Raw genomic sequence first — 115,343 nt, forward strand, 5'->3', positions numbered from 1 at the left:
GTAAAGTAGCCAATAACTAATAAACCAAGGACGTACCACGATAAACGAAAGACTTTAAAGTCCTTAATTGCTTCTTTTGGTTCTCTTAATTTGGATAAATCATAATTCTTAGGAATACTTTTTCTAAAATAAATCAATAAAACAACAATAGTTGCAGTTAATGAAAAAAGGTTTGGAATAACCATTCGAGAAGCATATTCGACAAACCCAATTCCAAAGAAATCTGCCGATACAATATTAACTAAATTACTAACAATAAATGGAAGAGATGTCGTATCGGCAATAAAACCACTTGCCATAATAAAAGGAAAAATCATTTTTTCTTTAAAATGCAAATTTCTTACCATTGCCAAAACAATCGGTGTAAGGATTAATGCAGCTCCATCATTTGCAAATAGAGCTGCCACCACAGCGCCTAGTATGCTAATATAAACAAACATCTTTATGCCATGCCCTTTAGCTATTCGAGCCATATGTAACGCAGCCCATTCAAATAAGCCAATCTCATCTAAAATTAGGGAGATAAGAATGATTGCAACAAAAGATAAGGTAGCATTCCAAGTGATGCCTATTACTTCAAGAACATCCGAAAACCCAACTACTCCAACGAGCAAAGCAATCACAGCTCCACCTATTGCAGACCAGCCAATATCCAGCCCTTTGGGTTGCCATATGACAAAAATAAGAGTTATTAAAAAAATGGTAATCGCAAGTATAAGCGTTGATGTCACAATATTCCTCCTGTAATTAACAACAAATAATCCGAGTTCCTTTTTCTTCAAGTTCCTTTAGTTTATGATCTTGACTCGGAAGTTGTTCAATAATTTGTTGAACAAACGGATAAAATTCATTTGTTTTATTAACAGAGTAAAATATCCATTGCCCTTTTCGTTCTTCTCTAATTAATCCAATATCTCTCAATTTCCGCAGATGTTGACTAATAGCTGGCTGACTAGCATTAAAAATTTCGACTAATTCACAAACACAACAATCATGTTTATCAAGAATTTTTATTGTGGTTAACCGAGTTTTATCTCCCAATAACTTTAATATACTTGCCGCTTTTTCTATTTCAACTGTAGTTTTAAGCAAATAATTCACCTCCTTTTATAAACATATAATTAAATACTTATATAATGCAAATAATATGTTTATAAAATAAAATTGTGATTCTGCATGTTGTATTCTTACAGTATAGCCGTACTTAAAAATAATAATATTCTAGGAAGTTGTTTACAAATATAAGTTAATCCATTTTTAATTCACTTAAAGCCTTCATAAAATTCTTGTATGTGCTTTCTCCAAAACGATCTTTATTCATACCAAAAAACTGTCTAGTAGTTATTTCTCCTGCGTCAGCAAGTGAACACCTTTTAGCATTCATCATTAGCTGAATGTACGATTTAAAATATTCTTTACTCAATGTACCTCCATGATTAACAACCATAAAATATCCCTCTTTACTAAAGATTTATTCATACAACAAAACATATCAACTTATTTTGATGTATTGACAGTATATTATTATTAGATTAACTTGTAAACTGTTTTAACCAACAGTATTCTTTTATAGTTAATAAATTTATTGAATACAGATGTTTTATACAATGATTGTGAACTTTACAGGAATAGGCGAGTGTTTATCATCCAGACTAACTGAATTAGGATTGAAGCAAATTGATGTTTTTTAAGTAGATTACGCAATCTAACAGATAGTGATTTATCAAAAGTTATCGTATATCTAGACGCTCTATTATCTAATGAAAGGGAATGAAGCATTTCATTTAAAGTAATAAAATACTACTTTCTTATAGGTGAAAATTAGCATAAGTAATATGCTGTTTAACTTTCTTTTACAGTAAAATTATTGTAATGCACTTGATATTAAAAATATGAAATAAATTGCTTCATATCGAAGAAGGTAATAGCTTTTTGATTTCCATAAAACCATCACCAATTGTTCAATATTAATCGATAAATGGTGATGGCTTTACTATGAGGTTAAATAGTGCTGTTTATTCCACAATCAACCAGTTGGTATCTTTTTCTAAGGTCAATTCATATTGAGAAAGTTGCATTGCTTTTGTTCCCTGGTCTAAATATTTCACCGTAACCCATGCTTTAACCTGATTATCTTGTGCTTGATAAACCGGATTAATCAGCTCAGAAAATACATACTCTTTTTCGATGGGCGGTAATACGTTACCTTTTACATAATAAGCAAGCTCTTGTTCCGTAGCAGTTGGATATGAAGAGAAAAAGGTCTCTAAAAACTCATTGATTTCTTCTTCGGTAGCTGGTTCCACTGTTCCATCATTTTCTACTTGCTCTGGTGAATAATTAGACTTTTCTGGCTGGGTCCACATTGTTGGATTTTGGGTAATAACTAGATTCCCTTGTTCATCTTGATGAAGCAAGATACGATAGGTCGAGTTTGTGAATGTGGTTTCTTTTTCTTCTGTTATTTTTTGCCGCACAGAATATACAACCGAAAAAGTATTATCTTCTTCTTCAGAAACGGACCATATATTGATATTCTCAACAGTGGAATTGGTTGGAATATCATCTCGAATCGTATCCTCATTTAAAACATGCAATTCCTCTGTCAAATACCCATGAAGCTTGTCTTTTCGTTCTTCTAATTTCTCTGATTCATTTTCCCAAGTATAGTAATCTCGCACAAATTGTTTGGTGAAGTTTTCTATTGCATTCGTATCTATGATGCTTGTTTCTATCTTTTCCACTTCATGAATGGTGTGCTGATCGATGGCAGTAAAATTTTTATAGATTCCAAAAGTCAAGCTACTAACAAGTAGTACCCATAAAAAAATGACTGATTTTTTTCGTTTCCCTATGGTTTTTATCTTTCTCTCTGATTCTTTTTTTGGTTTTACCTCTTTATCTTTTTTATAAAAAGGAAGTTTCATGCTATCCTGTCCTTTCGTTAATTATTAATACGTCCAGCGCCAATTAGATGTTCTTGCCAATAATCTGTCGTTAAATCTGCATAACCAATTGGATCACCAGCTTGATACATCTGGTTATCGCCAACGTAGATTCCAACATGCGTCACATAATTTGCAGTAGAGTAAGTGGAATGGAAGAAAACTAAATCACCCGGCTCTGCTTCCGATAAAGAAATAGATTCTGTTACGTCATATTGTTCTTGTGCAGTCCGAGGAAGGTTAATTCCTGCTTTTTTATATACCCAACCCATCAAACCACTACAATCAAAAGAAGTATCTGGATTGTCTCCGCCAAAAACATATGGAAAACCTTCATATTTTAAGGCTTCCTCCATTACTACCTGAAAAGTTTCATCTCCAAAAGACGGCGTTTCATTTGATTCTTGAAGATATGGTTCTAATAAATCGACATAAAACATATTGCCAAATTGATAACGCCATCCTCCGTTTTTTTCCTCTGCAATTGGATTAGAATAGCTAACTTTCGTTCCTCCCGATTGCTCCTTAGCAAAACTTTCCGCTAATTCAAAACTATACGTATTACCATTATCTGCAACATAATCAATAAAACCGCCCCCATAGTTATATGCTTGGAGAACGGTTGAATCATCGACATCTTTTTCTTCTGCTGATTGCAATAGCTCCGCAAGGTATTTTGTTCCCTGTTCAATAGATGCTTCTGTATCTATCGAATTGGGAGATAATCCGAGTGATTCGCTACTCTGCATGACATCTTCGGCAGTACCACCACTCTCTACCGCAATAATAGCGAGCAAGACAGGAACATAATCACTGATATCATATTCCTCAGCGTATTTTTCTACCGTTTCTTGATGAGCCAATACGTCCTCTGTTAATTCGGTATTACTTAATTCCCCAGATGAACCAATCTCCGTAGAAGTATCAAAGTCTTCGTCTTCATCGGAAATAAATATAGCCACAAAAGCTAGTAAACCAAGGAAAGCCAATAAGCCTATTCCACCAACAATCAACATGATTTTCATTCGTAAAAAAATCATAAACGTTTCTTCCTAACCGTTTGTCTCTGACGTGGCGGTCTATGCTGCATTTTGGTTCGTTTTCTAGGGAGAACAGGGCGTTTTGTCACCTGTGGTTTTTCTTTTGATTTTTGTGGTTGCTTTGAAATTCGATTCGATCTTATATTTTTACTTTGATTTTCTTTGGTAGATGTTTTGTAAGGCTGATTCGCTTTTCTCTTTGGATTTCGTAACGTTTGAAGCGTTTCTTTTGGTATGGCTGTTTGTTTTCTCTTATGGATTTCAGGAATTTTTCCTTCATTTTCTTTCGTCCGTTGTTTCACTGTGTTTAAAGGAGAAGTAGGTTGCTTCGGTGTTGGATTCGTTGTATTAGAAGCTGTTCTTTTTTGCCTTTTATCCAAGGCTTGTCGTTTTTCAGCAATGGTTTGTCGATGCTTACTGCTACGTTTCGTATTTTCCCGCAGCCGATTTTCTTTAGCTTTGGAAAATCCCTTTTTAAAGTCTTTGCCTGGTCGTTTAAGGTTTTCCTTTCCTTGCGCTACAGCGTACTTCGCTGTTGTAGGTAGGTCCTTGACTTGTTGCTTACGGTGCTGGATATTCGCACGTACACGATTTTTGGTGTCTAATGCTTTACCAGTTGATTGACCGAGTTTTTGACTGATAGATTGAGATTCACTGTTTTTGCGACCATTCTTATTTGGGCGATTTGGAGAAAGCTTTTGAAACGAATTTCTAGGAGAAACAGAATTTTTACCCTTTCCAGCTTTTCCTAAAAGTGTTCCGACAGTCGCTCCGGCTGTTGCGCCTGTTAAAGTACGCCCGATAGAACGTTGTAATCTTCGGCTGCTGCGATGTGCCATTTGTTTTGGACGGCGCATAACATGACGTCCAACTTGTTGACTGTCACTGCTCTGTAATCGAAACATACTCATAATATCGCCAAGTTTCATATAGATTCCTGCGAAAGTCACGATTTGTAGAAAAGCAATCAAGAAAAATGGATAGTTGCTAGTCAAACTGTATAACATGGATGAAATACTAAAAGCAACGGTGATAACAAGCGTTATCCCTGCTCGTAACATAATCACATTAAACAACTTGATAATGGCTTGCTTTCCCATATTTTCAAAGCTAGGAATCATCGAGAGTAAAAAGCTGATGGGAAGAAAAATCGCAAATACAATAAAAAGCACTTGGGAGAAAATCATCATTCCAGATAATAAAAAGACGAAAATGGAAATTCCGATATTGAATAGAAATAAAAAGAAGACCATTCCTAAACGTGTGGTGGTCTTGGTAATTGTTAAATTTTTATTATCTTCATCTTCAATTTCCGCTTTCACTGCATTTTCTCTTGTTTTTCCATTTCTAGCATCTGGATCGATAGAAACTAAAGTATCTACACGTTCTTCACCAATGGCTTCCTTATCCGAATTATCAAATTGCAATAACATCCAAGGCTGCTCTATTTGAATTGAAAATAGGTTATTCCGTATCATATCAACACTATCTTTTCCCTGACTATTAGAGTTAGGCATCAACATTTTAGCTCCTAAATCAAGTGCAGCTTCACTAATATCAGCGGAAAAATCATTAATTTTCGTGATATACGTGGGTGCAAAAGCAATAAATGATGCGGATAAAATAAATACCACTACAAAGTTAATAACAGCTCGTATCGCTTTTGTTGTCTCTTGCTTTATCAACCCAGTATAAGCAACATAAATACCTATGATTAATACAAAGAGAAGCAGAAAGCCGACATAAAAGCCTTCTTCACCAAATCCTTCAGCAGTAATTCCAGCTAGAGTTTGCATGTTTTTACCGATAGCATTTGCTGTATCAGAAATAAAGTCTAAAGAATAAGCCTGCTGCACTAAATAACCGGTGGCATTAGATAAATACAAATTAATAATCCAAATAAAATTTGTAATTGTATATAAGCCATACATCACTTGCTTACCAATACCGTCATCCCAATTCCAAGGCAGCCAGTCCCAAGAGGAATCTACGAAAAAATCTAACTGGTAATGATCAAGTGGATAGAGGGAATAGAGATTGTCTTCTGATACCGTATCATCGACTAAACCTGCTGCATTTGTGACCGTTAAGAAAGATAAAAACAATAAAAAAATGACTGCACTAATCAGTACAGCCATGACCATTATTTTTTTCTTTTTTGATTTGTTCAAGTTTATCACTGCCTTTCTATGACAGGTGGGCGAGTGTCGAACGCTTCAAATAAATCTTCAAAGACAGGGTGAACTTGTATAATCCCAACCCTTCCATATAAATCTTGCATGAGGCATTGTCCATTTTCTAATTCCCGTAAACGTCTTTGATTTGCTTCATCTTCAGCATCTACTCCGAAAAAGTCTAACGTTTTCTTAATTTCATTGATATCCCGGGAACGAAAGGCAAATTTTACACCGATATTATTCTTTAACTTTTCGTCCGTTAAATCTCCTGCGTTCTGCGTTACGAAATAAACGCCAGCATTCATGGCACGACCTGCACGTACTAATTTGTTAGAAAGCGTTTTACCCTGTGCTACTTGTAAAAAGGACCAAGCTTCATCAAGGTCTACAATCTTAAAAATAGTGCGGTCAGAGTGAATAAAATCCAAGGCAAAAGTGGAAATGATAATGAGCATGGCGACACTCAATAGCTCCATTGTCGTATATTCTTCAAAGCTTGTTTCTGCGTCTGGAAGAACTAAATCTGCTACTTGGATAATATTTAATTGTTTTTCCAAGCTGATAGAATTTTGTACCGTTCCATCTGAAAACAGAAGATGGGCAAAATCATAATCGGTAAAGCTTTCAATATGATCTGCAATAGTCGAAGCTAACGGGTTAGGGTCACTTCGTAATTCATGAATAACAAGCATAAGTCCTCGTTCTTCCAGTTGACTAACGGATCGAATTGCTTTTCGTAAAACAGGGAACTTTTCACCATCCCGGCTAGATATACCTGTTAAGAAGGTAAGAATATCAATCGCCAGACTTTCTGAATCCTTTTTGTTTTTCATAATCACATAAGGGTCAAGCAGCCCTTTATTGGCTTCTTCACTTGTTAAATTAACGATATTAATTTCATCGGCGATATCCGGTAAACCTTCTTTCCATCCGCCACGTTCTGCCTTTGGATCAACCACTAATGCCTGGCCGCCAAAAAGGACTGCATAATAAACAAGAAGGTTATTCGAGAAGGACTTACCGCCACCAAGCGAACCTAAGAAGGCAGAAGCTAAAGCGTTGGTGACAGAGCCTTTTACACCTTGACTTGCAAGGCTTGGATTCAAATAAACATTTCTTCCAGTGTCTAAGTTATAACCAAAATAAATGCCTTCAGTTTCACCCAGCATTTGTGTTGCACCAAACCCAAGTCCAGCTAAAAAGTCAGAAGTTACATACTGCACATAATCATTAATATAACGCTTGCTGCCGGGAATAAATTCACCATGTAAACCTAACATATCCCCAAACGGGCGAACGAGTTTTACATTCAAGTCATCGTAAAAGTCTTTGACTTCATTACACCGCTGTTTCAATTCATCCAATGTAGATGCAGAAACCCGAATGGCATAGCTTAATTTATACATAGATTCCTTCGTTTGATCGAGGACATCTTCTAACTCATTCACTTGGTCTAAAGCTTCTACCACATTGTTTCCTGTTTCATTATTAGATTCCGTTGCATGATTATCTAAATCTTTTAATTCCTTTTTCTTATTACGAACGGTTGTAAGTGCTTTTTTATTCGTCATAATTTCGACGTGCATAGAGGTATCAATCGGAAAATCAAATTGTTGTTGCTGATAATAAAAGACTTCATCTGATGGAAACTCTAAATCGCCTACAATCGAATTAATGGTAAAGTAGGCTGCATAAGTTGTTGTTTCTTCATGTTCTAGTTTCAGATAACGTTGTTTTTCTGTAATTAAACAGCGAGTTGGTTTGATTAAATCAAATTGTTTTATCCATGTTTCCGTTTCGCCTTTTTCAATCGTAAGAGGATAGTTGTAATCATCAAAAGCAATTCCTGATTGTCCATGAAGATGTTCAATGATATAGCCCATATCATCTTTTGTTAGCGGTCGGACGTTAAATCGGTTAGAAATTTTATTTTGTAATAACTGTTCCATCTTTAAGAATCGAGCGACTTCACTATTTGGCATGGAAACAAAATCACCCATAAGATGATGATTGACATCACGCATGAAACTAGAAAGAGAATTTTTCATGGATTGTCCCATTGCTTTCATACTGACTTCTTCCTCATTCAACAATAGTTTAAAGCCGATAAAAAAACGATAATCTACCTGATGTTCGCCAATCATGGAGACAAGTGCTTCTGTTTGATCGTCAATTCGTTCATAAGCAACTTCTTTTAATCGTCCAGTGACCAGTTCTTTACTTTTTTCTTGTACAGAGCGAATACTGTTTTCTGTACTAATCTGCAATGCATGAATTTTCCCGTCTTGATTCTGTGCGACTAACTGTCGGAAATGTTCATGCACCTGTATTTTTTCATCTTCAGATAAAAAAGAATAATTATATGGCAGCAACTCAAAGTATGCAAAGCATTCTCCATCATGGTTAAAGACAAGATTGTTTTCAATATATTTAATCGGATAGCCCATACATTTCACCCTTTACCGCAGTTATCGTTTCATTCATGAGTTGCTTTTGAAGTTTGACGGCTTTTCCCCCATAGGTTACTTTGGGGCGGAAAAAGTAGGTAATAACTGATTTAAGAAAGCCATAAGGCTTTTTACCATCAAAACTTTTCTTACTCATGAACCATGTCAGTCCAACGGGAACACCGACATATTTTAACAACGCTCCATCAATCAAAGAGAGTGGTGGAAGATTTCCAAGTAATATGACTACCAATAGGGAAAGCACAAACCACGTCATTTGACTAAACGTGACTGGAAAAGGTAAGCGGAAATCATTAATGGCATATATCACTTTTTCAACTGACCAAATCCGAGTGTAGCTTTTTAATTTTTTCAAGAGAAATCATCCTTTCCTAGAAAGAAAGCAGCTTGTCCTAATAACAAGCTGCTGCACTGTTTATTGTGGATATTCAAATACACCATGTGAAGACACAAGAAAATTACCTTCCATTTCAAGATCACGTCCAAATGCTTGATAATCAATATAATTTTGTAGATTGACAGGAACTTCTCCAAGTGCGCCTGTTTCTTCAATTAAATATCTTGCAACATCTTCCATATCGTCACAGTCAGGATAATAAATAATATCATCCTGATGTTCCAATAATTCTTCTAAGTTACTAAACCAATATCCCTGAATTTCAGAAAGAGCATCATATAAAGGCGTTCCTTCAATTTCTTCCACCATAGCGCATAAACGATTGATTTCCTCGATTGGTGTATATTCTCCAATTTCAAAAGGAAGTTCAAAATCATGAATAGCGTATTCTTCATATTCATCATTTAAGCCAATGCGTTCCTTCACATTTTCCATATCAATAGGAGGGGAGAACCAAGCACCCACCCATTCTCCCTCCGTATATTTTCCAAGGTTCGCTATATAAACTTGCATTTCCATAAACCTTCACATCCTTTTATAAAAATAATTACAAAAAAGAGCACCTGCGTTTGTTTTACTGATACATGAAATAGGCTTGTTAATCCCTTCCGCACTACCGTTTGGATCACCATTTTTTTGCAGAACATAAGAAAAGCACTTATCTTCAACAAAAAAACGGTCCGATTAAGCCCCTATGATTCGGTTGAAGAGGTCTAACAACACATCTTTCACTCCATCAGCGTTAAACACTAATCCTACTGCGACTAAAGCAATAATGAGAAATCCAATTAGTTTGGAAAACTCCCGCTTAAATCCTAAATAAATCCCAATCACTACAATTGCCATTAACACAAGAGATTGTGCGTTATCTAAAAACCAGTTGTACAAATTCTGCCCGAAATTCATAAGCGTTTCTCCTTTCTATATTTCATCTTTTGAGGAGTGAATGACATCATCTGTATTTATTGCCTGCTGCATAAGCAACTTTTGATGACGGTCTGTTAATTTAGCCTGACTTAACATATCTTTAATGATTGTTGTTTGATTGATTTCATCGAGTTTTGTTGCTAATTTCCAAGTGGGGGCAACTTGACGAGCTAACCAACGCAATGTTTTATCGAACGTATACGGTTCAGGTTTTGTAGTTAATGATATTTTGCGATTTTCTCCCAAATCTAAAAAACGCTGCCATGCTGCATTTACTTTCCAACTGCTGCGACGTTTGTTTTCATCCTTATCTACAAAACGAATATAGCGATTGATTATCGAAAAAGCGGTTCGTCCTGCATCCTCATACGTCATTAAATCCACAATCGCATGATACGCACGATCATTTTTCAACCGAATTTCTAAGCGGTTTTTCGCATCCGTATCTTCCAATGATTCACCATATTTAACAAACTGCTCATAATCCTTCTCGTAAATGCAGAAGTAAACGTCACTTTTTAATGAGCCAATATAAAGTGTGTTTCCCATATCTGGTTTATCTTCTCCTTGCACTAAATCGCCAGAGCGATAACTCTTAAAGCTGCGAAATACAGAGATACATTCTTCCTGACGACATTTATCTGTAAGAAAGGGAATATCCAATATACCTGTTTTATCGTTTATCGCTAAGTCAATTCGTTTAAACACACCGCCTGTTTTAAAAACATGCATAAAGAAGTCATACCATGTTCGTTGTTGGGCTAATAGAAAATTTTCAAATTGTCGGCATCCGTTACCTTTCAATTCAAGCAAACAGCCTTTATCTTCATCCGGCGAAACCATGACCACCACATCTCCAAAAACGTATTGTTCGATATAAGAGTAAAAGGCATAGTCTTCATGCAGCATGTAGTCCATTTTTAATTGCATGATATCTTCAATCACATAAACAGGGTCAGTGGTTAAGAAGCGAATTCGCACATAATCAAATAAAATTTCAAGTGGTGCTTCTGGATTAAACTGTTCCAGAATATCAAACAACGTTGCTTTAAGCGTTTCTGTAGGATTCACTTTTCCTGTCTCGATTTCACTTATATATGGTCTTGAAATACCAGCATAAGTTGCGAGTTTATTTTGTGATATGCCGTACTCTAACCGTTTTTCTTTTAAAACCTGATACCAAGACAGTTGATTCATTTGCTTTCCTCCTAACGTAAAAAAGATGTCAACTAATGCTTAAAAGCTGACATCTTTCTAATGTGTTTCAAACCCTTGTACCATCAGGCGTTTATGGGTTGTTGAAACAGTTTCTAATTGTTTTTCTACCCCCCTGTTAGAAATGGGGGTTAATACTGGGCAGGGCAAGCCCTGCCCAGCAGAAACAGCACTTTGCGGTCTTGTCGCTTCGCTGACCGCAAAGCACTGTTTCTGCTGTTTTACTTGTTCATCCCAATATAAAGCATGACAATATCATTATCTGAATCCAGACAATATTTCAATGTTTGTTCTGGTATTTCACTTCCTTGAATATTCTCTTTCAAAAAGTCTTTTTCCATTACCTCAAAAACATAATCAATTCGGCAGTTACAGATGGAATACCTGTTTTCCAACCGAATATAAAATCTATCGGGCAAGGTACGTACACCATGTAATATTTCATGAAGGATTTTATCAACTCTTGAAGCAAATCTTTCCTTAGGATTAATACCAAAACCATCATGTCTAGGATTGGTTAATTTGTTAGAGTCGGAAACAAATTGATCATAATTCAAGCAAATACATTTGATGTGCTTGTTTGTGTCTATATGAACAGCTCCTATTTTTAGATTTTCCATTTATCATACCTTCTTTCTTGTAGATTCTTGTACTAATGAATCAATAGACTGTAAGAAATCATGTTCTTTTGGAACAAGGGGCGTGTAAAATTCAGAGATCACATTGTCACCTTTATCTACATATCCCCGACCTTTGATTTGTTTAAGGAAAAACTGTTTTTGTACGTCACTCCCGAACATCATTCCAAATCCCATTTCTGACATGCGACCTAAAGCAACTCGAAAATTAAATTGATCCCTGATTCCATCTCCAAGATATTTTGCGTCTGGACGTTGACAGGCTAAGACAAGGAAAAAGCCTGCTTGTCTGCCTAACATGACAATCTGTTTGAGCTTGCTTAAAACTGCTGTATTTTCTTTGGAAGTAAGCAGCTCCATAAATGCTACATACTCATCAAATATTAAAAAGTGTGGTGATAAACCTAAATAAGCATAATTTTCCCCGGTTTTATAACCTTCCATTTGTTTCATTTCTTCACTACGAGCCATCATGTCTTCATGAAATTGGTCAATACATGCCATTATATCTTCCTTCTTGTAATACACATCCGGCATGACGGTATTTAAATCGGCTAAATCAGCATTTTTGGGATCTAAAATATATAACTTTGCATTTGTTTTCAACAAAGCTTCAATGATAGTGAGAATAAAGTACGTTTTACCACCACCAGTTCCACCTGCGATTAGCATATGAGGAAGCTTATCATATTCCCAATACATGGATTTCATGAGCTTTAAGCTGCCATCTTGTGCAATGACTTCATCAATGGAAATTCGATTCGCTATCATATCGTAAAATAAAATATATTCTACATAGGAATCATGAAGCTCCTTCGATACCATTTCACAATACAATCCGGTTTCTAATTTTGTTTCCAAGTTTAATAAGGGTTCTTGAAATTTCCCAAGTGTAATTTCTACTTGAATATACAGTAATCCCTTCTCAAAACGATAATAGATTTTTGGAAAATGGCTGATTTTTTCTTTTGTGTTATCAGATGGAATATCCTTAAAGAAGCTTTCTTTGGTGACTTGTTTTGTTTCATACCAGCCATTTTCTAAAACCATTTTAGCGAGTTTTTGACGGTGGACAATTTGTTTAAATTGGTCATAGCGATAGCGGTAATACATAACGATACACCCAGCTGTTAACAAAAGACTGATGATTAAAGTTACCAGTCCATACATACTAATAAAATGCTCTTGAAATAGGTTAAGCTGCCATTCTGCCGAAAGTAAAAAAGACAGGTGAAAAGGTATAAAAAAGATAAGCCAAATTCCAATTATCCGTATAATGATAAATTGAACAACGAGGGATACGTCTTTTTCTTTAATTCGTTTTCCTCGTTTTTTGAAAGAAATCATAAAACCTCCTTTCCAAGATTCTTTTACAATGATGAATCTTTAAATCATTAATCGACATTTTGGACATTGTAAAAAGAAGCATGTTTATCAAAGGAAGGTTGACTTATCCTTTCATATTTCCGGTGTGCAATTCGTTTCTCAAAAACTAAATCTTTGTCTTTTGGATAGTTCCGTCGGTTATAGGGGTAAAATTTTAAAAGACGCTTTGCTTCTTTTGTCAGTGGATAGATATAGCGAAACATTCGTCCATTAATTTTCTCAATTCCTTTATATTCGCAAAAATCCTGTGTGAGCCAATGTTTTTTCGAGACATTTTCAAAAAGTGCATTTTCTTCTAATAAAGCTCTAGCGCTACGTGGATGTATCTTTTCATACGTCCGATTATCACGATAAACGCTGGTCTTGAAATATCCGCAATAAAAGAAGTTGGACGCTTGATAAACATAACCGCACTTGCCTTCAATACCGTCTGCCAAAGTATACAAATAAAGACAGTCGGTTTCTTCCTTTAACCACTTAATAAGTGTAGAAAGCGTTCGACTGCCAAAATAATTATTATGATTCATTTCTGGAAGAAAACACATTTTACCGATTTCCAAATAGTCATTTGTTTTCAAGTTAAAGTCAGGAAACAGTTTGCGGATTGTTTGTAAAGGCTGCGTACCCCAACCTAACTCAACGACACCTAATAATCTTCTTTCTGATTCTGAAAAAATCCCTAAGAAGTATTTACACAACTTAGGGATTATTTTTGAGTAATGATATTTCCGAATAAAATGAATAGCTTTCTCTTTTGGAACTTCTTTGATGATAAGCGGTGTTTTTACCATAAATCATTTCCTATTTTTCATCTTCCGCTGGCTCTTTTTTTGGCTTTTGGGGAGGCTTTTGTTGTCCTTTTAATACTAAATCCTCTGCCTTAATAAACCAATCCACATCCGCACCACGAAAAGTAGCATTTGCTACTGTATCAGCAACGGGATTAATCATTTCCACTTCTGCATTATAATCAAATTCCTTTAACGGAATAGAAGCAGGAATACTTACTTGAATCATCCTACCTTGTTCTCTGGATTTTAAATCATAAGTGCGTTCTTTAACTTCGGAAGATACTGTACCATCTTCATTTTGAAGAAAAACTTCACGTCGTAGTGCAGAAAACTTTAACAATCCAAACGTTTTTTCTTTATCAATAATAATGCCTTGCGCTAATCTCATTTGTAGTTCCTCCTTATGCTTTGACGATATCGTCAGCATGTAATTTATAATTTGTAAAGCCACGATCCCCGATTTTATAGCCCTCTGCGGTAATACGTGCATTGACTAATTTTACTTTTTCCTCATGTTCAAAGAATTTTTCCCCGGCTTCATTAGGAAGAATGACTTCAATGTCATCTGCCCGTTGCACGTCAGAATAGAGATTATAACTGCGAGATAGAGTTGTCATTCGTCCATTAATCCGGCGTTGTTCCACTTTACCTTCTCCGGCGTATTCTAAGTTTCCAAAAGTTTGTTCCATGTTCGGAATCACATATTTTAGTTCCATAATAGTTACCTCTTTTCTTATTTTTAATTTACTTACATTTATATATAGAAGAAACATGTTCAAAAGGGGGAGAACGAGAGTAAAACATTTGCATGATTAATCACTCCTTATGCATTTTGAAATCGGTAATCAACACGTCCATAAATCACACACCAAAAAACAACCATTGTCTCACCTTTTTTATCACGTACTAATTTTCCATGAAGAAAAAAAGGGTAATCTTCAATTTCAACTTCATTCAATACAAAATGGTCGTCAATCCATTCCATCACCTTATCTTTATAGATTTCCTGTTCATCCAAAGACACCATGGCTTTTTCTCCTTTACATCTTTTTTCCAAACAATCACAATTTAAAAACGCCATCTGTCGGTAAAATACCGTTCAAATGACGTTTTAGGTGTAGTTATTTGTTTTATCATAAAGGTTTATAATTCTATAAGGAAATATAGTCTGTTCTAATCATTATTGTTGTTTTTCCAATAATGAATTTCTATAATTAGTTGGCGAGACGCTCTGATATTTTTTAAACTTTACAGAGAATTGAGTACTGTCACTATACCCAATTTCTAAAGCAATATCTGTAATTGATAATTCTTTAAAGAAAAATAATCTTTTAGCTTCTTGTATTCTTAGTTGATGTATATAATTTAAGGGAGTTTTTCCCTTTATTTCTTTAAAACTACGTTGTATATAGTAGGGATTTTTATTCAAAATATTACCTAGCAATTTTAAAGTTATCTTTTCTTTATAGTGTTCTTGTATATATTTCAGTACATCTTTTGTGATTTCCTCTTTATATCCTTGCCAATCCATTTGATTCGTCTTACATCTGGTACAAGGTCTGAATCCTTCATTAATAGCTGAATTTAAATCATGATAGATAATGACATGTTTTGGGTTAGGAGTTCTAGCTGTACAAGAAGGACGACACACTGTTTTGGTTGTCGTTAAAGCATAATAAAACAAACCATCATATTTTTTATCGTTATTTTTGATTGCTTTCCATTGTTCCTTGTTCAATTCAATCTCTCCTTCTAAATTCGAAGTCAATATCTATAATGCTGTATTTTAAAAGTTCATGTACAGTTAAAACTAAAGGTCGGTTGTGCACATCTACCTCTATTATGTGAAGGAGGTTATTATATGAATTTTATTGAAAAATTTCAATCCATTGTGATTTTGATAGCAGTAGGAGTAGGACTATTTTTAGGACAGTTTAGTATTTTTGAAAAGAATGCAGAAACTTTTATTCTTCCATTTTTATTATTGATGCTTTATGGGTTATTTTTAACTATTCCATTACAAAACCTTAAAGCTGCTTTCAAAAACATAAAATTCTTAGGTACAAGTACTGTAATTAATTTTGTATGGACGCCAATCTTAGCATGGGGATTAGGAGCAATCTTTTTGTCCAATCATCCTGCTTTATGGCTCGGTTTTATTTTATTTCTTGTAACTCCATGTACAGATTGGTATTTAATCTTTACATCCATTGCGAAAGGGAATATGTCTCTTTCCACATCGGTATTACCAGTTAACTTAATTTTGCAAGTAATGTTGTTGCCGGTTTATTTGTTCATTTTTGCAGGGACAATGGAAACAGTTGGGTTATCTACTATAATAGAAAGTGTCATCTTTGTCTTATTTGTCCCATTTTTATTAGCCAATATAACACGTTATTTATTTAATAAAAAGAAAGCATTCTTAGAAAAGAAACTGATTCCTTTTTTTGCTTTCTCACAAATCGTATTCTTGTGTTTAGCTATTATAGCAATGTTCGCTTCGCAAGGCTATTATCTAATAAATAATTTAGGAGTGATCTTTTTAATCCTTCTTCCGCTTTTATTATTTTTCATAATAAACTTTATTGCTGCACAGACGGTGGGAAAAGTATTTAAGTTTAGCTATGAAGATACAGTAAGTTTAAACATGACCACCATTGCAAGAAATTCACCTGTTGCCTTAGCCATCGTAGTAACAGCTTTCCCTGACCAACCATTAATTGCTCTTGCTCTTATAATTGGTCCATTAATCGAATTACCTGTATTGGCGATAGTATCTCAAAGTTTATTGAGAATTAGAAAACTAGTAAAGTAAATATCCCTATTTAATTTAAAAATTCATCTTTCGTGGTTCTTTACTTTCTTGTTTTAATATTTCTCATCTTTCTATTTATGAACCAGCATAAAAAGAGAGAGAAACAAAATAGAGAATTCTTATTTAATCAATTCTTTTCTTATAAGATAATCATAAATTTAAAACGTCATTTGTCGGTAAAGCACCGTTCAAATGACGTTTTAAATGTGATTATAGCTATAATTAATTGTCTTTATATTTTTCAAACATATGACTAACAATGACTATAGGGTAATATATATACACAAGTAATTAAAAGCTAATTTAACTATGCTGAAAGCTACCTTATATTTACTAAAACGAACTACGGTTCTTTTACTCTTAATAACCGCAAGTTGTTTAAGAATACCAGTAGTGTTGTACCAATCACTAATATAAACGTATATTACCCTCATAAATCTTATCGTTTTTCCTATTTCATTTCGTGTTGCTGAATTTTCTGAGCTATATATTTAGCATCATCACTCACACCATATATAAGAGCGGAACTTCTTTTCCTCTGCCAACTTAACCCTATAAAATACAAGCCAGCTACGTTCGTAACACCAAAAGAGTGTAACGGTCTCCCTTGATTGCTTAAAACTCCATCGATTTGTATCCATGAATAATCATTGCGATAACCAGTCGCCCATATCACATTTTGGACTTGTTTAGTTATACCATTATTAAAATACGCCTTACCTTCTTTAATTTCGCTTAATCTGCCAACAATCTCCACATTATTTTGTACCGTTTTGTAGTCATTTCCTATTAGAGGCTCTCTTTCCCTTAAAATTTTTCCTATAAAAGAATTTGGCTTTGCCCGACCGATTCGGAATGTTTCTAACCACCAAAAGATACTTCTTCCAGCAATATTCTGCGGAATACTTTTCATTGGTTTGCTTTGGGACAGTGTAACCTGATGTGTTTTACTTAATTCTGCCGCAATCTGAACGCCCGTATTACCTGCTCCTATGATTAAAACATTCCCATTAGGTATTTGAGAAGGATTCCGATATTGAGAAGCATGGATTTCAAAATTTGCAGTTCCATCATGAACGTTTGGAACAAAAGGATTATAAAAAGCTCCAGTAGCAATAACTACTTGTTTAGCTTTATGCGTTTTATTGGGAGTAGCGACTAAGAACTTTTGCTTCTCATTCTGAGTTAGTTTGATGACTTTTTCTTGATGAATGATAGGCAAGTCGTTCTTTATTTTAAAAGCATTCAAATAAGCTGCAATTTCATTTTTTTCTGGAAATCCATTTGGATCTCCCTTCAAATGAAAACCATGCAATTGACTATAACTTCTGGGAGTAAATAAGTGTAATGAATCATAACGTTTTCGCCAAGACATACCGGTTTGTTCATTCTCATCAAGAATAACGAAATGAATATTTTTCTGTTTTAACGAAAAGCCCATAGCCAAACCAGCTTGCCCGCCACCGATTATTATGACGTCATATTCCATAGAATTTCTCATTTCTTTATCCGTAATAATCGTAAACTGTTTAATGTCACAAGTAGTGTTGCCCCCATGTCTGAAAATATCGCTATCCATAAAGTTAACCAACCGGGGACAACTAACAATAATGCAACTGCTTTAATCGCTAAAGAAAAGGTAATATTTTGCTTGATAATTGCCATCGCTTTTTGACTTAATTGAATCGTATATGGCAATTTATTTAAATCATCAGACATAAGAGCAATATCCGCTGTTTCTAACGCTGTATCGGTTCCTGCACCGCCCATAGCTACCCCGACCGTAGAAGCTGCAAGTGCTGGGGCGTCATTGACACCATCACCAACCATGGCTACATGTTGATGTTTTCCTCGAAGTTGTTTAATAAAAGTCAACTTATCTTCTGGTAGTAAATCAGCTTCGACATCCGAAACCCCAACTTGTTGACCAATTGCTTTTGCAGTTCGTTGGTTATCACCTGTCAGCATAACCGTTTCTACTCCAAGATGATTTAATTTGCTAATGACTGCTTTAGATGATTCTCTCAATTCATCTGCAACCGCAATGAATGCAAGAATTTCTGTTTCCGTTCCTAAAACCATGACTGTTTTTCCTGTTGTTTGTAAATGCGTCATTTTTTCTTTTAGGTTAGTTTTTATTTGATTATGCAGTTCTTCAAAAAGACTTGGGCTTCCTACATAGTATAATTCATTATTTATCTTTGCTTTAACACCCTTTCCTGTAATAGACTGAAATTCCTTCATAGATACATCATTGAAATTCAATCCTTTTTCTTCCGCCTTTCTTATAATAGCGGACGCAAGAGGGTGTTGCGATCCTTTTTCAATGGCTGCTGTGATGGTCAATAATTCATTTTCGTTTCCATTAACCGTTACAATATCAGTAACAGCAGGAATCCCTTTTGTTAAAGTTCCTGTTTTATCAAAAGCAATAGCTTTCAGATTTCCAGTCTCTTCTAAATAAATACCACCTTTAATTAACACGCCATTTTTTGCAGCGTTTCCGATGGCAGTCACTACAGCAACTGGAGTGGAAACAACTAGGGCACAAGGACAGCCAACTACGAGTACAGCTAACCCTTGATAAATCCATGTACTCCAATCTCCAACAAACAATGGTGGAATAACCGCTATTAACATAGCTAAAATGACAATAGCTGGAGTATAATATTTGGCAAATTTATCTACGAATGCCTGAGAAGGTGCGCGTTCTGCTTGTGCTTCTTCTACAAGATGAATAATTTTTGAAAGCGTCGTATCTTCCACTCGTTTGGTTACTCTAACTTCAAGCAAGCCTTCTTCATTTAATGTTCCAGAAAAAACTTCGTCATCTACTGTTTTTGTAACAGGAACGCTTTCACCAGTAATAGCGGCTTGATTTAATGTAGATGTACCTTTAACCACTAAGCCATCCATTGCTAATTTTTGACCAGACTTTACAATCATAATATCGCCAACTTGAATATTATCCACGTGGATACTTGTTTCTTTATTCCCTCGACGAATTAGGGCTTCTTTCGGAGCAATATCCATTAACGATTCGATGGATTGGCGGGCTTTATCCATGGAGTAACGTTCTAACGCCTCACTAATGGCAAAAAGGATAACAACAGTCGCACCTTCCATCCACTCGCCGATGATGGCTGCACCGATAACAGCAATGGTCATGAGTGTATTCATATCGAATTGTAATCTACTTAGGTTTCTTAGACCTTTTATAAAGAGTGTATAACCACCTATTAAAATGGACGCTGCATACCCAATAGTTGGAAGGGGGTGTTCTTCACCTAATTGATTTCCTAAAAACCAACTAGCCACAAGTAATATCAGTGCAATATAAACCTTTATATTTTCTTTGTGTTTCCAAAAAGGGATGTGCTCTGCTTTTGGTTCATTTTCATCTCGAACTTTTAAATTTTCAAACGCGCCTGCTTTTTCTAGTTCTTCAATGGTTATATGCCCTTGAACATAAACTTTTGACGCTCCAAAATTTACTTCGGCGTCTTCCACACCTTGTAATTTCTTTACGTTATTTTCAAAAGTTTTTGCACAACCTGCACAACTGAATCCTTGCACACGATAAGCTTTGATTTCTTCTTTTGTTAGTGATTCAGACATTTACTTTCTCTTCTTTCTGGTGAACTAACGTAATCGAAATTAATTGCTTAATATGTTCATCATCCAATGAGTAAAAAGCAAGTTTACCTGCTTTCCTGTACTTCACAATTTTTTGTTTATGAAGCGTTCGTAAATGATGGGAAGCAGTTGCTACGGTTGAGCCAATGATATTCGCAATATCACATACACACAACTCCTCATCTATGCATAGTGCGTAAGAAATTTTTGTTCTATTTCCATCTGCAAGTACTTTGAATAATTGAGAAACATGTGATAAATCTTCATTTTGTAATTCTTCTTGTATACGATTGACTTTTTCCTCGTCATAACAATAAACTTCACACATGTCTTTTTTGACCATTTTCACCACTCCATTTTCATTCAAATATTCATTTGAATATATAATATCTTATTTACGGAATTCATTCAAGTATATATTTGAATAAGGAATGAAATTAGCTACTAAAGGGCTTTTGATTTTAGGACTTGTAATGATATTTTCATTCATTTATCTTATAAAAATGTTACTTCTAATAATCCCACTTAAAAACGTCATCTGTCGGAAAAATACCGTTCAAATGACGTTTTAGGTGTGATTATAGATGTGTTTAATTGTCTTTAGATTTTTGTAATCCCTTGACTGGCAAGGGTTGAATATGGTTGTCTATATTTACATTCCTCCAACGGCGCGGGAAAAACATCGCTTCTGTCGATTTTGGGATCTTTCCGTCAAGCATCCTCCGGGTCTATTACCATCAATGGGGAAACTCCGTTTGAACATGCAGGTATTATGCAGCAAGTTGCGCTAATGTATGACAAAGATTATGGAGATGAATCCGAAAATGTAAAATCCATGTTTCAGCAAATAGAGCGCTATCGTCCCCATTTCGATATGGAATATGCTGAATATCTTATCGAGCAATTCAAACTCGACAAGAAGAAGGCGATCAAGAAATTTTCCAAAGGGATGCAGTCGGCTGTTAATGCCATTATCGGTTTAGCATCAAGAGCGCCGATCACGATATTTGATGAGGTATACCTTGGCATGGATGCACCATCGCGAGATATTTTTTATCAAGCGTTATTGAACGATCAAGAAAAACACCCAAGAATCATCATCCTGTCCACCCACCTCGTATCTGAAATGGATTATTTGTTTGATGAGGTAATGATATTAAATAACGGAGAGATGATGCTCCAAGAGGAATATAATTCGCTTGTTGCTAAAGGTGCATCCATTACCGGAAAAAGCGAACTTGTCGATGACTTTGTCCAATCAAAGACACTACTCCACGAGCAGCAATTGGGGGATACAAAATCTGTCATGGTGTATGGAGAACTGCATGATCAGGAAAGGAAAACAGCGATGGATAAAGGACTGGAAACAGGACCAATTTCGCTTCATGAGTTATTTATCCATTTGACGGAGGAGGATGACCGATGAAACAGAAATCGATATTTCCGAAAGTAATTATGGATATGTTTTCGATTCAATTTGCTTGGGCGTGGGGATTTTTTGGCATCATGCTGGTGATAAATATCATTAAGGTTGGGAGAACACTGCTCGGGAACGACAGTGTAGACGGTTATTATGACGCTGTTTTTATTGGGGCTAATATATTTATGCTTGTTATTGGGATCATATCTACGTCCTTTCTCTCCCATTATGTGGCAAATGGCGTCACAAGAAAAGATTATTTTAAAGGGGCCCTCCTTGCTTCTGTTGGGCTTTCTGTGGTTATTCCGATTATCGCATTCGTTGTTGATGCGATTGAACGTTTTATCGTGACCAATCTGACAAACATAACATTCGGTGATCCTGGTCTAAATGCAGTTACCCAAGAAATAGCGGAAGATATTGGTGATATTGGGGGCATTGGTGACGTTATTAGTACGATTGTGCAGTCTGTTATCTTTACACCTTATATCGACCCGGGGAGTAATTGGATCTTAGCCATGGGGGTATTTAGTTTAAATATCTTTCTGTACTATTTGCTCGGCTGGTTAATCAGTGCAAGTTTTTATCGTTTTGATACGGTCACTGGTTTGGGATTTATTGTTATTGCGCTCGTTCTCTTAATGGCGGGAGATACATTGTTAAGAGTTACGCTCGGTCTGCCGTTACTTGAAGGTTTGGCAGCGTTGAACGCCATCCCGGCTGGTGTTGCGGCCCTCGGCGTGCTGTTTATTGTGGTTGTTTCTATTTGGATGATTCGGCTGTTGACGAAGAACGTTTCTGTTAAGATGTAAGGAACCATTGTATGAAGACGTCCGTGATAAAATGTATAGTGATGAATGTGAAGATGACTCTTATTTGCTGAAGGTACGACCATCTGGAGGCCATCGATTATCTGGAAATAAAATCAGTATTATAATGTGCCTATTGGAAGAGCAAATGGAACCAATGTAGGAAAGTAGAAGATGTAACTTATTCCAAAATAAAAGAAGGACGTGTTACGATTGGAAAAATTGGTGGGGAAAACGGTTGGTTTGATAGCATGTTCGGATGGTCGAGACCACGATAGTAGTGTAGTTTCGGAAGTTATGGAACTATTTTCAGAAATGGGGATTACATCCGTTTTAGCGAGTACCATTTACCATCGTGGCAATACGCCGTTTAGTGGATCATCTGAGGAACGGGCGTGTCAACTCATGAAGTTCTTTAAGGATGAGAAAATCGCCGCTATTTTCGATATATCCGGTGGGAATTCTGCTAATCACATTCTTCCCTACCTTGATTATGCAGTAATCAGAGAGAACCCAAAGCCGTTCTTAGGTATTAGTGATTTGTCTGTGATTCTAAATGCCATTTATGCGCGTTCTACGGTCCCAACGTTTCATTACCAAGTGGCAAACTTAGTCGGTGAACACGCGCTAGAACAACGCCATTTATTTCGCAAATTGTTCTTGCATGACAGTGACTACGCCACATGTATGACCTTTGATTATTCGTGGCTTCGTGGTAAGGAAATGACAGGTGTCTTGGTAGGTGGGAACCTACGATGCTTTCTTAAATTAGCTGGCACGCTGTATATGCCGGACCCCACTAATAAAATCGTATTTTTAGAGAGCCTAGGTGGACGTTCTAGCTTGATAGCTTCATTGTTATCCCAATTAGATCAAATCGGGTACTTTGAGCACTGCAACGGCGTGTTGTTAGGTACGTTCACACAAATGGTGGTTGAGAAACAGGAGCCAAGCATAGAAGAACTCGTTTTCAAAATGACCCAGAAGTATCAATTACCTGTAGCTGTAACGAATCAACTTGGACATGGAGATGATACACACTGCCTGCCAATTGGTACGACTTTATCGTTTTAAGGAGCGAAGGCCGTCTTTCTTTAAAGATATTTTCCTGGGTGAGATTGGTTTGACAGATAAAAATAATTACATTTCTCAAGGAAGAAGGGGCTATATAGAGATGTTAATTACGATTAAACCGAACGTTGACATAGTTGTAGATGGTACTTACCAGTTTAGCTATTGTGAATCTTATTTTGGATAAGCTGGATAATATGAAGGGCATCTAAGCCAATCTTCAGTTCAAGTAGGGTAAAAACAGACACGATTTTTGGCGCTCATTTTCCTATCCATTGTTCCTTATCTATATGATATGCAGGAAAAATGCTGCCATCATTATAAGCGTACTCGATCGATTTGAGCGCGCACTCGATCGGCTTGGGCATGAGCACGATCGATTTGGAACTACACTCGATCGGTTTAAGCGCAAGCACGATCGATTTGAAGATCGTACTATGTTTTTTCAATCCCTTTTTGTGTTAAACCGCAAACGATCTTTTCTTCTAATTGTTCCAAAAAAACAGTCATAATAACAAAAAAACGCTATAATGGATGATCAGATACAAAACGTAAAGGAGACTTATTGTTTTGGATGCAACATGTATTAAATTCTATGAATTCGGCAGCCCTCAAGATGTATTACAAGTTGAATATAAGGGTGTCCAACCACCCAGGGAGAATGAAGTCCTTGTTCGTATGCTAGCTCGTCCTATCAACCCTTCCGATTTAATACCAATCAGAGGATCTTATGCGCATCGAATTTCATTACCTCATATTCCCGGTTATGAAGGTGTTGGGATTGTAGAAGATGTAGGCTCTTTCGTATCACCAAATCTGGTTGGTAAGCGTGTTTTACCGCTAAGGGGAGAGGGCACGTGGCAAGCATTTGTGAGGACGTCAGCACCATTTGCAATTCCTGTTCCTGATTCCATGGATGATTTTACTGCATCGCAAGTTTATATAAATCCAATTACAGCATGGGTTATTTGTACGGAGGTGTTGGGGCTAAAACCAGATGACGTGTTATTGGTAAATGCGTGTGGTTCTTCAATCGGCCATATTTTTGCCCAATTATCGAACGTACTGGGTTTTAAGTTGATTGCGATAACGAGAAATGATACATATACACAAGATTTGCTTAAGCATGGTGCTTCTCATGTCATCAATACATCCGAACATGCCTTACAAGAGGCTGTTAGGGAATTAACAAATGGATGTGGCGCAGATGCTGCTGTTGATTCTATAGGTGGCTCTTCTGGTACGAATTTAGCCTTTTGCGTACAGCCTAAAGGTACGTTTTTAACCATAGGTCTTTTATCCGGAGTCCAAGTAGACTGGGCATCAATTACAAATAAGGCAAACGTGAACGTAACTATATTTCATTTGCGACATTGGAATAAAAGCGTATCAACAAAAACATGGCAAGCAACATTTCATCATGTGATAGGGTTAATCAAGGCTAAAAAATTAAGGTTGAAAGCACCTGATTCTCCATATGATTTGGTAAATGTAAAAGAAGCTGTTCGAGATATGGAATATGCGAAAAGCAAAGGAAAAATTTTTTTAACAAGTGAATGACTTGCTGTTGATTTATTACGTAGCACATTCCTCACTAAAAGGAGATATGTAAGCAAACGCGTTTCGACGTTTGCTACTTAGTAGACAGGGCGATATAAAGATGCGAATATTATTAAACCAAAGGCTGGCGTTATTGTTAATAGCACCCTTTTGATATGGCAAAATCCAGGTTCTTTCTTCGCTTCGATGGGTTAGTGTATGTTACTTGGTTAAACGAAAACTTTGCTCGATTAAGTTATAAATTTCTCCTTCTGGGTCGGTACGTTCTAAAACAAGTGTAATCCAATGTTCCTTATCCATATGATATGCAGGTAAAATGTTACTGCTGTTTCTTAACATACCATTTAATTCAGGAGGAGATTTTAGATTTAGAATATCTATTTCCGCATTCTCATCTAATCCCAATTTTTCCGAGGGGACATTCATTACAAGACCGTACCATTTTCTGTTGGATGCATGGCGCAATACAGCATAGTTTGGAAATTTCTTAAATGGGTAATCAGGCAATGTGCCATAACTTGCTTTGACATGCGTAAAGATATCTTCTCGGGTTATCATAGCCAATAATTCCTCCAACTTCTCTATTTCTCATAGTCGATGCGTTATGTTTTATCAATTCCTTTCTTTAATTTACCCGACATTTATAGTGCTAAACGTTGGTTTTATTTATGTTTAGCCCATATATACATCGGAATTTTGCCCCTTTTTAAATCCGATTTTAGGGAGTTGTTAACGTTTTATCACATGTCAAATGATGAATTGTTAAGAAAATGGTACATTTGCTAATAGCACGTGACAGGTCTCATCCAAACGAGTAAAATAGGATATATACACATGAATTGTGCGCATAAGCTTAATTGGTTTCCATTTTTAAAGGATTGGGAGTTAAGAAGGATGAAGGCAGTAGTTAATCACATATTTACACGTTATTGGAATCCATATGTCGCGCTCATTCTGGCTGGAATCCTTAGTGCGATTTATTTTGGCATTACTGGTACCGTTTGGGCGGTAACTGGCGAATTCACCCGCTTGGGAGGCCATATCTTACAGTTTCTTGGTGTAGATATATCAGATTGGGCTTATTTTGACCTGGTACATATGCAAGGTTCTTCGTTTTCAAGGTCTGATGGCTGGATTGTTTGGGGGATGTTTATCGGTGCTTTCATCATGGTTCTTTTCAGTAATAATTTTAAAATTCGTATCCCCAAACAAAAGCGACGTCTGGTGCAAGGATTAGTTGGTGGAATTATTGCCGGATTTGGTGCACGTCTCGCGTTGGGCTGTAATTTGGCGGCTTTTTTCACAGGTGTTCCGCAATTTTCGTTACACTCGTGGATCTTTATTGTTGCCACAGGGATCGGGACTTATTTAGGAGCAAAGGTTACAAAAACACGATGGTGGAAAGGTAAACCTTCTTTAACGAGGGGAAATAAAAAGCCATCTAAGGAAAAGAACAGAAAAATTCAGCCTTACATAGGTGGGGTTATTGCACTGGTGTATACAGGACTCATTTTATTTTTCTTTACGACTGGCAAACCACTGCTTGGTACGGCTGCTTTGTTTGGGGCGCTTTTTGGTATATTCATAGAAAGAGGACAAATTTGCTTCACCTCTGCATTCCGTGATTTATGGCTAACAGGTAGAGGTGTAATGGCAAAGGCAATCATTATCGCCATGGCAGTGAGCTCCATCATTACATTGTTTGTTATTGGCATCTATGGTATGGAGCCAATTACACAAATTGCAGCTCCAAGTACCTTTATTGGCGGGTTTCTATTTGGCCTTGGTATCGTTTTGGCAAGCAGCTGTGAAACGGGTATGATGTACCGATTAATGGAGGGACAAATCCTCTATCTGACCGTATTCGCTGGAAATATCATTGGTGTAACGGCACTTGCCTATGCGTGGGATCATCTTGGAGTCTATCATGCACTCGTTGCCAGCGGAAAACCAATGAATCTCATTTCTAGCATGGGACCAGTTGGTGCAATCCTAGCAACCCTTGTTATGCTTGGTATTTTATATTTACTTACCGTCTATCGGCAGAAAACACATCGTTTTGTCGGTATGGGATTCAAGAAAGGGGAAAAGAAATATGTCAGTTGATTTTACATTGGATTTACGAGGAGAATCTTGTCCCTATCCTGTCATTTACACGTTAGAAGCGTTGGAAGGGATGACCGCGGGGGAGCTGCTTCAGGTCATCACGGACTGTCCTTCTTCATTTAGAAATGTTCCGGAAGAAGTATCAAAACATGGTTACCAATTCGCTAAGGACCCGGTAAAAAACGGGCCGGAATACTTATTTTACATTGTTGCTTAAACAAGTATGAGGTGGAAGCCAAAAGACAGATATATCCTACCTATATTAGGAAGGTATCTGTTTTTTATTTGCATTCATTTAAAATCTTCTAGAACTCTCAATTTCATAATGATTGAAACACCACAAACCTCACCGATACTTCTCCATTCTGTTTTTTGGTACCATAGATATTCATTTTCCTTTATTATAGGAATAAATAGGGTAGTAGGAGGTTTACACCTTGAACAACATTCAAACATTAACTGAAGCAAATGTAGATGACATTGTTTCTCTATCTCAATTTGCGTTTCAATACCATTTGTCCGAAGAAGAGATACAGAAGAAAAAAGAAGAAATGAGGCGGCATACGGTCTGGGGATGGATGGAAGACGGCCAACTAGCGGCAAAGGTTCATTTGATACCACTGTCCTGTTATATCCATGGCAAGTCCTTTGCGATGGGGGGAATTAGCGGTGTTGCAACATGGCCTGAATTCCGCAGACAAGGGATGGTCAAGCATTTGCTTCATCATGCTTTACAACAGATGAAACAAAATGGACAAACCCTCTCTTTTTTGCATCCATTTGCTTTTGCCTTTTATCGAAAGTATGGATGGGAGCATGTTTTCACAGAACAACAATATTCCATTCCCTTGGAGAAATTAAAGAAGCAATGGGGCGGTGAGGGATATGTGCGGCGAATACAGTCTGATATATCCGTGCTGCATCGTATATATACCGAATATGCGAAAACGTTTAATGGAATGCTTGAGCGTGATGAGAGGTGGTGGAGGCAGCGTGTGTTAAAGGACCAATCACAGCATATCGCCATAGCCTATAGTGGAAACGGGCACCCAGAGGGCTATATCATCTATCATGTGAAGGAGCAGGTATTAACTGTGAAAGAAATGGTTTATACCAATTTGAACGGGCATAAGCTTTTGCTGCAGTTTATCGGTAACCATGATTCGATGGCAGAGAAGGCTAATCTCATTGTTTCGGAAGATAACCATTTGCCTCTTTTGCTCGATGAACCACGGTTTGAGCAAAAACTGCATCCGTATTTTATGGCTCGCATTGTTGATGTCCAATCCTTTTTAGAGGAATACCCTTTTCAAGGTGATAGCAACCTTATCGCAGCAGTTGAGGATGATTTTTTCCCGGAAAATAGCGGGAATTATCAGTTGGGAAAAGGCGATGGAAGAGATGAACAAGTCATCGAATGTTCGATCCAGGTTCTTACAGGAATGCTTTTAGGCTACAAACGGCCAAGCGACTATTATCAAATAGGGTTGTTAAAAGGGGAGGAGCAGGCTATCAAACAGCTTGAAATGCTCATTCCAAGGAAACAAACCTATTTGATGGACTTCTTTTAATGGAGCCGCGTTGGGTATCATAAAATCGAGCAGGCCCGAAACGGGAGAGCCCCGCAGCAAATCGGGAGAGAACACATCCGAAACGGGAGACACAAACACTAATAAAAATGTTCAACTACAAAAGGATGCTCTTCTCCAACCAGAGCATCCTTTCCTTTTGCACAAATAGGATACAATTGACTATTCTACGAAAATTATACAATAACATAGAATTTTATCGGATTTTAGGTTAAAATTAAGAAAAATATGTAAAAAGAATAATAGAAAAGGAATGGAATCCATGACCTATCCTGTTAACTTATTTAAATTTTTTCGTTCGATGGACGATCACTTATTTCGGATTCGAAAGGCAGAAAAGGTACAAAACTTATGGAAAGTAAGTATATTGCTTGTTTTGTTTAGTGTGATTATCTATGCTTGGATGGCTTATCTGGGGATTGGGACAGATCTTATCTCGCAAAATATTGTCACACACTCACCGGCTGCGTATGAACAGAGTAAGTTCTGGTTTATCATTGGCCGTGTCGGATTTGCTATCTTGTTTGCTGTGCTTATTTTATTCGTGCCTGCACTACTATTTTACTTGTTAACGGACATACCCTACCAGAAATTGATTATCATGCAGCAGGTTGTGCTTGTTGTTCTATTAATAGAGCGAATCTTATGGATCCCGTTAATGCTTACGATTGGGCTGGACTGGTATGTATCCCCATTATCTTTTGGAGTAATAGCGTCCTATATCATGGAAACACCGTGGCTTATTTACTTCTTCGGGTCGATCTCCCTTTTCCAATTATGGATTATCGGCTTTCAGGTTAAATATCTTAGCACGATGGCGGTTGTGAAAAAGCATTGGCTATGGGTGAATGTTATCCTGTTACATATTTTATTCTGGTGTATTGCGGCGCTTTTAGCTTACGCTGATGAAATCATTATAAGTGGGTGGTTTGGATGATGCGAAGAAGACTGATTCAAGCAGCTATTATTTTGTTTATCGGCATTAATTTTTTATTGGTCTATATGGATGACGACGGAAAAGTAGAAAGAAAATCCTATCTCAAAAATTGGTCGCAGGTTTTTGAAGCGGATGTGGCTGAACATCTCCATAAACCAGGGGTGCTGGCTTCCGTGAGCGAAGATCATGTCTATTTCGACGAGGATTTAGGTAGTTTTCAGGAGTTTCTTGTCGAAGAAGGAGCAGAGGTGAGTGCAGGAGACCCGCTTTATACGTACCAGGTTCTTGATTATGTTGAAGCAGAGACAGATTTAATGAATGAGGTCGACGTATTAAATGAGGAAATCGCTGCGATCGAGACGGCTATTTCAGAAATGGAACTCTATCAAATTCCGGATGATGAGGGAGACTCGTCTCCACAGGAACCCCCGCTCCCGTTTGACTTTGAAGAAGAGATGCTCGAAGAAGAAATGACGGAATTACCGGAGGAAGAAGAGATTGAAAATCCGGAAGAAGATGAGGCGATGGAAACAGCAGAGGAGCCTGAAAACTCGGTTGAAGCGGAATTGATGAAAGAACAATATATTATCGAAAAGGAAAAAGAGTTAGCTCAGAGGTCTGCGGAGTTATCGAGTGTAGAGAATCAATTAACGGAGCTTCAGTCCGATGGGGACACCATTACGGTAGAAAGTCCTTTCGAAGGGAAAATTAAAACAGTACAAGAAACGCTGGAGGATCCACTGATTGCAATTGAAAGCACAGCGGTACAAGCAGAAGGTGAATTAACGGAAGTGGAGCGCAGCCAAATCGAACCGGGACAAGCAGTGGAAATGACGCTCACGGAAAAGGAAACCTTCATCGAAGGGGAAATTGCTGAGGTGAGCGATTTACCAAAAGCAGTTGAAATAGAAGAAGAAAGTATCTACCCATTCCATGTTTCGTTGCATGAAGATGAGGAAACAGAGCTTGAAGAATTGCTTCCGGGTTATCATGTGAATTTACGTATTACGTTGGATGAATCACTTGGTGCCGCCGTTCTCTTTGAGGATCTTATATTCTCGGATGCAGTATGGAAAATGAACGAAGAAGGCAAACTCATGGAACAAGGAGTTGAAACAGGAATTGCAATGGATGATATGCTGGAAATAACAGATGGCGCGGCAATTGGTGAATTTGTAGCAGAAGAGCCAGCAGGGCAATTCCGCAATGGGGCGGTGTTTATCACACCACTTAAAGTACAAGAGGTTGCTTGGAGAAATGTATTCCATTATGATAATTGGAGCAGACCTCTAGTTTCAGGATTCCTCTCTAGGTAATCCTGAAACAAAGGCACTTGCTCTTAAAGATTAGAAGCGATTTGCTCTTCTGGATCAGCATGACGCATTCTCCGGTGGTAAAGCACATTTATAATAGCACCAGTCATTAAGATTAAGCCCGTTAAAAAGAACCAGATCATTAATATAATAATACCACCGAGACTTCCGTATGTGGCGGAATAGTTTCCGAAATTACTAACGTAAAAAGAGAACCCTAAGGATATCAACTGCCACAAAACACTTGCGGTAACAGCCCCTGGAAATATATGCTTGAATGGTATTTTCTTATTTGGTGCAAACCGGTATAAGAACATTAAAAGCCCTGTAAGAACGAAAATACTGAGTGTCCAACGCAATACTTGAAAAAGCAGGCTCGTTGCCCCCGAGAATCCTAATAAGGACTCTAAAAAATTTAGAATAATGCTACCAAACATCGGTAGAATAAAAGCGACAACTAATGCTATAATCATACCAAGTGTCAATCCCAATGCTATAAGGCGTACAACAACGAAAGAACGTGTCTCTTGGACGTCATAGGCTGTATTTGATGCTTTTATAAATGCGTTAATGCCGTTAGAAGCGGCCCATAAGGCACCTAGGATACCGACGGTGAGCAACCCACCTTTAGGTGTTTCGATCAAACTTATAATATTTTCTTCAAAAACGGAGGCTATTTCACTGGGCAGTAGATTCCCAATGAAATCCACCGCATCATTCGGGTTAATATTAAAGTACGGAATAATGGTAAATCCTACAATAATCAATGGAAATATAGCAAGAAGATAATAATATGCTTGGGCTGCTGCTAATAATGGAACGTTATCTTCTTTAAATTTTGTCATAAACCCTTTTGCGAAATTTTTTGCCTTATCCATTATATTTCCTCCTCATCGGTTTTGCTTTTGTCTATCCTATACCCTAAACATAGGATAGTAAATCTTTTTCATGTCAAAGCCAATTAACGAATAGGAAAAGTATAACATCTTTTATTTGCTCATTGGCTAAAGCAACCACGTCCTCAGACTCACGTAACTATTCGTCCCACCGAAAATAGTTATGCATTGGAAGTGCGGGCGATGGTTTTCGGGGTAAAAGCCAAATGTATATGAGTTTTATTTCAGGCGACAAGTGGTATAATTTAGTAAAGGAGGTCTGGTCAATTATGGGCGTAATTTATTTAGGAATTCTATTTTGTTCAGTTGCATTCGCAGTTGTCGTTGTATACATATGTCTCGTGTTAAAACGCGTATCCACTACGATGGAAGCCCTTGGGACAACCTTAGGTGAGGTAGAAAAAAAGTTTGAATCCATCACACCGGAAATTAAATCAACCGTTGAGAGAACGGAGGAAATGATAGATGATATGGAAGTTAAATTCAACGCAACCGACAGTCTTTTTGATACCATGGAAAATGTCGGCAGTTCCGTTAATGCCATGAACCATGTGTACAAACAGAACAGGGCAAGGCTTACTGACGCTGAGTTCCAGCGCAAACTAGCTCCATTTATTGAAGGAATCAAGTGGAGTGAAGGAGCTTTTCTATTATATTCCAAATGGAAAAATAAACAACCGACGGGCAAAAATGAACTGATGATACAAGATGAAAATAAGGAAATGGTACCATTTAACCAAAGAGGGGGTAGGGATAAACAATGACATTAACGGGAATAGGAGTACTCATTATTGGTGTAGCTTTTCTTATATTAACCATTTTTATTGCCCATACATTGCAAAATCTGGCCGGCATCCTTAGTGGGATTGAAAAAACGGTTGAAAAATTACCAGATCAACTTGATGATGTGTTTAAAGAAACTGGAAATTTGATTAATCACAGCAATGACACGATTGCTGATGTGAATGAGAAATTAGGTCAATTGAGCCCGTTATTTTACATTGTGGGTGATGTTGGAAATGTGACCAGAAGGTTTTCCTCTTCCTTAGTGGATGTAACCGAAACGGTGAAAAATAAAACAGATGATAGTAAGGATATCTCCCAGAAGAATAATTTGGGCGGCTTGTATGGATCATTTGCATTAGGATACTATCTGCTCACGAAACGCAGACAAGCGAAAAATGAAGGAGCAACTTCGGATGAACAGAACAAATAATTGGGTAGTGTCGACAAGTGCTATAAGTGGTGTGCTGCTAGGATGGGGTGTTAAAGCGTTTCTTTCTAAGCGGTCACAACGTCCGGACTATCAGCCTTTCGTGGAAAGTGTAAAGAAGCGGGAAAAGAAGCTTTATGCGGATGGACGCAAGCGAGCGCAGGAACTGGAAAGGATAAAGCAGGAAGTTCATTATAAAATAGAGCAGTAATGAAAACGCCCCTGAACTATTGATAAGGGGCGTTTTCATTATTTGTTACGTTGTTTTTGAAAGATGTAATACCCTAACGTCAATGCGCCGTACAAGCCTTCGAGATTTCTGTCCTGCACCAGTTCGCTTCCTTCTGCCGTGCTTGTTTTCATGTCTTCTGTTGCATCGACCATGGAAGATGACAATTTTCTTGTCGCCTTTCCTGCATCACCTACGATATGAAGGATAGGATTTAATTCTCTGATTTGGGTATTTAATTGATTCAATGTATCATTGCCTGTCGTTAGCACTTCTGTTGCCTGTGAACTTATGTCATCAACGCTTTGAGGTAATTTGTCGGTTGTTTTTTGCAAGCTTCCGAGTAAACCTGACAATTTCATTAATGGTTTTATCAAAACAATAACCAATGCGAGAAATGCAACACCTAAAACGAGTACCCCGATTCCTAACCAATCCATTTAACCATCTCCTCTCTCCGGTGGATCATGATTTCTTTACTATTACACTGAATCCATAAAAATAAACGTTTGTCGCCTTTCCTGAAGCCTTTTTTGTACGTGTTGTTGTTATTTTAAGACCTCGGCGTTGATATAAACTGACGCATAACTTGGTATGTTTGTCTTGATGGTTGATTGGAACTGCGGAAATCAGCAATCTATGACATCGTATTTATATCTTTTCCATCACAAGCAACACGCTTTTAGAAAATAGTATTCCTGGAAAAATAGCGATTATGTATTGTCATAATACCATAACTCGTCCCATAAAATAAAGAAAGCAAATGATAAGGGGCGAATGTAATGAGTCGTGGCAGCAAAATTACACTATGGGCAATAGGACTTTTATTATTGGTTTTTTTTATACAATTTCCGCTTCAGCAAAAGGAAGAGGCGTGGACAGCTTCTTCCCCATGGTCTCTACCATTATCCGGGAAAACAATTGTACTTGATCCTGGCCATGGCGGTGTTGATGGAGGAGCAGGCCAAGAAGGAGCATTGGAGAAAGATATCGCATTGACGATAACGAAAAAGCTGCAACATTATTTGCAGCAAACCGGCGCGATTGTTTATTTAACAAGGGAAGAAGATGTTGATCTGGCCGAGGAAGATACCCAAGGGTACTCGCGAAGGAAAACGGAGGATATTCGCAACCGACTTCAATTTATTCATGATCATGAGGCCGATTTTTTCGTGACATTACATTTAAACGCCTTGCCATCAAGTGAATGGCGTGGTGCGCAAACATTTTACTATCCGGAATTCGATGAAAGCAGACATCTGGCAAAAATGATTCAATCGGAAATCACACGAAACTTGGAAAATACAAATCGTTCCACGTTAGCGAATAATAGCATGTATCTGTTAAAGAATGCGGAAGTACCTGGTGCTTTAGTGGAGGCTGGGTTTCTTTCAAATAGAGAAGAGCGTGAATTACTTACACAAGATAAGTACCAGGATCAAATGGCAGCAAGCATTTATGAGGGTATTTTGCGATATGTCACCGAAGAAATAGAAGACCCGGAGGAGTAATCCCCGAAATCAAATCTGGTGATTTAAATCACTTAGATTTTACATGATTTGTGTTATACTGGGTTTGATGGAATTTTTCTATAATGAATAAGGGGAGCGTGACATAAATGTTAACAAATGAAGAAATTGTACAACTTCTTAACCCGGTTAAGGATCCATTTTTACATACAACGTTTGAACAAACGGACGCCATTAAAAGCGTTAAGATTAAAGAAGAGAAAAAGCATGTTAGTTTAAAAATAGCTATTGCAAAAACAAATACAGCAGAACAGATGCAGTTGCAACAAGAAATTGTAGGTATTTTAAAGCAAAATGGTGCTTCAACGGTTGGATTGCGCTTTGAACAATTGCCTGATGAAATTATTCAAAAATACCAGCCTGCCGTAGAAAAAGAACAAGAAAGTTCGCTGATGGGTGGAGCAAATCCTCCTCACTTTATCGCGGTTGCAAGTGGTAAGGGTGGTGTTGGGAAATCCACGGTTACAGTTAATCTCGCTATGTCATTGATGCGACTTGGTAAAAAAGTGGGTATTATTGATGCAGATATATATGGATTCAGTGTTCCGGATATGATGGGGGTTGAGGAACGTCCGCAAGTTCGCGGGAAAACAATTATTCCGGTTGAGCGTTTTGGTGTGAAAGTTATTTCCATGGGTTTCTTTGTTGAAGATAATTCGCCGATCATTTGGCGTGGACCGATGCTTGGCAAAATGCTGAATAACTTTTTTAAAGAAGTAGAATGGGGTGACTTGGACTACTTGTTGCTTGATCTTCCACCAGGAACAGGCGATATTGCAATGGACGTGCACGAATTATTACCTACCTGTAAAGAGGTGCTTGTAACAACGCCGCATCCAACCGCGGCATTTGTAGCGGCACGTGCCGGGCAAATGGCGTTAAAGACAGAGCATGAAATTCTAGGTGTTGTGGAAAATATGGCCTATTTTCAAAGTAAATCCGGGGATAAAGAGTATATTTTCGGAAAAGGCGGGGGGCCAAAACTGGCAGAAGCATTACAAACCAAGGTGCTTGGTCAATTACCCCTTCAGCAACCATATGAAGAAGAAGAGGTCTTCGCACCATCCATTTATCAGCAAGATCATCCAATTGGACAAGAATATCATAAAATCGCATCGAAAATTGCGGCGAAATTAGACGAATAGAATAAATAGGGCGTCACCGCGTGTGCGCCCTATTGATCATCCGGCTTGATTATTGACCGCTTCCTCCATCGCCACTATCTTCTTCATCACTCCTGTCACTACCACCACTCCCGCCACCTCCACTACTGCTATCTTCCTGCTCATCGCCACTGCTGTCTCCCTGCTGGCCATCACTTTGCTCCTCGGCAGCTTGTAATAGTATCTCCTGGATTTTAGCTTGGAATGTTGGGGTTTCTAATGTTTCTTGGATAGTTTCTTCTAAATGAGAACGGAACTCTTGGCTTTTTAACACACTCATTATTTGTTCTGTCATTTGTGGATCTTGGAGTAGCTTAAGCATTTGCTCTTGATAGTTGGAGTCATTCATTAAACGTTTCATTAGATCCTGTTGGGGTTCTTCCATGGAACTGGTAAAGCTTTTAACAAAAGCGGGATCGGAAAACAAACGTTTCCACATTTCTTTTCCTTTATCAGAAGTTAGTGTTTCATTGATGGATTTATTTACTTCATCGGATTCGATAATCAGTTCTTCTTTCATGGCTTCATCAGACATAATTTCCTGAAGTGCCTTTTTTCCATCCTCCGTCTGTAATATATCAACAACCATTTTCTTTGTTGTATCATATTCTGCTTCATTCCTGGAGGAGTCTTCTCCATTACAGGCACTTAGTAATAGCATGAATACAATAACGAATAGTAAAATGATGCGATTCATGAAGAGATCCTCCTTCCTTACACCTTAATATGGGTGACAAATTTATAAAATATTCACTTCGTTAAGGAAAAAAATATTCCATCGTGATAAAATGGCTATAAATCATATGTGAAATTATATCCTTTACATAGTTAGTAGGAGGAAGATGGCTTGAACACGCGTAAATTAGTGAATTTCTTTTTTAAGACGTTATTTATTGGAGCAATAACAGGGCTTGTTACAAGCTTCTTCGTAAAAGCAGGAGATTACGCTCTTTTTTTCAACCCGTTTAATTTCATGGAAGTTCTTGGGTTATTGGTATTCTTCATCGGCTTAGGACTTGTTTTTGCGGTGGTTAGCCAGACAGGATTCTTTGCCCATTTATTTATTAATCGATTAGGGCTGGGTTTGTTTCGCTCCTATTGGCCGCTGGTACAAGTTGTACTAATCGCCTTTGTTGTCTTTGATTTGGTATATTTCCCCTATCAAGCCACAGAAGGGGAGGTTTCTTTGCTATGGTATTTATTAATGGCTGTTGCGATCCTCGGTTATGGATTGATCATTGCCAGGATTAAAGCAAAGGAAACGAAACAGCGGGCATTTATTCCTGCACTGTTTCTAATGGTTGTGATGACAACGGTCGAATGGATTCCCGGCATGCAAACAGAAGGAACCGATTACGCCTGGTTAATGATTATTCCGTTGCTCGCGTGTAACACCTATCAGCTCCTTATGCTGCACCGTTTGCATGAACCTGATTCTCATCAAACAACGAAAGCTGGAAAAAGTAAACCAGCTACAAAAGCAAATCCGAAAAAGGCATAACCGACACCCTGATAAGACAATATCAGGGTGTCGGTTTAATCTACTATTTCAGCGTTTGCTTCTGCTTGATTGATCAGCTCTGACATGGATACAAACTGAAATTCTTTATTTTGTAATCCGGGTAGAATGATGTCTAATGCATCTGCGGTTTGCTTGGCTGAATCAGACGCATGCATTAGGATTATATCTCCGTTCGTGGTTTCTGTCATCACATTATCAACAATCGCGTCTGTTCCGGGATTTAGCCAGTCATGCGAATTTACATTCCAATGGATCACCTCAAAATCCATTTCTTCCGCCAGTTCTATGATTTCTGTATTAAAATGTCCACTTGGTGTACGAAGTAGGTTGACATCTTCATAATCAAGCTTTTCAAATACCTCCCTTGCTTGGGTTAAGTCATTTCTCACTTCATCGATTTCCTGATCAAGATAGCTTTTATAACGATAGCCCAACATGCCAATTTCATGCTCCCCTTCAGCAATGTCCTCTACAATATCCGGATGACGTTCCACCCATTCCCCGCTCAGGAAAAACGTTGCCTGAACCTGTTCTTGTTCGAGTTGTTCCAAAATATCAAATACTCGTTCTTCTCCCCAGCTGATATTAAATGTTAAGGCGATATTCGGCTCATTGGCATCTCCCTTAGATAAAACAGCAGGATCATCACCAGAAAAAACTGAAAATGTTCCATCTTGCTCAAACCATACAAATGCAGCCGTGAAAAATGCCAACAGTACTACAATACCCCAGCGTTTCCACTTATTAAATTTCATAACATAAAAATGTTCCATCATCGACTCCCCCATAACATGTCCTTCGTTATTTTAGTCTATGAACAAGAGCCTTGATTAAGAACAAGCTGTCTTTATATAATAAAAAGCGGGATGCATGGATAAAAAACACACAAACGTGGAAATAGTAAGTGTAATGATATAGCTGCATGGACGTTGGAAATAGCTAATGGCAACTAAAAAAGCAATTGGTAACCGACGAAATTCGTCAATTTTCACGAATACATATAGTGACAGATTTAGGGTAAAAATAACTGACTAGTTAAGAAGATTTGAGGTGGCGTAATGTTAGGTTTGTTAATTAATGAAATGGAACAAAAAGAAATCGAATATCTCTTGAAAAGGGAATTAGACGAATTGCTTATGGATCTTGAGGATCACAGAATAGATCATATGGTGAAGCAGGCCATGAGAGAAAGATACCAGGCTTTATTTCAATTGTTCCGCCGGGTAGCAAGCGAACAAGAATGTATTAAATACATGCCAAGACGAAGTGAACATCAATAGAATGAATGGGAAAGCCATTAATGGAGTGAACGTTCTATTGGGCTTTCCTTTTTTATCTATCATAATTGATTTTTTAGATAAACGAGTATAAGTTACGGAGTGAACAGAGCTATGCTAATTTGTGGACTGTTCAATGGATGTACAGCAAATTTTTTGTCCTTTCCTATTGATCTTATCTGATAATCATGCTATATTATTGTAGCTGTCACTTACGAAACAGGTTATCATTTCTACGGAAAAAATCTTCTATCAAACCTATTGACTTTTATCCTTGAACATGGTAAATTATATTTCGTCGTAAAAACGACAAACTGTGACATTAATAAAAATCGCCAATTTAAAGACGGATGACATATTCATTTTTTTAAAGAAACTTGAAAAAATCATTGACTTCAGGAAAGTGGATATGATAAACTAAGAAAGTTGCTAACTTAACGCAACATGTGATTTGCTCTTTGAAAACTGAACAAAACAACCAGTATGTCAAACAGATGGTAGAGGAAAGAAATCACGAGGTCCGATGGTTCATCTGGACGGTCGATTTCACCCCTTGAAACCATGTTAAAAGCGAAGATATATCATTGATCGGTGTCAATGATAGACAAACTTCATTATTTTATGGAGAGTTTGATCTTGGCTCAGGACGAACGCTGGCGGCGTGCCTAATACATGCAAGTCGAGCGCGGGAAGCAGGCAATAACCCTTCGGGGTTTGCGCTTGTGGAACGAGCGGCGGACGGGTGAGTAACACGTGGGCAACCTACCTGAGAGACGGGGATAACTCGCGGAAACGCGAGCTAATACCGGATAACACTTTTGATTACCTAATGAGAAGTTGAAAGGCGGCTTTTATGCTGCCACTTTCAGATGGGCCCGCGGCGCATTAGCTAGTTGGTGAGATAAGAGCTCACCAAGGCGACGATGCGTAGCCGACCTGAGAGGGTGATCGGCCACACTGGGACTGAGACACGGCCCAGACTCCTACGGGAGGCAGCAGTAGGGAATCATCCGCAATGGACGAAAGTCTGACGGTGCAACGCCGCGTGAGTGATGAAGGTTTTCGAATCGTAAAACTCTGTTGTTAGGGAAGAACAAGTATCGTTTGAATAAGGCGGTACCTTGACGGTACCTAACCAGAAAGCCCCGGCTAACTACGTGCCAGCAGCCGCGGTAATACGTAGGGGGCAAGCGTTGTCCGGAATTATTGGGCGTAAAGCGCTCGCAGGCGGTCTTTTAAGTCTGATGTGAAATCTTGCGGCTCAACCGTGAGCGGTCATTGGAAACTGGAGGACTTGAGTACAGAAGAGGAGAGTGGAATTCCACGTGTAGCGGTGAAATGCGTAGAGATGTGGAGGAACACCAGTGGCGAAGGCGACTCTCTGGTCTGTAACTGACGCTGAGGAGCGAAAGCGTGGGGAGCGAACAGGATTAGATACCCTGGTAGTCCACGCCGTAAACGATGAGTGCTAGGTGTTAGGGGGCTTCCGCCCCTTCGTGCTGAAGTTAACGCATTAAGCACTCCGCCTGGGGAGTACGGCCGCAAGGCTGAAACTCAAAAGAATTGACGGGGGCCCGCACAAGCGGTGGAGCATGTGGTTTAATTCGAAGCAACGCGAAGAACCTTACCAGGTCTTGACATCCTCTGCGATCGGTAGAGATACCGAGTTCCCTTCGGGGACAGAGTGACAGGTGGTGCATGGTTGTCGTCAGCTCGTGTCGTGAGATGTTGGGTTAAGTCCCGTAACGAGCGCAACCCTTGAGATTAGTTGCCAGCATTGAGTTGGGCACTCTAATTTGACTGCCGGTGACAAACCGGAGGAAGGTGGGGATGACGTCAAATCATCATGCCCCTTATGACCTGGGCTACACACGTGCTACAATGGATGGAACAAAGGGCAGCGAAGCGGCAACGCTAAGCAAATCCCATAAAACCATTCTCAGTTCGGATTGCAGGCTGCAACTCGCCTGCATGAAGCCGGAATCGCTAGTAATCGCGGATCAGCATGCCGCGGTGAATACGTTCCCGGGCCTTGTACACACCGCCCGTCACACCACGAGAGTTAGCAACACCCGAAGTCGGTGAGGTAACACGCTTTGCGTGAGCCAGCCGCCGAAGGTGGGGCCAATGATTGGGGTGAAGTCGTAACAAGGTAGCCGTATCGGAAGGTGCGGCTGGATCACCTCCTTTCTAAGGATAGAAACGGAAACGCCGAGCGATCTATTTCAGATCTTTTGGTGGAGACATACATGGTTGTTTGGTTCAGTTTTGAGAGAGCAAATTCTTCTATTATATTTATAATAGATGGGCCTGTAGCTCAGTTGGTCAGAGCGCACGCCTGATAAGCGTGAGGTCGGTGGTTCGAGTCCACCCAGGCCCACCATCTATTGACGAATACGGGGCCTTAGCTCAGCCGGGAGAGCGCCTGCCTTGCACGCAGGAGGTCAGCGGTTCGATCCCGCTAGGCTCCATTTTTGTACCTTGAAAACTAAATAAGAGTACGAACGACATCAAAACATGAATGTGCTTTTGAAACAAAGCAAGATTTAGTTAAGTGAACAAGAGCGCACGGTGGATGCCTAGGTACGAGGAGCCGAAGAAGGACGGGACTAACGCCGATATGTCCCGGGGAGTTGTAAGTAAACGTTGATCCGGGAATTTCCGAATGGGGAAACCCCCTGTTCGTAATGGAACAGGACGTCTATCTGAATACATAGGATAGATGAGGCACACCCGGGGAACTGAAACATCTCAGTACCCGGAGGAACAGAAAGCAAAAGCGATTTCCCAAGTAGCGGCGAGCGAAACGGAATCAGCCCAAACCGAAAAGCTTGCTTTTCGGGGTTGTAGGACACTCCTACGGAGTTACCAAAAAGTGCTTTAGATGAATCGATCTGGAACGATCAGCCATAGGAGGTAAGAGCCCTGTAATCGAAAGAGCATTTTCTCCGGAGTGTATCCTGAGTACGGCGGAACACGAGAAATTCCGTCGGAATCCGGGAGGACCATCTCCCAAGGCTAAATACTCCCTCGTGACCGATAGTGAACCAGTACCGTGAGGGAAAGGTGAAAAGTACCCCGGAAGGGGAGTGAAAGAGAACCTGAAACCGTGCGCTTACAAGTAGTCGAAGCCCGTTAATGGGTGACGGCGTACCTTTTGTAGAATGGACCGGCGAGTTACGATCCCATGCGAGGTTAAGTGGAAGACACGGAGCCGCAGCGAAAGCGAGTCTGAACAGGGCGTATGCGAGTATGTGGTCGTAGACCCGAAACCGTGTGATCTACCCATGTCCAGGGTGAAGGTCAGGTAACACTGACTGGAGGCCCGAACCCACGTATGTTGAAAAATGCGGGGATGAGGTGTGGGTAGGGGTGAAATGCCAATCGAACACGGAGATAGCTGGTTCTCTCCGAAATAGCTTTAGGGCTAGCCTCAAGGGATGAGTACTGGAGGTAGAGCACTGATTGGACGAGGGGCCCTCACCGGGTTACCGAATTCAGTCAAACTCCGAATGCCAGTTACTTGACCTTGGGAGTCAGACTATGGGTGATAAGGTTCATAGTCGAAAGGGAAACAGCCCAGACCGCCAGCTAAGGTCCCTAAGTATACGTTAAGTGGAAAAGGATGTGGCGTTGCTCAGACAACCAGGATGTTGGCTTAGAAGCAGCCATCATTGAAAGAGTGCGTAATAGCTCACTGGTCGAGTGACGCTGCGCCGAAAATGTACCGGGGCTAAACGTATCACCGAAGCTGCGGATTGTTCTTCGAACAATGGTAGGAGAGCGTTCCAAGTGCTGGGAAGTCAGACCGTGAGGACTGATGGAGCGCTTGGAAGTGAGAATGCCGGTATGAGTAGCGAAAAAAGAGTGAGAATCTCTTTCACCGAAAGCCTAAGGTTTCCTGAGGAAGGCTCGTCCTCTCAGGGTTAGTCGGGACCTAAGCCGAGGCCGAAAGGCGTAGGCGATGGCCAACAGGTAGATATTCCTGTACCACCTCATGACTGTTAGAATGATGGGGGGACGCAGGAGGATAAGGAAAGCGCACCGATGGAATGGTGCGCCCAAGCAGGGAGCGAGTTGGATAGGCAAATCCGTCCAACGCTAACGTGACTTGTGATGGGGAGGGAAATAAAGTACCGAAGTTCCTGATTTCACACTGCCAAGAAAAGCCTCTAGTGAGGTCATAGGTGCCCGTACCGCAAACCGACACAGGTAGGCGAGGAGAGAATCCTAAGGTGAGCGGGAGAACTCTCGTTAAGGAACTCGGCAAAATGACCCCGTAACTTCGGGAGAAGGGGTGCTCACGAGTAGTGAGCCGCAGTGAATAGGCCCAAGCGACTGTTTATCAAAAACACAGGTCTCTGCGAAGCCGCAAGGCGAAGTATAGGGGCTGACACCTGCCCGGTGCTGGAAGGTTAAGGGGAAACGTTAGCTTTTGGGCGAAGCGTAGAACCGAAGCCCCAGTAAACGGCGGCCGTAACTATAACGGTCCTAAGGTAGCGAAATTCCTTGTCGGGTAAGTTCCGACCCGCACGAAAGGTGCAACGACTTGGGCACTGTCTCAACGAGAGACCCGGTGAAATTATACTATGCGTGAAGATGCGCATTACCCGCGACAGGACGGAAAGACCCCGTGGAGCTTTACTGTAGCCTGATATTGAATGTTCGTGCAGCTTGTACAGGATAGGTGGGAGCCTTAGAATCGTGAGCGCTAGCTTACGAGGAGGCACCCGTGGGATACCACCCTGGCTGCACGCACCTTCTAACCCAGAACCGTGATCCGGTTCGGAGACAGTGTCAGGTAGGCAGTTTGACTGGGGCGGTCGCCTCCTAAAGTGTAACGGAGGCGCCCAAAGGTTCCCTCAGAATGGTTGGAAATCATTCGTAGCGTGTAAAGGCAGAAGGGAGCTTGACTGCGAGACCTACAAGTCGAGCAGGGACGAAAGTCGGGCTTAGTGATCCGGTGGTTCCGTATGGAAGGGCCATCGCTCAACGGATAAAAGCTACCCCGGGGATAACAGGCTTATCTCCCCCAAGAGTTCACATCGACGGGGAGGTTTGGCACCTCGATGTCGGCTCATCGCATCCTGGGGCTGTAGTCGGTCCCAAGGGTTGGGCTGTTCGCCCATTAAAGCGGTACGCGAGCTGGGTTCAGAACGTCGTGAGACAGTTCGGTCCCTATCCGTCGTGGGCGCCCGGAAGTTTGAGAGGAGCTGTCCTTAGTACGAGAGGACCGGGATGGACACACCGCTGGTGTACCAGTTGTTCCGCCAGGAGCATGGCTGGGTAGCTACGTGTGGCACGGATAAGTGCTGAAAGCATCTAAGCATGAAGCCACCCTCTAGATGAGACTTCCCATCACATCAAGTGAGTAAGATCCCTCAGAGACGATGAGGTAGATAGGTTCGAGGTGGAAGCGTGGTGACACGTGCAGCTGACGAATACTAATCGATCGAGGACTTAACTAAATGGCTTTTAGATGTACGTTACGAACACTCTTATTTAGTTTTTAGGGTATAAATGCATAAAACCCTTGCATTTTCGTTTGGAAATGCCTATAATATATCTTGTCTTTCCTTTTCCATAAGGAAGTGCTGATAAGAAAGAGACAGAACCACGTAAGCCGTTAGGTCTGGTAGTCATAGCGGAGAGGTCACACCTGTTCCCATGCCGAACACAGAAGTTAAGCTCTCCAGCGCCGATGGTAGTTGGGGCTTTGCCCCTGCAAGAGTAGGACGCCGCCAGGCTGATTTCTTATATACTTTTTTATTGTATAAAAGGTAAAATGAAATAAATAATTATGTATGTTCTATAAAATTTATGATATTATTCCACAGTAGCTCAGTGGTAGAGCTATCGGCTGTTAACCGATCGGTCGTAGGTTCGAATCCTACCTGTGGAGCCATTTTTATGCTTCCATAGCTCAGTAGGTAGAGCACATCCATGGTAAGGATGGGGTCAGCAGTTCGAGTCTGCTTGGAAGCTTAGTAAAAAACGTTGGTATAGAAGGGTTTCTCCTATAATGGGGAAACTTATTTTTTTGGTTAAAAAGGGGAGTTTGCAAACAAATTGCAAACTTTTACTAGGGTAAAGCGTTGAAAGACTGACTTTATCACGAAATTTGTGGCTTTGAAATAAAATTTGATATAATAACGCTGATAATCGGTATTGTGACAATTCAACAAACGGGCCATGTTGTTGAACTAAAGAGGCTGGGACAAAACAAACGTGTTTAATAAAAAAGACGAACATTATCAAACTTAGCGTAGGAAATATGCGGAGACTCCAGCGGGAGGGAAGGCATAGGTGGGACACCGAAGTGCAATAGCAATCTTTTTTGCGAGGAGTGCTGCCCCTCGAAGTCACTTGCAACACGACGAGCACAAGGGGGCTCACCAGCCGCCCGCGGAAAGTATATTTCCGAAGCGATGTATGTTCGGAATTTATTTGTTAAAAATACTTTTGTCCCAGCCTCTTTTTTTATCTAAATTTTATAAATCGGATCTTTAGTGATTTTCAATCCTTTTGTCCCCTTCCTTATAAATTCCTTATAATTGAGTGCTAGACTTAAGTTATCAACGGAAAGGAGCTTGATATCTTATGTCTGAATATATGTTAAAGACAAGAAAATTGGAAAAAGTTTTCAAGTCAGAGAAAGTAGTAACAAATATAAATGTGCATGTAAAACATGGTGAAATCTATGGGCTGCTTGGTCTGAACGGTGCTGGTAAATCAACCTTGATGAAAATAATATGTGGCATATTTAGACCATCGTCAGGCGAAATAATGTTCGCAGGTCATAAATGGAATAGAAAGGATTTACATGAAATTGGTTCTTTAATTGAGGGACCAGCTATTTATGGGAATTTAACCGCCTATGACAATTTAAAAATATTTTGTTTACAAGAAGGTATTCCATTAACTGAAATTAGTCCTGTTTTGGTGAGAATTCATTTAGCGAACACTGGTAAGAAGAAAGTTAAAAACTTTTCTTTGGGCATGAAACAAAGGTTAGGCATTGCAATGGCTTTAATTAAAAAACCCAAATTATTAGTACTTGATGAGCCAAGTAACGGTCTTGATCCGATGGGAATTCAAGAGTTACGTCAATTATTTAATGAATTAAAAAAAGATGGTATTACAATAATGATATCGAGCCATATTTTATCTGAAATTCAGCTGATGTCAGATACAATTGGGATTATTCATAATGGTACTTTAGAATATGAAAAGGCGAATAATCATGAAGAGGATTTAGAAAAGTTATTCTTTGATATTACTGTTAGTCAAAGGGGAGGTATGCTGTCATGACTGGGTATTTAAAAGCTGAACGCTTGAAAATGAAGGGATCTATATCTATACGATTGTTATTATTTATTCCGTTATGTTTCTGGCTATTCGCCATTTATACCTCGCTTTTTGTTACGAAGTCAGGAAATTTTAATGCTTATTTAGGCCTGATATTTAATCTATGGCCATTAGTGTTCTTGCCAATTGGTCAGGCGATTACATGTAGTTTAAATATTAGTTTGGAAAAAAAGGGTGGTAATTATAAATCGATAACCTCCAATAATTTATCGTTGTCTAAGACATGGTATTCTAAAATCATAAATATGCTGGGTTACCAACTGTTATCCTCCATCATTATTATCGTCATTGCTGTGGGAGGATCCCTATTTACTTTTAATGAGATGCCAAATGTTTTGTCTATTATCTATACAACTTTTTTAATTACGCTAGCCTTCTTGCCACTGATACCATTCAATTTAGTTATTTCGCAGTATTTCGGTACAATTATTACTGTAATAACTAACTTATTGGGAGCCTTAATTAGTGTAACTTTATTAGCACCTTACTCGACGTTTTGGTTGGCGCCTTGGGGAAATATGCTTCGAATCCCTGCCGCAACCATGGGAATTCATCCGAATGGTACCCAAATTGAACCTGGAAGCCCGTTATTAGATTCTTCTATATTAGGAATCAGTATTGCTAGCAGCATTCTCTACTTTATATTACTATCCATTGTATTCGCTGTTGTTTTTAAGAAAAAGGTGATGAAATGAATTTAATAAAAGCAACCACATTAAAATTAATTCATACAAATTGGATAATAGTAATGGCAGCTCTGCCAATTTTATATGGGCTGCTATTATATTGGTATTTAGGCAGGTTTAATGACCCTGAGCAAGTATTTTTTGCGTACGCATTATATTATAATTGCTTGTTGCCTTGTGGGATTGCATTAATGATTAGTTTGTATACACAATATGAAGAACAAATTGGACACTTTAATCATTTATTACAGTTACCTCGTCGTGCTAAATGGTTGATGAATATGGTATTTTTATCATGGCTTTCTGTAGGCATCAGTACATTCATTAGTTGTTTGCCATTGTGGTTATTAGTAGGTAGTACGTATAATCAATATATGATGTATTACCTTCTATTATCAACATTGTTTTCCCTGCCGTTCATCATTATTTTGTGGTTTGTTGCACTTAAAATGAACATGAGTTTATGTTTAGGTATGGGTATATTTTCAACTTTATTCTTAGTCTTATTTGGAGCAAATAGTTTGGGTGATACAATATGGACGTATATTCCTTTACTCTACGGAACGAGATATTTATATGTGATAGACCAGTCATATGAATTTTCACTTTTTATTTTAAGTATGTTCCTGTTAGTTAGCGGTTCACTGTTAGCCGCTGTTATTTATTGGTTCAATCGTTGGGAGGGCAGAACGATTAATGAGTAAGAATATTTTAATTGCAGAAGATGAAGAAGATATGCGGCATTTAATTAACTTACATTTAAAAAAGCAGGGTTATCAAATCATTCAAGCAACAGATGGGCAAGAGGCAATTAACAAAATAAATACCTCCGTTGATCTTGTCCTTTTGGACATCATGATGCCAAAACGGAGCGGACTTGAAGTTTGCGAGAGTATTCGTCAGGAAGTGGATTGTCCAATCGTATTTATAAGTGCAGCGTCAGATGAAATGAATCGCATTAAAGCTTTGTCACTAGGTGGGGATGATTTTATTTCTAAGCCGTTCTCCTTAGAGGAATTAACCCTAAAAATAGAAGCTATTTTTAAGATGAAAGAACGTTTTCTGGATTCCTATGAAAAAGAAAAGAGAAAACGCATATTTATCGATGATTTAGAGGTTGATTTGTTATCGAGGAAAATTTCTTACAAGATGAATCCTATCCCATTCACAAAAAAAGAATATGACTTACTTGTTATGTTATTATCCTCTCCTAGACAAGTATTTACAAAGGAACAAATATATAATCATATCAGTGGAATCGAAGGTATTGGGGATGTACAATCTGTTGTGGAACATGTAAAAAATGTTCGACATAAATTAGCTGACTTCGGTTATAAATATGACTATTTACAAACTGTATGGGGGATTGGCTATCAGTGGAAAAATCATTAAGCAAAGATATAAGAAAACTTTACACGAAAAGTATTATGTGGACGGTTATGATGACCTTCTTAACAATTATAGCCTTTAGTACTCTAATTGCGTACATGATGCGTGAAATTACTCCAGCCAACCATGCAGAAAATACTGCAATTGAAGCAAGTTTAGAGATGAGAGAAAATACTCCTAGATATATGGATGAGAACGAATTCTTAGAAAAACAAAATACGCTACAAAATAATGGTGTATATTTAAGTGAATATTCTATGGATGGAACAATGATTTCTGGTCCTGAAAGATTGAGCTCCCTTTTTCAAGGTAAGTCAATTCCGGAGCTTATTAATACAACTATTTCCAGCAATGGATATTATCATAAAATTTTTCCCATTAGTACGGATGAAGAAATAGAGGGAATATGGGTATATTCATATCAATTGAAAGCAATGTTTTCAAGTGAATACTATCGTTACATTATATTGGGATTAGTTTTCTTAATGCTTCTGTCTCCAATTATATATTTTATTATCTTTTCAAGGTACTATATCAACAAGCTATATCAAACAATTAAGACCCCGCTGGAAGAGTTGATGACAGCATCCCATAAAATTAGTGAAAAAGACCTTGATTTTTATTTAAACTACGACTCTAATAATGAAATTGGGCAGTTAACAAGATCCTTTAGACAAATGCAAGGAGAATTAAAAAAATCACTATATGAAAATTGGAAAAAGGATTCCGATTGGGCAGTAATGATGTCAAGTTTATCACATGATTTAAAAACACCTATTACACTTATTGGATTGAGTTCGGAAACACTGGCAAATGATAAATCAATGAGTGAAGAACAAAAAATGAACGTAGAAATAATTACCCGAAACATCGCTAAAGCAAATAGCTTATTAGAAAATATGAATGTTGCAGGAAGTATTAAAAATCCAACCGCTGTAAAGGAAGAAACAACGTTATTCAATTTAATCAATGAAATAGAAGCCGATTTTAAACCATTAATGGAGGACAAATCAGTTAATTATTCGTACCAATCAACAGTGGATATGAACATCACTGTCCCCCATTTAAAAATGAACAGGATACTGCACAATATTTTTTCTAATGCTGTCCAGTATACCCCTAATGGAGGGGAAATCATTTTTACAATAAATCAATCAGATAATCATCTTCTATTAGCATTAGAGAATTCAGGGGAAGGCATTAAAAAGGAAAACTGGGAAAAGGTGTTTAAAAAACATTACAGGGAGGATCAATCCAGACCAAACTTGCATGGGAATTCAGGTCTGGGTTTATATATCACAAAACAATTAATAGAGTCCATAAATGGAACAATAGTTATAACACACCCTAAAACATTAGGTGGCATTAGATTTGAAATCATGTTGCCTTTTAAAGGATAGATGTTTGTTACATATCACCTGAAAGTACAAAGGTATTAAGAGATGTCTTGGATAATCAATAAATGTGTACCGCAATCGGGCGCCTTTTCTAGAATAGAAAGTGCGCCTCATCTTTACGAAGAACCATTTTAGTGAAACAGCATAATCTGTTTCAAGCTTTTTTTAAAAAGTGGGTAGTGATATAGTATGATTATGTAAAGATAGCATTATTTTTAATTAGATTAGAAGGGACATGTTTTCATGACCAATACTGATACAGCATTAAGGGATAATATTAAATTTCAATTTAGCATTTCAAGACAACTTCTCGAATACCATCTTTCATCATTAAGTCAGGATGAATATATGTGGCGTTCCCCTAATAGTGGACTATATATTCAAGAAGCAGATGGAAATTGGTATGCTGACTTACCTGAATCCGAAGCTTATGAGATTGGTACACCAAGTATTGCTTGGACATTGTGGCATATAACATTTTGGTGGGAAATGGTTTTTAATCATTCTTTTGGTGATGGTACGCTAACCAAAGAGGATATCAATGTTAATGAAAATGTAGAAACCGTCAAGTCAACGATCAACTCTCTGATAGAAAGATGGGAACAGATATTATCAAACGTAACAGAAGAAGATTTAAACAGTAAACATTACAGTAAGTTCCCCTTTAATAACGAGGTGGAATTTCATAAACTAGCCTCCTGGCTAAATCTCGAATTAATGAAAAATGCTTCTGAAATTGGTTATGTTAGATTTGAATATGCATCATCTCATAGATAGAAAAGTGCGATGAATATCATAATATGCACTTAAAAATTTTTGGGTAAATAATATTGGAACACTTAAACAATCGGGGGCGATTGTTTAATAAAATTAAAGAACTTTTATCACGAATTTTATATGTAATGATTGATACTAAAAGTAAAGAATTCCATTTTCACTCAACAAATATTCTTTAACCTGCTGTGACTTTTAAAAAGTCACAAAAAGGTAACTAAAAAGATGTTCATCAATAAAAAATATGAATGTTGGTTTTTGTTATCTTTCTCAGTACATGTAGTAAAAAAGCAATAGCTAACATAGAAACTGGAGATATGGGTCGCATGATATGAGTTTCTAATACACTTCAAACGTAATGGTTACAAAAGCTGGCCTGTTTGGGTGAAAGTTTTTTTATTTAAATGACAACTTTTCTTATTTGCCGGTATAGTTTAATGGTAAAAGAGGCATTTGTTTTAATCGGCCTATTTCCTTTTCATGTTCGAGATATCCCTGTTCAATATGCAAGCTTTTATGCTTGAAATCAATGCTTTTTTATTGTAAATCAAGCACTTCGGAGAAACGCAAACCGAACTATAATTTTCTAGGGAAGGAAGGGATCACTACTGGAAATGTAGGAAGTCCGCCCATCGTCGCAATCGGTATCATTGCGATGTTTTCAAAAAGGGGAATCGCTGCCGGAACGAAAATATCATACATGTCCAGAGTAATTTACTGTTTTCCCCTTAAAACCTAAACCCAGCGTTATCTTTTCGAAAGATTTCCATAGCCTCTTTTAAAAACTCTTGTTCCTTTTCTGTAAAAGGATTAGGGAATGAAAAGGACTCTGTGGATGGTAGTTTTTCTGTAATTAAATCCAAATTTCCTTTCGTAGTTTCATTCATAAGTTCCATTAATGATTCGATTATTTGTTGTGATTCCTTGGAAGACGGTATAGCTCCGGTAAACGTTACATGTTTGATACTAGATAAAATTTTTGTCCATTTTTTACCTAAATCAATTTCTTCGGAATTATTTATACTAAATAATTCATCCGTTATATCTTTAGAATAATGATCTTCAAACCATTTTTTTGTATCTTCTTCAAAAATTAATTTTTGTATCATCGCACAAAATATGTTGATATTGATGGTTTTCTCATTGTCTATTGTTTCAATAAGATGATCTAAATCAGTTAAAATATTAATGATTTCAAGTTTTTTCGCTTCAAATAGCTGTTTTTGATTGTTTAATGATTTCAATATTTCCGCTCCCTCAGCAACGTTATTTTGAAGCATGGTTTTAATATCTTTTAGGGAAAAACCGAGAAACTGCAAGGATTTAATTTTTTGAAGGGTAGATAAATTCTCTTTTGAATATAGTCTATGCCCGCCCGCTGTATAATCACTTGGTTTAAGTAAGTCTATACTGTCATAATATCGAAGCGTTCTAATGCTGACGCCGGACTTTTGCATTAATTCTCCGATAGTAAATATATCTTGATTCGACATTTTTCCTCACCTCTTGTTTTATTTACTTATTGCCCCTACCCTTTAGACTTTAAAATAACGTATAACAGGGTAAGAAAACTTTTTTCCCCTTAGGGCATACATTGCTGCAATTAATATCAATATTGTTTCAAGGGTTAGAAGACTATACGTAAAAGCAGGTCTCATATGCAGTAAATTTAAGATCAAAAGAATTGGGAAAAAAGTAAAGTGAAGATTCATCCCTTCTTTTGCGTGATCTGCAAAATATGTATTTCTATTCTTAGTCCCCAAGTATACCAATATAGGTAAGATAAAAGTAAGCAATAACGAGAATAGGTGTATTAAGCTTGCCAATCCCCTATTTAACATACTCTCTCTTTTCATTGCGCACGACCTCCCGTATCATAATTTATTTTGTTGTTGCTTTTATTGGGTAACTAAATTGATTGTAAAAGGTGACGCAACTGGAGATTCAAGTACAAATTTTAATTTAATTATATAATCAATTTGATTAAATAGTGTCGAACAACTATATTTGCCAACAGTAAAAAATCCATTTTGAATTGTCGGTTTATTCGGTTGATGGATGCCAGCTTTTACATATGGGTTCCAATCAGGTGGATAATAAATCTGTTTAGTAAAACAGGGAAATTACAAATAAAAATAGATGGTAAAGTTCAAAGATCCATTATGAAAGAACATGAAGAAGATTTCCTCTTGTATTGACGTCAACTAGATTATTAAGCAAAGACAATAAATGTTGTCCTCATTTTTAGGGTTATCGGGCCATATTGCTGCATAACGACGCAGGAAAAATGTTAAAGTATTAGGTAACGTTTATGAAAACAGAACGAGGAGTGAACTACGATTCAAGCGTGACGCCGACAAGACAGTTTATTGTGGGAGATTTCGTAAAAGTAGAAGTGGAACATGATCATGATTCTGATGAACACGAGTGGGCAGTCATCATTAGCTGCCCCCTCCTTGGGAATGAATGGAACCACACAGTCAATCGGCAACGAATGAAGATATAAATGTAGATTTTTATCCCTAGAACGAAAACGTCATGGTATACTAAAAACAAATAGAATACGAAACATAAAATACGTTAAAAGGTGAGGAATACAGTGATTGCTAAGACCGAAGAGGATTTTAATGGCTTAAAAGAAATTGGTGAAATTTGCGGAACGATTCGAGATGAATTAGTCCGTTGTACGAAACCAGGAATTACTACAAAAGAGCTTGATGAAATGGCGAGAGAAATGTTTGAAAAAACAGGGGCACAATCTGCTCCAAAGGGAGAGTACGATTTTCCTGGGTATACATGCATTAGCATAAATAAAGAAGTAGCGCACGGAATTCCGAGAAAACGGACCATTCAAGAAGGGGATCTTGTTAATATTGATGTTTCAGGTTCGAAAAATGGCTATTTCGCAGATACGGGAGTTTCGATTGTAGCCGGGAAAGGGGAAGAAGTTTTACAGAAAATATGTGATGTTGTTAAAGAAGCATTCGATGCTGGGCTGAAGAGGGCAAAGCCGGGCTCGAAAAAAAGTGGACTCGGAAAGGCCGTACACAATGTAGCAAAACAGCATGGTTTAACAGTTATAAAAAATCTTACTGGCCATGGTGTTGGTCGCTCCATTCATGAAGCACCAGACCATATTTTCAATTATTATTCTCGTTGGGATGACGAAATGTTAAAAGATGGAATGGTAGTTGCTTTTGAACCTTTTATCTCTACATTTGAAGAGGAAGTTTTCCAATCCGAAGATGGCTGGACCTTCCTAACCGACGAAAGCTTTGTCGCCCAATACGAACATACGATTATCCTTACCAAGGAAGGTCCAATTATTACTACATTGTAAGAGCACTAATACTATCAAAAAATGTGATTTGTCACAGGTCTCCTATTATTCCATAGGAAATCTGTTAAACGTAAAAAGGTAGGAAGTTACGTATGTCTAAAAACGAAATTACACAAAAGGATCGTAAGTTTGTAGATTGTCCCGTTAGTATGCATGCAGACCATAAAGCTCAAGGAAACACCAGTCTATACCTTTGCAGTTAAAAGTGAAGATCTTATAGATATTGTTCATAAAGCAACAAATATTGAGAAACTTATAGGCTATGATGTTGTTTACATCCCGATCAATAGGACCTTACCAAGAAATATAAAAAAGTATCTTGTTGAACAAACAAATTGTAAAGATAAATTTTCCAAGACTACTCAAACCACCTATTTTGTAAATGCTTGTATACATTGTGATGCACTGCAGGGAGCTAATTTCGTACATCAAGAAGTAAGCTCCCCTTTCACTGGTATGAATGCTACAGAATCAAACACTATGAAATATATAGAATTTAAATTAAAAACGACATTGCTATTGATTATGAAGTGGGGGGGAGAAATGCGTTTCATAGGATTATCTTTTAATTAATTAGCTAAATACACACTTCCACCCCCAGTAACAATTTAACATGTCTACTAATAAAATTAATGTATGGGCATATTCACTATCCAAACACGAGGGGATATTAACCTACCTGAAGGGGGAGGTGTGTATGGACAACAACAAGTTGCTCGGAACGATTATCGCTGTTTTGCTTTTGCTTGGGATCGGTTTGCTAATCGGGTCTTTGACATCATTGATGCATACAATGCCAACACAGGTGGATGTGATTGGATCTATAATGCAGGAAAGCGGCTATCATGCCTGGCAAATGCCATATTCGTGATATGTTTCGAAAGTGCTAAGCAAGCACACTTGAATCCGATAACAATACGATACATCCCGTATAAAGAAAAGGCGCCTGCTGCTTAATACCAAGCAGTTGAGCGCCTTAATTAATATTTATCCGCCAATAATGTGGTATCCGGAGTCAACGTGCATGACTTCGCCGGTTACACCTCTGGAAAGTTCGCTCATGAAGAATAACGTTGCATCGCCAACCTGATCTTGGTCCACATTTTGGCGTAGTGGAGCTTTTTCTTCAATAATTCCTGCCTTCTCATTGAATCCTGATACACCCTTGGCGGATAAAGTGCGTATAGGACCGGCAGATACGGCATTTACGCGTATGCCGTACTTTCCAACATCTTCTGCTAAATATCTTACACTAGCTTCCAATGATGCTTTTGCAACTCCCATGACATTGTAGTTTTTGATAACGCGTTCTGCTCCAAGATAGGTTTGGGTAACGATGCTGCCGCCTTCTGTCATTAACGATTTGGCAGCTCTTGTTACTGCTACGAGTGAATATGCGCTGATTTCCTGTGCTAATAAGAACCCTTCACGTGATGTGTCTGCATATTCGCCATTGAGCTCATCGCGGTTTGCAAAGGCAACAGCATGTACAATTCCATGAACAACGCCGACTTTTTCTTTAATTTCAGCAAAAGCATGATGAATACTTTCATCACTTGCAACATCACAAGAAACGATTAATGTTGCTTCGATCGCTTTTTTTTCAAGAAGCTTGGTCAGTTTTTGATAGGATCTTTCCTGTCTATTGGTGAAAATTAAATTTGCTCCTGCGTTATGTAATGATTTCGTTATCCCCCAGGCAATGCTTCGCTCGTTCGCGACTCCCATTACAACGATATTTTTTCCTTCTAATAAACTAGACATACGTAAACCTCCAACTATTTTTCTTTCATCCATTATAACCTAATTGGTATCGTTAGAGAAATCTAATTTTAGCATTTTATATAGGCAAACCTTCTCCCTATGAAAAAAATATGAAAAAAATTAATTTCGCCCTTTACAAAGTTTGTAGGACTCGTTATAATAAAATTCGTCGGTTTACGACAAGCGCATATTGGAGTGTGAATACACTACTTCATGGCCCGTTGGTCAAGTGGTTAAGACACCGCCCTTTCACGGCGGTAACACGGGTTCGAATCCCGTACGGGTCATCCATAATAAGCCGGCCTAGCTCAATTGGTAGAGCAACTGACTTGTAATCAGTAGGTTGGGGGTTCAAGTCCTCTGGCCGGCACCATTACTTGATATAAAAAATTTAATGTATAAATCATTTATATCCGTCAAGACTATCGGAGGGGTAGCGAAGTGGCTAAACGCGGCGGACTGTAAATCCGCTCCCTCAGGGTTCGGGAGTTCGAATCTCTCCCCCTCCACCATTTCTATTTTTGGGCCATAGCCAAGCGGTAAGGCATCGGGTTTTGATCCCGTGTACCCCAGGTTCGAATCCTGGTGGCCCAGCCATTTTTAATTGCCTAGGAAATTATAAAATGATTTGCTTGGGCATAATGTATTATTGATTAATGGCTACGTCCAGCTACAAGCGCCAAATACGAGGAGATAACACGAGAGCTCCCTACGATAAAGAAGACTTGGCGACTGACAAGCCGACAGGCGCAGGCAGAGCCATAGTCGCACTTATGCCTGTGGCGAAAGTCATCATCGGTTCGTTACCTCACCGTGGTTCCTTTTCGCTTTTGTTCTATAAAGAGGAATTTACCCAATACCCACAGGTAACAGTATACAACGTTTACAAACACGTTTTTATTCATAAAACGCTCACTAAAACGACGATGAGCCATTAGCTCAGTTGGCAGAGCATCTGACTTTTAATCAGAGGGTCGGAGGTTCGAACCCTCCATGGCTCACTATTGATTTATAATCCTGAATTTAATTTTAAAAGGCAACATTATACCGTGATTAAACGTAAACAAGGTAGTCGTACCAATTGGCAGCCTTGTTTATTTGCATTTTAATGCTTTTTTTCACATAATAGATAGAGTAATTTTGTTTTAAAAAGGGATTATAAAAATAAGAAGATAATTGTTATGAAAACATAAAAATTTACTTTATAATCACGAACGAAGCATATACATGTTATAATTTTATTCTAGATGTGTTTTATATTAAAATGGAACTATACCTTTTTGAACAATGACGCTATACAAAAGGATGATAAGGTATGAAAACCTCCAGAATCCCAGGTTTTTATAATATGACTGTTGATGAGCGAAGAAAATTATTGCAAGATATGCATACATTTACGGATGAAGAGACCGCTGATTTATTCTCGGATGCGTCTTTACCGGCAGATACTGCTGATAAAATGATCGAAAATGTAATTGGAACCTTTTCATTACCACTTGGTTTGGGATTGAATTTCCTTATAAATGGGAAAGAATATGTCGTACCAATGGCAGTTGAAGAACCATCTATTGTTGCTTCAGCAAGCTATATTGCCAAAATCGTGCGAGAGGCCGGTGGCTTTACAACTGAGGCTACAGATCGGGTTATGATTGGTCAAATTCAAGTAGTTGGCAGCCCGGACATCGAAGCTGCAAAGCGTGCGCTTCTAAGTGAAAAGGAAGCCTTATTAGAGGATGCGAATGCAGCTTACCCCAGCTTGGTAGCCAGAGGTGGAGGTGCTGAGGACCTGGAGGTACGATTACTCCATGAAGGATCGGATTCCAGATATGGTCAAATGCTTGTTTTACATGTTTACGTTAATACATGTGACGCGATGGGAGCAAATATCATTAATACGATGGTAGAGGCTTTAGCCCCTACAGTGGAAGATTTAACGAAAGGGAAAGTTTACCTGCGAATTTTATCCAATTATGCGGATAAATGTTTAGCACGTTCCCGGTGTGTGATCCCCCCTGCATTACTCGAAACAGAAAACTTCTCAGGAGAAGAAGTGCGCGACGGGGTTGTACATGCTTATGAATTTGCAGCAATGGACCCATATCGTGCAGTTACCCATAATAAAGGGATTATGAACGGGATTGATCCAATTGTTATTGCAACAGGAAATGATTGGCGAGCAGTGGAAGCAGGTGCGCATGCCTATGCAGCCAGAAACGGCCAGTACAGTTCCATGACGACCTGGTTCAAAGACGGGGCAGGAAATCTGGTTGGTGAGCTGGAATTACCAATGTCTGTGGCAACGGTAGGTGGATCCACGCAGGTCCATTCCATGTCCAAAATGGCACACAGTATGTTAGATGTGAAGTCCGCTCAAGAATTAGCCCAAGTTATTGTCTCAGTCGGATTAGCACAAAACCTTGGTGCATTAAAGGCGTTAGTAACGGATGGTATTCAAAAAGGCCATATGGCTTTACATTCTCGCTCTGTTGCCATTGCAGCAGGGGCTTCTGGGGAGATGATTGATATTATTGCTGATCAATTAATAGAACAAAACGAAATCCGTGTTGGAAAAGCTAAAGAATTGGTGGAACAAAATATAAAATGAGTATACAAAAAGCAACCACAGAACAAACAGCTATAGGGATAGCTCATAGTAAATTAATTTTGATTGGGGAGCATGCAGTTGTACACGGACAACCTGCCATTGCTATTCCCTTTCCGTTAGTTGGTGTGGAGTCCGTTGTTGAATATGTGCCAGGGACTATAAAAATCGATAGTTCTTTTTACCACGGGCCAATTGAATTAGCTCCGGAATCGCTGTGTGGTATCACCAATTGTATTAAAGAAACATTGAATTACCTTCAGTTACCATGTCAGGATTTATTAATTAATATAAATTCATCTATACCGCATGGCAAAGGGCTTGGATCTAGTGCTTCCGTAGCGATTTCTGTGGTCAAATCTTTGTTTGCGTATGCACGGGAGGCGTATACGGAAGATGAACTACTCGAGCTTGCCAATATCTCCGAAACTTACGCCCATGGTGCACCAAGCGGTATTGATACACTTACCATAACGTCTGGTTCACCAGTATGGTATGAAAGAGAATTGCCGATTGAATTTATTAATCTGAGTGAGGATTTTCACTTTGTTGTAGCAGATTCCGGCAGAATTGGAGATACCCGACTTTCTGTTGGTTCTGTAGCCAATTTATTAAAGTCTGCACCTAAAAGAATTCAGGCAAAACTGGATCGCATCGGGGAGCTAACCCATCATGCCAAAGATGCATTAGAAAAGGCTAGCAAAAACTTCCTAGGCCATATGTTGAATGAAGCGCAGAAAGAACTGGAATCCCTAGGCGTAAGTGATTCCGGATTAAATCGACTTATTGATCTTGCGCGCCAGGAAGGTGCCTTAGGTGCGAAATTAACAGGCGGCGGTAATGGAGGCTGCATTATTGCACTTGCTCAAAATGAAGTGCACTCACGCCAGCTTGCCGAGAAACTAAAGAAAGTTGGAGCACAGGCTGTGTGGCCTTTTGTACTAAAGAAAAAAGACTAGATAGTAGAAAACTCGGTTGTCATCAAGTCTTTTGGTGCCAGCCTTAGTTACACTTATGCAGTAAGAGACTATTTTCTTACTGCTAAAAAGGGGAAAAACAATGAAGGCTACTGCGAAAGCACATACAAATATTGCCTTAATTAAGTATTGGGGAAAACGCAACGAACCTCTAATATTACCGACAAACAGTAGTCTTTCTTTGACATTAGATGGGTTTTCTACGACTACAAGCGTCGAATTTCGGGAGAACTTGGCAAATGATCATGTTACCATTAACGATGAGACTATTTCAGGTGAGTCGTATAGACGTGTGAGTGGATTTCTCGATCTGATCCGTCAAACTGCCGGGGAAAAACATTTATATGCAGATGTCCATTCGATAAATGACGTTCCCACTGCAGCTGGATTTGCATCATCGGCATCGGGTTTTGCAGCACTTGCTGCTGCAGCAACAAAAGCGATTGGCTTACAGTTAAGTGATCAGGAGCTATCAAGAATAACCCGCCAAGGCTCAGGTTCCGCCACACGCTCGATTTATGGTGGCTTCGCGCAGTGGCAAATGGGCGGACGTCCAGATGGTTCCGATTCATATGCTGTACCGATTGCTTCGCAGGACCACTGGGATATTCGTGTTGCTGCTGTTGTCCTGTCTGATACGAGGAAAAACGTGTCGAGTCGTGATGGAATGAGGCGAACAGTTGAAACATCTGCCTTTTATGATGGCTGGTTAGGAAGCCTTGCCGATGACCTGGAGCAGATAAAAGAAGCGATCATGGACCGGGATTTTGAAAAGACTGGAAAGATTGCAGAAGCCAACTGCCTGAAAATGCATGCCACGACATTGGGTGCCAATCCTCCTTTCACGTATTGGACAGACAAGACAGTTGCAGTTATGCAAACTGTACAAGCCATGCGAGCGGAAGGAATTCCAGCATTTTTCACCATTGATGCCGGGCCAAATGTGAAGGTCCTTTATTTACCGGAGAATGAAAAAACTGTTGAGAAGACACTCCGTGACATACCTGGTGCCGAAGACGTAATTTTAAGTAAACCAGGTCGGGGAGTAAGCTTTCTATAGGGGTTGAACGATTTTGTGCCGTACACCAATGACCATAAAAGTGCCAGGGAAGTTGATGATAGCAGGAGAGTTTGCTGTCCTTCATCCCCATCATAACCTTGTTGTCATGGCTGTGGATCGTTTTGTATATGCAAGTATTCAGCAAAGCGATAAGAATAGGTTGACACTGGAAGATTTTAAACTACATGATCTCCGCTTTGCATATAACAATAAAGACGTGAAGATTGATACCGATGACGAACGGGTGCATTTCATCGAGCAAGCAATGAGTCTAGCGTTTACCTATTTAAAGGAACATGACGTTAAGCCTGATCCGTTTAAGCTGTCAATCAGAAGTGAGTTGGATGACGTCTCGGGTGTGAAATATGGCCTCGGATCAAGTGCAGCTGTGGTAACATCCGTTATTACAGCTATTCTAAAAAAATACTTGCCCTATCGCCCATCTGCAATGTTGATATTTAAACTTGCAGCTGTTTCCCATGTGATTACACAGCGAAATGGCTCAGGAGCTGATGTAGCGGCGTCTTCCTATGGAGGTTTTCTTCAATATTCGTCTTTTCAGTCTGATTGGTTAATCGAAGCGTATGAGAATGCGAAAACACTGCAAGAACTTCTGGAGCAGGACTGGGTTTACTTTTCTCTCAAACCGATGAAGCTGCTCGAGGATGTATACGTGTGTATTGGCTGGACGGGAAAGCCTGCATCAACGAAGAAACTTGTCGATGAAATATTAAAACTAAAAAATGATGATCCCGCCCGATTTCAACAATTTCTTACAAGTAGTGAAAACGCTGTTGGGGATTTTTTAAAGGGAATGACAGAATCAGACATTGCTCTTTTACTAAAAGGTGTCAAAGAAAATAGACAAGCACTGCAGGCAGTGGGGCAACATGCGAATGTAGATATTGAAACCCCATTATTGCGGACATTATGTGATTTAGCGGAAGGTTATGGTGGTGCCGGTAAGCCCTCAGGAGCTGGCGGTGGTGATTGCGGTATTGCGTTTATGCCTTCACAGGAGAAGGCTAAAGCATTAATGCAAGCGTGGGAGCAAGCAGGAATTAAGCCGCTAGCTATTCAACCATACGAATACGGGGCTATAGAAGCTAAGCGCGATGAAAGCAGGTAGGAAAGCCTGCTTTTTCTAATGCATATATATACACTGAAATGTCGAGTTGAGTCATTGGGTCTTTTTTGGCTACAATAAGAAAGAGGGAGGTTGGAACCATGCAAGATAATATGTCAGTGATTGGCGTGCCAATGGATTTGGGCCAAAGTCGCCGCGGGGTAGACATGGGACCAAGTGCTTTGCGTTACGCTGGTGCAATTGAAAAACTGCAGGAACTAAAAAATGATATCCATGATTTAGGAGATATAACAATAGCTCGCCCGGATACGGCGAAAGCAATGGAAGAGAGTAATTTGAAAAATTTAAAGCAAGTCATACAAGCAAATGAAGAGCTTGCTTCCACTGTTGATAAGGAAATAGAGAAAAATCGTTTCCCGGTAATTTTTGGTGGAGACCATAGTATTGCGATTGGCAGTTTAGCTGGAATAGCCAAGCATTATGAGAATTTAGGTGTGATTTGGTATGATGCGCATGGTGATTTGAATTCAAGTGAAACATCCCCATCGGGTAATATTCACGGGATGCCACTAGCGGCTAGTTTAGGGATTGGCCATGAGAAACTAACGAATATACTCGGATATACACCTAAAATAAAACCGGAAAACATTGTTATTGTTGGGGCTCGATCCCTTGATCCCGGAGAAAAGGAATTGATCCGTGAAAAGGGAATTAATGTATACTCCATGCATGAAATTGATCGGATAGGCATGTCTAACGTCATGAAAGAAACGATCGACTATCTCAAGGAAAGAACAGACGGAATTCATTTAAGCCTTGACCTTGATGGGCTGGATCCATCTGAAGCGCCTGGTGTAGGTACTCCCGTAATTGGCGGGCTTACATATCGTGAGAGCCATTTGGCGATGGAAATGATAGCAGAGGCAGATATCTTAACATCTACCGAAATTGTTGAAGTAAACCCCATTTTAGATGAAAAAAATAAAACAGCGGAAGTAGCAGTTGGTCTAATGGGCTCCCTCTTTGGCGAAAAACTGAAATAAGTAAACAAAAGCGTCAGCGTATATCCATTTTATAAATTCGTAGCACATGAAAAAAGACATTAAACCTCTAAGTATGGAGAAATTTGATGTCTTTTTTTACCCTATTTTTATTTTTCTTTTTGTCCAATCTTAAGAAGTCTTTTAGTGTGCGTAATTTTGGTAATCGTTGATAAGATTGTCCAGCTTTTCACTGGTCGCAATAACCGTCTCGGAAGTTAATTCATGCGATTGAGTTAATAAAATCATTTCGTGCCGACATTCCTCAATTTTTTCTAATAACTGAACTTTTTCCACAAAACTATCCTCCTTTCCAGTATAATATATTATAAAAGTACCCAGGAAAAAGCAAGCCTAAACGCATAAAAATAATTAAATTTCTAATGAAACCTTTACATGTCATCATTCGTAACATAAATACCGCATCGTTAGCGGAGGTAGAAGTATGGAGCAAGTTATTAGAGATAAAATAAGACAGGTAAAGAAAGGGGATCAATCTGCTTTTGAAGATGTGATCGCCTTCTATCAGGATAAAATTTATCGACATTGCTTTCGAATGATTGGCAATGCACACGAAGCGGAGGATATTGCACAGGAAGCCTTCATTCGGGCTTATATAAATATCCATTCGTTTGATGACCGTAGAAAATTTTCGACATGGCTCTATCGGATTGCTACAAATGTCACGATTGATCATATTCGAAAACGAAAACCGGATTATTTTCTTGATGATAAGATCAAAGGGACAGAAGGGTTGGATATGTATTCCCGACTTATCAGTAACACACCATCTCCGGGAGAAGAGGCGGAAAGTCGGGAATTGCAGCGCTACATTCACCAAGAGATTACAAGACTTCCGCCGAAATATCGGAGTATCATTATTTTGCGTTATATAGAAGAGTTTTCTCTCCAAGAGATTAGTAATACCATGGATATTCCACTCGGAACGGTCAAAACGCGTATTCATCGTGCAAGGGAAGCTTTACGGAAGAAATTGCGTTATGTGTAAAGGAGTGTGGTTCATATGAATTGCCATGATAAGGCACACAGACTTATCCATACATATTTAGATGGAGATTTAAGCAAAGCGGAAGAGAAAATACTCAGCTCCCATTTAGAAGAATGCGAAGCTTGCCAGCGGCATTTATATGAACTAAAACGAACAATCACACTTCTTCCCAGTACAGAGCAAGTGTCAGCACCAGCGGATTTCACAAAGAATGTCATGCAAAAATTACCCGCTGAAAAGAAACGTGTGACATATCTGCGCATGTGGAAGGCACATCCACTGGTTGTCTCAGCAGCGCTCCTGTTTATTTTTATGATTAGTGGTGTGTTTGCAACATGGCATCAAGATAGTGAGCTAGTTGTCTCCAAACAGGAGGGTTTAATGATCGAAGAGAATACCGTTATTGTTCCTGCAGATGTAACGGTCTCCGGGGACGTATATGTTAAAAATGGCGATTTAAGGATTGATGGAAGCGTAGATGGAAATGTTACATTGATTAATGGTCGATTAATTGAGGATGAACCGAGGCAAGGAGAACCGTTAATGGCCTCTGTTGGTGAGGTTAGTGGCGAATTAAAGCAGATTGATCAATTTTTTGATTGGATATGGTATCAGGTGGAATATGTATTTCAAAATGTGTTTCGTTTTTAAATAAAGAAGCGAAAGAGCCGTCCCTCTATTTCCTTGATTTTTTGATTAATTTATTCATGTCGGATGCAAAATTATGTTATAATAAGTAAGCTTGCTGATTTTATGTACAGAGGGATGTGTGAACATGCTTGATGGGGGACTCAATCTTTTAAATCTGCTAAGAATAGGCGTAGATATAGCTCTCGTCTGGTATGTATTATATAAACTGCTTATGTTGATAAGAGGCACAAAGGCGATTCAGCTTTTAAAAGGGATCGTGGTTGTGCTAGCAGTCAGAATGGTAAGTATTTTATTTAACTTACAAACAATAGAATGGCTGACAGAACAAGCTATTCTATGGGGATTTCTCCTGATTGCCATTTTATTCCAACCGGAATTACGACGGGCATTGGAGCAAATTGGAAGGGGAAATATCTTTGCAAGAAGTGCCAGATCTGAAGAGGAATTAATCGAACAAAATATAGAAGCAATTATACAATCATGTAAATATATGGCAAAAAGACGTATTGGCGCATTAATTACCATTGAGCGTGAAACAGGAATGGGAGATTATGCAGAAACAGGTATACCGATAAATGGAAGGTTAACCCATCAGCTGCTTACAAATATTTTCACACCAAATACGCCACTTCATGATGGTGCTGTCATTATAAAAAGGGAAAATATTGTGGCTGCGGCCTGTTATCTGCCATTATCAGAAAGTCCCTATATATCAAAGGAACTGGGAACGAGGCACAGAGCAGCAATGGGTGTTAGTGAAGTGACAGATTCGCTTACGATTGTTGTATCTGAAGAAACCGGTGATATCTCCTGTACACGTAACGGAGAATTACGTCGAGAACTTGACCTGGAAGATCTTCGTAAAATTTTAAACGAAAATTTATCATTACATTTTAAAACCCCTGAAAGAAAGTCTTGGAAACGAAAGGGGAAAAAGAATGGATAAGTGGTTTGAAAGTAAATGGTTCGTCCGGATTATAGCCTTGGCTTTTGCCATATTACTATATGTGACGGTCAGTATAGAAACAGATACGGGGGATGAGGAGAATACCCTTCTCCCGGAGGCATCTCAAGAGACACGTACACTGGAAAATGTTCCGGTAGATGTGCGTATGGATGAAGAAAATTATGTCGTAAGTGGTGTTCCGGAGTATGTCGATGTCACATTGGAAGGTGTTACCAGAATATTGACGCCAGTAGAAAGACAACACAATTTTGATACGTTTGTTAACTTGGAAGGGCTCGAAGAAGGAACGCATGAAGTGGAGATTCAATATGAGGATATACCACCTGAATTGTCCGTATACATCGAACCCAAAACAACCGAGGTGACGATAGAAGAACGAGCTACAGAGGAATTCCCGGTAACTGTGGATTTTATTAATAGTGATCAACTTGCAGAAGGCTTTGAACTCGGTGATTATGAAGTAGAACCGGCGTCGGTATCTATTACTAGTTCAAGAAGTGTCATTGACCAAATAGGAATGGTGAAAGTATTTGTGAATGTATCCGGATTAGATCAATCCATTAACAATCGTGAAGTACCCGTTAATGTATATGATAGTCAAGGAAACGAACTGAATGTCCGGGTGGAACCTGAAAATGCTGTTGTATCTGCAGATATAACTAATCCAAGCGAAACCGTATCAATCAATGTCTCAACAACCGGGGAGTTGCCAGATGGGTATGCTTTAGAGTCACTAGATGCTAATATGGACGAGGTAGAAATTTTCGCTACGACAGATGTCTTGGATGAAATTGAAAGTGTTTCTACAGAGGATATAGATTTATCAGAAATCACAGAGTCACAAACAATTGATGCAAGCTTGTCATTGCCGGAAGGGGCGGTATCAGAAACAGAGTCGGTAGAAGTCGATGTTGAGGTGGATCAGGCGCAATCCATCGAAGATGTTCCTATTGAGATAGAAGGCTTGCAGGATGGACAAGACGCTACCTTTGTAGAACCGGACAACCCGGAAATGGATATAAGAATTCCAAGTAGTGAAGCGGATGGAAATGAATGGACTGCAGAAGACTTTGATCTATCCGTTGATGTAAGTGATTTGGAAGCAGGTGAGCATACCGTTCCTGTAACGATTGAAGGCCCGGATGATCTTCCAATTACAGGAGAATTTGAAGAAGTAACCGTTGAAATTACGTAAGGGATACCTGAAAAGATTTACACAGAAAGTTAATAAACATCGCTCTCACTAGGTCGAATTAGATATAAAGGAGAGGTAAAGCAATGGGAAAATATTTTGGAACAGATGGTGTAAGAGGGGTTGCAAATAAGGGACTCACACCGGAATTGGCATTTAAATTAGGACGTTTTGGCGGCTATATTTTAACCAGGGAAACAGAAAAGCCAAAAATCATCATCGGGCGCGATACACGAATTTCCGGATACATGTTGGAAGGTGCGCTTTTAGCCGGGCTGCTATCCATTGGTGCAGAGGTCATGCGTGTTGGCGTTATTTCAACGCCTGGCGTTGCCTATTTAACAAAAGCAACAAGTTCACAGGCTGGCATTATGATCTCGGCATCTCATAATCCAGTTGAAGATAATGGTATTAAATTTTTCGGCTCGGACGGTTTTAAGTTATCCGACGATCAGGAAAATGAAATTGAACGTCTTATGGACAGGGATGATGACCTCCCACGCCCTGTTGGCGCAGATATTGGTGTCGTTAATGACTATTTTGAAGGCGGTCAAAAATATCTCTCCTTCTTGAAGGATACGGTCGATAATGATTTCGATGGCTTGCGTATTGCGCTGGATTGTGCACATGGTTCAACATCTACCTTGGCGACGCATTTATTCGCCGATCTGGAGGCCGATATTGTCTCGATCGGTTCCACGCCGGATGGGTTAAATATAAATGATCATGTAGGATCAACACATCCAGAGAAACTGCAAGAATTTGTAAGAGAAAAAGAAGCTGACATCGGACTGGCTTTCGATGGTGATGGAGACCGTTTAATCGCTGTTGATGAAAAAGGAAATATCGTTGATGGCGACCAGATCATGTATATTTGTGCAACATACATGAATGAAAAGGGTATCCTAAAATATAATACGGTCGTATCGACAGTAATGAGCAATATCGGCTTTTATAAAGCGCTGGAGAAACAAGGCGTGCACAGTGACAAAACGTCCGTAGGTGACCGATATGTCATGGAAGAAATGCGAAAAGGCGGCTACAATCTCGGCGGCGAACAATCCGGGCATATTATTTTCTTGGATTATGTAACAACAGGCGACGGGATGTTATCCGCCATTCAACTTGTGAATGTCATGAAAGAAACAGGCAAGACCTTATCCGAACTTGCAGGGGCAATGCGTATTTTCCCACAGGTACTGAAAAATGTAAAAGTGGTGGATAAACATGAAGCACTGACAAATGATCACATTAACCGCGAAATCGAAGCAGTTGAAAAAGAATTGGGTGATGAGGGGCGTGTACTGGTTCGACCGTCTGGAACAGAGCCACTTGTCCGTGTCATGGTAGAAGCACCCACGAAGGAAGACTGCGAAATGTATGTAGAACGCGTGGCGAAAGTGATAGATGATTTGTTGGGAATGAGGGAATAAATGATGGTCTACAAGCCGCTCTCTGGGATGAGGGCGGTTTTTTTCGAATCAAAAATAAATGATTGGAGGTTCGACAATGATTACAATTCTAACCGTTGATGATGATCCACATGTTCGTGAACTATTACGGTTTTACCTGCAAAAAGAAGGCTACAAAACAATGGAAGCTTCAGATGGAGAAGAGGCATTGCAACTTCTAGAAGCGCATAGTGTGCAGTTAGCTATTGTTGATATTATGATGCCGAATGTAGATGGTTACACACTTTGCAGGGACATTCGGACGTACTATGATATTCCGGTTCTGATGGTAACAGCTAAAGGAGAAATCACTGATAAGGAAAAAGCTTATACAGCGGGTACAGATGATTATATTGTGAAACCTTTTGAGCCGAAAGAAGTGCTATTTCGCGTCAAGGCATTACTCCGGAGATTTCAAAGGCTTCATGAGGAGATTATTCACATTGGAAGCACCACCGTTAATCGAAAAAGCTATGAAGTGAAATCCAATGGTACATTAATGATTCTTCCACTAAAGGAATTCGAGCTTCTCGCGCAGTTAGCGAACTACCCGAATCGAATATTTACACGAGAGCAATTAATTGAACTTGTGTGGGGAAATGATTTTGAAGGAAATGATCGCACGGTAGATGTACATATTAAGCGACTTCGCGAACGGTTTGCAGAAAATATGGATTTTACCATAACAACTGTTAGAGGATTGGGATATAAAATGGAGGTACCTGATTAGTTCATCTTCTGTTCATATTATTTCGATATTATGAGAAAACGGAAATGAAAAATGGGAGGATCTATCCGATGCGAACCTTATATGTGCGAATCATTGTAACTACGATGGCGATTATGATTGCAAGTGCGATTATTGCTTTCGTAGGTACAAATATTTATTATCAACATTACCTAAAGCCGGAAAATGATCAAAAGGTTACCCATATTGCGGAAAATATAGTAGCGATATACGAAGAAAACAACCAACAAATCGTACCCTACTTAACAGCGATGACGGATTTAGGTTATAAATTTTATTTAGTTAATGAAAATGGAACAGCGCAGTCATTTGGGGACCCTTTTGAATCAGAGGAAATAGATCACGCTCATATAGAGGCTGTTTTGCATGGCGATATTTATCATGGTATTGCGAACTATCCATGGCGCCCATTTATTACTGGATTTTTTGATAATGAACTGTCCAATACAATTGGGGTTCCGATAGCGGTCGAAGGGGTGAACCATGCCTTATTTATACGTCCCGATTCGGTACAACAATTTGGTGAAATGCGTATATTCTTAGCTGTGATGCTTGTACTCACATTGCTTTTCAGCTTTTTATTCGTGTTAATAAGCTCCCGGATTATTGTTAACCCTATTAAAAAATTGACAGAAGCCACGAAAAAGATTGCAACCGGTAATTATCGTATGAAACTTGATGTGAACAGACGTGATGAAATTGGAAAGCTTGCAAATGATTTTAGGCAAATGAGCGATAACCTTGAGCGAACAGAGGAAAAGCGGCAGGAGTTTGTTTCCAACGTCTCCCACGAAATTCAATCCCCGCTTACGTCGATTCAAGGATTTTCACAGGCATTACACGAAAAAGATCTGTCTGAAGAAGAAAACGTGCGCTATTTAGATATCATTGAAAAGGAAAGCAAGCGATTATCTGTGCTAAGTAAACAATTACTGACACTTTCCTTTTTAGATAGTGAAATGGAAAGTAACGAGATGCAGCCTCTTGATGTAGCGGAGCAATTAAAGGAAGTGGCCTCAGCTACGCAGTGGCAGTGGCGGGAAAAGGAAATTGCCATTGAAATGAATGTAGCCCCCACAACTGTTACCGGTGATCAAAAGTTGCTTCAGCAGGTTTGGATGAACATCGTAACAAATGCCATTCGCTACACGAATTCTGGAGGTACCGTCACACTTCATACAATAGATGATAAAAATGTGGTACATGTAATCATTGGGGATACAGGAATTGGTATTGCAGAAGAGGATATCCCACAACTTTTTGATCGCTTTTATAAAGTGGATAAAGCAAGAACACGAACGGAAAATAGCACCGGTTTAGGTTTAGCAATTGCGAAGAAAATAATCGACCTGCATGATGGAACCATTCGAATTGACAGTGAAATTGGTAAGGGTTCGACATTTACGGTGAGCCTTCCGAAACCGTAATTCACCGTTCATCTTCTATTCATATTCCATTGGTATGTTTAACGTATGGAAAGGATAGGAGTGAATTGATATGTTTCTTGCCATACGAGAATTAATGCATGCTAAGGTCCGTTATATATTAATTGGATTGATAATGGTACTGATCGCATGTCTGATCTTTATCATTTCGGGTCTTGCACAGGGGCTGTCGGCGGATAATGCATCTGCCATCCAGCATCTTAATGCAGATTATCTACTTATTGACCCGGATGCAGAGTTGGATATGACAACGTCTTTTATCCCTCAAGAAGAAAAGGAAGACATTGCTCAATGGAACGGGGTGGAGGAAGCGAGTTCCTTATCCATCCGTATGATGAATGTATCCGTAAATGATTCCGATCAAAATGCGGATGTCGCTTTATTTGTCACGGAAGCAGGTGGAATGCTTATGCCTCCTCTTAGTGAAGGCAGAGCAATCAACGATGAACATGAAGTCGTTGTGGATGATTCGTTAAAGCAGGAAGGTGTCGAAATTGGTGATACCCTAGGCTTTGGTGAAAATAGTGAACGGACGATTGTCGGTTTTGTAGAGAATCAACGATATAGCCATACATCTGTCGTCTTTGCTCATGGCGGGCAAGCGGAAAATATCAACGCCATCGCCATTCAGGGACAAGAAGCAAATATAGAAGCGCTGCAAGATTCGTTTGACGTGGTAACGAAAGAAGAGGCGTTACAAGGGATCCCGAGCTATTCCCAGGAACAAGGCTCTCTGAATATGATGATTATGTTCCTATATGTTATAGCAGCTTTTGTCCTAGCAGCCTTTTTCTATGTCATTACACTGCAAAAGCGAGATCAATTTGGCGTATTAAAAGCACTGGGAGCAAGAACGGCGTATCTGGTGAAAAATTTAATCAGCCAGGTTGTACTGATTTCTATCCTATGTATTATCATAGCAGTCGGCCTAACATTAGGTGTAGCCGCTTTGTTGCCAGCAGATATGCCATTTCAGCTAACGGCAGGTGGCATGTTGCAAACCGCTTTATTGATTTTATTGGTATCTATCATTGGTGCGATCATTTCGCTCGTCCAAGTTGTTAAAATCGATCCGATTGAAGCCATAGAGGGGGCAGGAAAATGACACTGATAATGGAAAGTGTATCAAAAATATACAAAGACGGGCCGAAGGAATTTCGAGCGCTGGACAACGTTTCACTGGAAGTAAACCGAGGAGAATTCATCGCTATTATTGGTCCATCAGGTTCTGGTAAAAGTACGATGTTGTCAACTGCGGGAGCACTTTTATCACCAAGTAGCGGGAGAATTTTCCTCGACGGGGAAAACACAGCAAATTTATCATCAAAACAAATAACCAACCGCAGACTGGAGAAAATCGGCTTTGTTTTTCAAGCAGCACATTTAATTCCCTATTTAAAGGTAAAAGATCAGTTAAAAGTCATTAACGTCATAGCAAGAAATAAACAAGGTGAAAGAGGAAAGGAACTATTAGAACACTTCGGATTAACACATCGAACCATGAATTATCCAAGTGAATTATCAGGCGGAGAACGTCAACGTGTAGCTATTGCCCGCGCGCTAGTGAATGACCCGAAACTAATCCTGGCGGACGAACCGACCGCAAGCCTGGACTCCAAACGGGGACGCCAAGTTGTAGAAATGCTAGCTAATGAAATCAAAACACGCGGTAAAGCAGGGATTATGGTGACACATGATGAACGCGTGCTGGACTTATGCGATCGGGTTATTACGATTCGTGATGGTAGGTTGGAAGAATAGATATTCATTACGTGAGCTTAGGGGAATAGCCTCTGAGCTCACTTTTGTAAATGGCGTAAACGCTGCTACCTAGATGTACAACATACCTAAGATGGCATGATCGCCGATAAAATAGCTCGAATGCTGATAAATCTGCAATAAGCGCTGATAACTAGCTCACTTTCTCGCCAAAAATAGGAATTGACTGTGAATACTGAAGTTTTTCCCGGGAAAGCCGAACCTGGCTGCTTTAATCCCGAACTCAGCTATATGAATGCTGAACTCCGATCCGCGAATGCCGAAACAACCCAAACGAATGCCGAACGACACACCTAATTCAGATCGAAAAATCCCCTACCACATGTGAGGAAAATCGTTTATACTAGAGTCGTCAATTAATTTTGAAAAAAACATACGAATGAGGAGGTCATTCAATGATACCATTTCCAAAACCAACGGTAGAGCAATTTTTTCGCACGAATGTGATTACAGACTTTGCAGTGAGCAGTGATGAAAAACGCCTTATTTTCAGTTCCAATTTAGATGGAAAAGTGAATCTGTGGGCGATGGATTTGCCGGATACCTTTGCCTATCTGTTTGCCCATCATGATGAGTCTGTCAGTTTCATTAAATGCGATCCGGAAAATCGCTATGTGCTTGCGGGATATGATAAAGACGGGGATGAGAATCATCAAATCTATGCCATTCCCCATGAGGGTGGGATCCCACAGCCGCTTATTACTGGAGGCGCAGAGGAGAAATATTATTTTACCCATCTGAGTGAAGATGGAAAACGAATCTACTATATGACATCGGAGGAGAATCCATCGTTTCTGAACGCGCGCATGCGCCATTTGGAGAGTAATGCCGATATATTGTTGAATGAGGGAGAGGTATCCCCCACGCATCTCGTGGCGATATCTGACGATGAAGAATCCTTTGTATACTTACGCATGTTTGCCAATACATATATAACAGGCTTTGTGAAAATGGGGGATACGTCTTATGAGTTAACACCTGATCCAAACAAGGTGCATGTGGTTGGGGATGCTGTTTTTGTCGATGATCAAACGATTTACTTTGTAACAGATTATGAGAGCGAATATAGCTATGTCGCAACATTCGATTTGGATACAAAGGAATTTGAACCTGTTCTTACAATCGAGGAAGAAAGTATCGAATCACTGAAGTGGGACAAGGAAAATATGGTCCTTTATCTGGTCACCGAAAAAGGGGTAGAAGATGTTTTGTACCGCTATGAACCAGCATCAAAGCAGCTAGAACAACTATATACACCGGTTGATGTGATTGAAAAGGTACATATCGCCAAATCAGGGGATATCTACATGCTGGGAAGAAGCAGTACCGTTCCATTAAACATTTTTCAAAGACACGGGAGGGAATGGAAGCAACTGACGAATAATCGTGTGCTTGGCTTGAATACCCAAGACATGGTCGAGCCTGATGTCGTTTCTTACCCATCTTTTGACGGCATGGAAATCGAATCACTGCTATTTAAGGCGAAACCGGAACATGATAACGGCTATACGATTTTTTGGCCTCACGGGGGACCACAAGCTTCCGAGCGAAAAATGTTCCGTTCGATGTTTCAGGCTTTTTTGAATCGGGGCTACACGATTTTTGCACCAAACTTTCGCGGGAGCACAGGTTATGGCTCTTCATTTGTAAAATTAGTGGAACAGGACTGGGGAGAAGGACCGAGATTGGATAATGTCGCCGGTATTCAGTGGTTGTTTGATCATAACATTACAGATCCAGAAAAGTTATTCCTTGTTGGAGGTAGCTATGGTGGCTATATGGCGCTTTTATTACATGGACGGCATCCGGAATATTTCAAAGCCGTTGTCGATATCTTCGGTCCATCTGATTTATTTACATTCGTCCATTCCGTCCCGCCCCACTGGAAGCCAATCATGGAGCGCTGGTTAGGAGATCCGGAGCGAGACAAAGCGCGTTTTATCAAAGACTCACCAGTAACCTATCTGGATAGCATGACAAAACCAATGCTCGTTATCCAAGGAGCCAAAGATCCACGTGTGGTCAAGGAGGAATCTGACCAAATCGTTGCCAAGCTGGAAGAAAAGGGGCGCGATGTGGAATATCTTGTGCTAGAAGATGAAGGACATGGCTTTTCGAAAAGGGAGAATGAGATTAAAGTGTATAGTCTGATGTTGGACTTTTTGGAGAAGCATCAGGGATGAATATGAGCAGAATGAGCGCAAGGATAATTATGTCCCTGCGCTCTGGCTCTGCTGTATAAAAATAGCACAACCTAATAGGGAATAGAAAAATCACAAACAACAACCCGTCCAAATTAGAAAAATCAGCGAACTGGAAAACACTTGATTTATTCCGGCAAACATCCCACCTAGAGCCATGCCGGAATAACGGAGAAAATTAAATAGGCCTAATGCTGCCCCTCTTTCTTCATCGTCTTTGTTACTAATTATCGTATACGTAATGATAATCAGCAATACGATCGAGATAGCGAAAAGAAACAGGAAAATTCCTTGATAATCAAAATGCTCTCCTAATACTCCGCTTAGTATTGGGGGAAGCGCTGGAGCAAGGATGAATAAAATCAGAGAGAACCCATCGCGCTTCCTCTTGCTTTTCCTTCAAAAAAGCGTGAAATCATATTTATTGCAACCAAAGAAATGATCCCAGCATCAATTGCTCGAACAATTCTAAGCACCTTTAGATAATAGTTATTTTTTTCGCTGTATAGTAAAATCGAAATAAAAGGAAAATTTTGATAGGCATTTCCCAGTTGAAGAGAATGAGAGGTGACTTGAACTGGATAGTTCATCAAGCCGATGCTTGTATAGAATATGTATAGAAATAAAATAGACGACTATTATTTATTGTCACGTATGGTTCACTTATACTCGTTGTTGTGTGTAAATAGATGATGAAATAATAAGGGGCGATTCCATGCTTAACGTATGTATCATTGATGATGAACCTTTGGCATTACAATATGCAGATTTTTTATTGCGTAAAATAGAAGGTGTGGATGTCACAGGTACCTATGTGAATACCAATGATGTTATCCATCACATCCAAAGCCAACACGTAGATGCTGTATTTTTGGATATACATATGCCTACTGTAAAAGGAACTGATTTGGCGGAATATCTGTTAAACATACGCCCTTCCTTACATATTGTATTTGTTACGGCTTATGATGAATATGCGGTCAAGGCTTTTGAATTAAATGCAGTGGATTATATCTTGAAGCCTGTCAAGCAGGAACGTCTGGAAGTAACCATACAACGGATAATGGAAAGAAAGAAGCAAGAACGGGAGAACACGCCCGATGCATCGGCCTTTGCCATTAAAAATTTAGGCATGTTACAAATCTATCAGGGTCATAAGCGGGTTGATGTGAAATGGCGTACATCAAAGGCGAAAGAGCTATTTGCCTATTTTATCCACCATCACCAACATACCATTCCCAAAAATGAATTAATCAACTTATTGTGGGATAACCTCCCTTGGGAAAAAGCCAATGCCCAATTATATACAGCCGTTTATCAAATTCGAAAAGTGATGCAACAGACAGGAGCTCCCATCACTATCGTTAGCCAGGGAGAATTTTACAATATTGATTTAGGTGATCATATCCAGATTCAATCACATGAATTTAAGCTTGCTGCACAGCATTTATTAAAAGATAACGTTGTACATAAGGAACCTTATTTTACGTTATTAGAATCGTATCAGGGAGCCTATTTAGCGGGGCTGGACTATCCATGGGCGATGAATGAGCGACAGATACTACACACACTATGGCTGGAACTCATCCATACATTAGCGGCGTATTTACATCATCATGAAGGGCCATCATCTTATGCTATTTCCAACTTGAAAGATATAACACGTTTTGATCCAGAAGCCGTAGAGATTATTGAGGGAACATGTAGGATGTAATTATTTCTTCAGATAAGAGTTGATATCAATGAAACGAGAACATATCCGAACGGGAATGTTTGTCATTCTCTGTATTATCAGTTTATCAGCTTTGCGACTGATTTGGGTGGGTTTATTTCAAGAAAATATAACCCCTGCCATTGAAGATGGAGAGCTGGATTTAAGCACATGGAAAATAGAAGATAGAAGGACAGTACTGCTGGATGGAGAGTGGGATTTTTACCCGTCTCAGTTTTTGATGCAAGAAGATGCATTATCTGCAGCAACACCGGAAACGATACAAGTTCCTCATGGTTGGAAGCATAACTTGGGTACTCCCTTTGGTTATGGGACGTACCGGCTGCAGATGAAGGTAGATCCGGATGATGATCGGAATTTTAAATTATACATACCAAATATCCGGACCTCTTCACAGATCTATGTCAATGGGCGAAGCGTAGCGGAAACGGGTCAGCCGGCAGAAACAGAAGCAGCATATACCGCGGATATCATGCCTAAAACCGTGACCTTTACGGCAGATGAAGATGGACATATCGATCTGGTGATTCAGGCAGCCAATTTTAAAGACAACAGGGATGGTGGTATTTATCTCTCACCACGATTCGGGACAGATGAAACGATTACAAGAGAAGTACAGCTCACGAACTATTCGCAAGTAGCTATTGCGGTTGTCCTGTTGATTCATGCCATTTACACGTTGATTATTTATTTTATAGGTGGACGGAATAGAAAGATTCTTTCTTTTTCATTGCTGACTTTCAGTTTGTTTTCAGGTTTTCTGTTCTATACAGGCGAGAAATTATTGCAGCAGTTTTTTAATATGAGCTATGATTTGGAATATTGGTTGATACATACCATTTACTTAATCATTTTTTATGCGTTGGTGCAATGTACGGACCATCAAAAACTGCCTTATTGGCATAAAATTTTCCCGTTTTTTAAATGGGGAATGGCTGCATTAGCTGTGGTTACCATCTTTTTATCCATGCCGCAAATCTTAGCACTTCGTCCTGTGTATAATATATTTGCTGTTATTACGGTGGTTGTTACGACGGCTTCGATTGTTCTGATGTATAAAAGTAATCCAAAGTCTAGAAATCTTATGCTTCTCGGTTATATTGCTATTTCCAACCATGGAATATGGAATTATATATGGTCAGGTGAAAGTGTTTATCTGACCTTTTATCCATTTGATATGATGATTGCCGTAACCTGTTATACCATTGTCTGGTTTCAAGGATATTTTCAAAAGCACGAGAAAACAAAGGAATTAGCAAAAAGGTTGAAAAAGGTGAATGATGAAAAGGATCAATTCCTGGCGAATACGTCTCATGAATTCCGTAATCCGTTAAATAGTATATTATTGCTTTCTGAGGCGATACGTGACCGGGAAAAAACGGTATTATCGACGCGGAGTATGAATGAGTTAAATACGGTTTTGAAAGTAGGACAGCAGATGAACTTGCTTTTGACCGATTTATTGCAAGAAAGAGATTTACAGATAAATAAACCGAGGTTAAATAAACAGGCGATTGCATTGGAACCGATTGTCACAGGGGTTATTGATTTATTACAGTTTTCATCCGATATCAAGCAAGTTCAAATGGTAAATCAAATTCCAAGGAATTTTCCTCCTGTATATGCGGACGAAAACCGTGTGATGCAAATTTTATTTAACTTAGTAGAAAATGCCATGAAGCATACCAATCATGGGTCTATCACCATATCCGCTTCTGTAAAAGCAAACGTTGCAGAAATTCATGTGACGGATACAGGAATCGGCATTAGTGAAGAATTACAGCAACGCTTATTTCTCCCTTATGAACAAGGCCAGGACTCAAAGGAAAAGTCCAAGGGAGGTTTTGGTTTAGGATTAACGGTTACCAAACAGCTAGTAGAACTTCATGGAGGAACGATTCATGTATTTTCGAAACAGGGGGAGAAAACAACCTTTACGTTTACGTTAGAATTGGCATCCACAGAAGCAATGCCTCCATCAACGGAAGCGCATGTAAAAATGGCAGCAGCAAAAGAAGAGGAACAATCAGCACGAATGCTTTTGAATAATGAGCAAGCACCATCTGTTTTAATCGTGGATGATGACCCGGCTGGTTTATTAGCATTAACATCCATTCTTCCCGATGATGCTTATCATACGGTGCTTGTTTCATGTGCAACAGAAGCATTGGAGGAACTGAATAAACAAGAATGGGATATGGTTATTTCGGATATTATGATGCCGGAGATATCAGGATATGAACTGACGAGACTGATTCGGGAACGTTATTCCCTGACGGAATTGCCAGTACTGCTACTTACCGGTGGAAATACGGATATACAGGCTGCCTTCTTAGCTGGCGCCAATGATTATATTACAAAACCGGTGGAAGCAATCGAATTAAAAGCACGTATGGATTCATTACTCACGATGAAGCGCGTGGTCGAGCAGCAAATTCAATTGGAAACTGCATGGTTGCAGGCTCAGATACAGCCGCATTTCTTGTTTAATACACTAAATTCAATTATGGCATTAAGCGAATGGGATATAGAAGAAATGCGAAAGCTGCTGAATGAATTTAGTACCTTTTTACGAAATAAATTTCAGTTTCAACAGATGCAAGATTTGATTTCGTTAGAAGAAGAATTAAATATTGTCCGTTCGTATTTGTATATTGAACAAGTCCGCTATGGAGAGGCTGTGCAAGTGAAGTGGGATCTGGATGATGAACAAGGGGTATATGTACCATTCTTATCTATTCAGCCGTTGGTGGAAAATGCGGTACAACACGGTATCAGGAACAGCTGGGGAAGAGGAACGGTTACTATTAGCTGTAAAAAAGACGTTTCCCAATCCAAAGCAACGATTACGGTAGAAGATGATGGTGTGGGAATCGAAGAAACAGAGATTCGAAACATTTTAAACGGAGAATCTAAAAGCAAATCAGGGGTCGGCCTTTATAATGTTGATAAAAGATTGCATCAGTACTATGGAAGAGGATTAAATATTGTTCGTTCAGCGGATCGAGGGACTAGAGTGTTTTTTGAGGTGGATTTGGACAATAAGGAATAGAGTTGAAATCATAGGAAACTTCATTTTATGGAGAGGAACTCCCTCTTTATAAAATGAAGTTTTAAAAATGTATAGAGCATGAAGGCTCGTTTTTATCCCGCTTCTAGTAGTGTCATCGTTTGATTATCGCCACTTATTGCAAGATGAAATTTGTTTCAAAAGGGAAATTCCTAATGATTGTTATTTATTGTCGTAATGAACCCTTATTTTAAGCAGATTTCCCCACGTATTGTCACTCATATTCTCTTCTAAGCAAAATTTCCTACAAATCGTCCGGATGTACAGAATTTGTATATATATGCACGGTTCCCTGTTATATATCCCGTGAGTTACGATTAATTGTAGTTACAACGTTTCATTTTATCGAAATTGCCGGATTATTTTTGTTGAAATGTATAATCTTAAAATGATCGGTTAAAAGAAACTTGTAGTTGAAAATCATAGAAAGATAGACGGAGGTGTTATGCGCAGTTAACTATTTGCAAAAATGGAATATAGACATAAAGAGGAGGAACAAGTGAATTGAAAACACGTGTGAAAAGAGCAAGTATAGTTATGATTTTTCTTCTGATGATACAGTCCATTGTATCAGGCATTGCTCCTATACAAACAGCGCATGCAGAAGAAAATTCAAATGACGCGTTCTTTGACTTTGCAAGCCTAACAGAAAGCTCTTTCTCTCAAGAAGATGGTGATGGTTTTGTACATATAGACTGGTCACTGTCAAATTTTGATGTAGAAGAAGCGGGACAGTCTACCGATTTCCAAAGCCCGGTTGCATTAGTCGAGCAGGAAGGAACATTATCTTCCGAAGAAGCAACGGATGTTGCCGTCTATGAAACAACGGAAAATGGCATTCATGTGACGTTTAACGAAGCGGCGCTGGAACATCCGGAAGCTGAAGGGACAGTAAAGCTGCAAGTTCCTTTAGAAGAGGAAACTGCTGAGGAAGTGTCTGTTGAAGAGGGAACCGAGGAAGGCGCAGAAAAAGTAACTGAAGAAGAAGGAACCGAGGAATCGGCCGAGGAGGAAGCGGCTGAAGCAGGAACGGAAGAAGCTGCAGGAGAAGGAGCAGTAGAGGAAGAAGGAACTGAGGAAACAGATGGGGAAGAATTGGCTGAAGCGAGAGGGGAAGAAGGAACCGAGGAAATAGCCGGGGAGGAATCGACTGAGGCAAATGAAGAGCAAGAAGAAGCCGCAACTTCTGCTGCATCAAATGTTGGCCCGCAGGTTGAATTAGGGGATATCTTTACCTTTGACTATTTTCAAATGGATGGGGAAGATGTAACAAACGGTGCAGAGGTTTATTTTGATAGTCAATATCAAATTCAATATGCGTGGGATACCGGTGACCAAGAGGTTAATGCTGGAGATACAGCAACATTGGAATTGCCGGGTGTGTTCCAACAATGGGAAAACACGCCAGGTCAAGACATCGAACTTGACGATGGAACGGTAGTAGGAACGTTTACTATCAATAATGGTGTACTAGCGTTTACTTTCGATGAAAATATTGAAGGTCAAAGTGTTCAAAATGGTGTTGTCGGTTTTGGATTAGAATTTGACCGGGAAAAATTCACTGAAGAATGGGAGCAAGAGATTGATTTCGATGGTGATGGTGAAAAAGATTTGACGGTCGTTACCATACCAAATGAAATTGAATCAGAGATGGAAAAAGAAGGAGAACCTGACAGTGACCGAGATGCAAGGGAAATAACTTGGATCGTTGATATTACCAATGGCAGCGACCAACCCATTACGAATGGAGCATTGGGAGATGTTCTTCCAGATGGTGTTGGAGAGCCGGGTAATTTTGAAGTCAGAGAATTGACTTATGATGTTGATGGTAATGAAACGGTTGGTAATGAAGTAGATTTTAACGACCCAACGCGCACTGAAAATGGTTTTGAAATGATATTTGACTCTGTTCCAGCAAGAGGCGGATATCAAGTTGAATATACAACAGAAATCACAGATTATTCCATTACTGAATTTACGAATGACGCTACCTTCAATCATGATGATGGCGAATTAGAAGCAAATACAACAGTTTATGCAACGGAACGCAGTAATCCAATTCAGAAGAGTGGCGAACGTGTATGGTGGGATTACGTCAATCAAGAGGAAGTCGATTTGATTGAATGGACTATTGTCGTAAATGAGAATGGTGTAGATATTGACAATGCGGTTGTTCATGATGAATTACCAGCTGGGTTAACTGTAGTAGATGGTTCGATATCTGTTACAAACAATGGTGAATCTGTTGATATTGATACAACGGCATTCCCGGATAATCCACTTACTTTAGGATCGGTCCGTTCCGATGAAGTTTACACAATTACATTCTTGACAGATTATGATTGGTCAGAAGTAAATGATGGAGAATACGAGGAAGGAAACAGGTTTACAAATAAGACCGAATTATTTGATGGTGAAAATAAAAGAGGAGAAGATGAAGACACAGTAGATGTGTGGAGAGATTCACTCCTTGAGAAATCAGGAAATATTGATGATTATAACTATGAAGACAAAATCTTATCCTGGGAAATAACCGTTAACCAAGCAGGGCATCCGATTAATGATGCAGTTTTAACGGATACACTGCCGGCTGGTTTAGGTGAGATTACTGCAGAAGACATTGATATAGATGGAGCAGAAGTTAATGTTGATGCTATTGAGGTTACGCAAAATAATGACGGCACACAAACGGTTGTTATCAATTTAGGAGATATTGATAGCGCAGTAACAGTTGCTTACCAAACAGAGGTTGAAAATTTTGATGTAGAGCATGATTTCACGAATACAGCAAACCTTGGCGGTGAAGGTATTGGTGACAGTGAGACTGGTGACAATGAAACAGTTAATCCACCAGCAAATAATTTTGGCAAGTCATTCGAGGGAATAGACTATAATGCGAAAACCATTGATTGGCAGCTTGAGGTTAATCCAATTAGAGAGGCAATTTCTGAGCTGACAATTACGGATACTTTCCCTAATGAAGGAATGTTCTTATTAGAAGATACAGTGGAAGTTACCTTAGGTGACGAAGCATTTACGAATTATACTTTGGAACCGATTGATGGCAGCTATCACAATGGTTTTACGATTACGATAGATGAAGACGTAGAACTTGATGGCGGTCAACTAGAAGTGAACTATACAACGTCATATGATCCAGATGAAGTTGAAAATCCACATACAGGTTATAGTGAAGACGGGGATAGCGCTAGACTGTATATTAATGAAGCGCAATATGTAGGTATGACGGAGGGCGGACATTCATTTGACCAAACGCGTGATGCCAATGTTGAAGTAAGAGATGATGCATGGAACAACGGTAAAAAAGAAGGTAATCTTGTTGATCCCGATAATTGGAGCGAGGCTTCTGATAGAAAAATTGCATGGCAAGTGTACTTTAACTATCAAGAGCAGAATCTTGGATCAGATGTTTCCGTAACGGATACATTAGATTATGAAGGAGAAATCATTGACGAGTCGATCAAAGTATCTACGTATGATGTAGATCCTGACGGAAATACATCTATGACGGATACTGTACTGGAACGTGGTGAGGACTATACCGTTGAAGGAGAAGGTACAGAGATTACGATAAACTTTACAAATGATGTGACTGAAAGGTATGTCATTGAATTTGAAACAACTGTTCCAGATATCTCGGAAGAAAACTATGTCAACGATGCGGTGGTTAAAGTCGGAGACAACGAGTATCCTTATACTTCATCTGTTGATTATGACAAAGGGAATGATTTCTTAGATAAACAAGTACTTGGTCATGAAGGATCAGAAGTTTACATTGGTGAAGAACTTGAATGGGAAATCGTCGTTAATGAAAGTCTTTCGAGTGTTGAAGGCGCCACTCTTCAAGATACCATTAGCCCAGGACTTTCATTTGTAGAAGATAGTTTGACGATTGTTACTGGTACTGGTGAAGCATTTACAGAGGGTGAAGACTACACGCTTAGCACAGAGACTAATGAAAATGGCGAAACAGTATTAGATATAACTTTTGAAGAGGATGTAACTGAAGTTTTAACAGTAAACTATGAGACTATCGTTACTGCAGAAGATGGTCAATCAGTTAATAATTCAGTAGAGTTTAGCGGTATGGAAACCCAACTAGGGTCTGACGAAACAGAGGAAATAACAGCCAACCAGTTCGCATGGACTGGTGGGGAATTCAGAGAAGACCGCGGCGCGATTCGAATTCTTAAAGTTGACTCATCAGGAGAACCAATCGAATCTTCAGAAGCTACTTTTGAATTGTATAGAGATATCAATGGTGAAAAGGTACTGCTAGGAGAGTACGTTACAGAGAATGGTGTTCTAGAGATTCCAAACTTACACCTGGGAATCTATTATGTAACAGAAACAGCAGCACCTGATGGCTATCGATTATCCGATGAAGAAATGACCATTGAAGTAGATGAGGTCTATGGTGAAGAAGAATATGTTATAGAAGAGGAATTTAGAAATATAAGTGATCGAGAAATCGACATCCCTGTCAATAAAACATGGGATGATGCAGAGAACCAAGATGATAAACGCTCAGAATCCATTGAAGTGGAATTACTGGCAAATGATAACGGGACAGAATTTGATAACTTGGTACTAAATAGTGAAAATAATTGGGAAGGTGCATTTAATGGCCTGCCTGAACTGGATGAAACTGGTGAAGAAATCACCTATACAATCGAAGAAGTTGATGTCCCTGAAGGCTATGAACGTGATATCAATGGTGACATGGCTGAAGGATTTGATATCACAAACAGCTATACTCCGGAAGTAACGGAAATTTCAGGAGAGAAACTCTGGGAAGACGCTAATAACCAAGATGGAGTACGACCAGAATCCATTACGGTTAATCTGCTAGCAGATGGCGAAGAAATCGACAACCAAGAAGTAACTGCAGAAGATAACTGGAGCTATACGTTTGCCAATTTGCCAGTTTATCAACCAGGTGAAGTTGGTGAAGAAATCACCTACACGGTTACGGAAGATAGTGTGGAAGGTTATACAACTACGACTGATGGATATGATATTACCAATACGCATACGCCGGAAGAACGTAGTGTAACGGTCACCAAAGCATGGGATGATGCCAATAACCAAGACGGCAAACGTTCGGAGTCTGTTGACGTTCAGCTATTCGCAAATGGGGAGGAGTACGGTGATCCAATCACATTAAGTGATGAAAATGAGTGGACGCATACTTGGACGGAACTAGATGTAAACGAAGCAGGTGAAGAGATTACCTACACGGTTGAAGAATTGAATGTTCATGAAGATTATGACGTGGACATTAATGATGAAGACCTAGGTAATGTCACGATCACAAACAGCTATGATCCAGAAGTGACTGACGTATCAGGAACAAAAATATGGGACGATGCTGATAATCAAGATGGCGTACGCCCAGAGTCCATTACGGTTAACTTGCTGGCAAATGGAGAAGAGATTGACAGCAAAGAAGTAACCGGGGAAGATGACTGGAGTTATGAATTCACTGACTTACCTCAATTTGAAGCAGGCGAAGAAATCACGTATACTGTGACTGAAGATGAAGTTGCTGAGTACACAACAACGGTCGAAGGGTATGATATTACCAATACGCATACGCCGGAAGAACGTAGTGTAACAGTCACCAAAGCATGGGAAGATGCTAAAAACCAAGACGGCAAACGTTCAGAATCAGTTAACGTTCAACTCTTCGTAAATGGAGAAGCGTATGGTGAGCCAGTCACATTAAGTGATGAAAACGAGTGGACACACACATGGACGGAACTGGCCGTAAATGAAGCAGGCGAAGAAATCACCTACACGGTTGAAGAGTTGGATGTTCCTGAAGATTATGACGTGGACATTAATGATGAAGATCTAGGTAATATAACAATTACAAACAGCTATGAACCAGAAGTAATGGACATCTCAGGAACGAAAGAATGGGCAGATAACGATCATACTAATCAGCGTCCGGACTCCATCACGGTTAACTTGTTAGCCAATGGAGAGGAAGTGGATTCCGTTGACGTCACAGCGGAAACGGATTGGAATTTTGAGTTTGAGGATGTACCGAAGTTTGCAGACGGTACGGAAATCACCTATACCGTTGAGGAAGAAGCTGTTGACGGATATGTAAAAGAAGACATTGAAGGAACCGCTGAAGATGGATTCACCATTATCAATCGTCTGGAGAAAGTAAGCGTCGGAGACTATGTGTGGTTCGACGAAAACAAAGATGGTCTGCAAGATGATACAGACATCCCAATTGAAGGAGTCGTCTTAACGATAGAAGATGAAGAAGGCAACCCGGTAACGGATGTATATGGAGATCCAGTAGAACCAACAACAACAGATGAAAATGGATACTATATCTTTGAAAATCTGCCAATCGACAATACGTACATTGTACGAATTGATCAGGAAGCATCCGCAGAAGCCTTGGAAGGATATAAACCAACTTTGGAAGAAGTGGGCGATGATAGGTCTATTGATTCATCAACATGGTTTGCGGTATCTCGGCATTTAACAAAAGATGGGGAGCATGACCCCACGTTAGACTTTGGTTTTGTGCAAGCAGATCCTGCAGAAGAGCCAGGCAAAGATCCAGAAGAAGATCCAGGTAAAGAACTAGGAGAGGAACCAGGCAAAGACCCGGAAGAAGATCCAGGTAAGGAACCAGGAGAGGGGCCAGGCAAAGACCCAGAAGAAGATCCAGGTAAAGAAACAGAAGAAGTTTCAGACAAAACTGATTCAGGTAATCGTGAAGGAACCGATGAAAGTGATGGTGGAACATTGCCAGACACTGCAACATCTATCTTCAACTTACTGTTTATCAGCTTAGGCTTACTGACAATTGGAGCAATCTTATTGATTGCCAACCGCTTCCGTAATCGTTCATCTAATTAGATAGAACAAATTTCATGAGGAAAAAGGGGTTATTACCGATCATCGGTAACAACCCCTTTTTTATGGTTAGCCTTAATAAGATTCAATGATACATAGATGATTTAAAAAGCCCACTCATAAATTATGAAGAGGAGGATTTTTCCTGTCATCTCAAAAGTAGAGGGGAACTTCTATCGCCATGGAAGCAAAATATCCGCCGCTTGCCTCTTCTCGCGCTACCATACCAACCGTAATCTTTGATTTAAAAAGCATGACAAATCCCGTAGAACTATGTATACTTAAATCGTGAAAAATCGATCGTTTACGGTTTCAGGTGATTTCTATTTCAGAAATCCAAAAGGGAAGTTGGTGAAAATCCAACGCGGTCCCGCCACTGTATATGTGAGCTAGCTGTAAGGACCACTGTGCCTGCCATGCATGGGAAGGGCAGCAAGCAATGATCATAAGCCAGGAGACCTGCCTGTAACCAAACATGCATCAAACCTACGAGGAATAGGGAGGTGTAATGGGACAGGTCTATATTTTGGCTGCCCATTTGCCTATCCATCTTCATTTTTCGTGAAGATGTTTTTTATGTTACGCAAATACTAAGGGGGCACTAACAATGAAAAAGACTTCATCGTTTCTATTCGTATTCATACTTACATTTAGTCTTTTAATCGGCTGTAGCTCTGATAATTCAAATTCTGAAGATGAGGGGCAAACAGCAGATGATGGCACCGAAAAAACAGAAGAAACAGAGGATACAGAAGGAGCATTTCCACAAACAGTTACAGATGCGCTTGATAATGAGGTGACGATGGATGAAAAACCGGAGCGAATTGTTTCGGTGATTCCAAGCAATACAGAAATTGCGTTTGCGCTTGGGTTGGAAGATGAGATCGTAGGGGTCTCAGACAATGATAATTATCCGGAAGAAGTACAGGAAAAAGAAAGTATAGGCGGCATGGAATTGAACGTCGAAGTAATCCTTAGCTTGGATCCTGATCTCGTTCTTGCCCATGAGTCCAGTGTGGAGGCCACGCAGGAAGGATTGGAGCAGATTCGTGACGCCGGCATTAATGTATTCGTTGTAAATGATGCACAAGATATGGAAGGAACCTACCAATCGATTGAACAAATTGGCCAAGTTACTGGGTCACAAGATGAAGCAGAGGAAATGGTCAGTGATATGGAAGAAGGGTTTGCTTCACTGCATGAACAAGCAGAGGAGATTCCGGAGGAGGAGCAAAAATCGGTCTTTTTTGAAGTATCACCAGAGCCGGATCTATTTACCGCAGGACAAAACACGTTTTTTGATTCACTCCTACAGGTTGTTGGAGCAGATAATGCAGCAGGAGAGCAAGATGGATGGGTACCAATCGATCCAGAGACTATCGTGGAATTGAACCCTGACGTTGTTATAACGACATATGGCCATTATTCGGATGATCCGGTAGAACAAGTAATAAGCCGTGATGGATGGGAATCCATGACTGCAGTTGAAAATGAAGACGTTTATGATATTCATTCTGACCTTGTAAGTCGTCCGGGACCACGCTTAGTTGAGGGTGCAAAGGAGATTGCTGAGGTTGTTTACCCGGAATATTTTGAAGCGGAGTAAATATGTATTTGCCTACATGGTGGCACTTGCATTTTTAATTATTTCCATGCTTACTGCAATAGCGGTTGGCAGTGTGTCGGTCCCTGTTTCAGAAATTATTATGATTATAGGTGCTCACCTTTTTCATTTACCGATGGCTGAGCAGGTCGATGCAACATATATGAATATTGTTTATCACGTTCGCCTGCCCAGAGTACTTCTGGCTGGTTTCGTTGGAGCCTCTCTTGCGATTGCAGGAGCGGCTTTTCAAGGCTTGCTACGAAATCCACTGGCGGACCCCTATATACTGGGAGTTTCCTCCGGTGCTTCTGTCGGGGCTGTTGCAACATTATTTTTTAATATTTCGATTCCGCTCTTTGGTCTTTATACATTGCCGGTTTTAAGCATTATAACAGCTTTACTGACGATTTTATTGGTGTTGTTTTTCGCACGTAAAGTGGACCGGACGATGCGGGTGGAGACGATTATTCTAACTGGCATCATTTTCAGTTCTTTCTTAGGTGCATTTATCTCCCTGATCATTGCTTTTACAGGGGATCAACTACAGCAAATTATGGGTTGGCTGCTTGGGAGTGTATCAATGCGGGGCTGGAGTTATGTTACTATTATGATTCCATTTTTCGTTATTGGCACCCTTTTGCTACTCATCAACACCAGAGAACTCAATGCGATGGCTTTTGGTGAGGAACGAGCACAGCATTTAGGTGTCGATGTAGGCAAACGAAAAGTCATCATTTTGGTTGCCGGATCGATATTGACTGGTGCGGCGGTTGCCGTTTCCGGAACCATAGGTTTTGTTGGCTTGGTGATTCCCCATTTAACTAGACGATTGTGGGGCCCGGATCATGTACATCTCTTGCCTTTGTCTATTTTAACCGGTGCCGGATTTTTAATGTTGACAGATCTATTGTCACGAACGGTTATCTCTCCGACCATTTTGCCGATTGGTGTGATCACAGCATTAATTGGAGCCCCCGTATTTGCAGTTATTTTAATGAAACAACGAAAAGAAAGTCGAGGGAGGATGTAATGTTACGTCTGGATGCCGTTTTTGGAGGCTATGATGACAGGCCCGTTATTAAAGATGTCCATTTTTCCGTAGCTAAAGGGGAATTCTTTGGCGTACTAGGCCCGAATGGAAGTGGTAAGACAACGTTGTTAAGAATGATCAGCGGGCTAATTGCCTGTACGGATGGTTCCATTCAGCTAAATGGTAGGAACATCGCTGATTTTTCGCGAAAGGAATTGGCGCGGAAAATGGCAGTACTTCCCCAACTCACTGCGCATGCATTTTCCTATACTGTAAGGGAGACCGTGGCACTAGGCAGGTACGCTCACCATCAGGGTTTGTTTCAAACTTGGACGCCGAGGGACGAAGAAGTACTGCAAATGGTCATGGAACAAACGAATATCACCCGCTTCCAGCATGATTCGGTGCAGCAGCTCTCAGGCGGGGAGCAGCAGCGGGTATTTCTTGCACAAGCCTTGGCCCAGCAGCCGGAACTATTATTACTTGATGAACCGACCAACCATCTGGATTTAGCCTATCAAAAAGACTTACTTGATTTGTTGAAAAAAGGAGCAGAGCAGCAAGGGTTGACCGTGATTTCTATTTTTCATGATCTAAACCTTGCCAGCTTGTATTGTGATCGTCTGCTCCTATTGCACGAGGGAAAGACGCGTGCCTTAGATGCCCCGGATGGTGTGTTGACGGAAGATTTGGTTCATGAGGTGTATCAAACCGAGGTAAAAAGGCATTCCCATTCGGAGATTGCCAAACCGCAAATACATTTAATTCCTGCTATAGATATGGATTCAGCTAATGTGACGATTGATGCTTCCATGCTAAACGTGACGAAGGAACATATTACGCTCACATCTCCCATTCCACTTCGAACATTATCATCCGACGGATATGGCTCGGGCCTTGGCTGGAACCGTTATTTCATCAATCGCCATATTTCTGAAAAAGCGGACGACTCGGATCCGGAAAGAAAGATGCAGGCTGATCTTGAAAAACTCGAATTCGACGCTTCCAATACAGTAGGGATGAAGACTGCAGTGCAGCTGAGGAATGTTGCTTATGCGTTTTGGGAAAAAGCTAATGTCTCCCTATTTACGGTAGTAATAGGAGGTGTTGAAAACGCGACAGATGGTACGCAAACATCAGCAACACGTCGGCACGGAATGGGGGCAATTACAATTTGGCTGTTTGTAAATGGAAAACTGTCCGAAGAAGCCTTTATGCAGGCGATAATGACTGCAACAGAGGCAAAAACAAAAGCACTACTGGAGTTGGGAATGACAGATAGCGAGACGGAAACAATGATAAGCAGTGCCTCCACAGACAGTATTCTGGTTGCTGCCACTGGACAGGGATCAGTTCTCTCCGATGAGAATTTTGCGACAAAGCTTGGTCCATTAATTGGAAAGAGTGTGTATACAGAAACGAAAAAAACAATCCAATACTCGCAAGGCTTGATGTAGCGGGTACGGAATGAAAGAAACCATGAAAACCAAAAGGGAGCTGTAAGCATGCGATTATATACAAAAGCGGGAGATAAAGGCGAAACAAGTGTCATTGGCGGAAGAGTAGATAAAGACGATGTCCGTGTGGAAGCATATGGAACCATTGATGAAGTGAATGCGTTTGTAGGAAAGGCTATCTCCGAATTGGATAAGGAATTGTTCAACGATATGGTGGCAGATCTTGAGAAAATTCAAAACGAATTATTTGATTGCGGCTCCGAATTATCCAATATCACAAAGAAAAGAGCACATATATTAAGTGAAGCGCCTATCACTTACCTGGAAGAAAAAATAGATGCATTCATTGATGAAGCACCGGAATTGGAACGATTTATCTTACCAGGTGGCTCAGATGCAAGTGCTTCCCTTCATATTGCCAGGACGGTTGCAAGGAGGGGAGAAAGAGCAATTGTATCGCTCATGAAGATGGAAGAAGATATTTCTCCCATCCCGTTAACATATGTGAACCGTCTGTCTGATTATTTATTTGCCGCAGCACGCGTCGTTAATGCCAGACAACATGTTCCTGATGTAGAATATGAACGAAGCGCTAAGGTTTTCCGCGGAAGCAATAAGAAGAAAAAGGATTAAGAAATGAGGCCTGTTTAGACATCCAGCTTGTAGCGGATAAGATCCCTGCAAGCTTATCTGTGTTCATGCCTGTTGACGAACATATTTTAAGTTTCCTTCATAAATTAACGTAAGCACATGAGAAAAGTGTTGACCACCTACGCATTCTTGGGATAGAATGTAGTAGTCTCTTCGCAAATGAAGCGAAGGATTGATTCAAAAATGGAAAGGAGCATCGTGGTTACAACGTAATCAAAAGCGCCAGGACTATTTTTAGACCGTGGAATAAAAATAGTTGACGAGGTGGAGGTTAATCGAGAAGTTCGGCGGATTCCTCCCGATTGTACATCTCAATCGATAGGCTTTGTTCTCCAAAACAATGAGGCGACTCGTTGGCCAAGGGATAAAGCGAGATGCCAAAACAATCACGAGAAAGGGGCAGCATAACGCCTCTAGTACAACAAAAGGAAGGTCGTTTTTGTCTGCCCCTTTTATCTAAGGAGGACAACGATATGTGCGGCATTGTAGGCTATATTGGACAAAACGATACGAAAGAAATTTTATTACATGGACTGGAAAAGTTAGAATATCGCGGTTATGATTCAGCTGGCATAGCGATGTTACATGAAGCTGGCATCAATCTTACGAAAGTAAAGGGCCGTATTGCTGCGCTTCGAGAAAGTGTTGATCATACGGTTCATGCAACAATGGGGATCGGCCATACCCGCTGGGCAACGCATGGTGTACCAAGCGAAGTGAATGCACACCCACACAGGAGCGCGTCTGGCAGATTCACCCTTGTTCATAATGGTGTTATCGAAAATTATCAGGAATTGAAAAGGGAATATTTGCATGATGTAAATGTTGTCAGTGAAACAGACACAGAAGTGGTTGTTCAGCTCATGGAAAAGCTTTATGACACCTATCAGGATACAGCGGAAGCATTTCGTCAGGCTATACGTCTTTTGAAAGGGTCATATGCCATTGGAATGATGGATGCGAGAGATCCAGACCATCTATATGTGGCTAAGAACAAGAGCCCATTATTGATCGGCTTAGGGGATGGATTCAATGTCGTTGCAAGTGATGCCATGGCAACATTACAAGTGACGGATCAGTATTTGGAAATTTACGATCAGGAAGTCGTCATTGTCAGTCGCAACGTTGTTGAAGTTCAGAAGCTAAATGGTGCAGTGGTTGATCGTAAACCATACACGGCACAAATCGATGTGAGAGATATCGAAAAAGGAACCTATCCGCATTTTATGCTGAAGGAAATTGACGAACAGCCATTTGTCATGCGTAACATTATCAACGCATACCAAAACGAAAACAATGAACTGAAGCTTGATGCCGATATCCGCAGCGCGATGCAGCAAACAGATCGTGTCTATATTATAGCTGCAGGCACCAGTTACCATGCTGGGTTGGTCGGTAAATCACTCATGGAAAAAATCGCCAATATTCCAGTAGAAGTTCATGTTGCCAGCGAATTTTCATACAACATGCCACTTCTATCCGATCACCCGTTATTTATATTCATTTCACAAAGCGGGGAAACGGCTGATAGTCGTGCGGTATTAGTGAAAATCAAAGAAATGGGATATCCGGCAGTAACGATGACCAATGTGCCGGGGTCCACCCTTTCTCGTGAAGCAGATTATACCTTAAGTCTTCATGCAGGACCGGAAATCGCCGTTGCCTCAACAAAAGCATACACGGCACAGATTGCAGTACTGGCCATCCTCGCTGTAGATACAGCACAGGCAAAAGGGATTGAATTAAATTTTGACCCAATGCAGGAACTTGCGATTGCTGCAAATGCGATGGAAATGTTAACCGATCAGAAAGAGGAGATGAAAGGTTTAGCAAGTGATTATTTACCAACAACACGCAATGCATTCTTCATTGGCCGCAGTGCTGATTACAATGTCTGCATCGAGGGAGCGCTCAAGTTAAAAGAGATTTCCTATATCCAGGCAGAGGGTTTTGCTGGAGGGGAATTGAAACATGGAACGATTGCCCTCATTGAAGAGGGAACACCGGTTATCGCACTGGCAACGCAAGCAAATGTCAATGGTGCCATACGCGGAAACGTGCAGGAAGTTGTCGCACGGGGAGCCAATGCAATGGTTATCAGCATGAAGGGTCTTGAGCAAGATGAGGATACGTTTGTATTGCCTCATGTACATGAGCTGCTGACCCCACTTGTTAGTGTTGTGCCCATGCAGCTTTTGGCTTATTATGCAGCACTTGATCGCGGGTGTGATGTTGATAAGCCACGTAACTTAGCGAAGAGTGTGACGGTGGAGTAGATTTAGGTTGTAGATTATTATTTATGTTGAGTGACAATAAAGTCGTTTAATTTACAATAAGTTGTTTAAAAAACTCACGTTTTCGATTATAATTAAAGTAATCGAACGTGAGTTTTTTTATTGCAATAAACTTATTAGGTGATAAATACGTGGCTAATGCTAAATACAGGATTAAAAGAAGAAAAAATGCTTTGAAGGAGCTAAATGAGCTAGTAGAAAGACACTCTAATTTATTAATTATCCATTACTCTTGCGAAAGTTTTTATAATATTAAAGATGGAAGAACGCCACGTATTACTGCTATTGCAGTAAGGTATTTCAATACAGGACAAACTATTTCCTTTTCAATTCATAACGTGGCGGAGAAACAAGGTAAATTGAATAGCATTGAATATCACTATAATGAATTAGAAAAATCCATGTTAGATGAATTTTATCAATTTGTTTCAACTCATATCAACTTTAAATGGATTCACTGGAATATGAGAGATATAAAATAAAGTTCTGTAATCTAAAAATTACGTGCGTTCGATTATAATAAAATTAATCGAACGCACGTTTTTATGAAGGCGTTTTATCTTATACATTTCTATAGAGGGTGATTCATTTTATGTATACTATAGGGAATTTCTCGAATCTCTGCAACGTACCAGTTAAAACCGTTCGCTACTATAGTGAAATTGGGTTGCTAAATCCTTCCTATGTGGATCCTGTGACAAGTTATCGCTATTATGACTACGATAAGATGAAAGAGTTGAAAACGATTTTAATCTTAAAAAAGTGCCAGTTCTCATTAGACGAAATTGGACAATTTTTAAATGGCGAATATAGTAATAATCTGAGTGTAAGGTTACAGAATAAAGCGGATGAGTTAAAGATTCAGCAAGAACAGATTACCAAGAAAATCAAAAACATTGAGCAATTAAATAAGTTACTACAAAATGAAAAACCAATTATTTCAGAGCCTGCTCTTTCAAACTGTTACATAGAGAGGCGGGAAAGTCTACGGGCTCTGTCCCTTCGTAAAACGATCAATATAATAGAAATTGATACGCTTGTTAAGGAGTTGTTTGAAAGAATCTATGCCTTTCAATTAACTGTTGATGGGAAGTTACTCGCTATCTTTCATCAAAAAGATCAGAAGCAAAATAAAGCAGATGTTGAGTTGCTTTTACCAGTAAAAGCGGGTAAATATGAAGGGTTCCTTACAACATTGCCTGAAGGAAATTATGCATGTGTCGATATGAAAGGTCCATATTCAGAACTTCATTATGGTTACAGACGTTTAAAGGCTTGGTTAACAGAACACTCACTGTCTGCGAATGGCATGTATATGGAAGAGTATGTAAAAGGGCTTGTTCCATTAAACGTTACGAATCCTTTACATATTAAACCAAATGATGAATTGCATCCAAACGATTTTTTAACGAAAGTATTTGTCAAGATAGGTTAACGTTCCATACTTCGAATATGGGTTAACTCTCCAGCTAGTGGAAGGTTTATTCTTTTTATAGCAAGGCCATATGCCTTGCTAATAAACGATGAATGGAGAGGGTTAAATGAGTGACTATACTGGAACGTTCATTTTTTTAGAAGGTAGCTCGTATGAAATTGGGGAAAAACAGGCATTAGAGTTTTGGGAGAACCCACAAGCCAAAAAATTGTATTTTGGTGAATCACCAGATTCTGATAAAGCTTATCTGGAAATGAGAGCCCAAATCGAGGAATATTGCCCGGGTTTAAATGAAGAATTAGAGGGTTTTGCAAAAGGATTTGGCTTGGAGCCTAATCAATTAAACTTCTTCAATGATGCCTGGCTCACACCTGGAGGGTGCAGTCTTGGTGTAGTTTCCCCTCGGAAGATGATTGATGGCAAAACATATCTAGTTCGGAATTATGATCTCTCTCCTGAAATTTCCGATATGCGTCTCTGCAGTACTAAAGTGAAAGGACGTTTCGCACACACCGGCTTCTCAGTATCTATAATTGGGCGTAGCGAAGGGTTGAATGAGAAAGGGTTATGTGTAGCTTTTGCCTCATGTGGGATGCCAATAGGGAATTATCCGGGAATGAGAGAACCAGCATCATCTGGTTTGCAGTTTATGGTTATCGTAAGGGCCATTCTGGAGACTTGCAAAAATACGGAAGAAGCTGTTTATGCAATTAAAAACATGCCGGTTGGAACAAATATGAATTTACTCATAGCGGATGCGGAGGGGGAAGCAGCTTTAGCAAGTACTTTTGATGGAGTTAAATTGGTTGAAAAAACGGACATGGATTACTTAACGGCAACCAATCATGCGGTATTCCCTGAGATTCAAAATCTTGAACAAGGTAAGCTTAATCAGTCTCTACAACGATATAAAATCCTGGAAAGTACCTTTAGTGCTAAAGGTAAGCGTTCTGTCCGTGAAATTAAAGAACTTCTTTTAAAAGAGTATCCAGAAGGGGTTTCTGTCCATAACTACAATGAAAACTTTGGAACGGTTCACTCTGTTTTGTTTAACCTCACTGATCGCCAACTAGATTTTTCGTTTGGATCTCCTTTACAGAATTCGTTATATAAAATAAATGTGGGTGAGTCTTTCCCAAAGAGTCAAGTTCCTGTTCAGTGTAAGAGTGAAAGCTATGGAATGGATTTTTGGAGTATAGTAGAATCGTAATCACCCAGACAATGCTTGGGAAGTAAAGAAGTAACAGAACGTCTAATGAGGTAAAGGGACAAATATTTTTCATCAATTTAAACTAAATTAAACAACTTTATTGTTATTACACAGTTTAAGCATAGTAAAATAACAACCGCCTTCAAGGGCGGTTGTTATTTTCTTAAGAAGAAAAGGCCTCTCAAAGGGCTTTCGTAAAAGCACAGCGAATATATAACATAAGTTACGATTCTTATGTTAAAAGTTTTGTAAATCTTAATATCAGTCTTCAGAAAACATGCAGGAAAACCAAGGTGATTTATCATTAACAGTAAAAGAGGCAGCTCAACACATCAACGAAAGCCCGCACGTTATTAGAAATTGGATGCGTGAGCTAAAAAATCATATTCAAACGAAAAAGGGGGATAATAATTATCATTAATTTTGATAAAACAGCGATTGAGCGTTTACTCCTTATAAAAAAACTAAACAGAGAGCAAGGATATTCCTTAAAACAAATTGAATATTATCTCGCTACTGGAGAAAATCCAATACAATCCGAATCAGAACCTACTTACAATGATAAAATATTTCAAGGGAAATGAAGGATAATTTTAAAAACAGGAAGCTTTTCGGTGGTTATTTTTTTGTTCCAATGACAGAATCGCTATAATTAGACTTCCAAAAGTTATAGCCAGCATTAATGCTTCAAAAACTGTCATAAGGCAACACCCCCCTTTCGACTAGAATGAAAGGTACGGTAATAAAGGGAGTGCGCCACCACCATGGAAAAGCCTTATGCACTGCTACTATTATAGTATATTTACCTATATATTTAATCTGTAAAAATTGATTTTCTGGATTCTTTATAATGAAAAATAAAAACCCTGACTAATCTAACTATGTCGGGGTTTTTATGAATTATTCAAATTTAACTTTTATACATTTTCCTCTACGTTTTCGATAAAGAAGTCAAGTTCGTTTAAGATACCCAATGTTAATGCTGTAGCTTTGAAATAAAGTTTGATAATTTATAATAAAGATTGATCATTTGGAGTAAAGTCCGATAATTTATAAAAAAGTTTGCTACAATTACAATGACAAGACGGATTGTGACAATCGGGCGCAATTGTAGCATAGGGCTTTGCGCCTTTTATGCCATATAAGGGCCAGATTGTTTAAGATTAAAAATGTGTTTATTTGTGCGTATCTTGTATAATTTTAGTGAATCAGTTGTGAATAAAGCGATTGTATTGAGGAGGTACTTTTGAATAATAATAGAAGCAATAATTTTCTTCCAATGACGATAGGTATTATCGTGGTTACCTCTATGGTGACTCTTCTTCAGTTTGTTTATCCTGAGATTCTAAGTATAATGCGTCGTAATCCTTCAGCATTGGTAATGGGAGAGTGGTGGAGAATCATAACGCCATTGCTAGTACACGCCGATGGTTGGTGGCAGTATATATTCAATATCGCTTGCATCGCAATTATCGGAGGAGTAGTAGAACGGTTATATGGAAGAATTAGGTTTCTCATTCTTTATTTAGCAGGAGGAGTTATTGGCGAAATCGCAGGGTATGTCTCATGGGATCCCTATGGTGCGGGAGCATCGGTAGGTTTATGCGGATTGTTAGGTGGGTTGTATGTCAGGATGATAATTGGAAATAAACGCGTACAACCATTTTATGCTATATTAAGTCTGTATCTTGTGGTTGGTTTAGTTGGCTTTGCAAGTGAAGAAATTTATATATCAATAGGACTCTTCGTAGCTGTTACCATGCTTATTACAATCATAAAAAAGCAAAACAATCGAGTCAAATTATTGAGCATTATCTCTGGCATTGGTGGTTTACTGGGAGGAATGGCTCTTCTGGTACTTAATGATATTCATGGGGCTGCAATTCTAGGTGGTTTTTGTACAGCGTTTATTTTCATATTGACACGGAGACCTCGTAGTTTGCCGAATGAAGTATGAAGATTTAGATTTCAATCAACTTATCAATTGGGTTGATTCATCAAAAGACACAACCTTCTTTCTCTTTGCCTATTCCTTTATCGAGCGCGATTGTTGAATACCACAGGTGGAAAATGATCAAACTTTTTTATAGAAATTGAACAACGCAGCGCAAAGAAAGAATCCATTTTGATCAATCTTTTTTCCAAATGGATTCTTCCTGTTGTATGGTCATATAAGGAATTGTGAGGTATTTTTGATTAAACTTTATTTTAAAGCTACAGTTTATGTGGCTTTAAAATAGAGTTGTACCGTTAACCGTTTATAAAAAAGTTGCACCATTTTACCCCTTTGGATATGATGACTCCAAAGGATATTTTTACGAAAAACATTGTTCAACAAACAGGCCATATTCTGGAATAAAAGTGCCGGGGAGCTTAAAGTATAAGCTAAGATGTGTAGGTAGGGGAGGCGGAGTTATTTATGGAGCAAAAAACGTTGAAGATTGATGGCGGCGAGCTATGTTATTGGATGAAGACTAAAGACTCTAATAGATGGATCATCTTCCTTCACGGTGCGGGTTGCACGCATGGTATGTTTGAAAAGCAAATTTCGGCTATGCCGGATGAATATAACATCGTTGTTTGGGATGCAAGGGGGCACGGTGACTCAAAATTAGATCATGGGCGTCGGTTTGACTATGATGACATGATTCAAGATTTTATAAAGCTAATTGATTTCCATCAAATGAAGGATATAACCATTATAGGTCATTCTATGGGGGGAACCTTTCTCAAAGCATATTGAAACGGTTCCCTGAGAGGATAAACAAGGTTGTTTTAATTGGTTGCACAAATAATACGCAAACCTTGACGTTAAGCGAAAAAATATTGATGAAGCTGTTTTCGCCTATTGTATGGCCAATACCTTGGAAAAGTATGGTGAAAATGAGTGCTAAGTCTTCAGGAGAAACAGAGTATACGCACAAGTATATGGAAAAAGTGCTTGAGGACATTGGAAAGAAACGTTTTCTGGAAATAATGAATTCAATGATGGGCAAAGCTTTCGACGATTCGCCTAATTATCGTTTTCCGTTTCCTGTTTTGTTAATTCTCGGCAAAAAGGACAAAACCGGAAATATTATAAAATCCATGACAAACTGGCCTAAAAAAGACAAAAATGGTGTTTTAAAAACAGTTCCGAATGCAGGGCACAACGCCAACATGGATTCACCTGAATTTGTCAACCAGTTTATTCTGGACTATTTAGAGAAATAATGGTCGTTTACTAACGTGAGTTCTTATTCATCAATCGATCACAATTGTTGAACAACATAAAAGTGGCACGTCCAGAAAGTATGGCGGGTTAGATTAAAATATACTACTTTACGCCTTTTCATCATTTATGAAAAAATGGGATAGAAATGAGCATAAGGTGTTGATATGAAAACAGCTACAGCATTTTCTATCCTAAAGAAATTTAATGAAAGTTGCACCTTTTTATCCCTTTGGGTATGCATTATCCAAAGGGGCACTTTATGAAAATGAATTGAATAAGTTTATTTTATTTGACTCATTATTATAAAGAAAGGATTACCATTTATATAACCAACGACTTTATCACCATCGTTTTTATTCATTTCTTCAACTGTTTTTGAAAGTAACTCTTCCTGTATAATGGGAATTTAATTGAAAATCTCTAACCGTTTCTTCCAGAAACAGTTAGAGATTGATGATGTTTATTTACTCGTATTTCTTTAAAGCAATAGTTGCATTATGGCCTCCGAAACCAAATGAGTTAGATAGAGCGGTATTTATTTTCATTTGGCGAGCAACAGATGGCACATAATCTAAATCACATAATGGATCAGGATTTTCTAAATTAATAGTTGGAGGAACTATGCCTTCTTTTAAGCTCATTGCTAAAGCAATTGCCTCAACACCACCAGCTGCCCCTAACATATGACCAAGCATAGATTTATTAGCTGTTACTGGAATCTGATAAGCTTGTTCTCCAAACAGTTGCTTAATAGCCCTCGTTTCAGAGATGTCCCCCACTTTTGTACTTGTTGCATGAGCATTAATAATATCAATTTCTTCAGGTGATATATTGGCATTTTTTAATGCGGATCTCATTGCAAGATAGGCACCTTTACCTTCTGGGTGGGTGGCTACGATGTGGTGTGCGTCTGAACTTGCCCCATACCCAATGACTTCTGCATAAATTTTTGCTCCTCTACGTAAGGCATGAGATAAAGATTCTAAGATTAGAATTCCAGCACCTTCTGACACGACAAACCCATCTCGATTTTCATCAAATGGACGACTAGCTTTAGTGGGATTATCGTTTCTTGTTGATAATGCTGTAGCATTACTAAAGCTTGCTATTGATAATTCTGTTATAGCTGCCTCGGTTCCACCCGCAAACATAACGTCAACTTCCCCAGAACGAATTAGTCGAAAGGCTTCTCCAATAGCTGTATTTCCGATTGCACACGCAGAAACAGGCGACATAGAAGGCCCCATCGCATTCCACTTGATACTAATTTGGGCAGCGGCAGCATTAGAAATCATGGCAGGTACTAGAGTTGGGCTGACTCTTCTTGCTCCCTTCTGCCTAAGCGCATCAACGTTTCCAATTAAGGTTTCAATTCCTCCTATACCCGAACCTACGTATACTCCTAGCCTTTCAACATCTATACGATCGAGGTCTAATTTAGAATCCTCCCAAGCTTGTTTAGCCGCAGCCAAAGCAAATTGAGAAAAACGATCTAAACGTTTTGCTTCTTTCTTTCCTAAAACTTTATCTGCATCAAAGTCTCGGGTAATACCTGCAATTTTTGTCTTATGATTCGTAACATCAAATGTATCAATGGTAGATATTCCTGATTCACCGTTAATCAGATTGTTCCAAAATGTATTGATGTTGCTTCCTGTAGGGGAAACTACACCCATACCTGATATTACAACTCTTTCCACTTTTCATCCCTCCAAATCAATCATATAATTATATTTTACATCCCTTTTATCCTATTACAAGATATTATTTATCCTGGTATAATTACTACTAGGTAACATTGATACAATGAGGTGTTTAAAAAATGAATGATAAAAACAGGCTAGAAGCTTTATCGGCATTCTTAAAGGCTAAGCGTGCTCGAATTAAGCCGGAGTCTATTGGTTTCCCTACTGGAAGTCGGAGAAGGACACCCGGATTACGAAGAGAAGAAGTTGCACAATTAGCAGGTATAAGTACCACGTGGTATACATGGCTAGAGCAAGGAAGAGATATAAAAGTTTCTTCTATTGTACTTGATTGTATTTCTACAGCATTGCAATTGAATAATGATGAAACTGACCATTTATATGATCTTGCTTTGGAGGCAAAATCGGGAATAGTAAATCCGATAAAGATAAAGAATCAATCTGAGCTTACCCCTTCTTTAAAACGAATACTAACTGAATTGAAACACTGTCCGACTATCATTACGGATCGACATTGCCATATTGTGGGCTGGAATTCTGCAGCTGCTCATGTTTTTTTAGACTTTGAACAAATACCGAATGATCAAAGAAACTTGATTCGTTTAGTGTTTACCAGAAAGGAATTAAAAGCATTAGCTGTTAATTGGGAGGATTTTGCGAAAGGTTTTCTTGCAATTTTCCGCACATACTATGGTCAGTATTTGGGGGATGAATGGTATGATCAATTTATTAAAGAAATGAGTGATGCTCATCCCGAATTTCAGGATTTATGGCAGGAAAGTCAAGTAAGTAAAGCCCCAGAATTGACGGTTGAATTCAGACATGCTAAGGTCGGCAAAATGCTCTTTAATTTAACTTCTTTTCAAGTTCAGGGTGATATGGATTTACGGTGCAGTATTTATACACCAGTAGATGAAACTGATACAGAAAATAAATTAAAGCGATTAATGAAGAGTGTTTCCGCAGAAAATTATTTAAAGTAATCTACACTACGAATAGAGTCGAAGGAAACCATTAATAGGACGTAAAATGGTGAAATTCAAGAATATTCTTATTAAACATCAATAAACTTCCGTTATACGGACTTTCCGGAAGGCAACCCACGCCGGAAAGGGTTCCAGGGCGAGGAAGCCGAAACAAAGTTTGAAAAGGTTAGAAAGTTGAATGAAGTAGCAAAGTGCAAAGATACAACCTTGTCTCATCTGGCTCTCGCCTGGTTGCTGAAGCAAAAGGGTGTGGACGCCATCATCCCAGGAGGAAAAAGACCTGAGCAGGGGAGAAGCAATGCGCAGGCGGGTGAAGTTCAGTTAACTTCGGATGATCTTGAAATGATAAACGAGATTCTGAAGTAACATTGCCGAGGAGGACTGGAAAGTAAAACCCCTGTTCAAAATTTTGAACGGGGGTTTTACGAAATATTTCATTTCCATAGCTGCTGGCACTTTGTTCAGATTGTTTTCATTTGAGCGGAAGAATTTTCATTGTTAACGTTCATTGGTTTCCTACACCGATTTCTGATATTTACGGAATGCCAATGTTGCCAGCCAGACTGCAAAAATCAGAAAGGAAAGCAAATAACCAAAGTGGCTCAGGATCAAGCTCCAATCAGGATGGGATCCGATCACCTCACATGCGGCTTCTCCCGCCCAACTCACGGGGTTAAAAAGGGCAACGGTGTGAATCCAGTCCGGGACGAGATCCAAAGGCATAAATAATCCGGAAAGAAACATTAAAGGCAAAGAGACAAAACTGACCGCCGACATTAATCCCTGTTCGTTTCTCACAAGCAAAGCCAGTGCCATAGATAATGCACCGAAGGCGACCCCAACCAACACACCAAAGGCAATCAGCATGAGAATCCCTCCAAAACCGCCGGCAAATGATGCGCCGAGTGCTAAGGAAAGCAGGATCATGATCAAGGCTTGAATGATCATGGTTACCGCGTTTTGTGCAAGTGGACCGAGGATCATTGAACTTCGTTTGACCGGTGAGATAAGAAAGCGGTTCAGTACTCCGCGCGTATGATCGCCTATGATACTCATGCCCGCATATCCACCGGCCATAAAAGTACTCATAATGATGATGCCCGGAGCGAGAAACGTAATATAGGAGTCGGTGTTGAAACCGGGAATGTCAATAATGTTGCTAAAAAGCGAACTGAATAGGACTAGCCAAATGATCGGTTGAATGAGATTCATAAATATTACAAACGGCATCCGAGAAGTGTTCCGCAGGTGACGAAGGGTCATATACCATGAATGGCTGAGTATTTGCATCATTAATCACTCTCCCTTTGAGCTTTGCTGAAGGTTTGGCCGGTATATCGTAAATAGACATCGTCCAACGATGGGCGAGAAATTGTGGCTGACGAAACTTTGATTCCTGATTCTTCGAGAGTACCCAAAACGACAGGAATAGCTCTAGCGCCATTATTTGTGCGTACGTACAATGAATCTTTTTCTGCCATCGTTTCATCAACTTCTTCCACTTCATCAAGTATACGTCGTGCTTGTTCATTGGAATCAGATGCTGCCAATTCAATATGAAGGGCATCTCCGTGTAATTCTCCTTTTAATGCCTCCGGACTTCCTCGGGTAACAACTTTTCCGTGATCGACAATAGCCATCTGATCGGCTAATTGATCTGCTTCCTCCAAGTAATGAGTGGTTAATAAAACGGTCAAACCTTCGCCTTTCGCCAATTGCGAGATGTTTTCCCATAAGGCTGACCGCGCCTCTGGATCGAGTCCTGTAGTGGGTTCATCAAGAAAAAGAACTTGTGGCCGGTGAATGAGGCCCATGGCAATGTCCAGCTTACGTTGCATTCCGCCCGAGTAGGTACGGCAAACACGATCAGCCGCATCTGTCAGATCGAAACGTTCCAACAATCCGGAAATCCGGGATTTAAGGAATGGACCGCTCAATCCATACATTTGCCCCTGGAGCGTGAGATTTTCACGTCCAGTACTTTGCGGATCCACACCCGATTTTTGAGCAACACATCCGATAATTCGACGTATAGCCTCTGGCTGGTGGGTGACATCTAACCCGGCAATTTCAATTTTTCCACGATCCGGCTTTGTAAGGGTTGTCATCACCTTAACGGCGGTTGATTTGCCGGCACCATTTGGACCAAGCAAGCCGAAAACTGAACCCGATTTCACTGAAAATGTCAGTCCGTCCAGTGCTTTTACACTTTTGCTGTATGTTTTGGTCAGCTGTTGTACCTCTATGGCTTTTTCCTTTGATCGTGCTGTGGATGTTGTTGTTTGTGTCAAACTATTCATTTTGTTTTCCCCTTTTATGATTTTCGTTGTCTTTTTTGTTGCGTTCGCGCTTATGCATAATCGTAACGGCACGGTCAATAAAGGAAACGACCTCTTCATCCATGGGGTAAAAAGTAATCTCACCGCTGTGATCTTTGATCGCTTTCCACATTTTTGCCTCTAATACTTCATCCCCTGAAAACATGGCGTCCACTTTATCCATCCATTGCCGCGCCAACTGTTGGGCTGTTTCAGAACTCGCATCCACGTGAATATTTGCCCGAACGGCGTGAATGATTTTCTGCCATTCCCTAAAGTCATTTTCATTCATTTGTGTACCTACATCTTTGATCGCCTCGTGTTCATCAGGATTAAAATAGTTTTCAAACAGGCGCCGTGTAGCATCTGTGTCTTGCTGAAACATATGAATCATGTCAAAGATGACGGGCCATCTGACTTCTTCTTCAAAGCGAATCGAATAGAGTACGCCCTGTACTGCGCGTTCCAACTCTTTCAAGTGTTTTTGCTGCTGCTGGATCATTTTTAGTTGTTGTTCCAGCGATTGCTCCCAGGATGCTGTGGATTGCTCCAAAACCTCCTGTACCTGTTGCAATGAAAAGCCAATATATTTCAAGGCTAGGATTTGTTCCAGGCGAAGGACGTCATCATCGTCGTATAAGCGATGGCCGCCTTCCGTGCTTGAAGAAGGCGTGATCAAACCGATTTCGTCATAATAATCCAATGTGCGTACCGTTACACCAGTTTTTTTAGAAAGCTGACCAATGGAATACATCTTTTCTTGTCTCCTTCACGGTGATTTCTCTCAGTATAAAACATCACGTAACGTGCGATTCAAGGGTGAGATTCATTTTTTTAAAAGGAAGAATTTGAAACTTGTGTTGATAAAGTCCACATCTCGAAATAAGCCCTGGTTCAATTAATGGGTGCGGGAGCCGAATAAATTGGGCTTTTTTGTTAGCAACAATTAACATATAACACGGAATGAAAAAACACGATCCGGTTGGTAGTCTGGGTACATCAGTGGATATATTGATGTCAGTAATCTTCCCCTCCTCGGGATGTCCATCATTCCATAAATTTTAATAATTAGAGGAGGAAATCGTCGTGATCTTGACGGTTTATTTTGATGGTCAGTTTTGGGTTGGAGTGATTGAACTTCGGAATCATCAAAGATTGAAGGCTTACCGTTATGTATTTGATCCGGATCCCAGCGATCCTGAAGTGTTAGAATTCGTAAATCACCATTTAATCGATGTCATTGATAAAGGTAAACAAGTAGGAATTAAGTACAAAAGGAAACCAAGGGATAAAAAAATAATCCTAAACGTCATCAGCGACAGGTGCCCAAGGAAATGCAACAAAAGGGAATTTCCACAAAGGCTCAGGAAGCCATCGGAAAGGATATTGAACAAAATAAAAAAGAAAGTCTGAAATGAAGTAAAAAGCGAAAAGAGTTTTTAATCAGAGAAGGAGAGAGATTCAAAACAAAAAGCTAAACAAAGGCACAAAGAGCGATGCGATGATCTGTTGAAACAAAGGGTTGTTAAGGCCTAATATTAAGAACTCTTTTTATTGAATCAGGCTTTATTGGCCCATTCTGATCAAACTTTTTTATAACCCACGTAAGATATAACTATTCTATTTTTAAAACGAAAAAAGTCGTATAGCATGAACGTGTTATGAAGTATACGGGATATACCTTTTGGCACGTTTTTTGTTAATGATTGGATGGGTGAAGGTAGAGGGCTGGCCCGTGCGGGGAAAGTTGTTCCATAATAATAAAGTTCTTCATAATAACTTCTTTTCCCGCAGTAACTCTTTGTGTAGTTGGATTTTTCGGATCCAATCGTCACGCAATAGAATCGGCATCTATGTTAATGTCAACACCAATGTTATCGATAATTAAATTGCGAATAGTACTCTTTCCACTTCCGTTATTGCCTGCAAACACAAAGAGTATTGGCTGATGTGTGTGCATCAGGATTCACCATGGAGGGGAACAATTTTGCCATTTGGATATTCCTTAACAAGCACACCATTTTTGTCGTATATAATATATGTGTTATTAACTTTTGCATCAATTCTTGCTCGCTCACCGGTCATCCTGGCCCATTTGTCAACCCAGCCGTATTTTCGCTGAGATTCATTGTTTTGCTGTTTTAACATCAAAATCACCACCCTCTTTTCATTATATCAGATTCCTGATTAGATTATAATATTGGGTGCCTTTCAATTTATTTTCCTTCATTTTGGTATAGTGTCAATAAACGACAGTATACAATCAAGGTACAAATATGGGACAAAGTTGAAATTGCTATTACTAAGAGTTGTTCCATAATAATAAAGTTCTTTACTTGAAAAATTGGTTTCATTTGAAATATAGTTTTATACTGAACTAATAAAAGGAAGCACGCTATATTAAAGAGAAAGGTGCAAAAACATGATGATAAATCACCAATTAGTAATAGACAATTTTGAAGAAAAATTAACAGCATTTACGCATGCAGTTAGTGGAGAACTTACAAAGGAAGAAGATTTCGTCATCGCAAATACAGAAATTCCTACTGATACATTCAATGTATTATTGCCGAAATCTCCCAATATCATAAATGCAGTTAAGATTAGACATGGAATCGATCGTTTTTTTGATAAAGCGTATCCCTTTAGTATTTGGATTGATGCTCAGTATGTAAACGATGATTGGAAAGAACTTATACAAGCATATGACCTAAAAGAAACGGAACGGAATGTCATGATGAAACTGGATAATACACTTCATGTTGGGCCAAGAATTTCCCATCAGCTTACGATTACTAAAGTGAGCAATAATGAAGAACGTTTAAACTATATAGCAGTATTTATGAGCTTATTTGAAGGAACATCAGAAAAAGATGCATTAGAAAGTTATTTTAATACGTTTTCACAACGAAAATTAGGTTCAGCAGTTGAGATGTTTGTTGGATGCATAGATGAAAGGCCTGTAACTACCGGTTTATTAATAGAAAGCGAAGATAGTTATGGCATCTATGATGTGATGACAAAAGATGCATATAGAGGTAAAGGAATTGGCAGTGAAATGTTTCAATTTCTTCTAACTCAAACAAAGGATAAACAAAAACCAGTTGTATTACAGGCTTCGGATGATGGGAAAAGTATCTATAAGCGATTTGGATTTACAGATGTCGGAGAAATGATGGTATTTGAATAAGGGGTTTCTTAAAAGTATGTGTTGTCACACTTTTAGTAGTTACAGAAGGTCAATCAGGCAAATCTAGTATCAATATATATTGTCGTCCTGAAATAAATTTTGATATGATTACATTGGCAAGTAAAATTGCAACAATTCCGCAATCGGATTCTATAGTGATGGAATGTATTAACTCAGAAGGGACAGTAATTCTTGGATATAGAAAAAGAGCTCGTTTTAATAAAAAACGAGGAAAAAACAAAGCAAATTGAATCATGCACGTTCAGTGATGGTAAATGGAATATTAAGTTTTATAATACTGATAAGGTGTACAGGTACAGCGAAAAGAATGTGGTAAACGTAAACGACCCGACAGAAATAGGCACAGAAAAGATGATACTTTACTATAATGGCCAGCCACTTGGAAGTTCTAAGAAAATATTAGATTTCGGTCCATACAAGAGAGTAATTTTTAAAAATGGAGCGCAAAAAATATACCCTAGCTCAGCCCTTTCAATGGAACAAAATGCTCTTACAGACCAAGGAGTAAGCAATTGTTTTACGTATTTAAAGGAATTAGCGGCTTATGTAGGCTATTTCGGAGACGAGGAAGTATCTTTGTTGAAGAAACAATACAACAACCTTGATTCCATCAGTCCGAGAAGTGTGTTAACTACGTACTTGGGAATGAATTCCCTTGCTGATGAGGAGAGAGAATCCCCGGAATTAATTTTTCCGTTTGGATTTAATGAGAGTCAAAAGGAAGCAACGAACTTGGCAATGACGGAACAAATGAGCATCATTAAAGGTCCTCCTGGGACAGGAAAGACACAAACAATTTTAAATATCATTGCTAATGCAATTATAAACAACAAAGTAGTCGCAGTTGTATCAAACAATAATTCGGCTACGTCCAATGTGTTTGAGAAACTTGAGAAATATGGCATAGAATTTATTGCAGCTTTTCTTGGAAACAGTAAAAATAAAGAAAAATTTTTTAATGAGCAAAGTGGCGCATACCCTGATATGAGTGACTGGGTGTTGGGTGAAGAAGCGTTTGAGGCGATACGGCATGAGTTGCGAGAGTCACAAACTAAACTGGATCAAATGCTGCAATTTCAAAAGCAAAAAGCTATTTTAACTCGGGATTTATCAAGAATCCAACTAGAGTATAAATATTTTCAAGAATACTATTCTCCTCTGGAAAATGAGGAGCCTGAATTAAAGTCTTTCCTGAGTTTGAATGCGGATAGAGTGTTGCGATTTTTAGTGGAATATGAACAAACAATCAAAGAAGACAAGTATCCATTTAAGAATAAGGTGATCAATTTATTTGTGTATGGGATATATAATTTTAAATTGTATCGTTATTCGCCTGAAACCGTGGTTTCGTACTTGCAGAAAATATATTATGAAGTGAAGATACACGAATTAACAGATGCAATCGAGAAGCTTGCCAGTAAACTCGATCAGTTTGATTTTGATCATGCTATGCAGACGTTTAGTGAGAACTCGATGAAGTTATTTAAGGCTAGTTTAGCTGATAAGTATGGATTAGAGAAGGAAAGGGTACGATTTTCACCAGACATCTTACGGCAAGATTTTGGACGTTTTACGGATGAATATTCAATCATTTTAAGTACAACTCACTCGTTACGTAACAATGTTCCGAGCAATTATTTATTTGATTATGTTTTAATTGATGAGGCTTCACAAGTTGATATAGTCACAGGTGCCTTGGTAATGTCATGTGCGAAAAAAGCGGTGATTGTCGGGGATGAAAAGCAGCTTCCTAATGTTGTAACTCAGGATGTGGAAGAGAAAACGACGAACGTTTTTAATACATATAATCTTAACTCTGCATATCATTATGCCGATCATAGTTTGCTGACTTCAGTCCATGCCTTATTCGATACAGTGGCTACGACGCTATTAAAAGAGCACTATCGCTGTCATCCGCAGATTATCGGATTTTGCAATGAAAAGTTTTACCATGATGAGCTCGTTGTTTTAACGGAGGAAAATGAGGACCAAGACCCTCTTGTTGTATATGAGACGGTGACAGGTGATCATGCTAGGGGAACGGTGAACCAGCGACAAATTGATGTAATTTCACAAGAGGTTTTCACTGAACTTACATTGGAAGAAGATACGTCTGTGGGCATTGTTGCGCCGTTTCGTTTGCAGGCGAATAAGTTGCAGCAAACGACGATAGACAATACTGAAGCAGATACGGTTCACAAATATCAAGGAAGAGAAAAAGATATCATTATCCTTTCTACGGTTGCCAACAATGTAAAAGCAGATGACTTTGTCGATAATGCCAACCTGATAAATGTAGCAGTTTCACGAGCTGTGAAAAAACTAGTTGTTGTTGTGGCAGCAGGGAGTAGAGAATGGCACGGTACAAATATTGGCGATTTAATTAGGTATATTACGTACCGGAATTTTAAAATTGTGCAAAGTCAAATACGTTCAGTATTCGACCTGCTTTATCGTGATTATCATGATAAATTAATGGAGGTATTAACGAAACATAAAAAAGTTTCAGAATATAATTCAGAAAATTTAATGAACGTTGTCATCAAAAAGGTGTTAGAAGAAGATTCGTTTCAAACGCTGGATTATGTGCTTCATCAGCCATTAAGAATGCTGCTTAAAGACACGAATAAGCTGACGGAAGCAGAGCGTGAATTTGCCTTGAATATACGAACACATACGGACTTCTTGATCTTTAACAAGATGGATAAAATGCCGGTCTTGGTAGTAGAAGTCGATGGCTACGCTTTTCATGCAAATGATCAGGATCAGCTTAAAAGGGATGCGATGAAAGATGCAATATTACAGAAGTATGATGTGCCAATTCTTAGATTGGAGACGACTGGAAGTGAAGAAGAGAAGGTATTACGTAATAAAATGCTTGATTTGTTAAGTTTAAGCAAACAAATATAGGTAGGGTATGGGGTTATAACTAGTGAAGCTCGCTGCCATGTTTTATTTTATCTTGGTTGGTTTGCTACTTTTTTTAGACATCAAACAGAGAACAATACGGTTTTTCCGGAAAAGTAGGGAAATCATTCATTTCGTTGTATGCCTCCCATTTTACGAAATGTGGCTTTTTTCTATTGACCTTTACGTTACGTGATGCCTTATAGTACGAATAGAAGAAGGTACGAAAAGGTGGTTGCAATGAAAATATTAATTGAGGATACAATGGAACAATACGAAAAAATGTTTTCAATGGAAGAGGATAGAGAAAATTATTTTCGTTATTCAATGATGAAACCCTTTGAGAAGATGTGGAATACGATTAATGTTCCATTAAAAGCGAAGCAACCTAACGGATATGATGTAATAATGGCTACAACTATGCTTGGCTATCTTAAGGTATCGGAAACCCAAACGGGAAGAAACGCGTTAGAAAATCTAAAAGAAATTCAAGCCCTTCAAACAGTACAAAACACTTTGAATCATTGTGTTGAATTTATGGAGGATAATCATTTACAAATAAATGCTGAAGCATTGAGATTTGGAATGTATATAGCGGATCCGAAAAAGCTGGAATTACAGAAAGGTTATTGTGGATTTGGCGGGATTCCCGGATTTATTCAAGTGGCTATTTACCCCAATTCCTATAATATCCCTAAAATTCCTGCTGTAATTGCACATGAATTTCATCATAATATCCGGTTTTCCTATTTTGATTGGGATCATGGGAACGTTACTGTCGGTGACTACCTAATCATAGAAGGGTTAGCAGAATCATTTGCAAAAGAGCTTTATGGAGAAGACGTTTTAGGACCTTGGGTTACCAGCATGGATAAAGAGGAATTAGCGTATTCCATCGAAATTATTGGAGAAGCTCTTAATGTAGGAGGGTTTGCGGAAGTGAGCAGCTATATGTTTGGTGATGAAATTGCAGCACAAGAAGGGTATCAACCTGTAGGGCTTCCCTTCTGCGCTGGCTATGCAGTAGGATTCCAAGTGGTACAGTCTTTTATGAAAGAAAATAACATAGGAATTGCTGAATCTACTTTACTAGGAACAGATGACATCATTCATAATTGCGGATTGTTCTCTAAATGAAATGGATAATAGCTATATCGTAATGATATGGTGAAAAATAAATAGAATGTTAAAGAATACTTAAAGGAATTGGGAGGTCCATTCCAGGCCAAATGCTCATTTTTATTTGCTCAAACCCGAAAGTTCGTAGTATCCCGGCAAGCATGGAAATGATCGTACTAATAATTTTTGGGCATTCTAAAATTACGAGGAGATTTACTTAGGGGCCACCTTAATAACATGGTAAGTAGCACCTATTACTTGAAATTAAATGACATGTCATCTAATATTATGTTTAATAGATGATGTGTCATTTAATTTGTGAGGAGGTTATTAAGTGAAAGTACATATATTGCATACGGGTAAAGTTCTTATTGATCGTGCTTTAGCTTATAAAGAATGGAGTGCTCATCCAGCTCCATATACAGGTTGGTTGAGGGGAAAAAAGAAGAAAATGTGGGTACCTGTGTCCTCTTATTTGATTGAGCATCCAAAAGGTTTAATTTTGGTGGATACAGGTTGGCATGAAGAAATGAGATTGAATCAACGAAAACATCTGGGGAAATTTACTTATTCTATGTTTAAAGGAGAACTTCTGGAAGGCGAATCAATAGCTGAACAGCTTCATTGTTTAGGAGTTAAAAGTGAGGATTTAGACTTTGTTATTCTATCGCACTTGCATTCCGATCATGTTAGTGGCTTAAGGCATGTACAGGATGCCAAGAAAATTCTTACTAGTGAAATTGAATGGAAGGCTGCTCAAAGAAAGATAGGTTACATAAAATCCATGTGGGATAATATTTCAATTGACACTTTTAAACTAATGGATATACCATATGGGCCTTATAAAAAAGGATATGATTTATTTGGTGACAAAACGTTATATTTAGTTTATACACCTGGCCATAGTGACGGGATGGTTTCTATTTTAGTTAAAATGAAGAATGGGTGGCTAGTTTTAGCGAGCGATGTGGGTTATTCAGAAAAATCTTGGAGGGAAATGATATTACCAGGAATAACAACAAATAGAAAGGAGGCCTACCATTCTTTGAAGTGGTTGAAAGCTTTTTCGGCTGAAAGAGACTGCATTGGGGTCGTTGCAAATCATGATTCAAAAATAAAATCTACAATTATAGAATAAGGAGAAAAAATAAATGGAAAAAAACTTAAAAGAGGCTGAAAAATTCAGATATCTCATCTTAGCAGTACAGAGACAAGGAAACAAACTTTTCAAGGAGTACCTCAAAGAAATAGGAGTTACACCTTCTCAGGCGGAAGTAATAAGTATCTTAAAAAATAAAGAAAATATGACTCTAAAGGATTTAGGCAGATTGTTAATATGTGAGGAAGGAAGCCCTTCAAGATTAGTTGAGAGAATGGTCAAAGATCAACTCATAGAACGAGTTAGAGATGAAAATGATTCTCGCTTTATTAGACTAGTACTTACATCTTTAGGGCATGAAAAATATTCGTTGATCATTAAGGCGGAAGCTAATATGTATACGCTGCTTCAGCAGATTTATACAAAAGATGAATTGCAGGTATCAAACCAAATTTTGAGTAAATTATTAATAGATACTCCATTTGAACAGAAATTTGAAGAACGGGGCTATAATATAAATGAGTGACATCTTCTATACTCACGCTTCAAAAAGGGAGGAAGTTTAATGATTGGATTTAGTAATACATTGACGATTGCATCTGATGCAAAAGGCGTATTCCAATATCTTGCAAACATTGAAAATTTCACTGTATGGAATTATGCAGTTACAGAAATAACAAAAATAGAGTCAAAAAACAATATAGTTGGTTCCAACTATCATCTATTAAGAAATACAGGGTTACAATCATTTGAAGAAATAGAAATTATTGAATGTCGACCAAGTGAAAAATTAGTATTTGAAGCATCTGGAAATATCTTTTCTTATACGATGGCATATGAATTAGAACAGCAAAACCAAAAAACATTGTTAATCAATAAGGTAGAAATGAAGTCATCAGTCCGGAATAGAATAATAATAAAAATGATGCAAAACAATATAAAGAAATCTGTAAGTAAGAACTTATATGTATTGAAAAGTATTCTTGATAAGAGAGGGAATGTATTAGTCTAAATTACACATATTCGGCTTTTAGTTGATACTGTATCGTATTGCTTAGGAAATGGGTTGGAGCAGCAGAAGATAAAATGAAAAAGGCAATGAAAACCATTATCATAACCCCCATTATTTTAAAATAAAGGCATTTTTTTAAATTATATTATGGCCTATGGGCATTTTCAATCAATATTGTTCGCTTTTTATAATTATGGTCATTACTTTATGAATATAACCCTTGATCATTGAAATGATATGGTGATACCTTGTTTTCGAGTGAAAATGAATCCAATCTTATAAAAGGATGATGACAATGATACCAGCGCAACCAGTGATAACCCGGAAAAGCATTCTTACGTTATTACGTCTTGTTGCTGTTGTGTTTTCTAGTATAGCAGCCATTTTATCGACCGTATTGCCGCTTTTATTTTATACGAATTTGTCAGCAGGTGCTGTGGTGGCTGTTGCTTCTATATTATTCATGGGTGCTGTGTGTATTCATGGCATGCTGACCCATACCTTGAATGATATTGCTGATTATCAATCGGGAACAGACCAATATAGTCCCGGTATTCTTTCGGGAGGAAGCGGCGTATTAAAGACAGGTACAATGTCAGTAAGGATGTTGAAGCAATTAGGTATTTGGATGACGGCTGTCTTATTTATCATCGCTTTATTATTTGCTTTTCTCGGACTTGCAGAATTTGCTGTATTAACCTTTGTTGGAATCTGGGGAGCGATATCGTACTCGATAAAGCCATTCCAATTCGCTTACTATCCGTTTGTGGGGGAGTGGCTCAGTTTATTTCCAACGATGCTGGCACTCGGGATTGCTGCCCCCTGGATTTTGCTTGGACAAGTACCCATTTGGGCATGGCAAAATGCACTTATTAACGCAATTTGGTGTATGGCCTGGGTAATGGTTCATCATATTCCAGATCGACATGCGGATCGAAACGCAGTGCCCGTAAAGCAAACGACCGTTGTGTGGACAGAGAATAAGTTTGGAGCAAAAGGCGTTAAACTACCTGCCATGGTTTATTTTATCTTTGTTGGTTTGCTGCTTTTTTGGATGGTTTGGACGCGTCCGGTTGGAGCAATGGGAGCCGGGGTTTTCTTGTTTTATGCAATTTATCTCGTTATCAAAATGGATATGGACGATGTGGAGAATGTAACAGATCATGAGAAAAAGTTGCTCTTTCTGGCTTTTGGGACAGCTATATGGCTGGGGGTTCTTGTTTAAAAGAGAAATGATATTCCATCGCATGTTAAAGTTAGATGATTTAACTTTCTTGATTTGGCGAATCAGCTTATAAAAGTACGTATCCAACCTTGGGCGGATCCTGAATATAGGTAAGAGATTATTTGAAAGCGAATTATTGTTTTCATCCGCAAAAGAACCAGATGATTGAAAGCCATGATAAAGCGAACAGGATATTAAAAATTTCTGTCGAACTTATATTATGCAGCAAAATTCATGGGGAGGTTGATGGGTATGAGTATGTTGGAAAGTGTTGACACGGTTTGCCTTGGTGTGAGTAATATTATGAAAGCTAAACAATGGTATAGTGAAAAGCTTGGCTTAAAAGTTGTTTTTCAGGAACATAATTACGCAGTTTTGAGCTTGGGTGATTCGAGTATTCCTTTGACCATTGAAGAAAAAGAAGTAGTATCTAACAATGCAATATATCCAATTTTTTATACATCAAATATTGAGGAAACGCATCAGAACTTATCTGAAAAAGGGGTAAAATTGACGGAGATTGTTAGCGAGGGATCAAATACATTTTTCGATGTTTTTGATCTTGATGGGAATAAAATGCAAGTTTGCTTTTATTGAAATTGGCAAAACAGTTGTTTTTCCATAAACGAAGTGCAAATCAGGAATCCGTATTAACCCTCAAACATAAGAGCCATTTAGCAAGTGAGGAGGATGGTTGATGTATGGACTGACTGGTCAATATTGGTCGCAAAGGATAACGATTGTGGCAAGCGAGTGTATTTTTCTTGTATTTGTGTATTGGTTTTTATTTCTGAACGGGAATGAAATCTTTCATTTGCCGGGTGGGAATCTTCACCGAAAGATATTGTTGTTCGGTTTTTGTCTGGTTATCTTTGTCCGCATGAGTTTTATGGTCCTTTATTTATTGAAAAGGGGGGTAACCTGGAAGGAAACTGTCACAGTTTCTTTGGCATTTGCGTTATATTATATTGGATTTTCGATGCTGGGTGCTGTCCGGAATATTCCGTTGGATTGGCTAGATGGAATCGCTGTTTTCCTATTTTTGGCGGGATCAGTGATTAATACATTGGCTGAACTATTGCGAGATCAATGGAAAAAAGACGAGCAACATAAGGGTAAGCTCTACACCGGGGGCTTATTCAAGTATGCGGTTCACATC

105 protein-coding genes, 9 tRNA genes, 3 rRNA genes, 1 pseudogene and 1 riboswitch (2 of these 119 only partly in view) are annotated in these 115,343 nt (G+C 39.2%); of the genes and pseudogenes, 81 read left to right on the forward strand and 37 right to left on the reverse strand.

Features of this window, described 5'->3' with window-relative positions:
* The 18 genes from KFZ56_RS01470 to KFZ56_RS01555 form a co-directional block, all read right to left on the reverse strand.
* On the reverse strand, nt 1–731 hold the 5' portion of the coding sequence (locus KFZ56_RS01470) for an arsenic transporter (protein WP_222639715.1). 568 nt of this gene lie to the left of the window's left edge; 731 of the gene's 1,299 nt are visible here — the first part of the coding sequence; it begins with the start codon at nt 729–731; the stop codon falls past the left edge of the window.
* Nucleotides 732–747: 16 nt separating this feature from the next.
* Nucleotides 748–1,092, reverse strand: a complete 345-nt coding sequence (locus tag KFZ56_RS01475; RefSeq protein ID WP_222639718.1) for an ArsR/SmtB family transcription factor — start codon at nt 1,090–1,092, stop codon at nt 748–750.
* 154 nt (nt 1,093–1,246) lie between these two features.
* Complete coding sequence (locus KFZ56_RS01480) at nt 1,247–1,447, reverse strand: hypothetical protein (protein WP_222639721.1); 201 nt, start codon at nt 1,445–1,447, stop codon at nt 1,247–1,249.
* A 568-nt stretch (nt 1,448–2,015) separates the two neighbouring features.
* Nucleotides 2,016–2,927, reverse strand: coding sequence for a conjugal transfer protein (locus tag KFZ56_RS01485; RefSeq protein WP_222639724.1), 912 nt, complete (start codon nt 2,925–2,927; stop codon nt 2,016–2,018).
* Nucleotides 2,928–2,944: 17 nt separating this feature from the next.
* Nucleotides 2,945–3,985 carry a bifunctional lytic transglycosylase/C40 family peptidase gene (locus tag KFZ56_RS01490; protein ID WP_222639727.1) on the reverse strand — a complete coding sequence of 347 codons (1,041 nt, stop codon included), beginning with the start codon at nt 3,983–3,985 and terminating at the stop codon, nt 2,945–2,947.
* Nucleotides 3,982–6,129: a CD3337/EF1877 family mobilome membrane protein gene (locus KFZ56_RS01495; protein ID WP_375540687.1), complete on the reverse strand. Its 2,148-nt coding sequence runs from the start codon at nt 6,127–6,129 to the stop codon at nt 3,982–3,984. Before KFZ56_RS01495 ends, KFZ56_RS01490 begins: the two co-directional genes overlap by 4 nt.
* A 32-nt stretch (nt 6,130–6,161) precedes the next feature.
* Nucleotides 6,162–8,609 (reverse strand): conjugal transfer ATPase TcpF, encoded by a 2,448-nt coding sequence (tcpF, locus tag KFZ56_RS01500; protein WP_222639733.1) that lies wholly within the window; start codon nt 8,607–8,609, stop codon nt 6,162–6,164.
* Entirely contained in the window at nt 8,593–8,985 is a 393-nt protein-coding gene (locus tag KFZ56_RS01505) for a conjugal transfer protein (RefSeq protein ID WP_222639736.1), read from the reverse strand. The genes tcpF and KFZ56_RS01505 overlap by 17 nt, the downstream gene beginning before the upstream one ends.
* 60 nt (nt 8,986–9,045) lie before the next feature.
* Nucleotides 9,046–9,546 (reverse strand): antirestriction protein ArdA, encoded by a 501-nt coding sequence (locus tag KFZ56_RS01510; protein ID WP_222639739.1) that lies wholly within the window; start codon nt 9,544–9,546, stop codon nt 9,046–9,048.
* Between the two features lie 165 nt (nt 9,547–9,711).
* Nucleotides 9,712–9,933 (reverse strand): hypothetical protein, encoded by a 222-nt coding sequence (locus KFZ56_RS01515; protein WP_222639742.1) that lies wholly within the window; start codon nt 9,931–9,933, stop codon nt 9,712–9,714.
* A 15-nt stretch (nt 9,934–9,948) separates the two neighbouring features.
* Nucleotides 9,949–11,151 (reverse strand): MobT family relaxase, encoded by a 1,203-nt coding sequence (mobT, locus tag KFZ56_RS01520; RefSeq protein WP_222639745.1) that lies wholly within the window; start codon nt 11,149–11,151, stop codon nt 9,949–9,951.
* A gap of 239 nt (nt 11,152–11,390) precedes the next feature.
* Nucleotides 11,391–11,789 carry a hypothetical protein gene (locus KFZ56_RS01525; protein WP_222639747.1) on the reverse strand — a complete coding sequence of 133 codons (399 nt, stop codon included), beginning with the start codon at nt 11,787–11,789 and terminating at the stop codon, nt 11,391–11,393.
* Between the two features lie 3 nt (nt 11,790–11,792).
* The gene (locus KFZ56_RS01530; protein WP_222639750.1) at nt 11,793–13,154 is read right to left on the reverse strand and encodes an FtsK/SpoIIIE domain-containing protein; all 1,362 of its coding nucleotides are present in this window, start codon (nt 13,152–13,154) and stop codon (nt 11,793–11,795) included.
* Nucleotides 13,155–13,201: 47 nt separating this feature from the next.
* Nucleotides 13,202–13,984, reverse strand: a complete 783-nt coding sequence (locus KFZ56_RS01535) for a Mom family adenine methylcarbamoylation protein (RefSeq protein ID WP_222639753.1) — start codon at nt 13,982–13,984, stop codon at nt 13,202–13,204.
* A 10-nt stretch (nt 13,985–13,994) separates the two neighbouring features.
* Nucleotides 13,995–14,372, reverse strand: coding sequence for a YdcP family protein (locus tag KFZ56_RS01540; protein ID WP_222639756.1), 378 nt, complete (start codon nt 14,370–14,372; stop codon nt 13,995–13,997).
* A 13-nt stretch (nt 14,373–14,385) separates the two neighbouring features.
* Nucleotides 14,386–14,700: a YdcP family protein gene (locus KFZ56_RS01545; protein WP_222639759.1), complete on the reverse strand. Its 315-nt coding sequence runs from the start codon at nt 14,698–14,700 to the stop codon at nt 14,386–14,388.
* Nucleotides 14,701–14,807: 107 nt separating this feature from the next.
* Complete coding sequence (locus KFZ56_RS01550; RefSeq protein ID WP_222639762.1) at nt 14,808–15,011, reverse strand: hypothetical protein; 204 nt, start codon at nt 15,009–15,011, stop codon at nt 14,808–14,810.
* 153 nt (nt 15,012–15,164) lie between these two features.
* Nucleotides 15,165–15,722: an Ada metal-binding domain-containing protein gene (locus KFZ56_RS01555; protein WP_222639764.1), complete on the reverse strand. Its 558-nt coding sequence runs from the start codon at nt 15,720–15,722 to the stop codon at nt 15,165–15,167.
* 123 nt (nt 15,723–15,845) lie between these two features.
* On the opposite strand from KFZ56_RS01555, the gene KFZ56_RS01560 reads away from it, so the two are divergent.
* Nucleotides 15,846–16,799, forward strand: coding sequence for an arsenic resistance protein (locus tag KFZ56_RS01560; protein WP_222639766.1), 954 nt, complete (start codon nt 15,846–15,848; stop codon nt 16,797–16,799).
* A 451-nt stretch (nt 16,800–17,250) separates the two neighbouring features.
* Here KFZ56_RS01560 and KFZ56_RS01565 read toward each other — a convergent pair whose 3' ends face one another.
* Genes KFZ56_RS01565 through KFZ56_RS01575 form a run of 3 tightly spaced genes read right to left on the reverse strand, consistent with a single transcriptional unit; the run spans nt 17,251 to nt 20,778 of the window.
* Nucleotides 17,251–18,378 carry a flavin-containing monooxygenase gene (locus KFZ56_RS01565; protein ID WP_255584761.1) on the reverse strand — a complete coding sequence of 376 codons (1,128 nt, stop codon included), beginning with the start codon at nt 18,376–18,378 and terminating at the stop codon, nt 17,251–17,253.
* On the reverse strand, nt 18,297–20,417 hold the full coding sequence (locus tag KFZ56_RS01570; protein ID WP_222639771.1) for a heavy metal translocating P-type ATPase: 2,121 nt from the start codon (nt 20,415–20,417) through the stop codon (nt 18,297–18,299). The genes KFZ56_RS01565 and KFZ56_RS01570 overlap by 82 nt, the downstream gene beginning before the upstream one ends.
* On the reverse strand, nt 20,410–20,778 hold the full coding sequence (locus KFZ56_RS01575; protein ID WP_222639773.1) for an ArsR/SmtB family transcription factor: 369 nt from the start codon (nt 20,776–20,778) through the stop codon (nt 20,410–20,412). Before KFZ56_RS01575 ends, KFZ56_RS01570 begins: the two co-directional genes overlap by 8 nt.
* Nucleotides 20,779–21,057: 279 nt before the next feature.
* On the opposite strand from KFZ56_RS01575, the gene KFZ56_RS01580 reads away from it, so the two are divergent.
* The 4 genes from KFZ56_RS01580 (at nt 21,058) to KFZ56_RS01595 (ending at nt 25,295) form a co-directional block, all read left to right on the forward strand.
* Nucleotides 21,058–21,861 carry an ATP-binding cassette domain-containing protein gene (locus tag KFZ56_RS01580; RefSeq protein WP_222643858.1) on the forward strand — a complete coding sequence of 268 codons (804 nt, stop codon included), beginning with the start codon at nt 21,058–21,060 and terminating at the stop codon, nt 21,859–21,861.
* Complete coding sequence (locus KFZ56_RS01585) at nt 21,858–22,667, forward strand: hypothetical protein (protein WP_222639774.1); 810 nt, start codon at nt 21,858–21,860, stop codon at nt 22,665–22,667. The genes KFZ56_RS01580 and KFZ56_RS01585 overlap by 4 nt, the downstream gene beginning before the upstream one ends.
* A 210-nt stretch (nt 22,668–22,877) precedes the next feature.
* On the forward strand, nt 22,878–23,738 hold the full coding sequence (locus KFZ56_RS01590; RefSeq protein WP_222639777.1) for a S66 peptidase family protein: 861 nt from the start codon (nt 22,878–22,880) through the stop codon (nt 23,736–23,738).
* 567 nt (nt 23,739–24,305) lie between these two features.
* Nucleotides 24,306–25,295 (forward strand): zinc-dependent alcohol dehydrogenase family protein, encoded by a 990-nt coding sequence (locus tag KFZ56_RS01595; protein ID WP_222639779.1) that lies wholly within the window; start codon nt 24,306–24,308, stop codon nt 25,293–25,295.
* 201 nt (nt 25,296–25,496) lie between these two features.
* Here KFZ56_RS01595 and KFZ56_RS01600 read toward each other — a convergent pair whose 3' ends face one another.
* On the reverse strand, nt 25,497–25,853 hold the full coding sequence (locus KFZ56_RS01600) for an MmcQ/YjbR family DNA-binding protein (RefSeq protein WP_222643859.1): 357 nt from the start codon (nt 25,851–25,853) through the stop codon (nt 25,497–25,499).
* A 336-nt stretch (nt 25,854–26,189) separates the two neighbouring features.
* Between KFZ56_RS01600 and yedE the strand changes: the two genes are divergently transcribed.
* The 5 genes from yedE (at nt 26,190) to KFZ56_RS01625 (ending at nt 31,243) form a co-directional block, all read left to right on the forward strand.
* Nucleotides 26,190–27,401: a selenium metabolism membrane protein YedE/FdhT gene (yedE, locus tag KFZ56_RS01605; protein ID WP_222639781.1), complete on the forward strand. Its 1,212-nt coding sequence runs from the start codon at nt 26,190–26,192 to the stop codon at nt 27,399–27,401.
* A complete protein-coding gene (yedF, locus tag KFZ56_RS01610) occupies nt 27,391–27,618 on the forward strand; it encodes a sulfurtransferase-like selenium metabolism protein YedF (RefSeq protein WP_222639784.1) in 228 nt (75 codons plus the stop codon). Before yedE ends, yedF begins: the two co-directional genes overlap by 11 nt.
* A 220-nt stretch (nt 27,619–27,838) precedes the next feature.
* A complete protein-coding gene (locus KFZ56_RS01615) occupies nt 27,839–28,972 on the forward strand; it encodes a GNAT family N-acetyltransferase (RefSeq protein ID WP_222639787.1) in 1,134 nt (377 codons plus the stop codon).
* Nucleotides 28,973–29,252: 280 nt separating this feature from the next.
* Nucleotides 29,253–29,927 (forward strand): hypothetical protein, encoded by a 675-nt coding sequence (locus KFZ56_RS01620; protein ID WP_222639790.1) that lies wholly within the window; start codon nt 29,253–29,255, stop codon nt 29,925–29,927.
* A complete protein-coding gene (locus tag KFZ56_RS01625) occupies nt 29,927–31,243 on the forward strand; it encodes an efflux RND transporter periplasmic adaptor subunit (RefSeq protein WP_255584762.1) in 1,317 nt (438 codons plus the stop codon). Before KFZ56_RS01620 ends, KFZ56_RS01625 begins: the two co-directional genes overlap by 1 nt.
* A 23-nt stretch (nt 31,244–31,266) precedes the next feature.
* Here KFZ56_RS01625 and KFZ56_RS01630 read toward each other — a convergent pair whose 3' ends face one another.
* Nucleotides 31,267–32,118, reverse strand: coding sequence for a YihY/virulence factor BrkB family protein (locus KFZ56_RS01630; protein WP_222639794.1), 852 nt, complete (start codon nt 32,116–32,118; stop codon nt 31,267–31,269).
* A gap of 287 nt (nt 32,119–32,405) precedes the next feature.
* Here KFZ56_RS01630 and KFZ56_RS01635 point away from each other — a divergent pair, with 287 nt between their 5' ends.
* From KFZ56_RS01635 to KFZ56_RS01645, 3 genes are read left to right on the forward strand one after another with little or no spacing between them, the layout of a single operon-like run.
* On the forward strand, nt 32,406–32,900 hold the full coding sequence (locus KFZ56_RS01635) for a DUF948 domain-containing protein (protein WP_222639796.1): 495 nt from the start codon (nt 32,406–32,408) through the stop codon (nt 32,898–32,900).
* On the forward strand, nt 32,897–33,352 hold the full coding sequence (locus KFZ56_RS01640) for a DUF948 domain-containing protein (protein WP_222639797.1): 456 nt from the start codon (nt 32,897–32,899) through the stop codon (nt 33,350–33,352). The genes KFZ56_RS01635 and KFZ56_RS01640 overlap by 4 nt, the downstream gene beginning before the upstream one ends.
* Nucleotides 33,336–33,560 carry a hypothetical protein gene (locus tag KFZ56_RS01645; RefSeq protein WP_222639799.1) on the forward strand — a complete coding sequence of 75 codons (225 nt, stop codon included), beginning with the start codon at nt 33,336–33,338 and terminating at the stop codon, nt 33,558–33,560. The genes KFZ56_RS01640 and KFZ56_RS01645 overlap by 17 nt, the downstream gene beginning before the upstream one ends.
* 38 nt (nt 33,561–33,598) lie before the next feature.
* On the opposite strand, the gene KFZ56_RS01650 is transcribed toward KFZ56_RS01645, so the two are convergent.
* Nucleotides 33,599–34,018, reverse strand: a complete 420-nt coding sequence (locus KFZ56_RS01650) for a DUF948 domain-containing protein (protein WP_222639801.1) — start codon at nt 34,016–34,018, stop codon at nt 33,599–33,601.
* Between the two features lie 342 nt (nt 34,019–34,360).
* Here KFZ56_RS01650 and cwlD point away from each other — a divergent pair, with 342 nt between their 5' ends.
* The gene (gene cwlD / locus KFZ56_RS01655; protein WP_222639804.1) at nt 34,361–35,089 is read left to right on the forward strand and encodes an N-acetylmuramoyl-L-alanine amidase CwlD; all 729 of its coding nucleotides are present in this window, start codon (nt 34,361–34,363) and stop codon (nt 35,087–35,089) included.
* A 107-nt stretch (nt 35,090–35,196) separates the two neighbouring features.
* On the forward strand, nt 35,197–36,252 hold the full coding sequence (gene salA, locus KFZ56_RS01660; RefSeq protein WP_222639809.1) for an iron-sulfur carrier protein/transcriptional regulator SalA: 1,056 nt from the start codon (nt 35,197–35,199) through the stop codon (nt 36,250–36,252).
* A gap of 49 nt (nt 36,253–36,301) precedes the next feature.
* On the opposite strand, the gene gerD is transcribed toward salA, so the two are convergent.
* Entirely contained in the window at nt 36,302–36,967 is a 666-nt protein-coding gene (gene gerD, locus KFZ56_RS01665) for a spore germination lipoprotein GerD (RefSeq protein WP_222639812.1), read from the reverse strand.
* A gap of 150 nt (nt 36,968–37,117) precedes the next feature.
* Between gerD and KFZ56_RS01670 the strand changes: the two genes are divergently transcribed.
* Entirely contained in the window at nt 37,118–37,771 is a 654-nt protein-coding gene (locus KFZ56_RS01670) for a KinB-signaling pathway activation protein (protein WP_222639814.1), read from the forward strand.
* Between the two features lie 35 nt (nt 37,772–37,806).
* On the opposite strand, the gene pdaB is transcribed toward KFZ56_RS01670, so the two are convergent.
* Nucleotides 37,807–38,565, reverse strand: a complete 759-nt coding sequence (pdaB, locus tag KFZ56_RS01675; RefSeq protein ID WP_222639816.1) for a polysaccharide deacetylase family sporulation protein PdaB — start codon at nt 38,563–38,565, stop codon at nt 37,807–37,809.
* Between the two features lie 285 nt (nt 38,566–38,850).
* Here pdaB and KFZ56_RS01680 point away from each other — a divergent pair, with 285 nt between their 5' ends.
* The 14 genes from KFZ56_RS01680 (at nt 38,851) to KFZ56_RS01745 (ending at nt 50,686) form a co-directional block, all read left to right on the forward strand.
* Nucleotides 38,851–39,072: a hypothetical protein gene (locus tag KFZ56_RS01680; RefSeq protein WP_222639818.1), complete on the forward strand. Its 222-nt coding sequence runs from the start codon at nt 38,851–38,853 to the stop codon at nt 39,070–39,072.
* Nucleotides 39,073–39,687: 615 nt separating this feature from the next.
* A 16S ribosomal RNA gene (locus KFZ56_RS01685) occupies nt 39,688–41,259 on the forward strand.
* A gap of 116 nt (nt 41,260–41,375) precedes the next feature.
* Nucleotides 41,376–41,452 (forward strand) — tRNA-Ile (locus KFZ56_RS01690).
* A 15-nt stretch (nt 41,453–41,467) separates the two neighbouring features.
* Nucleotides 41,468–41,540: transfer RNA gene (locus KFZ56_RS01695), tRNA-Ala, on the forward strand.
* A gap of 77 nt (nt 41,541–41,617) precedes the next feature.
* Nucleotides 41,618–44,537 (forward strand): 23S ribosomal RNA (locus tag KFZ56_RS01700).
* Nucleotides 44,538–44,700: 163 nt separating this feature from the next.
* A 5S ribosomal RNA gene (gene rrf, locus KFZ56_RS01705) occupies nt 44,701–44,816 on the forward strand.
* The 16S, 23S and 5S rRNA genes sit together here with 4 tRNA genes alongside, the layout of an rRNA operon.
* A gap of 83 nt (nt 44,817–44,899) precedes the next feature.
* Nucleotides 44,900–44,974 (forward strand) — tRNA-Asn (locus KFZ56_RS01710).
* A 7-nt stretch (nt 44,975–44,981) separates the two neighbouring features.
* A tRNA-Thr gene (locus KFZ56_RS01715) sits at nt 44,982–45,054 on the forward strand.
* Nucleotides 45,055–45,669: 615 nt separating this feature from the next.
* A complete protein-coding gene (locus KFZ56_RS01720; protein WP_222639820.1) occupies nt 45,670–46,380 on the forward strand; it encodes a lantibiotic protection ABC transporter ATP-binding protein in 711 nt (236 codons plus the stop codon).
* Nucleotides 46,377–47,132, forward strand: coding sequence for a lantibiotic immunity ABC transporter MutE/EpiE family permease subunit (locus KFZ56_RS01725; RefSeq protein WP_222639822.1), 756 nt, complete (start codon nt 46,377–46,379; stop codon nt 47,130–47,132). The genes KFZ56_RS01720 and KFZ56_RS01725 overlap by 4 nt, the downstream gene beginning before the upstream one ends.
* Complete coding sequence (locus tag KFZ56_RS01730) at nt 47,129–47,827, forward strand: BsaG family lantibiotic immunity ABC transporter permease subunit (RefSeq protein WP_222639824.1); 699 nt, start codon at nt 47,129–47,131, stop codon at nt 47,825–47,827. Before KFZ56_RS01725 ends, KFZ56_RS01730 begins: the two co-directional genes overlap by 4 nt.
* Nucleotides 47,820–48,515, forward strand: a complete 696-nt coding sequence (locus KFZ56_RS01735) for a response regulator transcription factor (protein ID WP_222639826.1) — start codon at nt 47,820–47,822, stop codon at nt 48,513–48,515. Before KFZ56_RS01730 ends, KFZ56_RS01735 begins: the two co-directional genes overlap by 8 nt.
* Nucleotides 48,500–49,912: a HAMP domain-containing sensor histidine kinase gene (locus KFZ56_RS19815; RefSeq protein WP_222639828.1), complete on the forward strand. Its 1,413-nt coding sequence runs from the start codon at nt 48,500–48,502 to the stop codon at nt 49,910–49,912. Before KFZ56_RS01735 ends, KFZ56_RS19815 begins: the two co-directional genes overlap by 16 nt.
* Before the next feature lie 240 nt (nt 49,913–50,152).
* Entirely contained in the window at nt 50,153–50,686 is a 534-nt protein-coding gene (locus tag KFZ56_RS01745; protein WP_222639831.1) for a DinB family protein, read from the forward strand.
* Between the two features lie 725 nt (nt 50,687–51,411).
* Here KFZ56_RS01745 and KFZ56_RS01750 read toward each other — a convergent pair.
* Nucleotides 51,412–52,176, reverse strand: coding sequence for a MerR family transcriptional regulator (locus KFZ56_RS01750; protein ID WP_222639833.1), 765 nt, complete (start codon nt 52,174–52,176; stop codon nt 51,412–51,414).
* Nucleotides 52,177–52,218: 42 nt separating this feature from the next.
* The gene (locus KFZ56_RS19935; RefSeq protein WP_222639835.1) at nt 52,219–52,539 is read right to left on the reverse strand and encodes a magnetosome magnetite crystal formation protein family; all 321 of its coding nucleotides are present in this window, start codon (nt 52,537–52,539) and stop codon (nt 52,219–52,221) included.
* A gap of 455 nt (nt 52,540–52,994) precedes the next feature.
* On the opposite strand from KFZ56_RS19935, the gene KFZ56_RS01760 reads away from it, so the two are divergent.
* The 4 genes from KFZ56_RS01760 to KFZ56_RS01775 all read left to right on the forward strand — a co-directional run bounded on the left by KFZ56_RS01760 (nt 52,995) and on the right by KFZ56_RS01775 (nt 54,894).
* Entirely contained in the window at nt 52,995–53,189 is a 195-nt protein-coding gene (locus KFZ56_RS01760) for a hypothetical protein (RefSeq protein ID WP_222639837.1), read from the forward strand.
* A gap of 93 nt (nt 53,190–53,282) precedes the next feature.
* The gene (gene map, locus KFZ56_RS01765) at nt 53,283–54,023 is read left to right on the forward strand and encodes a type I methionyl aminopeptidase (RefSeq protein WP_222639839.1); all 741 of its coding nucleotides are present in this window, start codon (nt 53,283–53,285) and stop codon (nt 54,021–54,023) included.
* 153 nt (nt 54,024–54,176) lie between these two features.
* Nucleotides 54,177–54,596 carry a hypothetical protein gene (locus tag KFZ56_RS01770; RefSeq protein WP_222639841.1) on the forward strand — a complete coding sequence of 140 codons (420 nt, stop codon included), beginning with the start codon at nt 54,177–54,179 and terminating at the stop codon, nt 54,594–54,596.
* Nucleotides 54,597–54,720: 124 nt separating this feature from the next.
* On the forward strand, nt 54,721–54,894 hold the full coding sequence (locus tag KFZ56_RS01775; protein WP_222639843.1) for a hypothetical protein: 174 nt from the start codon (nt 54,721–54,723) through the stop codon (nt 54,892–54,894).
* Nucleotides 54,895–55,010: 116 nt separating this feature from the next.
* Here the strand turns inward: KFZ56_RS01775 and fabI are convergent, their stop codons facing one another.
* Nucleotides 55,011–55,787, reverse strand: a complete 777-nt coding sequence (gene fabI / locus KFZ56_RS01780) for an enoyl-ACP reductase FabI (protein WP_222639845.1) — start codon at nt 55,785–55,787, stop codon at nt 55,011–55,013.
* Between the two features lie 215 nt (nt 55,788–56,002).
* Here fabI and KFZ56_RS01785 point away from each other — a divergent pair.
* The 10 genes from KFZ56_RS01785 to rocF all read left to right on the forward strand — a co-directional run bounded on the left by KFZ56_RS01785 (nt 56,003) and on the right by rocF (nt 62,556).
* A tRNA-Glu gene (locus KFZ56_RS01785) sits at nt 56,003–56,074 on the forward strand.
* Between the two features lie 10 nt (nt 56,075–56,084).
* A tRNA-Thr gene (locus tag KFZ56_RS01790) sits at nt 56,085–56,160 on the forward strand.
* Nucleotides 56,161–56,214: 54 nt separating this feature from the next.
* Nucleotides 56,215–56,299: transfer RNA gene (locus tag KFZ56_RS01795), tRNA-Tyr, on the forward strand.
* A 10-nt stretch (nt 56,300–56,309) separates the two neighbouring features.
* A tRNA-Gln gene (locus KFZ56_RS01800) sits at nt 56,310–56,384 on the forward strand.
* Nucleotides 56,385–56,715: 331 nt separating this feature from the next.
* Nucleotides 56,716–56,788: transfer RNA gene (locus KFZ56_RS01805), tRNA-Lys, on the forward strand.
* 314 nt (nt 56,789–57,102) lie between these two features.
* On the forward strand, nt 57,103–58,392 hold the full coding sequence (locus KFZ56_RS01810) for a hydroxymethylglutaryl-CoA reductase, degradative (RefSeq protein WP_222639848.1): 1,290 nt from the start codon (nt 57,103–57,105) through the stop codon (nt 58,390–58,392).
* Complete coding sequence (gene mvk / locus KFZ56_RS01815) at nt 58,389–59,348, forward strand: mevalonate kinase (RefSeq protein ID WP_222639851.1); 960 nt, start codon at nt 58,389–58,391, stop codon at nt 59,346–59,348. Before KFZ56_RS01810 ends, mvk begins: the two co-directional genes overlap by 4 nt.
* A gap of 100 nt (nt 59,349–59,448) precedes the next feature.
* Complete coding sequence (gene mvaD / locus KFZ56_RS01820) at nt 59,449–60,426, forward strand: diphosphomevalonate decarboxylase (RefSeq protein ID WP_222639854.1); 978 nt, start codon at nt 59,449–59,451, stop codon at nt 60,424–60,426.
* 13 nt (nt 60,427–60,439) lie between these two features.
* Entirely contained in the window at nt 60,440–61,555 is a 1,116-nt protein-coding gene (locus KFZ56_RS01825) for a phosphomevalonate kinase (RefSeq protein ID WP_222639856.1), read from the forward strand.
* Between the two features lie 98 nt (nt 61,556–61,653).
* A complete protein-coding gene (rocF, locus tag KFZ56_RS01830; protein ID WP_222639858.1) occupies nt 61,654–62,556 on the forward strand; it encodes an arginase in 903 nt (300 codons plus the stop codon).
* A gap of 141 nt (nt 62,557–62,697) precedes the next feature.
* On the opposite strand, the gene KFZ56_RS01835 is transcribed toward rocF, so the two are convergent.
* Nucleotides 62,698–62,850 carry an aspartyl-phosphate phosphatase Spo0E family protein gene (locus KFZ56_RS01835; RefSeq protein WP_222639859.1) on the reverse strand — a complete coding sequence of 51 codons (153 nt, stop codon included), beginning with the start codon at nt 62,848–62,850 and terminating at the stop codon, nt 62,698–62,700.
* Nucleotides 62,851–62,998: 148 nt separating this feature from the next.
* Between KFZ56_RS01835 and sigW the strand changes: the two genes are divergently transcribed.
* The 21 genes from sigW to KFZ56_RS01940 all read left to right on the forward strand — a co-directional run bounded on the left by sigW (nt 62,999) and on the right by KFZ56_RS01940 (nt 95,387).
* Nucleotides 62,999–63,562 (forward strand): RNA polymerase sigma factor SigW, encoded by a 564-nt coding sequence (sigW, locus tag KFZ56_RS01840; RefSeq protein WP_222639861.1) that lies wholly within the window; start codon nt 62,999–63,001, stop codon nt 63,560–63,562.
* A gap of 15 nt (nt 63,563–63,577) precedes the next feature.
* A complete protein-coding gene (locus tag KFZ56_RS01845) occupies nt 63,578–64,213 on the forward strand; it encodes an anti-sigma factor family protein (RefSeq protein WP_222639863.1) in 636 nt (211 codons plus the stop codon).
* Nucleotides 64,214–64,337: 124 nt separating this feature from the next.
* Nucleotides 64,338–65,159 carry a diadenylate cyclase CdaA gene (gene cdaA, locus KFZ56_RS01850; RefSeq protein WP_222639866.1) on the forward strand — a complete coding sequence of 274 codons (822 nt, stop codon included), beginning with the start codon at nt 64,338–64,340 and terminating at the stop codon, nt 65,157–65,159.
* Nucleotides 65,152–66,375: a CdaR family protein gene (locus KFZ56_RS01855; protein ID WP_222639869.1), complete on the forward strand. Its 1,224-nt coding sequence runs from the start codon at nt 65,152–65,154 to the stop codon at nt 66,373–66,375. Before cdaA ends, KFZ56_RS01855 begins: the two co-directional genes overlap by 8 nt.
* Before the next feature lie 83 nt (nt 66,376–66,458).
* Nucleotides 66,459–67,805 carry a phosphoglucosamine mutase gene (glmM, locus tag KFZ56_RS01860; RefSeq protein ID WP_222639873.1) on the forward strand — a complete coding sequence of 449 codons (1,347 nt, stop codon included), beginning with the start codon at nt 66,459–66,461 and terminating at the stop codon, nt 67,803–67,805.
* Between the two features lie 76 nt (nt 67,806–67,881).
* Nucleotides 67,882–68,553, forward strand: coding sequence for a response regulator transcription factor (locus tag KFZ56_RS01865; protein ID WP_222639875.1), 672 nt, complete (start codon nt 67,882–67,884; stop codon nt 68,551–68,553).
* A 68-nt stretch (nt 68,554–68,621) separates the two neighbouring features.
* A complete protein-coding gene (locus KFZ56_RS01870; RefSeq protein ID WP_222639877.1) occupies nt 68,622–69,998 on the forward strand; it encodes a sensor histidine kinase in 1,377 nt (458 codons plus the stop codon).
* 70 nt (nt 69,999–70,068) lie between these two features.
* Nucleotides 70,069–71,121, forward strand: a complete 1,053-nt coding sequence (locus KFZ56_RS01875) for an ABC transporter permease (RefSeq protein ID WP_222639879.1) — start codon at nt 70,069–70,071, stop codon at nt 71,119–71,121.
* Nucleotides 71,118–71,777: an ABC transporter ATP-binding protein gene (locus KFZ56_RS01880; protein ID WP_222639881.1), complete on the forward strand. Its 660-nt coding sequence runs from the start codon at nt 71,118–71,120 to the stop codon at nt 71,775–71,777. The genes KFZ56_RS01875 and KFZ56_RS01880 overlap by 4 nt, the downstream gene beginning before the upstream one ends.
* Nucleotides 71,778–72,190: 413 nt before the next feature.
* Nucleotides 72,191–73,978 carry a S9 family peptidase gene (locus tag KFZ56_RS01885; RefSeq protein ID WP_222639883.1) on the forward strand — a complete coding sequence of 596 codons (1,788 nt, stop codon included), beginning with the start codon at nt 72,191–72,193 and terminating at the stop codon, nt 73,976–73,978.
* 733 nt (nt 73,979–74,711) lie between these two features.
* Entirely contained in the window at nt 74,712–75,710 is a 999-nt protein-coding gene (locus KFZ56_RS01890) for a response regulator (RefSeq protein WP_222639885.1), read from the forward strand.
* Between the two features lie 28 nt (nt 75,711–75,738).
* Nucleotides 75,739–78,780: an ATP-binding protein gene (locus tag KFZ56_RS01895; RefSeq protein WP_222639888.1), complete on the forward strand. Its 3,042-nt coding sequence runs from the start codon at nt 75,739–75,741 to the stop codon at nt 78,778–78,780.
* A gap of 522 nt (nt 78,781–79,302) precedes the next feature.
* The gene (locus KFZ56_RS01900) at nt 79,303–85,707 is read left to right on the forward strand and encodes a Cna B-type domain-containing protein (RefSeq protein ID WP_222639892.1); all 6,405 of its coding nucleotides are present in this window, start codon (nt 79,303–79,305) and stop codon (nt 85,705–85,707) included.
* 294 nt (nt 85,708–86,001) lie between these two features.
* Nucleotides 86,002–86,185: riboswitch (cobalamin riboswitch) on the forward strand.
* A gap of 126 nt (nt 86,186–86,311) precedes the next feature.
* Nucleotides 86,312–87,310: an ABC transporter substrate-binding protein gene (locus KFZ56_RS01905; RefSeq protein ID WP_222639895.1), complete on the forward strand. Its 999-nt coding sequence runs from the start codon at nt 86,312–86,314 to the stop codon at nt 87,308–87,310.
* Complete coding sequence (locus KFZ56_RS01910; protein ID WP_375540688.1) at nt 87,258–88,340, forward strand: FecCD family ABC transporter permease; 1,083 nt, start codon at nt 87,258–87,260, stop codon at nt 88,338–88,340. Before KFZ56_RS01905 ends, KFZ56_RS01910 begins: the two co-directional genes overlap by 53 nt.
* Nucleotides 88,340–89,797 (forward strand): adenosylcobinamide amidohydrolase, encoded by a 1,458-nt coding sequence (locus KFZ56_RS01915; RefSeq protein WP_222639897.1) that lies wholly within the window; start codon nt 88,340–88,342, stop codon nt 89,795–89,797. Before KFZ56_RS01910 ends, KFZ56_RS01915 begins: the two co-directional genes overlap by 1 nt.
* Nucleotides 89,798–89,845: 48 nt before the next feature.
* A complete protein-coding gene (locus KFZ56_RS01920) occupies nt 89,846–90,430 on the forward strand; it encodes a cob(I)yrinic acid a,c-diamide adenosyltransferase (protein WP_222639899.1) in 585 nt (194 codons plus the stop codon).
* 491 nt (nt 90,431–90,921) lie between these two features.
* A complete protein-coding gene (gene glmS, locus KFZ56_RS01925; RefSeq protein WP_222639901.1) occupies nt 90,922–92,724 on the forward strand; it encodes a glutamine--fructose-6-phosphate transaminase (isomerizing) in 1,803 nt (600 codons plus the stop codon).
* 149 nt (nt 92,725–92,873) lie between these two features.
* The gene (locus KFZ56_RS01930; RefSeq protein ID WP_222639903.1) at nt 92,874–93,224 is read left to right on the forward strand and encodes a hypothetical protein; all 351 of its coding nucleotides are present in this window, start codon (nt 92,874–92,876) and stop codon (nt 93,222–93,224) included.
* Nucleotides 93,225–93,334: 110 nt separating this feature from the next.
* The gene (locus tag KFZ56_RS01935) at nt 93,335–94,177 is read left to right on the forward strand and encodes a MerR family transcriptional regulator (RefSeq protein ID WP_222639904.1); all 843 of its coding nucleotides are present in this window, start codon (nt 93,335–93,337) and stop codon (nt 94,175–94,177) included.
* Nucleotides 94,178–94,283: 106 nt separating this feature from the next.
* A complete protein-coding gene (locus tag KFZ56_RS01940) occupies nt 94,284–95,387 on the forward strand; it encodes a C45 family autoproteolytic acyltransferase/hydrolase (protein ID WP_222639906.1) in 1,104 nt (367 codons plus the stop codon).
* Nucleotides 95,388–95,980: 593 nt separating this feature from the next.
* Here the strand turns inward: KFZ56_RS01940 and KFZ56_RS01945 are convergent.
* Nucleotides 95,981–96,088, reverse strand: coding sequence for a putative holin-like toxin (locus KFZ56_RS01945; protein WP_222639907.1), 108 nt, complete (start codon nt 96,086–96,088; stop codon nt 95,981–95,983).
* A gap of 545 nt (nt 96,089–96,633) precedes the next feature.
* Here KFZ56_RS01945 and KFZ56_RS01950 point away from each other — a divergent pair.
* The 3 genes from KFZ56_RS01950 (at nt 96,634) to KFZ56_RS01960 (ending at nt 98,600) form a co-directional block, all read left to right on the forward strand.
* Nucleotides 96,634–97,344, forward strand: a complete 711-nt coding sequence (locus KFZ56_RS01950; protein WP_222639908.1) for a rhomboid family intramembrane serine protease — start codon at nt 96,634–96,636, stop codon at nt 97,342–97,344.
* Between the two features lie 462 nt (nt 97,345–97,806).
* Complete coding sequence (locus tag KFZ56_RS01955; RefSeq protein WP_222639909.1) at nt 97,807–98,130, forward strand: alpha/beta fold hydrolase; 324 nt, start codon at nt 97,807–97,809, stop codon at nt 98,128–98,130.
* Nucleotides 98,131–98,270: 140 nt separating this feature from the next.
* Nucleotides 98,271–98,600, forward strand: coding sequence for an alpha/beta fold hydrolase (locus tag KFZ56_RS01960; RefSeq protein WP_222639910.1), 330 nt, complete (start codon nt 98,271–98,273; stop codon nt 98,598–98,600).
* 465 nt (nt 98,601–99,065) lie between these two features.
* Here the strand turns inward: KFZ56_RS01960 and fabF are convergent, their stop codons facing one another.
* Nucleotides 99,066–100,301 (reverse strand): beta-ketoacyl-ACP synthase II, encoded by a 1,236-nt coding sequence (gene fabF / locus KFZ56_RS01965; protein ID WP_222639911.1) that lies wholly within the window; start codon nt 100,299–100,301, stop codon nt 99,066–99,068.
* Between the two features lie 122 nt (nt 100,302–100,423).
* On the opposite strand from fabF, the gene KFZ56_RS01970 reads away from it, so the two are divergent.
* Both KFZ56_RS01970 and KFZ56_RS01975 read left to right on the forward strand, forming a co-directional pair.
* On the forward strand, nt 100,424–101,290 hold the full coding sequence (locus KFZ56_RS01970) for a helix-turn-helix transcriptional regulator (RefSeq protein WP_222639912.1): 867 nt from the start codon (nt 100,424–100,426) through the stop codon (nt 101,288–101,290).
* Between the two features lie 81 nt (nt 101,291–101,371).
* A complete protein-coding gene (locus tag KFZ56_RS01975) occupies nt 101,372–101,659 on the forward strand; it encodes an aldo/keto reductase (RefSeq protein WP_222643861.1) in 288 nt (95 codons plus the stop codon).
* A 150-nt stretch (nt 101,660–101,809) separates the two neighbouring features.
* Here the strand turns inward: KFZ56_RS01975 and KFZ56_RS01980 are convergent, their stop codons facing one another.
* The 3 genes from KFZ56_RS01980 to KFZ56_RS01990 are packed head-to-tail and all read right to left on the reverse strand — an operon-like array spanning nt 101,810 to nt 104,365.
* Nucleotides 101,810–102,586: an ABC transporter permease gene (locus tag KFZ56_RS01980; RefSeq protein ID WP_222639913.1), complete on the reverse strand. Its 777-nt coding sequence runs from the start codon at nt 102,584–102,586 to the stop codon at nt 101,810–101,812.
* Nucleotides 102,586–103,665, reverse strand: coding sequence for an ATP-binding cassette domain-containing protein (locus tag KFZ56_RS01985; RefSeq protein ID WP_309228337.1), 1,080 nt, complete (start codon nt 103,663–103,665; stop codon nt 102,586–102,588). Before KFZ56_RS01985 ends, KFZ56_RS01980 begins: the two co-directional genes overlap by 1 nt.
* A complete protein-coding gene (locus KFZ56_RS01990) occupies nt 103,586–104,365 on the reverse strand; it encodes a MerR family transcriptional regulator (RefSeq protein WP_222639915.1) in 780 nt (259 codons plus the stop codon). The genes KFZ56_RS01985 and KFZ56_RS01990 overlap by 80 nt, the downstream gene beginning before the upstream one ends.
* Nucleotides 104,366–104,697: 332 nt before the next feature.
* Here KFZ56_RS01990 and KFZ56_RS19940 point away from each other — a divergent pair.
* Together KFZ56_RS19940 and KFZ56_RS19945 are read left to right on the forward strand one after the other, a co-directional pair.
* Nucleotides 104,698–104,880: pseudogene (locus KFZ56_RS19940) on the forward strand (DUF2992 family protein); the annotation flags it as partial.
* A gap of 65 nt (nt 104,881–104,945) precedes the next feature.
* Nucleotides 104,946–105,029, forward strand: coding sequence for a hypothetical protein (locus tag KFZ56_RS19945; RefSeq protein ID WP_375540689.1), 84 nt, complete (start codon nt 104,946–104,948; stop codon nt 105,027–105,029).
* Between the two features lie 413 nt (nt 105,030–105,442).
* Here KFZ56_RS19945 and KFZ56_RS19425 read toward each other — a convergent pair whose 3' ends face one another.
* Entirely contained in the window at nt 105,443–105,571 is a 129-nt protein-coding gene (locus tag KFZ56_RS19425) for a hypothetical protein (RefSeq protein ID WP_255584765.1), read from the reverse strand.
* The gene (locus KFZ56_RS02000) at nt 105,571–105,759 is read right to left on the reverse strand and encodes a hypothetical protein (RefSeq protein WP_222639918.1); all 189 of its coding nucleotides are present in this window, start codon (nt 105,757–105,759) and stop codon (nt 105,571–105,573) included. Before KFZ56_RS02000 ends, KFZ56_RS19425 begins: the two co-directional genes overlap by 1 nt.
* A 274-nt stretch (nt 105,760–106,033) precedes the next feature.
* Here KFZ56_RS02000 and KFZ56_RS02005 point away from each other — a divergent pair, with 274 nt between their 5' ends.
* The 9 genes from KFZ56_RS02005 to KFZ56_RS02045 form a co-directional block, all read left to right on the forward strand.
* Complete coding sequence (locus tag KFZ56_RS02005) at nt 106,034–106,801, forward strand: GNAT family N-acetyltransferase (RefSeq protein WP_222639920.1); 768 nt, start codon at nt 106,034–106,036, stop codon at nt 106,799–106,801.
* A 192-nt stretch (nt 106,802–106,993) separates the two neighbouring features.
* Entirely contained in the window at nt 106,994–109,732 is a 2,739-nt protein-coding gene (locus KFZ56_RS02010) for a DEAD/DEAH box helicase (protein ID WP_222639921.1), read from the forward strand.
* Nucleotides 109,733–109,969: 237 nt separating this feature from the next.
* Nucleotides 109,970–110,866, forward strand: coding sequence for a DUF2268 domain-containing putative Zn-dependent protease (locus KFZ56_RS02015; protein ID WP_222639923.1), 897 nt, complete (start codon nt 109,970–109,972; stop codon nt 110,864–110,866).
* Between the two features lie 316 nt (nt 110,867–111,182).
* Nucleotides 111,183–111,986 carry an N-acyl homoserine lactonase family protein gene (locus KFZ56_RS02020; RefSeq protein ID WP_222639924.1) on the forward strand — a complete coding sequence of 268 codons (804 nt, stop codon included), beginning with the start codon at nt 111,183–111,185 and terminating at the stop codon, nt 111,984–111,986.
* Nucleotides 111,987–111,999: 13 nt separating this feature from the next.
* Complete coding sequence (locus tag KFZ56_RS02025) at nt 112,000–112,473, forward strand: MarR family winged helix-turn-helix transcriptional regulator (RefSeq protein ID WP_222639925.1); 474 nt, start codon at nt 112,000–112,002, stop codon at nt 112,471–112,473.
* 39 nt (nt 112,474–112,512) lie between these two features.
* Nucleotides 112,513–112,959, forward strand: coding sequence for an SRPBCC family protein (locus KFZ56_RS02030; RefSeq protein ID WP_222639926.1), 447 nt, complete (start codon nt 112,513–112,515; stop codon nt 112,957–112,959).
* 295 nt (nt 112,960–113,254) lie between these two features.
* Nucleotides 113,255–114,184: a prenyltransferase gene (locus KFZ56_RS02035; RefSeq protein WP_222639927.1), complete on the forward strand. Its 930-nt coding sequence runs from the start codon at nt 113,255–113,257 to the stop codon at nt 114,182–114,184.
* A gap of 252 nt (nt 114,185–114,436) precedes the next feature.
* Nucleotides 114,437–114,781 carry a VOC family protein gene (locus KFZ56_RS02040; RefSeq protein WP_222639928.1) on the forward strand — a complete coding sequence of 115 codons (345 nt, stop codon included), beginning with the start codon at nt 114,437–114,439 and terminating at the stop codon, nt 114,779–114,781.
* Between the two features lie 100 nt (nt 114,782–114,881).
* Nucleotides 114,882–115,343, forward strand: partial view of a DUF1295 domain-containing protein gene (locus tag KFZ56_RS02045; protein WP_255584768.1) — the 5' portion only. Its footprint extends 204 nt past the window's final position; 462 of the gene's 666 nt are visible here — the first part of the coding sequence; the start codon lies at nt 114,882–114,884; the stop codon falls past the right edge of the window.

The sequence above is a fragment of the Virgibacillus sp. NKC19-3 genome (assembly GCF_019837165.1).
Taxonomy (GTDB): domain Bacteria; phylum Bacillota; class Bacilli; order Bacillales; family Amphibacillaceae; genus Virgibacillus_L; species Virgibacillus_L saliphilus.

Bases quoted from the DNA above. Each gene is read 5' to 3' on its own strand.
- KFZ56_RS01480 (WP_222639721.1), bottom strand. From the start codon at position 1,447: ATGGTTGTTAATCATGGAGGTACATTGAGTAAAGAATATTTTAAATCG.
- KFZ56_RS01485 (WP_222639724.1), bottom strand. From the start codon at position 2,927: ATGAAACTTCCTTTTTATAAAAAAGATAAAGAGGTAAAACCAAAAAAA.
- KFZ56_RS01490 (WP_222639727.1), bottom strand. From the start codon at position 3,985: ATGATTTTTTTACGAATGAAAATCATGTTGATTGTTGGTGGAATAGGC.
- KFZ56_RS01495 (WP_375540687.1), bottom strand. From the start codon at position 6,129: ATGGTCATGGCTGTACTGATTAGTGCAGTCATTTTTTTATTGTTTTTA.
- tcpF (WP_222639733.1), bottom strand. From the start codon at position 8,609: ATGGGCTATCCGATTAAATATATTGAAAACAATCTTGTCTTTAACCAT.
- KFZ56_RS01510 (WP_222639739.1), bottom strand. From the start codon at position 9,546: ATGGAAATGCAAGTTTATATAGCGAACCTTGGAAAATATACGGAGGGA.
- KFZ56_RS01515 (WP_222639742.1), bottom strand. From the start codon at position 9,933: ATGAATTTCGGGCAGAATTTGTACAACTGGTTTTTAGATAACGCACAA.
- mobT (WP_222639745.1), bottom strand. From the start codon at position 11,151: ATGAATCAACTGTCTTGGTATCAGGTTTTAAAAGAAAAACGGTTAGAG.
- KFZ56_RS01525 (WP_222639747.1), bottom strand. From the start codon at position 11,789: ATGGAAAATCTAAAAATAGGAGCTGTTCATATAGACACAAACAAGCAC.
- KFZ56_RS01530 (WP_222639750.1), bottom strand. From the start codon at position 13,154: ATGATTTCTTTCAAAAAACGAGGAAAACGAATTAAAGAAAAAGACGTA.
- KFZ56_RS01535 (WP_222639753.1), bottom strand. From the start codon at position 13,984: ATGGTAAAAACACCGCTTATCATCAAAGAAGTTCCAAAAGAGAAAGCT.
- KFZ56_RS01540 (WP_222639756.1), bottom strand. From the start codon at position 14,372: ATGAGATTAGCGCAAGGCATTATTATTGATAAAGAAAAAACGTTTGGA.
- KFZ56_RS01545 (WP_222639759.1), bottom strand. From the start codon at position 14,700: ATGGAACTAAAATATGTGATTCCGAACATGGAACAAACTTTTGGAAAC.
- KFZ56_RS01550 (WP_222639762.1), bottom strand. From the start codon at position 15,011: ATGGTGTCTTTGGATGAACAGGAAATCTATAAAGATAAGGTGATGGAA.
- KFZ56_RS01560 (WP_222639766.1), top strand. From the start codon at position 15,846: ATGAATTTTATTGAAAAATTTCAATCCATTGTGATTTTGATAGCAGTA.
- KFZ56_RS01565 (WP_255584761.1), bottom strand. From the start codon at position 18,378: ATGGATAGCGATATTTTCAGACATGGGGGCAACACTACTTGTGACATT.
- KFZ56_RS01570 (WP_222639771.1), bottom strand. From the start codon at position 20,417: ATGTCTGAATCACTAACAAAAGAAGAAATCAAAGCTTATCGTGTGCAA.
- KFZ56_RS01575 (WP_222639773.1), bottom strand. From the start codon at position 20,778: ATGGTCAAAAAAGACATGTGTGAAGTTTATTGTTATGACGAGGAAAAA.
- KFZ56_RS01585 (WP_222639774.1), top strand. From the start codon at position 21,858: ATGAAACAGAAATCGATATTTCCGAAAGTAATTATGGATATGTTTTCG.
- KFZ56_RS01600 (WP_222643859.1), bottom strand. From the start codon at position 25,853: ATGATAACCCGAGAAGATATCTTTACGCATGTCAAAGCAAGTTATGGC.
- yedE (WP_222639781.1), top strand. From the start codon at position 26,190: ATGAAGGCAGTAGTTAATCACATATTTACACGTTATTGGAATCCATAT.
- yedF (WP_222639784.1), top strand. From the start codon at position 27,391: ATGTCAGTTGATTTTACATTGGATTTACGAGGAGAATCTTGTCCCTAT.
- KFZ56_RS01620 (WP_222639790.1), top strand. From the start codon at position 29,253: ATGACCTATCCTGTTAACTTATTTAAATTTTTTCGTTCGATGGACGAT.
- KFZ56_RS01625 (WP_255584762.1), top strand. From the start codon at position 29,927: ATGCGAAGAAGACTGATTCAAGCAGCTATTATTTTGTTTATCGGCATT.
- KFZ56_RS01630 (WP_222639794.1), bottom strand. From the start codon at position 32,118: ATGGATAAGGCAAAAAATTTCGCAAAAGGGTTTATGACAAAATTTAAA.
- KFZ56_RS01635 (WP_222639796.1), top strand. From the start codon at position 32,406: ATGGGCGTAATTTATTTAGGAATTCTATTTTGTTCAGTTGCATTCGCA.
- KFZ56_RS01640 (WP_222639797.1), top strand. From the start codon at position 32,897: ATGACATTAACGGGAATAGGAGTACTCATTATTGGTGTAGCTTTTCTT.
- KFZ56_RS01645 (WP_222639799.1), top strand. From the start codon at position 33,336: ATGAACAGAACAAATAATTGGGTAGTGTCGACAAGTGCTATAAGTGGT.
- KFZ56_RS01650 (WP_222639801.1), bottom strand. From the start codon at position 34,018: ATGGATTGGTTAGGAATCGGGGTACTCGTTTTAGGTGTTGCATTTCTC.
- cwlD (WP_222639804.1), top strand. From the start codon at position 34,361: ATGAGTCGTGGCAGCAAAATTACACTATGGGCAATAGGACTTTTATTA.
- salA (WP_222639809.1), top strand. From the start codon at position 35,197: ATGTTAACAAATGAAGAAATTGTACAACTTCTTAACCCGGTTAAGGAT.
- gerD (WP_222639812.1), bottom strand. From the start codon at position 36,967: ATGAATCGCATCATTTTACTATTCGTTATTGTATTCATGCTATTACTA.
- pdaB (WP_222639816.1), bottom strand. From the start codon at position 38,565: ATGGAACATTTTTATGTTATGAAATTTAATAAGTGGAAACGCTGGGGT.
- KFZ56_RS01680 (WP_222639818.1), top strand. From the start codon at position 38,851: ATGTTAGGTTTGTTAATTAATGAAATGGAACAAAAAGAAATCGAATAT.
- KFZ56_RS01720 (WP_222639820.1), top strand. From the start codon at position 45,670: ATGTCTGAATATATGTTAAAGACAAGAAAATTGGAAAAAGTTTTCAAG.
- KFZ56_RS01725 (WP_222639822.1), top strand. From the start codon at position 46,377: ATGACTGGGTATTTAAAAGCTGAACGCTTGAAAATGAAGGGATCTATA.
- KFZ56_RS01730 (WP_222639824.1), top strand. From the start codon at position 47,129: ATGAATTTAATAAAAGCAACCACATTAAAATTAATTCATACAAATTGG.
- KFZ56_RS01735 (WP_222639826.1), top strand. From the start codon at position 47,820: ATGAGTAAGAATATTTTAATTGCAGAAGATGAAGAAGATATGCGGCAT.
- KFZ56_RS01745 (WP_222639831.1), top strand. From the start codon at position 50,153: ATGACCAATACTGATACAGCATTAAGGGATAATATTAAATTTCAATTT.
- KFZ56_RS01750 (WP_222639833.1), bottom strand. From the start codon at position 52,176: ATGTCGAATCAAGATATATTTACTATCGGAGAATTAATGCAAAAGTCC.
- KFZ56_RS19935 (WP_222639835.1), bottom strand. From the start codon at position 52,539: ATGAAAAGAGAGAGTATGTTAAATAGGGGATTGGCAAGCTTAATACAC.
- KFZ56_RS01760 (WP_222639837.1), top strand. From the start codon at position 52,995: ATGAAAACAGAACGAGGAGTGAACTACGATTCAAGCGTGACGCCGACA.
- KFZ56_RS01770 (WP_222639841.1), top strand. From the start codon at position 54,177: ATGCAGACCATAAAGCTCAAGGAAACACCAGTCTATACCTTTGCAGTT.
- KFZ56_RS01775 (WP_222639843.1), top strand. From the start codon at position 54,721: ATGGACAACAACAAGTTGCTCGGAACGATTATCGCTGTTTTGCTTTTG.
- fabI (WP_222639845.1), bottom strand. From the start codon at position 55,787: ATGTCTAGTTTATTAGAAGGAAAAAATATCGTTGTAATGGGAGTCGCG.
- KFZ56_RS01810 (WP_222639848.1), top strand. From the start codon at position 57,103: ATGAAAACCTCCAGAATCCCAGGTTTTTATAATATGACTGTTGATGAG.
- mvk (WP_222639851.1), top strand. From the start codon at position 58,389: ATGAGTATACAAAAAGCAACCACAGAACAAACAGCTATAGGGATAGCT.
- mvaD (WP_222639854.1), top strand. From the start codon at position 59,449: ATGAAGGCTACTGCGAAAGCACATACAAATATTGCCTTAATTAAGTAT.
- rocF (WP_222639858.1), top strand. From the start codon at position 61,654: ATGCAAGATAATATGTCAGTGATTGGCGTGCCAATGGATTTGGGCCAA.
- sigW (WP_222639861.1), top strand. From the start codon at position 62,999: ATGGAGCAAGTTATTAGAGATAAAATAAGACAGGTAAAGAAAGGGGAT.
- KFZ56_RS01845 (WP_222639863.1), top strand. From the start codon at position 63,578: ATGAATTGCCATGATAAGGCACACAGACTTATCCATACATATTTAGAT.
- cdaA (WP_222639866.1), top strand. From the start codon at position 64,338: ATGCTTGATGGGGGACTCAATCTTTTAAATCTGCTAAGAATAGGCGTA.
- KFZ56_RS01855 (WP_222639869.1), top strand. From the start codon at position 65,152: ATGGATAAGTGGTTTGAAAGTAAATGGTTCGTCCGGATTATAGCCTTG.
- glmM (WP_222639873.1), top strand. From the start codon at position 66,459: ATGGGAAAATATTTTGGAACAGATGGTGTAAGAGGGGTTGCAAATAAG.
- KFZ56_RS01865 (WP_222639875.1), top strand. From the start codon at position 67,882: ATGATTACAATTCTAACCGTTGATGATGATCCACATGTTCGTGAACTA.
- KFZ56_RS01870 (WP_222639877.1), top strand. From the start codon at position 68,622: ATGCGAACCTTATATGTGCGAATCATTGTAACTACGATGGCGATTATG.
- KFZ56_RS01875 (WP_222639879.1), top strand. From the start codon at position 70,069: ATGTTTCTTGCCATACGAGAATTAATGCATGCTAAGGTCCGTTATATA.
- KFZ56_RS01880 (WP_222639881.1), top strand. From the start codon at position 71,118: ATGACACTGATAATGGAAAGTGTATCAAAAATATACAAAGACGGGCCG.
- KFZ56_RS01885 (WP_222639883.1), top strand. From the start codon at position 72,191: ATGATACCATTTCCAAAACCAACGGTAGAGCAATTTTTTCGCACGAAT.
- KFZ56_RS01890 (WP_222639885.1), top strand. From the start codon at position 74,712: ATGCTTAACGTATGTATCATTGATGATGAACCTTTGGCATTACAATAT.
- KFZ56_RS01895 (WP_222639888.1), top strand. From the start codon at position 75,739: ATGAAACGAGAACATATCCGAACGGGAATGTTTGTCATTCTCTGTATT.
- KFZ56_RS01905 (WP_222639895.1), top strand. From the start codon at position 86,312: ATGAAAAAGACTTCATCGTTTCTATTCGTATTCATACTTACATTTAGT.
- KFZ56_RS01915 (WP_222639897.1), top strand. From the start codon at position 88,340: ATGTTACGTCTGGATGCCGTTTTTGGAGGCTATGATGACAGGCCCGTT.
- KFZ56_RS01920 (WP_222639899.1), top strand. From the start codon at position 89,846: ATGCGATTATATACAAAAGCGGGAGATAAAGGCGAAACAAGTGTCATT.
- glmS (WP_222639901.1), top strand. From the start codon at position 90,922: ATGTGCGGCATTGTAGGCTATATTGGACAAAACGATACGAAAGAAATT.
- KFZ56_RS01935 (WP_222639904.1), top strand. From the start codon at position 93,335: ATGTATACTATAGGGAATTTCTCGAATCTCTGCAACGTACCAGTTAAA.
- KFZ56_RS01940 (WP_222639906.1), top strand. From the start codon at position 94,284: ATGAGTGACTATACTGGAACGTTCATTTTTTTAGAAGGTAGCTCGTAT.
- KFZ56_RS01945 (WP_222639907.1), bottom strand. From the start codon at position 96,088: ATGACAGTTTTTGAAGCATTAATGCTGGCTATAACTTTTGGAAGTCTA.
- KFZ56_RS01955 (WP_222639909.1), top strand. From the start codon at position 97,807: ATGGAGCAAAAAACGTTGAAGATTGATGGCGGCGAGCTATGTTATTGG.
- KFZ56_RS01960 (WP_222639910.1), top strand. From the start codon at position 98,271: ATGAGTGCTAAGTCTTCAGGAGAAACAGAGTATACGCACAAGTATATG.
- KFZ56_RS01970 (WP_222639912.1), top strand. From the start codon at position 100,424: ATGAATGATAAAAACAGGCTAGAAGCTTTATCGGCATTCTTAAAGGCT.
- KFZ56_RS01980 (WP_222639913.1), bottom strand. From the start codon at position 102,586: ATGATGCAAATACTCAGCCATTCATGGTATATGACCCTTCGTCACCTG.
- KFZ56_RS01990 (WP_222639915.1), bottom strand. From the start codon at position 104,365: ATGTATTCCATTGGTCAGCTTTCTAAAAAAACTGGTGTAACGGTACGC.
- KFZ56_RS19945 (WP_375540689.1), top strand. From the start codon at position 104,946: ATGCAACAAAAGGGAATTTCCACAAAGGCTCAGGAAGCCATCGGAAAG.
- KFZ56_RS19425 (WP_255584765.1), bottom strand. From the start codon at position 105,571: ATGCACACACATCAGCCAATACTCTTTGTGTTTGCAGGCAATAACGGA.
- KFZ56_RS02000 (WP_222639918.1), bottom strand. From the start codon at position 105,759: ATGTTAAAACAGCAAAACAATGAATCTCAGCGAAAATACGGCTGGGTT.
- KFZ56_RS02005 (WP_222639920.1), top strand. From the start codon at position 106,034: ATGATGATAAATCACCAATTAGTAATAGACAATTTTGAAGAAAAATTA.
- KFZ56_RS02015 (WP_222639923.1), top strand. From the start codon at position 109,970: ATGAAAATATTAATTGAGGATACAATGGAACAATACGAAAAAATGTTT.
- KFZ56_RS02025 (WP_222639925.1), top strand. From the start codon at position 112,000: ATGGAAAAAAACTTAAAAGAGGCTGAAAAATTCAGATATCTCATCTTA.
- KFZ56_RS02030 (WP_222639926.1), top strand. From the start codon at position 112,513: ATGATTGGATTTAGTAATACATTGACGATTGCATCTGATGCAAAAGGC.
- KFZ56_RS02035 (WP_222639927.1), top strand. From the start codon at position 113,255: ATGATACCAGCGCAACCAGTGATAACCCGGAAAAGCATTCTTACGTTA.
- KFZ56_RS02040 (WP_222639928.1), top strand. From the start codon at position 114,437: ATGAGTATGTTGGAAAGTGTTGACACGGTTTGCCTTGGTGTGAGTAAT.